Here is a 113383-nt window from a genome sequence, read left to right on the forward strand (position 1 = left end):
CTTGCCGCCGAGATCGTGCATGCCGTCCATGATGTCTCTCCGGTTCTAGAGGCGCGAGACGCCGATCATGGAATCCTTGGTGACCAGCCCGGCGAGCTTCTCTTCGGACCAGCCCTCCGTGCCCTCCGGGCGCACCGGCAGCACCATGTAGCGCGTGTCGGCCGTCGTATCCCAGACCCGGATCTCCATGTCGGCCGGCAGGTCGAGACCCATCTCCTTCAGCACGGTGCGCGACTGGCGCACGACGCGGGCGCGGTACTCCAGGTCCTTGTACCAGTCCGGCGGCAGGCCGATGATCGAGAAGGCGGTGCACGAGCAGAGCGTGCAGCAGATCACGTTGTGGACGCTCGGCGTGTTCTCCAGCACGACCAGGTGCCGGTGGTGCGGCGGCATCGAGAGGCCGAGTTCGGTGACGGCGTCGCGGCCGTTGGCGAACAGGCGCTCGCGGAACGCCGGATCGGTCCACGCCTTGGCGACCACCCGGGCGCCGTTCTCCGGCACCCATTCCTCCTCGGCGAGATGCTTGAACTCGCGGATGAAGTTGGCGGGCTCCATACCGCGTTCGTGAAACGCGGCCTCGATGGCATCGGTCCGCGCCTCGACGGAGGCGGTGGCCTGATGCTGATGGGTCTGGTCGGGCATTGTTTTCTCCCAGGCGGCGGCAATTTTCGCCGGGAAGTATAGAAAGCGCGCGCCATCGCGTCACTTGCTCCCCGCCGTCGGTGCGGGCTAGACAGGCCGCGCCCAACAGGAGTTTTTCTCATGAGCGCCATAGCTGAAGTCCGCGGCCGCGAAATCCTCGACAGCCGTGGCAATCCCACCGTCGAAGTCGAAGTCGAACTCGACAGCGGCGCGATCGGCCGCGCGGCCGTCCCGTCCGGCGCCTCGACCGGCGCGCATGAGGCGGTCGAGCTGCGCGACGGCGACAAGAAGCGCTATGGCGGCAAGGGTGTGCTGAAGGCGGTCGCCGCCGTCAACGGCGAGATCATGGACCTGCTGTCCGGCCTCGACGCGCTGGAGCAGATCAAGATCGACCGCGCCCTGATCGAGCTCGACGGCACCCCGAACAAGGGCCGCCTCGGCGCCAATGCGATCCTCGGCGCCTCGCTCGCCGTCGCCAAGGCCGCGGCGATGGACAGCGGCCTGCCGCTCTACCGCTATGTCGGCGGCAGCCAGGCCTCGGTGCTGCCGGTGCCGCTGATGAACATCATCAACGGCGGCGCCCATGCCGACAATCCGATCGACATCCAGGAATTCATGATCATGCCGGTGAAGGCCGACCGCTTCGCCGAGGCGCTGCGCATGGGCGCGGAGGTCTTCCACGCGCTGCGCGGCCAGCTCCACGATGCCGGCCACAACACCAACGTGGGCGACGAGGGCGGCTTCGCCCCGAACCTCGCCACCGCCGACGAGGCGCTGTCCTTCGTCATGAAGGCGATCGAGAAGGCCGGCTACAAGCCCGGCGAGGACGTGATGCTGGCGCTCGATCCGGCCTCGACCGAGTTCTTCAAGAAGGGCAAGTACGAGATGGAGGGCGAGGGCAAGTCGTTCGATGCCGCCGGCATGGTCGACTACTACGCCGATCTCGTGAAGCGCTACCCGATCGTGTCGATCGAGGACGGCATGGCCGAAGACGACATGAAGGGCTGGAAGGCCATCACCGACCAGCTCGGCAAGAAGATCCAGCTGGTCGGCGACGACCTCTTCGTCACCAACCCGAAGCGGCTGGAGCAGGGCATCAAGGACGGGCTGGCCAACGCGATCCTGGTCAAGGTCAACCAGATCGGCACGCTGACCGAGACGATGGAAGCGGTCTCGATGGCGCGCAACGCCAGCTACGGCGCCGTCATGTCCCACCGCTCGGGCGAGACCGAGGACGCGACCATCGCCGACCTCGCCGTCGCCACCAACTGCGGCCAGATCAAGACCGGCTCGCTGTCGCGCTCCGATCGCCTGGCCAAGTACAACCAGCTCCTGCGCATCGAGGAGCAGCTCGGCACCCAGGCCCGCTACGCCGGGACCTCGATCCTGCGCGGTTGAGCCGGGACCGATCGAGACGATCAAGGGTCGCTGCGGCGGCCCTTTTTCATGCCGACGTTTCGTATTTCCGTCGTCTCGACCGGAGCCTCGCGGAGCGAGGCGTAGCGGAGAGACCTTCGCTCAACGATCAGGCGGCAAGTGGTAGAGAGAAGGTCTCTCCGCTCCGCGCCTTAGGCGCTCCGGTCGAGACGACGGGGAGGTATGAGGGTGGTGCCGATGGGTGCTGCATCTAGTTGACGAAGGCAAATAAGTAATTGACGATAGCAACCATCTCGGAGGTTGCCATGGCAGCGTCGTCGCTCGCATCCCGCATCGAGGCGGTTCGTCGTTTCTCGCGTTTCTATACCCGCCGCATCGGCGTGCTCGAGGAGACGCTGCTGCACAGCCCCTTCACGCTGCCGGAGGGCCGACTGGTCTACGAAATCGCCAATCGCGACCGGCCGACGGCGCAGGAACTGTGCCGCGATCTCGGTCTCGACCCGGGTTATGTCAGCCGCCTGTTGAAGGGGCTGGAGAAGAGGGGCTGTCTCGCCCGGACGCGCAGCCAGCAGGACAAGCGCGAGACGCAGCTCGCGCTCACCGCCAAGGGCCAGCAGCTCTGGGCCGCGATGAACGAGCAGTCGCGGCAGGACATTGCCGGGCTGCTGGCCGAACTGCCGGTCGCGCGGCAGGACAGGCTGGTCAAGGCCCTGGAGACGGTCGAGAGACTGCTCGACGAGCCGCCGGAGAAGCGCACGCCCTTCACCCTGCGGCCGCATCAGCCCGGCGACATGGGCTGGATCATCCGCCGCCAGACCCAGCTCTATGCCGACGAGCATGGCTGGGACGGCAGCTTCGAGGCGATGCTCGCGGAAATTTCCGCGAAGTTCATCCGCAAGTTCGACCCGACGTCCGACAATTGCTGGATCGCCGAGCGCAACGGCGAGATCGTGGGATCGGTCTTCCTGGTGCGGGCCGGCAAGGCCACGGGCCAGCTCCGCATGCTCTATGTCGAGCCGACGGCGCGCGGGCTGGGCATCGGCCAGAGCCTGGTCTCGGCCTGCATCGAGGATGCACGGGCCAAGGGCTACCGGAAGCTGATGCTGTGGACCAACGACATTCTGGTCTCGGCGCGCAAGATCTACATCGCCGCCGGCTTCCGGCTCATCAAGGAAGAGAAGCACGACAGTTTCGGCAAGAAGCTGGTCGGGCAGTTCTGGAACCTCGACCTGTGAAGCGGCCCGGCCCGCTCTGGGCCGCGGCCGGGACCGGCATCCAGGTCGGCGCCGCCATGGTGGCGACGCGCTACGTCGTCGATGCAGCGGGGCCGGGCTCGCTCGGCTTCCTGCGCTATCTCGTCGGGCTGATCTGCCTGGTGCCGGCGCTGTGGTTACGGCCGTGGCGGCGCATCGCCGGCCGCGACCTCCTGCCGATCGGCCTGCTGGGCATCGGACAATTTGCAGCGCTGATCGTGCTGCTGAATTATTCCCTGCTGCACATCCCGGCGGCGCGGGCCTCGCTGCTGTTCTCGACCTTTCCACTCATGACCATGATCCTGTCGGCACTGCTCGGCCGGGAACGGTTGACGATGGCGAAAGTCGGCGGCTCGCTGCTCACTTTCGCGGGCGTGGCGATCGCGCTCGGAGGGGCCGCGATGACGGCGCAGCCGGAGCACGGATCGGTCTGGCTGGGGACGCTGTCGGCGCTCGGTGCCGCCCTCTGCGGCGCGCTCTGCTCGATCTTCTATGCGCCCTATGTGGCGCGCAGCTCGGCGCTGCACGTGACCGCCTTCGCCATGTTCGTGGCCGTGCTCGCGCTCGCCGGCATGGCCGCCACGGAAGGCTTCTTCGCCGCTTGGCCCTCGTTCACCGCGGGCGAGATCGCGGCCATCGCCTTCATCGGCGTGTCGAGCGGCGTCGGCTTCTTCCTCTGGGTCTATGCGCTCGGCAACGCACCGCCGAGCCTGGTGACGCTGTTCCTCGGCCTCGGTCCGGTAACCGCGGCGCTGGGCGGCACGGCGCTGCTGGGCGAGCCCTTGCCCGTGGCCGCTCTGCTGGGGCTCGGCTGTGTCCTGGCGGGGCTGTGGTGGGCGTTGAAGCCTGACCAGCGGGGGCCGCAAACGAAATAAACGAAATAACCGAAACAGTCGAAATGAATGTCGCACCCTGGACGGTCCTTGGGGGCGGAGTGGCCGGGATCTCGCCGCGCGAATTGAAAATTCTTGACGGAAGGCCACAATATGTTGCCATATCCCTGCAGGAACGCAGCATATGTTGTTGAGACCGCGTCAGATTTTGGCTCCCGTCATCTTCGCCACGGTATTCGGATACTTCGGATACCACCTGGTGAATGGTGATCGCGGACTCTTGGCCATGGCGCATCTGCAGCGCGAAGTCCTGATCGCCGAACAGAACCTCGCCGAAGCGGAGACCACCCGGAAGATCTGGGAGAGGCGTGTCGCGGCCCTGCGCAACCAGAGCCTCGAACCCGACATGCTCGACGAGCGGGCGCGCGTGCTCCTGAATTTCGCGCGCAAGGACGACATCATCGTCTTCATGCCGACGCGCTGACGGTCACGTCACGCGACGATGACGCCTCGTTCAGCGTTCGCCCCGCGGTCATCTGAAAGAAACTGTCCGGCGCGATCCGTCGTAGGCAAACAATCGCTCAATTGCTGCGGCGCACCCGGCGCGAGTCTGTTTTTTCCTGCTAGATCAAACACATCGCCCTGAGCGATGCTATAAGCCGAAGCGCGTTCAAGAGGGGACTGCCATGGCGAAGCCGGCCACGAAGCCGAAAGACGATCCTTCTCCCGCCAAGGCGAAGTCGCCTGCGACTCCGGGCGACAACAGCGTCAGTCCCGACGAGCTCAAGGCGCATTACCGCGACATGCTCCTGATCCGCCGCTTCGAGGAGCGGGCGGGCCAGCTCTACGGCATGGGCCTGATCGGCGGCTTCTGCCACCTCTACATCGGCCAGGAAGCGGTCGTGGTCGGGATGCAGGCCAATGTCCGCGACAAGGACGCCGTCATCACCTCCTACCGCGACCATGGCCACATGCTGGCCTGCGGCATGGACCCCAAGGGTGTGATGGCCGAGCTGACGGGACGCAGCGGCGGCTACTCCAAGGGCAAGGGCGGCTCGATGCACATGTTCAGCCGCGAGAAGAGCTTTTACGGCGGCCACGGCATCGTCGGCGCCCAGGTGCCGATCGGCACGGGCCTCGCCTTCGCACACAAGTACAACGGCGACAAGAACGTCTCGCTGACCTACTTCGGCGACGGCAGCGCCAACCAGGGCCAGGTCTACGAGGCCATGAACATGGCGGCCCTCTGGAAGCTCCCGGTGGTCTACATCATCGAGAACAACCGCTACGGCATGGGCACGTCGGTCGAGCGCGCCTCGGCCACGACCGAGCTCTACCGCCACGGCGAGGCCTTCGGCATCCCGGGCGAGCGGGTCGACGGCATGGACGTGCTGGCGGTGCGGGCGGCGGGCGAGAAGGCCATCGAACACGCGCGCAGCGGGCAGGGTCCGTACATCCTCGAGATGCAGACCTATCGCTATCGCGGCCACTCGATGAGCGATCCGGCCAAGTACCGGACCAAGGAAGAGGTCGACAAGTTCCGCAACGAGCGCGACCCGATCGAGCATATCCGCAAGCGCCTGCTCGACGCCAAGATCGTCGACGAGGCCGCGCTCAAGGCGGTCGACGCGGAGATCCGCAAGATCGTGAACGACGCCGCCGAATTCTCGCAGCACAGTCCCGAGCCCGATCCGTCGGAGCTGTGGACCGACATTCTGGTTGAGGCCTGATCAAATGAGCATTCAGGTTCTGATGCCTGCCCTGTCTCCCACCATGACCGAGGGCAAGCTTGCGAAGTGGCACGTCAAGGTTGGCGATGCCGTGAAGTCCGGCCAGGTGCTCTGCGAGATCGAGACCGACAAGGCGACCATGGAAGTCGAGGCGGTCGACGAAGGCACGGTCGCCAAGATCCTCATCGAGGAGGGGACCGAGGGCGTGGCGGTGAACACGCCGATCTGCGTCCTGGCCGGCGAGGGCGAGAGTGCCGCCGACGTCGAGACGCCGGCGCCCGCCGCCAAGGCTGAAGCGCCGAAGGAAGAAGCACCCAAGGCTGAAGCCAGGTCCGAGGAGAAGCCGAAGGCCGATACACCGCCCGCAGCACCTGCCGTCGTTGCGCCGGCGCCCGAGCCGGAATGGAAGGGCGGGACGCAGCACATCACGGTGCGCGAGGCCCTGCGCGAGGCGATGGCCGCCGAGATGCGCGCCGACAAGTCCGTCTTCCTGATGGGCGAGGAAGTCGCCCAGTACCAGGGCGCCTACAAGATCAGCCAGGGCTTGCTGGAGGAGTTCGGCGACAAGCGCGTCATCGACACGCCGATCACCGAGCACGGTTTCGCCGGCCTCGGCGTCGGCGCGGCGTTCGGCGGGCTGAAGCCGATCGTCGAGTTCATGACCTTCAACTTCGCCATGCAGGCGATCGACCAGATCATCAACTCGGCGGCCAAGACGCACTACATGTCGGGCGGCCAGATGACCTGCCCGATCGTGTTCCGGGGTCCCAACGGCGCGGCCTCGCGCGTCGCCGCCCAGCATTCGCAGTGCTATGCGAGCTGGTATGCCCATGTGCCGGGCCTGCGCGTGCTGGCACCCTGGAGTGCCGCCGACGCCAAGGGCCTGCTGCGTGCCGCGATCCGCGATCCCAACCCGGTGATCTTCCTCGAGAATGAGATCCTCTACGGCCAGTCGTTCGACGTGCCGGAGGATCCCGACTTCGTGCTGCCGATCGGCAAGGCGAAGATCGAGCGCGCCGGCAAGGACGTCACGATCGTCGCCTTCTCGATCATGGTCGGCAAGGCGCTGCAGGCGGCCGAGGAACTGGCCAAGCTTGGCATCGACGCCGAGGTCATCAACCTGCGCTCGCTGCGCCCGTTCGACACCGAGACGATCGTCGAGTCGGTGAAGAAGACCAACCGGCTCGTCTCCTGCGAGGAGGGCTGGCCGTTCGCGGGCATCGGCTCCGAACTCTCGGCGCTGATGATGGAGCACGCCTTCGATTACCTCGATGCGCCGGTGAAGCGCGTCGCCGGTCTCGACGTCCCGCTGCCCTATGCGGCCAACCTCGAGAAGATGGCGCTGCCGCAATCCTCTCACATCGTCGAGGCCGCTCGCGCGGTCTGCAATCGCTGAGGCGGGAGAGACGGCATGTCCATCAACATCCTGATGCCCGCGCTCTCGCCCACCATGACGGAGGGCAAGCTCGCCAAGTGGCACGTCAAGGTCGGTGACACGGTCAAGTCCGGCCAGGTCGTCTGCGAGATCGAGACCGACAAGGCCACGATGGAAGTCGAGGCCGTCGACGAGGGCAAGATCGGCCAGATCCTCGTCGAGGAGGGCACCGAGGGGGTGAAGGTCAACGCCGTTATCGCCGTGCTGCTCGAAGAGGGCGAAAAGGAAATCGCCAAATCCGCAGCGCCTGCCCCTGAAAAGCCGGCTCCCAAGGCAGAGGAGAAGCCAGCGGACAAGCCCGCGGAGAAGCCGGCTGCGGCGGCGCCCGCACCGGCACCCAGGCCGGCAGCGCCTGCGGCTTCGTCCGGCGGCACCCGCCTTTTCGCCTCGCCGCTGGCCAGGCGTATCGCGGCGGAGAAGGGGATCGATCTCGCCGGGATCAAGGGCTCGGGCCCGAACGGCCGCATCGTCAAGGCCGACGTCGAGAATGCCAAGCCCGGTGCAGCGCCCGCGGCGGCTCCGGCGCCAAAGGCCGCGGCCAAGGCTCCGGCGCCGCCCGCCGGCGGCCAGCCGGTCTTCGTGGCGCCCGGCGACAGCCGCGTGCCGCACACCAGCATCCGCAAGGTCATCGCCCGGCGCATGCTCGAGTCCAAGCAAACCGTCCCGCACTTCTACCTGACGGTCGACTTCGAGATCGACGCGCTGCTGACGGCGCGCACCGCAATCAACGCCGTGGTCGAGAAGAAGGGCACCAAGGTCTCGGTCAACGACATGGTGATCAAGGCCTGTGCCAAGGCGCTGCGCGACCATCCCGAGTGCAACGCCTCGTGGACCGAGGAGGAGATGATCCAGTACGGCGCGGTCGACATCTCCGTCGCCGTCGCCACCGATCGCGGCCTCATCACGCCGATCGTGCGCAACGCCGACATGAAGGGCCTGGCGCAGATCTCGATCGAGATGAAGGACCTCGCCAGCCGCGCCAAGAGCGGCAAGCTGAAGCTCGAGGAGTTCCAGGGCGGCGGCTTCACCATCTCGAACCTCGGCATGTTCGGCATCCGCGACTTCGGCGCCATCATCAACACGCCGCAGGCCATGATCCTGGCCGTCGGCGCGGGCGAGGAGCGGGTCGTCGTCCGCAAGGGCGAGATGGTCATCCGCAACATCATGAGCTGCACGCTGGCCGTCGATCACCGCGTAGTGGACGGCGCCCTGGGCGCGCAGTTCCTGCAGACGCTCAAGGCGTATATCGAGCAACCCGCCGCGATGCTGGCCTAGGAGCACGTCATGGCCGAAACCAGTTTCGATCTCATCGTCGTGGGCGGCGGGCCGGGCGGCTATGTCGCCGCGATCCGCGCCGCGCAGCTCGGGCTCAAGACCGCCGTGGTCGAGCGCGAACACATGGGCGGCATCTGCCTCAACTGGGGCTGCATCCCGACCAAGGCGCTGCTGCGCACCTCGGAGGTCTACGGCCTCATCAAGCATGCCGAGGCCTATGGGCTCACGGTCAAGGACGTGTCGTTCGACCCGAAGAAAATCGTCGAGCGCTCGCGCAAGGTCGCGAGCCAGCTCAGCAACGGCGTCTCGATGCTGATGAAAAAGAACAAGATCACGGTGTTCGACGGCACGGCGAAGCTCGCCGGCACCGACGGCGCCAGACGCAAGGTCGCCGTCGCGCTGAAGGACAAGAGCAACGTCACCCTGACGGCCAAGGACGTGATCCTCGCCACCGGCGCCCGCGCCCGCCAGCTTCCCGGCCTCGAGGCCGACGGCAAGCTGGTGTGGAGCTACAAGGAAGCGATGGTGCCGCCGGAATTCCCGAAGTCGCTGCTGGTCATCGGCTCGGGCGCGATTGGCATCGAGTTCGCGAGCTTCTACCGCACCATGGGCGCCGAGGTGACGGTGGCCGAGGTGATGGACCGCGTGCTGCCGGTCGAGGATGCCGAGGTCTCCGCCTTCGCCAAGAAGGCGTTCGAGAAGCAGGGCATGAAGATCCTGACCAGCGCCACCGTGTCGAACCTGAAGAAGGGCGCCAATAACGTCACCGCCACCATCACCGTCGGTGGCAAGGCGCAGGAGATCACGGTCGACCGCGTCATCAGCGCCGTCGGCATCGTCGGCAACGTCGAGAATATCGGCCTCGAAGGCACCAAGGTGAAGGTCGAGAAGACCCACATCGTGATCGACCCGTGGGGCTTCACCGGCGAGCCCAACGTCTATGCGATCGGCGACGTCGCCGGCCCGCCCTGGCTCGCCCACAAGGCGATGCACGAGGGCGTGCTGGTGGTCGAGAAGATCGCCGGCGTGAAGGGCGTGCACCCGATGAAGACCGAGAACATCCCGGGCTGCACCTACTGCCAGCCGCAGGTCGCGAGCATCGGCCTCACCGAGGCGGCGGCCAAGGCCAAGGGGCTGGAGCTCAAGGTCGGAAAATTCCCCTTCATCGGTAATGGCAAGGCGATTGCCCTTGGCGAGCCAGAGGGTTTCATCAAGACGATCTTCGACGCCAAGACCGGCGAGCTCCTGGGCGCCCACATGATCGGCGCCGAGGTCACCGAGCTGATCCAGGGCTACAGCATCGCCAAGACGCTGGAGACGACCGAGGCCGAACTGATGGCCACGGTGTTTCCGCATCCCACCCTGTCGGAGATGATGCACGAGTCCGTACTGGCGGCGTACGGCCGGACGCTCCATATCTAGGCGATCATGGACGGAACCCTCGACAAGCTTTCCCTGAGCCGGGCGGAGCGCCACCCGGAAAAGGCCCATCGCCCCGACAACCCCATCCAGCGCAAGCCGGATTGGATCAGGGTGCGTGCACCCAACTCGCCGGAATATGCCGAGACCAAGCGGCTGATGCGCGAGCTGAAGCTCACGACGGTGTGCGAGGAAGCGGCCTGCCCGAACATCGGCGAGTGCTGGAAGCAGAAACACGCGACCTTCATGATCATGGGCGAGACCTGCACCCGGGCCTGCGCCTTCTGCAACGTGGCCACCGGCAAGCCCGGCGCGCTGAACCCTCACGAGCCGGCCAACATCGCCGAAGCCGTCGGCAAGCTCGGCCTCGGCCATGTCGTGGTCACATCCGTCGATCGCGACGACCTCGCCGATGGCGGGGCAGGGCACTTCGCCGAGGTGATCACCGCGCTGCACAAGTCGGCGCCCACGACCACGGTCGAGATCCTGACGCCCGACTTCATGCGCAAGCCGGGCGCCATTGAGACGGTGGTCGCGTCGCGGCCCGACGTCTTCAACCACAATCTCGAGACCGTGCCGCGGCTCTACCCGACGATCCGTCCGGGCGCGCGCTACTTCACCTCGTTGCGCCTGCTCTCGCGCGTGAAGGAAATCGATCCGGCGATGTTCACCAAGTCCGGCCTGATGGTCGGGCTGGGCGAGACGCGCGAGGAAATCCTGCAGGTGATGGACGATCTGCGCGCCGCCGACGTCGACTTCCTGACGATTGGGCAGTACCTGCAGCCGACGCCCAAGCACGCCGCGCTCGACCGTTTCTGGACGCCTGCCGAATTCTCCGAGCTCGCCCAGATGGCGCGGGCCAAGGGCTTCCTGATGGTCTCGTCCTCGCCGCTGACGCGCTCGAGCTATCACGCCGGCGACGATTTCGCGCGCCTCAAGGCCGCGCGCGTGGCCCAGCTAGAGCAGCTCAAGGGCTGACGGTTTCTTGGCTACCCGTCATCAGGAACGGCGAGTCGTTCCGTTTCAGCCGCGACAGTTGTTCGACCTGGTGGCCGACGTACCGCGCTACCCGGAGTTCTTGCCCTGGTGCTTCGCCGGGCGCATTCGCCGGCGCGAAGAGCCCAACGTCGAGATCGCCGAACTGGCGATCGGCTTCGGCCCTTTCCACGAAAAGTTCGTCTCGCGCGTCGAGCTGTCGCCCGACGATCCCGAAGGGATGCGCATCGTCACGACCGGCACCGAAGGTCCGTTCCGGCTGCTGAAAAGCCGCTGGCTGTTCAAGCCTCATCCCGAGGGCACGCAGATCGACTTCGAACTCGAATTCGATTTCCGCTCCATCCTGCTGCAGAAGACCGTGCAGCTCCTGTTCGCCGAGGCCGTCCGCCGCATGGTCTCGGCGTTCGAGGCGAGGGCGGCGCAGCTTTATGGTGCCCCCCCGAAATCGGCCGGCGCCAAATTGTCGTCCTGAGCGAAGCGAAGGACCTCACGAAACGATCAACGTCCGACTTGGGCCGCGCGAGATCCTTCGCTGCGCTCAGGATGACAAGCCTGCGACTATCGCTCCGCCAGCTTCGCCAACATGGCGAGCGCCGTGATGACCGTGAGGCGGCGGATACCGTCGCGGTCGCCAGGGAAGACGTGATGTTCGGTCACCGGTTCGAAGCCCGAGCGGGCGGCGCCGAAATGGACGAGGCCGACGGGCTTCTCGGCCGACCCGCCGCCGGGACCGGCGACGCCCGTAACCGACACCGAGAGCTGTGCGCCGGAGCGGGCGAGGGCGCCCGTGGCCATCGCGCGCGCCACCGGCTCGCTCACCGCGCCATGGCTCACGATCGCATCCCACGGCACGTCCAGCATCTCGCGCTTGGCTTCGTTGGAATAGGTGACGAAGCCGCGATCGACGACATCGGACGAGCCGGCGATGGCGGTGAGGGCGGCGGCGATCAGGCCGCCGGTGCAGGACTCGGCCGTGACGACCTTGAAGCCGCGCTTGCGGCAGGCGAACAGGACGTGCTCCGCGGCTTCCCGCATTTCGTGATCGAACATGTGCCGCTCAGCTCCCTGGCAGTTCAACGGTTGCGATGGCCTGGGCCGCGATGCCTTCGCGCCGGCCGGTGAAGCCCAATCCCTCGGTCGTCGTCGCCTTGACGCTCACACGTTCGGCCGCAACGCCCGCGATGGCGGCGATGCTCTTCACCATCGCCTCTCGATGCGGGCCGACCTTGGGGGCTTCGCAGACGATCGTGACATCGAGGTGAACGATGCGGCCACCGCGCGCGCTCACGAGGTCGACGGCGTGACGCAGGAAGCGGTCGGAGGAGGCGCCGCGCCATTGCGGGTCGGAGGGCGGGAAGTGCTTGCCGATGTCGCCGGCGCCGATCGTTCCCAGCACGGCATCGGTCAGCGCATGCAGCGCCACATCGGCGTCGGAGTGACCGGCGAGCGCGTGGGTGTGCGGGATGGCAACACCACCCAGCATCACGGCATTGCCGGGCGTGAAGCCGTGCACATCGAAGCCGAGGGCGGTGCGCGTTTCCATGTGATCGGAGATGAGGTCGGCGGTCGTGGTGATCTTCCGGTTATCTCCGCTGCCCGCCACCATGACAAGCTTCAGCCCGACGCGCTCGGCGACGGCGGCATCGTCGGTCAGCGCCGTCGCTTCGTCGGCGCCGAGAGAAGCGGCCGCGCGATGCGCCGCCAGAAGCGGGGCGAAGCGGAAGACCTGAGGCGTCTGCGCGCGCCACAGGTTGCGCCGCGGCACGGTCTCGGTGATCGCCTGGCCGTCGCCCACACGCTTCAGCGTATCGGCGAGAGGCATGCCCAGAATCGCGCCGTCGATTCCTTCCGCCGAGGCGGCGGCGAGGCAGGCCTCGATATCGTCACGCCGCACGAAGGGGCGCGCGGCGTCGTGGATGGCGACGAATTCCGGCGCTGTATCGGCCAGCGCTTCGAGGCCCTTCAGCACGGATTGCTGCCGGCTGGCGCCTCCAAGCACGGGCGCGGGCAGCCCCAATCCTGCCGTCGCCGCTGTGTAGTGGGCGTCATCTTCCGCACTGATCACGACCAGAATCCGGTCGATACCGGGTGCGGCCTTGAGGGCAGCGATTGTCCGGCGCAGCAAAGGCTGGCCGCGCAAAAGCGCATATTGCTTGGGCAGTGGACCGCCGAAGCGGCTGCCGCGGCCGGCCGCGACGACGAGGGCTGTACAATGGGTCACGGCCCCTAAATAACACTGGCATCAGGGAATGCGCACTTCCGACCCTTGCGCAGTTTGGCGGCACAGGCTATTGCTCGCTTAATTATTGTGCACTGCACAAGATGCCTACAAACTGAACAAAGAATGCAAAACGCACACCGCCTTGCCCCAATAGACATCGGCCCCGTTCGCATCGAGGACCCCGTCATCCTGGCCCCGCTGTCAGGTGTCAGCGACATGCCCTTCCGCCAAATGGTGAAGCGGCGTGGGGCAGGGCTCGTCGTTTCGGAAATGATCGCGTCCGCCGCGATGGTCCGCGAGAACCGCAAGACGCTGATGATGGCCAAGACCACGCCGGAAGAGTTTCCGATGTCGGTGCAACTCGCAGGCTGCGAGCCCGAGGTCATGGCCGAGGCCGCGAAGCTCAACGAGGATCGTGGTGCCGCGATCATCGACATCAATTTCGGCTGCCCGGTGAAGAAGGTCGTGAACGGCCATGCCGGTTCCTCGCTGATGCGCGACGAGGTCCATGCCGCGAAGATCCTCGAGGCGACAGTGAAGGCCGTGAAGCTGCCGGTCACGCTCAAGATGCGGACCGGCTGGGACTCGACCAACCGCAATGCCCCGAACCTCGCGCGCATTGCCGAGGCGTGCGGCATCAGGATGCTGACCGTGCACGGCCGTACGCGTTGCGACTTCTACGAGGGCCATGCCGATTGGGCCTTCATTCGCACCGTGAAGGAGGCCACGAAGCTGCCGGTGATCGTGAACGGCGACATCAACACGCTCGACGATGTCGACCAGGCGCTTGAACAGTCGGGCGCCGACGGGATCATGATCGGCCGCGGCGCCTATGGCCGCCCGTGGTTCCCCAACCAGGCGATCCACTACCTGCGGACCGGCGAGCGTCTGCGCGATCCCTCGATCGCCGAGCAGTACGCGGCGGTGCGGACGCATTTCGAAGCGATGCTGGAACATTACGGTCTCGAAACCGGGGTACGCATGGCTCGCAAGCATCTCGGCTGGTACTCCAAGGGGCTGCCGGCCTCGGCCGATTTCAGGGCGGCGCTCAACCGCGAGACCGACGCCGGCAAGGTGCGGAGCATGCTCGCTTCGTTTTTCCTGCCGGCCGCGGAGCGGCAGGCAGCCTGATGTCCCTGCGCCCTCTCAAACGGAACGGCATGAGCGATCAGTTTCCGACGGCTCTTCTCGATTCTCTCTCGGAAGCGATCATCGTCGTCGATGCAAACGGCGGCATGCACTACGCGAACCTCTCGGCCGAACAATTCTTCGGCGTCGGCCGGGCCCGCCTGGTCGGTCATCCGCTGAGTGAGTTCATTCCCGAGGACACGCCGCTCTTCTCTCTTCTGGAGCAGGTCATGGTGACCGGCGGCGCGGTCGCCGAGAACGGGGTGACGCTGGCGTCGCCGCGCATCGGTACGCGCTTCTGCGCGCTCCGCCTGTCGCCGGTCGTAGACAGCGAAGGGCTGGTGGCGATCTCGCTGGTCGAGCAGACGATCGCCCGCAGCATCGACCGCCAGCTGTCACACCGCAGCGCCGCCCGCTCGGTGAGCGCGCTGGCTGCCATGCTGGCGCACGAGGTCAAGAACCCGCTGTCCGGCATCCGCGGGGCCGCCCAGCTCCTCGAACAGTCGGTGCCGGATTCAGATCGCGAACTGACCGAGCTGATCTGCGAGGAGACGGACCGCATCGTCGCCCTGGTCGACCGTATGGAGGCCTTCGCCGACGGCCGCCCGATCGAGCGTGGGCCGATCAACATCCATCAGGTCCTGAACCATGTGCGCCGCCTGTCGCAGAACGGCTTCGGCAAAGGCGTGCGCTTCATCGAGACATACGATCCGTCGCTGCCGGACGTGCACGGCGACCGCGACCAGCTCATCCAGGTGTTCCTGAACCTCGTCAAGAACGCCTGCGAGGCGCCAGGCGACGTCGATCGCGAGATCGAATTGTCGACTGCCTATCGCCACGGGCTGCGGCTGGCCGTGCCCGGACAGCAGACGAGGGTGAATCTGCCGCTGGTCGTGTCCGTTCGCGACAATGGCCGCGGCGTGTCGGACGAGATCCGCAGTCACCTGTTTGACGCATTCGTGACCAACAAGCCCACCGGAACCGGCCTGGGTCTTGCTTTGGTCGCCAAGATCATCAACGACCATGGCGGCGCCATCGAATTCGATAGCGAGCCCGGTCGCACATCATTCAGGGTCATGTTGCCGCTCCAGTTCCCGCAGGCCACGCCATGAGCGAAGGCACCACCATTCTCGTCGCCGACGACGACCGCGCCATTCGCACCGTCCTGCATCAGGCCCTCGGCCGGCAGGGCCATACGGTCCGCAGCACCGGGACCGCCTCAACGCTCTGGCAATGGATCCAGGAAGGCGAGGGGCAGCTCGTCATCACCGACGTGGTGATGCCTGACGAGAACGGTCTCGACCTGGTGCCGCGCATCCGCAAGCTGCGCCCGGACCTGCGCATCATCGTCATGAGCGCACAGTCGACCCTGCTGACGGCGGTGCGGGCGACCGAGCGCGGTGCGTTCGAGTACCTGCCCAAGCCGTTCGACCTCAATGAGCTGATCTCGGTGGTGAACCGCGCGTTGTCGGCACCGGCCGCTTCGATGCCGCGCACGGTGCAGCCGCGGGAAGAGGGCGAGCGCCTGCCCCTGATCGGCCGCTCGCCGGCGATGCAGGAAATCTACCGCGCGCTGGCCCGCCTGATGGCGACCGACCTCACGGTCATGGTCACCGGCGAGTCGGGCGCCGGCAAGGAGCTGGTGGCGCGCGCGCTGCACGATTACGGCAAGCGCCGAAAGGGTCCGTTCATCGCCCTCAACATGGCGGCGATCCCCCGCGAGCTGATCGAGAGCGAGCTGTTCGGCCACGAGCGCGGCGCCTTCACCGGCGCGGTGCAGCGGTCGGCCGGCAAGTTCGAGCAGGCGGCCGGCGGCACGCTGTTCCTCGACGAGATCGGCGACATGCCGCCCGAGGCGCAGACCCGCCTGCTGCGCGTGCTGCAGGAAGGCGAGTACATGACGGTCGGTGGCCGCACGCCGATCAAGGCCAACGTCCGCATCGTGGCGGCGACCCATCGCGACCTGCGCCGGCTGATCCAGCAGGGCCTGTTCCGCGAGGATCTGTTCTACCGCCTCAACGTCGTTCCCATCCGCCTGCCGCCGCTGCGCGAGCGTCTGGACGACATTCCCGAACTCGCCAACCATTATCTGCAGGCCGCCACGGCGGACGGGCTGCCGACCAAGGTCCTGTCGCCCGAGGCGATGGCGCGGCTGAAACAGCATCGCTGGCCGGGCAATGTGCGCGAACTCGTGAATCTCGTGCGCCGCCTGTCTGCGCTCTACTCCGAGGAGATCATCGGCGTGGAGACGATCGAGGCCGAGCTGGCCGACGCCGTGTCGGCGATGGAGCCGGCGCCGGAATCGTCGGACTCACCCGACGATGTCTCGCTGGCGGATGCCGTCGACCGTCATCTCCAGGCGATGTTCAACGCCCATGGCGACCGCCTGCCGCCGGACGGCATGTACGATCGTGTCATTTCCGAGGTCGAGCGCCCCTTGCTCGCGCTGGCCTTGGGGGCTACCCGAGGGAATCAGTTGCGCGCGGCCCGTCTCCTGGGGCTCAATCGCAACACGTTGCGCAAGAAGATAAAGGACCTCGACGTCCCCGTGGTTCGCACGCCGCAGGTTCGCCGAGGCGGGTGATTCAGTGGCAACTGCGCTGGGCGTTTCACGCTTGGGCGACAAGATGAGCGCGGTGCTCCGCAGCCTCAGTGGCCGTGTCGCCGCCGTCTCGTTGGCCATCCTCGCCATGGCCGCCGGCGGCGCAACCTATGCGTGGCTTGCCGGCTTCGTGCCGGAGTCGTTCGGTACGCGGGGCTGGATGACCGGCCTGCTCGTGGCCGACCTGATCATCGCGATCGCCCTGGTCTCTGTGGTGGCCGTCCGCCTGACCCAGCTCTGGCTCGACCGCCGGCGCGGCGCGGCGGGGTCGCGTCTGCATATGCGGCTGGTGCTGGTCTGCAGCATCTTCACCATCACGCCGACCGTCATCGTCACCATCATCCTGTCGATGCTGGTGATCAGCTTCACCGACTTCGTCGTGAAGCCGTCGCAGGCTTCCTACGAGGCGGCGCGCGCCATCGGCGAACCGGTGCGGCGCGCCCGCGAGCAGGAGATCCTGAACGACATCGAGGCGATCTCCGCACCGCTGCAGAACGCAGGCGTCGACGGCGTGCGCGATCCGGCGGCGACGAAGGCCATGCTGGAGCGCCTGATCGAGGGACGACCGATCATCGAAGCCACCGTCCTCGACGCCGACAAGGGCGTGATCGCCCAGGCCAAGGCGCCCGATGCGACGGGCATGGCCAATCCCGTGCCGCCCGCCCAGTTCCTCTGGCAGGCGGTGAACCAGGCGCGGCCGGTCCAGATCGAATCGCCGACCGGCGCCTACTTCGTGATGCAACTCTTCGTTGGCGAGCCGCTGTTCCTCGCGACCGGCCATGCCGTCGACCTCAGGGTCGTCGACTATATCAAGAGCATCGAGTTTGCGGGCTCGTTCTACTCGCAGATCGAATCGGCGCTGCGGCGCAGCCAGCTCATCATCTTCGTGGTCTGCGGCGCGATCGCCTTCCTCATGCTGCTGGCCGCCGTGTGGCTCGCCATCCTGTTCGCCACGCGCCTGACCGAGCCGATCGGCGGCCTGATGCTGGCGGCCGAGCGGGTGCGCGGGGGCGATCTCAGCGCCCGTGTTGAGGAGGGGCCGCCCAACGACGAGCTGGGCCAGCTCGCGCGCTCCTTCAACCGCATGGCCAGCCAGATCGAACAGCAGCGCGGCGAACTGGTGCATGCCAATACCGAGCTCGACACCCGTCGCCGCCTCACCGATGCGGTCCTCGCGGGCGTCTCCGCCGGCGTGCTCAGCGTCGACGGGGAAGGCATCGTGATGCGCTCCAACCGGTCGGCGCTCGACCTCCTCGCGCTGCCGGAGGACGGTGTGCTGGGACGGCCGCTGATCGCGGTGATGCCGGAACTGGGACCGCTGGTCGCCCAGGCGGGCGAGCGCCCTGATCGAATGACCCAGGGGCAGGTCGAGATCCTGCAGCGCGGATCGCGGCAGATCCTGCTGGTCCGCATCAGCGCCGCCACGGGCGCCGGCTTCGTCGTCACCTTCGACGACGTCACCGATCTCATGTCGGCCCAGCGCATGGCGGCCTGGGGCGACGTCGCCCGCCGCATCGCCCACGAGATCAAGAATCCGCTGACGCCGATCCAGCTCTCCGCCGAGCGGCTGAAGCGCCGCTACCTGAAGCAGATCAAGGAGGACCCCGAGACCTTCTCGATGTGCACCGACACGATCATCCGGCAGGTCGGCGACATTGGGCGCATGGTCGACGAGTTCTCGTCGTTCGCTCGCATGCCACGGCCGACGGTGAAGGAAGAGGATGCGAAGGAGCTGTGCCAGCAGGCCTTGTTCCTGCAACGCAACGGCAACCCGGATATCCGTTACGTGGTGAACCTGCCTGCCCATCCCGTGACGCTCAACTGCGACCGGCGCCAAGTCTCGCAGGTGCTGACCAACATCCTGAAGAACTCGGCTGAGGCGATCGAGGGCAGGGACGTAACGCCGGACACGCCTTTGCCACAGGGCGAGATCAGCCTGTCGCTGATCGAAGACGGCGCCGGCGTGCGGATCGTCGTCGAGGACAATGGCCGGGGACTGCCGAAGGAGGGGCGCGAACGCCTGACCGAACCCTATATGACGACCCGCAGCAAGGGCACCGGCCTCGGCCTCGCGATCGTGAAGAAGATCATGGAAGACCATGGCGGGTTCCTGTCGCTGCAGGATCGTGAGGGTGGCGGCGCACGCATCAGTCTGGTATTCCGGCGGGACGCGAAGGAAATCGCGTCGGCTCGACCGCATGCGACAGCCGCACAATGACCCGCCGATCCATGCGGGCTGCTTGAAGTGACATGGCCCACGATATTCTGATCGTCGATGACGAACGCGATATCTGCACGCTGATCGCCGGCATCCTCGAGGACGAGGGTCACACCGCGCGCCGAGCGCACAACAGCACCGAAGCCATCGACGCCGTGCGGCAACGCCGCCCGGCGCTGGTCATTCTCGATGTCTGGCTGCAGGGCAGCGAGCTCGACGGTCTGAAAATCCTGGAAGTCATCCGCCGCGAGGATCCGCCGATCCCCGTCGTCATGATCAGCGGTCACGGCACGATCGATACCGCCGTGTCAGCGATCAAGAGCGGCGCCTACGATTTCGTCGAGAAGCCGTTCAAGGCCGATCGCCTGCTCCTGGTGGTCGACCGCGCCATCGAGGCCGACAAGCTGAAACGGGAGAACGTGGCACTGCGCCGGCGCGCCGGCGGCGAGGTGACTTTCGTGGGCTCCTCCAGCGACGCGGGCAACGTGCGCGCGCAGATCGAGAAGGTGGCACCGACCGGCAGCCGTGTCCTCATCACCGGCGCCTCCGGCTCGGGCAAGGAGACGGTGGCGCGGCTGATTCACCAGGGCTCGAAGCGCGCCGACGGACCGTTCGTCGTCGTCAACTGCTCGACCCTGCCGGCCGAGCGGCTGGAGATCGAACTATTCGGCACCGATGGCGACACCGATGCCGATGCACTGCGCGTGTCGGGTGCTTTTGAAATGGCACATGGCGGCACGCTGGTGCTCAAGGAAGTGGCCGACCTGCCGCTGGCGCTGCAGGGTAAGCTGGCGCGTGTGCTACAGGAACAGTCCTACGCGCGCGACGGCGGCAAGACCAAGGTCGAGATCGACGTCCGCGTCCTGGCGACGACGGCACGCGAACTCCAGGAAGAGATCGCTGGCGGTCGGTTCCGCGAGGACCTGTTCCACCGCCTGAACGTCGTCGGCTTGCGCGTGCCGCCGCTCAGCGAGCGCCGCGAGGACATTCCCGAACTGGCGCTCGACCTGCTGAAGCGCGTTGCCGACGCCACCGGCCTGCCGGCGCGCCCGATCGGCGAGGACACGCAGGCCGCCCTGCAGGGCCACGACTGGCCGGGCAACGTGCGCCAGCTGCGCAACGTCATCGAACGGCTGCTGATCCTGGCGCCGCCGGGCGGCGCGCCGATCCGCGCCGACGTGCTGCCCAACGACGTGAGCGAGGACGCGCCGTCGGTGCTGCGCTGGGAGAAGGGCGGCGAGATCATGCAGCTGCCGCTGCGCGACGCGCGCGAGGTCTTCGAGCGCGAATACCTGCTTGCGCAGGTGACTCGGTTCGGCGGCAACATTTCACGGACGGCGACCTTCGTCGGCATGGAGCGCTCGGCCTTGCATCGCAAGCTCAAGTCGCTCGGCCTGCACGGTGGTTCGCTGGAGGGCGGCGGGGAGCCGCCGGTCTGAGGAGGAGAGGGCGTTATGGCGCGTTATGCCTATGTCAACGGTCGCTACGTCGACCATCGTGAAGCGAGCGTCCACATCGAGGATCGCGGCTACCAGCTGGCCGACGGCGTCTACGAGGTCGTGGGCGTGCGCGACGGCAAGCTGATCGACGAGAAGCCGCATATCGACCGGCTCGACCGCTCACTCAAGGAACTGCGAATCGACTGGCCGGTGTCGCGCAACACGCTGGGCTTCATCCTGCGCGAGCTGATGCGCAAGAACCGGCTGCGCGACGGCCTGGTCTACATGCAGGTGACCCGCGGCGTCGCCCGGCGCGACCACGGCTTTCCGACCAGCCCGGTGAAGCCCGCCCTGGTGATGACGACCAAGGCCACCAAGCATATCGTGGCCGATGCCGGCCCCGGCGTCGCCGTGAAGAGCATGCCCGACATCCGCTGGGAGCGTTGTGACATCAAGACGGTGGCACTGCTGGCGAACGTGCTGGCCAAGCAGGCCGCTCGCGAAGCCGGCGCCTACGAGGCCTGGCTGGTCGACGATAAGGGCTGCGTCACAGAGGGCGCGTCGACCAATGCGTGGATCGTCACCCAGGACGGTGAGCTGGTGACCCGCCAGACCGACAACGGCATCCTCTCCGGCATCACGCGGCAGACGCTGAAGTCGATCTGCAATTCGCTGCAGCTGAAGTTCGTCGAGCGGCCCTTCACGGTCGAGGAGGCCAAGAAGGCGAAGGAAGCTTTCATCACCAGCGCCACCTCTTTCGTGACACCGGTCGTGAAGATCGACGGCGACAAGGTGGGCGACGGCAAGGTCGGCGCCACGGCGCAGCGGCTGCGCGAGGAATATGTCCGCTTCTCGGAGGCGGGCGAGGCCGTGACGTGAGCCTGCCGGAGGGCCTGAAGCCGCCGCGCGCCATCCTGTTCGACTGGGACAACACGCTGGTCAATACCTGGCCGACCATCGTCGAATGCTACCGCGATACCTTCACCGCGTTGGGCCTGACGCCGTGGACCGCCGCCGAGGTGCAGGACCGGGCCCATGGCTCCCTGCGCGAGGTCTTCCCGGTCCTGTTCGGCGAACGTGCGGGCGAGGCGGAGCAGGTGTTCTACGACACGTTCCGCCGCATCCATCTCGAACGGCTGGAGCCGCTGGCCGGCGCCGACACCTTGCTGGCGCACTGCCACGCCAAGGGACTCTACGTCGCGATCGTCAGCAACAAGGTCGGTGACAATCTGCGGGCCGAGGTCGCCCATCTCGGCTGGGGCAGGTGGATCGCGCGTTCAGTCGGCGCGCGTGACGCGGCCCGCGACAAACCAGCGCCGGACCCCATCTATCTGGCGCTCGACGGCACGGGAATTGCCCCGGACGACAGCGTGTGGATGGTGGGAGACACCCAGGCCGACCTCAAGAGTGCACACGCGGCGGGGTGTCTTCCCGTTCTCGTGGGTGGCGCGGACGAGTTGTCCGGCTCCCTGCTGCAACATCCACCGAGACTGCGAGCGCGTAATTGTCATCAGCTGGTGGCATTGCTTTGAGACCAACCTCCCCTATATACGAGGCGACTCGGTAGCGGGGAGAGATCCCGTACCCCCCAACCGGCGACCCTCGGGAAGCCGGCCGCCCACCAAGAGGCCAAGAATATGAGCGAAAAGGCACAGAACGTTCAGGACGTCTTCCTGAACCACCTTCGGAAGAACAAGACTCCGGTCACGATCTTCCTCGTGAACGGCGTGAAGTTGCAGGGCATCGTCACGTGGTTCGACAATTTCTCGGTGCTGCTGCGCCGCGACGGCCATTCGCAGCTTGTCTACAAGCATGCGATTTCGACCATCATGCCGGTCACGCCGGTGCAGCTGTTCGACGGGGACAAGGCCGACGCAGGCTGATTTGATCGACGAATTCGAGCAGGACGCACCGGAAAAGCGCGCACGGCAGCCGTTGGAGACAGTGCGTCCGGCAACGGTCGCCGCTGTCGTCTGCCCCTACACGGCCGGGCCGCGCGGTCGCGGCAGCGAACGCGGCAGCGAAGCCAAGCTCGAAGAGGCGGTGGGTCTTGCCCGCGCGATCGATCTCGACGTCCGGCTGGAGCAGGTCGCGCCGTTGCGCCAGATCACGCCGGCGACCCTGCTGGGCAAGGGTGTCGTCGCCCGTATCGCCGCTGCGGTCGAGGAACTGGGCATTGGCCTGGTCGTCGTCGACGACAAGCTCACGCCCGTCCAGCAGCGCAATCTCGAAAAGGCCTGGCAGGCCAAGGTCATCGACCGCACCGGCCTGATCCTGGAAATCTTCGGTGCGCGTGCCCGCACGCATGAAGGTCGGCTGCAGGTCGAGCTGGCCGCGCTCGACTACCAGCGTGGACGCCTCGTGCGGTCGTGGACCCATCTCGAGCGCCAGCGTGGCGGCTTCGGCTTCCTGGGCGGCCCCGGCGAATCCCAGATCGAGATCGACCGCCGCCTGATCGGCGAGCGCATCGTGCGGATCAAGCGCGACCTCGAAAGCGTGCGCAAGACGCGCGCTGTCAACCGCGCCGGCCGCAAGAAGGCGCGGCTGCCGACCGTGGCGCTGGTCGGCTACACCAATGCCGGCAAGTCGACGCTGTTCAACCGCATGTCCGGGGCCGACGTCATGGCCAAGGACCTGCTGTTCGCCACGCTCGACCCGACCATGCGCTCGATCAAGCTGCCGAACGGCAAGGGTTGCGTCCTCTCCGACACGGTGGGCTTCGTCTCCGATCTGCCGACGCACCTGGTCGCGGCGTTCCGCGCCACCCTCGAAGAGGTGATCGAAGCCGACCTGATCGTGCATGTGCGCGACATCTCCCATCCCGACAGCGAGCAGCAGCGTGCCGACGTCGAGGACGTGCTGCACGAGCTGGGCGCGCTGGACGAGGCGGGGGGCCGCCCGTTCATCGAGGCGCTGAACAAGGTCGATGCGCTGCCCGAAGAAGTCCGCCAGACCCTCGAGACGCGGACCGCCACCGGCGCCGAGCGCGCCCGCCAGTACCCGGTGTCGGCGCTGACCGGCGAGGGGGTCGATCGCCTGCTGGATGCCATCGCCGACCTGCTGGGCGCTGCCGGGGAGGCGCGCGAGGTTTCGGTGCCGCTGTCCGACGGCGCGACCATTGCCTGGCTCTACCGGCACGGCGAGGTCCGCAGCCGCCGCGACGAGGGTGATACCGCCTGGCTCACGGTGGCGCTGGACGCCGCCGCGGCCGCCCAATTCGAACGCCGTCAGCAGGCGCGCTGACAGCTCTGCGTTGACACTCAGCGGGCGCCCTTTCTATAAGCGCCCAAACCTCAGGACGAAGGAAACACCATGGCTTTCAAGCCCTTGCACGATCGAATTCTGCTGAAGCCGGTGGCCGCCGAGACCCGCACCAAAGGTGGACTGATCATTCCCGACACGGCCCAGGAAAAGCCCATGCAGGGCAAGGTCGTCGCGGTCGGCAAGGGCCGCCGCCTCGAGGATGGCCGCCTGCAGGAGCTGGGCGTCAAGGTCGGTGACACGGTCCTCTACGGCAAGTGGTCCGGCACCGAGGTGAAGCTCGGCGGCGTGGATCACGTGATCCTGAAGGAAGAGGACCTCTTCGGCGTCGTCGGCTGAGGCCGATGCTCGATTCCGGCGACTCGGAACGGGTCGCCGAACTCATGCGCGAGACGGCGGCAGCCGAGCTGCTGCCGCGTTTCCGCAATCTCTCCAAGGACGACGTCCGCCAGAAGCGGCCGGGCGACATCGTCACCGTCGCCGATGTCGCGGCCGAGCAGCGGCTGGCCAGCGGGCTCGCCAAAATCCTGCCGGGCGTGCCGGTGGTGGGTGAGGAGGCCGTCGAGAAGGATACGGGCCTTCTCGATCTCATTGGCCGTCCCGGCGAGGCCTGCTGGATCGTCGATCCGCTCGACGGCACCGCGAACTTCGCCGCGGGACGCGAGCGCTTCGCCATCATCATCTGCCTCGTGCAGGACGCGACCGCCGTTGCGGGCTGGATCCTCGACGTGCCGAACGACCGGCTGGCCGTGACCCAGCGCGGCGGCGGGGTGAGCTTCGACGGCACCTTGGTCCAGGGCAAGCCAGTGACGCAGCCGCTGAACGGCTTCGTCGGCTACAAGATCGCGAAATCCTTCGACGAACAGCTGAGCCCGGAGCAACGCGCCCGCTTGGGCAACATCACCACTTTGCGCTGCGCCGGCGCCGAATACCTCGAGATCCTCGCAGGGCGCGCAAATTTCAGCCTCTACCGTACGACAAAGCCCTGGGACCACGCTGCCGGCACCTTGATGATGCGTGAGGCGGGCGGCGGCGCCGTCCAGTTCGGCGCGGCGCCCTACACGCCGGCCCAGCCCCACAACGCCGGCCTGATCACGGCTTCGACCGAGGAAGCGCTGAACGAGGCGAGGGCGCTCCTCGAAGCGTCGCGCCTGCCGCTCCTGACACCGAAGGCGTAACGTTCAAAGCCGCGCCTTGGCTTCCTGCCAGAGGATTTCCATCTCTTCGAGGCCGGCGTCGGCCGGCTTGCGGCCTGTCTCGGCCAGTCGGCGCTCGATGTGGCGGAAACGCTTCTCGAACTTGTCGTTGGTGGCCCGCAGCGCCACCTCCGGGTCGACCTTGCAGTGGCGGGCGAGGTTGGCAACCGCGAACAGGACATCGCCAAGTTCGTCCGAAACCTTTGCCTGCTCGACCTTTCCGGCCTCCAGCTCGACCCGGAGCTCGTGCAGCTCTTCCTCGATCTTGTCCATGACCGGGCCGATCGTGGCCCAGTCGAAGCCGACGCGGGCGGCCCGCTTCTGAATCTTCTCGGCACGCATCAGAGCGGGAAGGGCCAGCGCGACCCCGTCCAGCGCCCCTGGCGTGCCTTCGCTGGCGCCCTTGGCCGCCCGTTCGGCGGCCTTGCGGGCCTCCCAGGACACGGTCTGAGCGTCTGCGGTCTTGATGTCCATGTCGCCGAACACGTGCGGATGGCGGTCGACCATCTTGTCGGCGATCGCGGCTGCGACGTCGTCGAATCCGAAGGCCTGGGCCTCGCTGGCGATCTGGCTGTGATAGACGACCTGCAGCAGCAGGTCGCCGAGTTCTTCCTTGAGTGCCGGCATGTCGTCGCGCTCGATGGCGTCGGCAACCTCGTAGGCTTCCTCGATCGTGTATGGCGCGATGGTGCGGAAGGTCTGGTCGATGTCCCAGGGGCAGCCATGCTGGCGGTCGCGCAGCCAGGCCATGACGGCCAGCAGCCGCGGAAGCGGTTCCTTGGGCAGGGATTCCGGGGTGGGCTTGCGTGAAGTCATGCCGTCCAACTCATTCCCAATTATCGTATAATATATATTATGACAAATATTTATATCATTTAGATATCAGTCTATTGCCAATCGATTCTCATGTTTTGTGTTATGAGTGCCAGGAGCTGTAGGCCACGACCGGCCTCGTTGGTCGGCATGCCGAGCGTGACAAGGAGTCCGAACTTCGGATCCTTCGGATTGGGATAGACCCAATCGAACACCGTGCGCGGGCCACTATTGTCGGATGGTCCCTTCGGCACGTTCTCGTAGACGATGACAAAGCTGCCGTCGCGGAGCTTGCGGGCCTGGGCCTGGACGCCTGGGCGCCGCGCCTTCATGGAGCCGGCCTTTGTGGCGGCGTAGTGCTCGGCGTCCTTGACGCCCTCGTAGGCGAAATCGACCCGCCAGACGATCAGCCGGATGCGCTTGTCGAGCGTGTAAGCGACACCCCGCTCCCCGTCTTCGCTGGCCTGCCAGCCCATGGGCAGCAGAAGCTCCACCTTGACTGAGTCGAAGCGCAGCCGGACAGCCTGGGTAGCAGGATCGATGCCCAGGACACGGGTGAAGGTCTGGGTCGTGCCGCCGCCGATGCTCTGTTCGCCGCGGGTGAAACTGGTGCCGTTGTCGGGCGTGCCGAAATCGCGAAACGTGAGCCCTCCAGGGTCCAGCCGGTTTGCCGTCTGGGCCTGGAGCGGCGCCGCCGAAGCGCCGAATCCTGCCGCCGCAGCGCCGAACAAGAACATCCGGCGTCCGGACTCGTTTCGTTTACGCTCTTTCGTCAGATTAGAGTACTCGTTTAACCATCTGGAATAAAGCAATTATTCACCCTAGAGGTCGATTTGTAGACCGTCATGGCAAGGCGTCACGTGGGACGGCGTCGTCCGGTCGACTTCGGCATAATCCATATCGACATGCAGGTTGGTCAAGAACGCCCGGCGGGGTTTCAGTCGGTCGATCCACTCCAGGGCGCGGTCGAGATGGGCGTGCGTCGGGTGCGGCCGGTAGCGCATCGCGTCGACGATCAGCACCTCGACCCCCTCCAGCGCCTGCAACGACTCCTCCGGTAGCATGACGACGTCGTTGGCGTAGCCAACCGGACCGAAGCGAAAGCCCAGCGAGGGAATGGTGCCATGATCCTGCAGGAAGGGCACGACAGGCAGGCCAGCGGCCTTGAAGGGACCGGAAATCACCGTGTGGCGATAGATTGGATTGTAGAAGCCGTTGCCCTCGGCGTGGAAGCAGTAGCCGAAGCGCCGGCTGAGCACGCCGTAGGTCCGCTCATCCGACCACGATTCGATCTGGCCCTGGCGCAGCGCATAGGGCCGCAGATCGTCTATCCCGTGGCACTGGTCGGCGTGATCGTGGGTCCAGATCACCGCGTCGATCTTCTCGACCTCGGCGTCCAGAAGCTGGCTGCGCAGGTCGGGCGAGGTGTCGACCAGCACTGTCTTGCCCTGATCCTGCACCAGGATGGAGCAGCGGCTGCGGCGATTGCGCGGGTCTGACCGGTTGGCCGCCCCCCACTCGCCCTTCCCGCCCGGCCCGCCGACCCGGGGAACGCCCGCCGAAGTCCCGCAGCCCAGGATGGTCACGCGCACCGCGAACGCTCCGCCTTGGTGAACAGCCGGAAGAAATTGTCGGTGGTCGCGGCCTCCAGCTCGGCCAGGCTCACGCCCTTGAGTTCGGCCACCTTGGCGGCGGTATGGGCGACGAAGGCGGGCTCGTTGGTCTTGCCGCGCTTGGGGATCGGCGCCAGGTAGGGCGCGTCGGTCTCGACCAGCAGCCGGTCGAGCGGCACGTCGCGGACGATGGCGCGCAAATCCTCGGCCGCCTTGAAGGTCACGATGCCCGAGATCGAGATGTAGAGCCCGAGCGCCAGGGCGCGTTCGGCCACGGCGCGGCCCGAGCTGAAACAGTGGATCAGGCCCGGGAAGGCGCCCTTCCCGTATTCCTCTTCCAGCATATCGCCGGTCTCGGCATCGGCATTGCGCGTGTGGACGATGAGCGGCAGGCCGGTCTGGCGCGAGGCGGCGATATGGGCGCGGAAACTCTCGGCCTGCTCCTCGCGCGGGCTGTGTTCGTAATAGAAATCGAGCCCGGTCTCGCCGATGCCGACGACCTTGGGATGGTGCGTCGCCTCGATCAGCCGGTCGGGGGTGCGTTGCCCCTCCTCCTTCGCCTCGTGTGGATGGACTCCGACCGAGCACCAGACATTTTCGTGGCGCTCGGCGATCGCCCGCACCCGCTCGAACTGGTCGAGCCGCGTGCCGATCGTCAGCATGCCGGCAACCCCGGCCGTGCGGGCGCGCGCCAGCACCCCGCTCTCGTCGCTCGTGAGCTCCGGGAAGTCGAGATGGCAGTGGCTGTCGATCAGCATGTCAGCCGGCAGCCTTGGGCGGCTTGGGAGCCTTGGGCGGTTTCGGCGGCTTGGCCACGGGCTCGGCCGCCGGCTCGATGAAGCGTGGGAACACGCCCTGCGGCGGCGGTAGCGCGGTGCCGGAGACCAGCTCCTCGTCGAAGGCCGCGTGGACGCGCTTTTCCGGCGAGACCGCGAGCTGGTCGAGGATCCTGGCCGTCGAGCCCGGCATGAACGGCTGCACCAGCAGGGTGATCCGCCGGATCGTCTCGGCCAGCACCCACAGCACCGTGTCGCGCCGCACCGGGTCGGTCTTGGCCAGCGCCCAGGGCGCCTGCGCATCGACATAGCGGTTGGCGTCGGCGATCACTTCCCAGATGGCGGTCAGTGCCTTGTGGAAGGCCTGCTCGTCGAGCTCGGCGCGCACGATGGCGAGCAGGCCGCGCGCCCGCTCGAGCAGCGTCGTGTCGGCCTCGATCAGCTCACCCTTGGGCGGAACCTTCTCGCCGCAATTCTTGGCGACGATCGAGAGCACGCGTTGGCAGAGATTGCCGTAGGCGTTGGCGAGGTCGGCATTCATGCGACCGATCAGGGCGCGGCGCGAGAAATCGCCGTCATTGCCGAACGGCACTTCGCGCAGCAAGAAGTAGCGAACTTGGTCCAGCCCATAGGTCGTCACCAGATCGACCGGATCGATGGCGTTGCCCAGCGACTTCGAGATCTTCTGGCCTTCGTTTGTCCACCAGCCATGCGCGAAGACGCGCCGCGGTGGCGGCAGGCTCGCAGCCATCAGGAAGGCCGGCCAGAACACGCAATGGAAGCGGATGATGTCCTTGCCGACCATGTGGAGGTTGGCTGGCCAATACTTCCACAGCGGATTGCTCTGATCGGGATAGCCACACTCAGTGATGTAGTTGGTGAGCGCGTCCAGCCACACGTACATGATGTGCTTCTCGTCGCCGGGCACCGGAATGCCCCAGGAGAAGCTGGTGCGCGAAACCGACAGATCCTGAAGGCCGCCCTTAACGAAGCTGATCACCTCATTGCGACGGCTGTCGGGACCGATGAACGCGGGATTCTTTTCGTAGAAGTCGAGCAGCCGATCGGTCCAGGCCGACAGCTTGAAGAAATACGACGGCTCCTCGACCCATTGCACCTCGGCGCCGGTTGATGTGGCGCGCCGCTTGTTGTCCGGCCCGACCTCGGTCTCGCCCTCGACGAAATAGGTTTCGTCGCGCACCGAGTACCAACCGGCATACTTGCCGAGATAGATGTCACCGGCTGCGACCAGCTTCTCCCACAGCGCCTGGCAGGCCGCGTAGTGGCGCGGCTCGGTCGTGCGGATGAAGTTGTCGGGGCTGTAGTTCATCACGCCGATCAGGTCGCGGAACGACTGGCTGACCTTGTCGGTGAAGGCCTGCGGCTGCAAGCCGGCGGCGGCGGCGGCCGTCTCGATCTTCTGGCCGTGCTCGTCGGTGCCGGTCAGGAAGTGGACGTCATAGCCGTCGAGGCGCTTGAAACGCGCCAGCACATCGCAGGCGAGAGTCGTGTAGGCATGCCCGATATGGGGCACGTCGTTGACGTAGTAGATCGGCGTGGTGACGTAATAGGTGCTGTTGCCCGACATGATTACTGAACTCCGAACGGCCGCCCCTGCCGGGGCACGAGACTCAAGCGCGTTCAGCCCCGCATTCGTGCGCAGGGGAGCGAGTCTCTGATGTCGGACCGGGGCAACATGGGCGACCTTTTCCCATGCCTACCCCTGTGGATCAAGAGTCGGCGCCGAGACGGCACGTTCATCGCGTGGCGGCCTGAAGCTTCAGGAAGCTGCCCATCACGGTCTGCTTGCGGTCGAGATTGACGGCGTCGGCCCTCGAAAAGAGCCTCGCCACTTCTTCCGACGCTTCCATCCAGCGATCGAGGCTCGCGGCCGCCAGCAGCCGTGCCTGCACGCCGCTTTCCATCGGCACTACAGGTGCAGATTCCGTGGCGAGCGCGGCCTGCCGCAGCAGGCCCTTAAGCCAGCCGTCGAACAGGTAGTTGAGCGAGCGCCAGTCAGCATTCGCCTCCTCGCCGCGCTTTGCGAAGCGCTCGGCGAACGCATGCAGCCGAGGCATGTCGAGGTCGGGCAGGGTCGCCAGAACCTCGACCATCTCGCGATAGAGGTCGAGGCTTCCTGCCGCCCCCAGCTCCAGCGCCCGCCCGATGCTACCCTCTGCAAGGCGGGCGAGCGCCCTTCTCTCCTCGGGCTTCGTTTCGGGCGCATGAGTGCCGAGCAATTCCACGACCGTGTCCTCGGACAGAGGCTGCAGCGCGAGCCTTCTACAGCGCGAGCGGATGGTCGGCAGCAGCCGGCCCGGCGCATGCGCCACGATCAGCAGCACGGCGTTGGGCGGCGGCTCCTCGAGGATCTTGAGTACCGCGTTGGCGCTGTTGCGGTTCATCTCGTCAGCCGAATCGACGATGGCGACCCTCGCCTTGCCCATCGCCGGCGTCATGTGCATGAAGCCGCCGAGGTCGCGCACATCGTCGACGGCGATCTCGGCGCGCATGCGGCCGGTATCGCGGTTCAGGGAGCGGCGCAGATGAAACAGGTCGGGATGCGAACGCGCATCGACCAGGTGCCGGCCCGGCGCATCGGCCGGTACGTCGAGCGATTCAGGGCCGCCGCCGAACAATCCGCCCTGGTCCTGTCCCGCCAGCAGGAAACGCGCGAAGCGCCAGGCCAGCGTCGCCTTGCCGATCCCGCGCGGTCCGGTCAGCAGCCACGCATGGTGCAGGCGACCGCTCTGCTGCGCCGCCAGCATCGTCTTCTCGGCCTGCTCGTGCCCGACCAGCCGGTCGTTGCGCCACGGCGGCGGCCAGCCATAGGGCCATTCGAGCTTCTCGGCTTCGGCCGGATCGGAGGGCGTCTTGCCGCGCGCCAAGTCTCAGGACCCGAGACGTGTCGAGAGTGCATCGCCTATCGCCCGGGCAATGTCGTCGATCCCGGCGGTCGCATCGATCACCGTGCAGCGCTCGGGGTCGGCCGCGGCAATGTCGAGGAAGCCCGCCCGCACGCGCTCATGGAAGTCGAGCGGCAGGGACTCGTAGCGCGTCTCCTTGCCGCGACGCGAGGCGGCGCGTGCGAGGCCGGCTTCGACCGGCAGGTCGAGGATCAGCGTGAGGTCGGGCCGGAACGCGCCGACCGTGATGTCGTAGAGCGTGCCCAGGATGGCGCGGTCGATGCCGTGGCCGTAGCCCTGATAGGCCATGGTCGAATCGGCGAATCGGTCCGAGACGACCCAGGCGCCGCGTGCGATGGCGGGCAGCACCGTCGTGCGCAGATGCTCGCGCCGGGCGGCGAAATGGAGAAGGGCCTCAGTGACCCCGTCCCAGCGCTCCGCCGGGCCCTCGACGAGCAGCTTGCGCACCATCTCCGCGCCGGGCGCGCCGCCCGGTTCGCGCGTGGCGATGCACTCGTGGCCACGCGTCTCTATCCATTGCTTGAGGCGGGAGACCTGGGTGGACTTGCCCGCCCCTTCTCCGCCCTCCAGCGTGATGAAGCGTCCCTGCGTCGCCCTCACGACATCCAGCCGAACATGTAATGCTGCAGCATCGTGGCGACGCGGCTGAACACGCCCATACGCGCCACGTCGGCGCCGGCCTCCAGCGGATACTCGATGGTGCGGTTGTCAGAGAGGGTGAGGACGGCGGTGCCGATCCGGGTGCCCTTGACGATCGGCGCGGCGATCGGCCCGTCGAAGTTGACGACGACGCGCGGCGACGCGGTCTGCCCCGCCGGCACGGTGAGCTGCACGGCCTTCGGGATGACCAGCGGCACCTTGTCCTGGGCGCCCAGCCACACCGGCGCCTCCACGAGCGTGTCGCCGGCACGGAAGACCGTGATGTTGGTCGACTCGCGAAAGCCCCATTCCATCAACCGCGCCGTTTCCTGCGCCCGCTCGGCCATCGAGGTGAGGCCGTTGACGACCAGGATCAGGCGGCGGCCGTCGCGCACCGCCGAGGTGGTCTGTCCGTAGCCGCCCTCTTCCGTGTGGCCCGTCTTGAGTCCGTCGGTGCCGGGCGTGATCTTCAGCAGCCGGTTACGATTCTCCTGGCGGATGTTGTTGTAGGTCCAGTTCGTCTCGGAATAGTACTTATAATACTGCGGGTAATCGTCGATCGTGTGCCAGCCCAGTACCGCGAGATCGCGCGCCGTCGTGTACTGGCCCTCCGCCGGCCAGCCGGACGCGTTCTTGAACACCGTCCTGGTCATGCCGATTTCTTTTGCGCGCTTGTTCATGCGCTCGGCAAAGGCCTCCTCGCTGCCCGCCAGTCCCTCGGCGATGACGACGCAGGCGTCGTTGCCCGACAGGATGATCATGCCCTTGATCAGGTCCTCGACCGTGGCCTCGCTGCCGAGTTCGAGGAACATGCGCGAGCCGCCCATGTTGCGCGCCTTCTCACTGACCCGGAAGCGCGTGTCGAGCTTCAGCCGGCCAGCGGCCAGCTCGTCGAAGACGATGTAGATCGTCATCATCTTCGCCATCGACGACGGCGCCATCGGCGTCTCGGCGTCCTTGAAGAGGAGCACTGTCGAGGTCTGCGGATCGACCATGAAGGCGTGGCGCGCCAGCGTACCGATGCCGACCTGCGACGGCGGCAGTGCTTCGAGCTTCGGCGCAGCCGGCTCCTTGGGCGCGGGCTTGACGGTGGCGGCGGCCGGCGCGCGCGGCTTGGCCGGCGGCTTCTGCTGGGTCGCCGGCTTCTTCGGCGGGTCCTGCTGGGCGGAGGCAGAAAGCGAGAGGCCGGCCAGGCCGGCGACGGCAAGGAGCGCCAGTCCGGCGCGATAGACCCTATTCAGCGACCACACGGGCATCCCCATAGCCTGAACGCTTGAGCCGGTCGGCGACAATGCCGGCCGCATCTTGAGTGGTATAGGGCCCCAGCCGCACGCGATAAACATCGCGTCCGTTGGCCGAGACCTGGGAAATTTCGGGGTTCCCGTAGCTGCGTACGGCACCGCGCTGCTTCTCGGCATTCTCATGCGTCGAGAAGGCGCCGACCTGGACGAAGAAGCCACTGAGCTGCGACGACGGTGTCGCCGTGGCCGTCGTCGCCGAAAGCGACGCGACGGTGGGCGGGGCATCGCCAGACGCGGACCTAGGCGCCCCGAACGGCACGGCATTGCGCGGGGGGGTCGCGTACACGGTCTGTGCGGGAGCGGCCGGCGCCGGCGGCGGCTCGTAGGATGCCTGCATGACCGGTGGCGGCGGGGCCGCGACGGGTACTGGCGCCGGTACCGGAACCGGCGCCGGGGTTGTCGCGGGTGCCGCGCGCTTCCCGCTCGCGATCTGGGCCACCGCCTGCTGCTGTTCGGCAGGACCGCCGCCGCTCAGGGCGACGTCCTTCACGGCCAGGCTTTCGGCCTGGAGCTGGTCGACGCGGACACGCGCCGTGCCCTTGCCCACCATGTCGATCTCCTCCGCCGCGGTGCGCGACAGGTCGATGACACGGCTGCGGGCGAAGGGGCCACGGTCGTTGACCCGCACCACGGTGCTGCGGCCGTTCTCGAGATTTGTCACCCGCACGATCGCCGGCATCTGCAGGGTGCGGTGGGCGGCCGTCCGGTCGGCCTGGTCGTAGCGCTCGCCGTTGGCCGTCGACTTGCCGTGGAAGCCCGGCCCGTACCACGAGGCCGTGCCGGTTTCGCTGAGGGTGAAGGTCTCCTGCGGCGTGTAGGTGACGCCGTCAATCTTGTAGGGCTGGCCGATCTTGTAAGTGCCGCGCTGGGCCACGCTGCCACTGGCGCCTGCAGCCCCGCCCTTGCTGGACGATCCGCAGGCAGCGAGGCTGGCCGCCACAGCCGCTACACCGCAAAGGCGGAGTGCGCCGGACAGGGGAAATCTCAGTTTTACCAATGCTAGCGGCATGATGTTCACATTGTACATCATCTTGGGCGCTTGGAGGAGCACCCTTCCGCCGCCCTGGTCAGGCGGCGATCCGGTCGGACAGGAGACCCACCGCGAGGGCAAAGAAATCCGACTGATTCCAGCGCAGGATCACCTTGAAATTCTCGGTCGTCTGGTAGGCCGGGCCGCCTGCTCCCGCGGGCCGCACGATGCGCCCGGCACCACCCGCCTGGGCGCCCGACGACACCTCGTCGCCCCAGCGCATTCCCGGCCGCCAGCCGACCTTGCGCAGGTAGTTCACGATCGAGGCGAAGACGTCGAGCTTGTTGGTCCAGATGTCCTTGCGGCCGTCGCCATCGCCGTCGGCGGCATAGGCGAGGAAGCTCGTCGGAATGAACTGGCACTGGCCCATCGCGCCGGCCCACGAGCCTTTCATCGCGTGCAGGCCGATATGGCCCTGCGACAGGATCTTCAGCGAGGCGATGAGCTGCTCGCGGAAGAACTTGGCGCGGAAGTTGTTGTGGACCAGCGTGGCCAGCGCCTCCACCACCTCGAAGTCGCCGAGCCGCGTGCCGTAATTGCTCTCGATGCCCCACAGGGCGACGGCGACCTGCGGCGGCAGGCCGGCCGGTGCGGCGAAGCGTTCGATCGCGGCGCGGTTCTCCGCCAGCAGGGCGCGGCCGCGCTTGATGCGCTCGTCGGAGACGACGAGCCCTTGGTAGCGCTCCCAAGTCATCTTGAATTCGGGCTGGTTGCGCGCCTGTTCCATCACGCGTGGCACCTCGCGGATGTCGGCCAGCGCCGCATCGAGCGTCGCCTTGTCGACGCCGGCCTTCGCCGCTTCCTGACGAATCCCCTGCAGCCACGCGGCCGGAAACCTTCCGTCACCCTGGGCGAAGGCCGGCCCCGAGGCCGATAGAGGCGCCAGGGCCGTGCCGGCACACAACAGTCTACGAGTGATCATGAAGCGTCCGCTAATTGGTCGTTGCCCTCACGGGATGCGACACCCCTGTGCCGGCCAATTTTGCGCACACTATGGCGACCTCGCGGGCTGGCCATCGTCACTCGCGGCGATGGAGAATCATCCCGCCGTGATGCAAAGTGTTCTCGTCGACGAAGACGCCGTCGGCCGTGAAGCCGGTGTCGTCCCAGTATTCGATCCGCGTCCCGTTGACTTCGTAGCGCCCGCGATAGGCGCTTTCGCGCGTGCCGCGCGCTTCGTCATATCGATTGCCGGGCAGCAGGTTGTGACGGACGTATCCGTCGGCGGTGACCCACGATCCGATGTAGGAACGGGTTGTCATTTCGGCATGACCTCTGGTCGCGAGGATGAAGGGGCTGCTGGTGGCGAGTGCCAAGGTCAGGAGGCGTATGGCCCTCATTGTGGCCTCCTCTCAGCCCGCCGTTCGGCGAAGAGTTCCGAAAGAACCTGCGAGGCCGCGATGGCGCGCGAAATCCCGGCCGGCACGGTGATCATGTAGATGATCTCCTTCAGCTCCTCCTCGGACACGCCGATGTTCAGCGCATAGCCCGCATGGACCTTCATGAAGGGCAGCTGGCCGGTCGCCGCGAAGGCCGCCACCGCCGCGAGCTGACGGGTACGACGGTCGAGCCCCGGCCGTGTCCAGATATCGCCGAGCGCGTAAGCCTCGGTCGCCTCCGCGAGGAAGGGAAACTCCTGGCGCATGCCCTCCAGCGCCGGCTGCGGCTGGCCGCGATTGAGGTCGCGGATCACGGCGTCGCCGCGCTTCAGTCGCTCCTCGACGGTCTGCGCGACGGCGGGCGCGGCCGCGAGGGCAACGAACAAAGCCGCGGTGATTGGGCCGAGCGTCGAATGCAGGGTCATGTCTCATCCTCCTGTGGTGGCGGCGGGTCGTACGACGATCTCGTTAACGTCGACGTCGTCGGGTTGTTCGAGGGCGAAGCGGACGGCCCGGGCGATCGCGTCGGGTTTGAGGGCGATCTTGCGAAAGGCCTTCATCGCCTCCGCGGCGACCGGATCGGTGATCGTGTCGGCGAGCTCGCTCTCGACGACGCCGGGATGGATGCACGTGACGCGGATCCGGTCGTTCTCCATCCGCAAGCCGTCCGAAATCGCACGGACCGCATACTTGGTCGCGCAATAGACGGCGGCCGCCGGGAAAACCTGCAGCGCCCCGATCGAGGCGATGTTGATCACATGACCGGAGCCGCGCGCCGTCATTTCGGGCAGCACGGCGGCGATGCCGTAGAGCACGCCCTTGATGTTGACGTCGACCATGCGCTCCCATTCCGCGATCTTCATCGAGGCCATGGCCGACAGCGGCATGACGCCGGCATTGTTGACGATCACGTCCACCCGCCCCCAGGCCGCACGCGCCGCCTCGGCGAAGGACGCGACGCTCTGCCGGTCGGTGACGTCGAGCGGGCACACACGGGCCTCGCCACCGGCGGCGATGAGCTCGGCGGCAAGCGCTTCGAGGCGGGAGATGCGACGTGCCCCCAGCATCACCTTTGCCCCGGCCGCGGCGAGTTCGCGGGCGATGCCGGCGCCAATGCCGCTGGAGGCGCCAGTGACGAGAACGACTTTATCGAGAGACATGATCGGATCCTTTCGGAGTGGCGGTTGGCTTGCGCCAAACATGGACCTGAGAGATTGTCGCGATAAGTCGACAATCCCTTACCAATCTGGAAAGCCAGTCTAACCAATGGAGCCGGATCTCAACGCGCTGTCCGTGTTCGCCCTGGTGGCCGAGGAGCGCAGTTTCAGGGCCGCGGCCGACCGCCTGGGCGTGACCCGTTCGGCGGTCAGCCAGACGATCCAGCGGCTCGAGGGCAGTCTCGGAATTGCGCTCGTCCTGCGCACGACCCGCAGCGTCAGCCTGACCGAGGCCGGCGAACGCCTGCATCTGGAGATCGCCCCCGCGGTGGCCGAGATGCGCGCCGCCTTGGAGAAGACCGCGGCGCTGCAGGGCCGGGCGCGCGGCCGGTTGCGGCTCGCCGTCTCATCGATCGCGGAGCGCTTCCTCGCAGGGCCGTTTCTGGCGGGCTTCGCCGAGTCCAACCCCGAAGTCGACCTCGACGTCACCGTCACCGACGACGCGATCGACATCGTGGCCGAGGGCTACGACGCCGGCGTCCGCCTGGGCGAAGTGATCGAGCAGGACATGATCGCGGTGCCCGTGGCCGGCGAGGAGCGCCAGCTGGCGGTTTGCGCGCCCTCCTACCGCGACCGCTTCGGAGTGCCGAAGCATCCGGCCGACCTCACATCGCACACCTGCATCGGCTGGCGGCCCTCTCCCAAGGCTGCGCCCTACCGCTGGGAGTTTGCCGAGGGGGACAAGGAGTTCAGCGTGGCCGTCGCGCCGAGGTTCGCCACAAACGACATGGCGCTGATGATCAAGCTCGCGGTCGCCGGCGCCGGCATCACCTTCGGCATGGAGGAGAGCTTTCGCGGGCTGATCGCGCGGCGTGAACTGGTGCCGGTTCTCGAGGAATACTGCCCCAGCTTCGCCGGGTTCTACCTCTACTATCCAAGTCGCCGGAACATCGCGCCGAAGCTGCGGGTCCTGATCGACTATCTGCAGCGCCAGCGCTGACGGCACGACCGCCCCCTGACAGAACGCCCCCTGCTCCCTATATTCTGTCTCCGCAGGCACGTTGCGACAGGAGCCCGAAATGCAGACCTACAAGAAAAGCCCCGAAGCCCTCGCGAAGCTCTCTCCCGAGCAGTTCTACGTGACCCAGGAGAGCGGCACCGAGCGCCCTGGGACCGGCGCGCTGCTGCACAACAAGGAGCCCGGCATCTACGTCGACATCGTATCGGGTGAGCCGCTCTTCGCGTCGTCTGACAAATACGAGTCGGGATGCGGCTGGCCGAGCTTCACCAAGCCGATCGAGCCCGCCAACGTCGCAGAGCTGAAGGACGGCTCGCATGGCATGATGCGCATCGAGGTGCGGTCGAAGCATGGCAACAGCCATCTCGGACATGTCTTTCCGGACGGCCCGCGCGACCGCGGCGGGCTGCGCTATTGCATCAATTCGGCCTCGCTGCGCTTCGTGCACCGCAAGGACATGGAAGCGGCGGGCTATGGCGCCTATCTCGACCAGGTGGAGGACGTGAAATGAGCGAAGAACGCGCAGTACTGGCCGGCGGCTGTTTCTGGGGCATGCAGGACCTGATCCGTCGCATGCCGGGGGTCGTGTCGACGCGGGTGGGCTATACCGGCGGTCACGTGGCGAATGCCACTTACCGCAACCATGATGGCCATGCCGAGGCGATCGAGATCGTCTTCGATCCGGCGAAGATCAGCTACCGCAAGCTGCTCGAGTTCTTCTTCCAGATCCACGATCCCTCGACGCGGGACCGCCAGGGTAACGACCGCGGCACCTCCTACCGCTCGGCGATCTTCTATACGAGCGACGAGCAGCGCCGCGTCGCCGAGGACACCATCGCCGATGTCGAAGCCTCCGGCCTGTGGCCGGGCAAGGTCGTCACCGAAGTGACGGCAGCTTCCGATTTCTGGGAGGCCGAGCCGGAGCACCAGGATTATCTGGAGCGCATTCCCAACGGATACACCTGCCACTTCGTGCGCCCGAACTGGCGGCTCCCGGTCCGCACCAAGGCAGCCTAGCGCCCTCGGGCGTGCAGACGCTGCGGGGGGTGCTATAAGGCAGCGGCCCTCAAGATTTGCCGCAAGGTTCACGCCTTTGAAAGCCGCTGCCTCACCCCTCGCCGTCCTCGCCATGCTTGCCCTTCTGGCGGGGGCGACAGGCGCTGCCGCCCAGTCCTCCGATGACGATACGGCGTTGCCGCCGGTGCCGAAGCCCCGCTTCACGGTGGTCGACGGCGACACGGTCAAGTTCGGGCCGCAGGTCGTGCGGCTGTTCGGCATCGACGCGCCCGAACGCAGCCAGACCTGCGACGACGGCCAGTGGCGTGCCGGCACCCTGGCCCGCAAGGCGCTGGAGGAGTTCATCGCCGGCCGTCCGGTGACCTGCCGCCTAGTCGATCCCGACCGCAAGACCCGTCCGCCTGTTGCGCAGTGCTTCGCCGGCGAGGACGACCTGCAGGAAAAGATGGTGTCGGCCGGCTGGGCCTGGGCCCTCCCGGTCAACGGCAAGGACCCCTACGGCGTCGACGAACGCGACGCCGCGCTTCGCAAGGCAGGCATCCACGCCCACAAATGCATGCCACCCGCCGAGTGGCGCGCCATGCTCCGTCGCGAGGCCCAGAAGCGCGAACAAGGCGGTTGACGCTGCGCAGCGCTACTTCGACAGCATCTCACGGATCTTGAGCGCCAGCGCGTCCAGGGCGAAGGGCTTCGTCACCATCTGCATACCCGCCTCCAGGAACGGCGCGTCGCCGACGGCGTGCTCGGCATAGCCGGTGACGAAGAGAATCTTCAGGCCGGGCCGGTGCCTGCGTGCGATGTCAGCGATCTGTCGGCCGTTCAATCCCGGGAGGCCGACATCGGTGATGAGCAGGTCGATCGAGGTATTGGACGTCAGGACCGGCAACGCGGCCTGGCCGTCGCCCGCTTCGAGGCAGGCATAGCCCAGCTCGCGCAGCACGTCGGTGATGATCATGCGGACGTGCGAATCGTCCTCGACGACCAAAACCGTCTCTCCCGAGCCCTTGGCGGATTCCTGGCTCGGCATGGTGGCGCGTGACGGCGCGTCGCCCGCGTGGCGCGGCAGGTAGAGCCGGAAGAACGTGCCCTTGCCGACCGCGCTCTCGACCCGGACGACACCGCGCGACTGGCGCGCGAAACCGTAGATCATTGACAGGCCGAGGCCCGTCCCCTGGCCGATCGGCTTGGTGGTGAAGAACGGTTCGAACACCTTGGCCATGACGTCCGGCGGCATGCCGGCGCCGGTGTCGCGGACGCCGATCACCACGTAGCTGCCGGGCTCGACCTCCTCCTGGCCAAAGCGCTGGCGTTCCTGCACAACTTCGTTGGTCGTCGTGATGACGAGGCTGCCGCCGCCGGGCATGGCGTCGCGGGCATTGATGACCAGGTTAAGGATGGCGTTCTCGAGCTGGTGCGCATCGGTCAGCGCCGGCCAGGCGCTGGGATCGAGTGCGAGCTCCAGGCTCACATTTTCGCTGAGCGTTCGGCCGAGCAATTCCTCCATGCCGCGCACCAGGCGGTTGACGTCGACCGCCTGGGGATCGAGCGGCTGGCGGCGGGCGAAGGCGAGTAGCCGATGGGTCAGAGCCGCGGCGCGATTGGCCGAGGCGATGGCGCCGTCCATGAAGCCCTGCAGGTCGTCGACGCGGCCGGCGCGGATACGCCGCTTCAGGACCTCCATCGAGCCGATAATGGCGGTTAGGATATTGTTGAAATCGTGCGCGATGCCGCCGGTCAGCTGGCCGATCGCCTCCATCTTCTGCGAATGGCGCAGCGCTTCCTCGGCCTTGGCGAGTGCCTTCTCGGCCTCGCGCTCGGCGGTGACGTCGCGGCCCACGGCCTGTAGCAGACCGTCGCCCGCGACGGCGCTCCATTCGACCCGCCGGCTGCCGCCGTCGTTCGTCCGCATGCCAACCTCGATCAGCCGGGGCGCACCCTCGGCAAAAAGGATCTGCAACTCCGACCTGAAATGCGCGCGATCCTCCGCGACCACGAAGTCCACCAGGCTGGCGCCGAGAAGCGAGGATTCCTGCCAGCCGAGCAGCCGGCTCCAGGCCGGATTGATCGAGTTCACAGTGCCGTCGGGGCTGGCGACCACCATCACGTCGGCGGACAGGGTCCACATGCGCGTCCGGTCGGCCGTGCTCTGGGCGACGCGGCGCTCCAGGGTCCGGTTCAGCAGGCGAAGCGCGTCGACGGCCATGCGCCGCTCGTTCACGTCGCGCAGGATAACCGTTACGAAGACGCGCTTGTCGGACTCCCAGCGCGAGGCGGAGGCTTCGAGGTAACTGGGGGTGCCGCTGCGCCGTTCGGCCACCAGCTCGACCGGCCGCACAAGCGGCGTCCCGGACAGGACCGACTGGAAGGCATTGCTCCAGTCGGCGGGATCGCGCAGCAGCGACTCGAGCTTGCGGCCCACCAACTCCGTGGTCGCATAGCCGAATTCCTGCGCGGCGGCCGGATTGGCGAGCTGGATTGTGCCCCCGGAATCGAGCGTCATGATCGCGTCCGGGGCACCGCCGACCACGGCGTCGTACCGCGCATTCTGGCGCTCGCGCAGGATCTTTTCCCGCCCCGCCGTGGCGGTGACGTCGGTGAACTGGACCAGGCAGCGCCGCGCGGGCGGGTCGCCGAGCGGGCTGACCGCGAGGTTGTGGATCAGCCGCTGGCCGCTGCGCGTGCGCAACGGGAACGGCGAATGAAGAGCATGGGTAAGGAGTCCCGACGCCCCGAGTTCGAGCGCGTGCGACACGGCGGAGGAAAACCGCGCGGTGATGCGCCCGGGAAACAGAGCGTCGAGGCGGCGGCCGATGGCATCCTTTGCGCCGACGCCGCTGGCCGATTCCATCCAGGCATTCCACGCCAGAACGCGCTGGTCCTGGTCGAGGACAACCAGCCCGATGTCGACCGCGTCGAACGCCGGCACGGCGAAGCGGGCTTCAGGCTGGGTCATTCAGCGGCGCAATGCCGCCCGCCGTGCGGTCGATGAAGTCGCGCAGCATGACTTTCATCGCTGCCAGCGAGGGCATGTCCATCAGCATGGCGATATAGCCGCGGATATCGCGGCTGCGCAGCGCGAAGTCGATGTAGAGGAGCATCACGACCTCGCCCGCTTCGGGCGGCGGCGCGAGATTGAAGAACTTGGACGCCTCGCCACGCAGGATTTCAGGCAACGACATCTTGAGGCTGCGTTGCAGCATGTTCGCCATCGTAGCCAGACACCCATTCAGGATGACGTTGCCGATCTCGGCCAGGGCTTCGTGCTCGAGTTCGATGATCTCCTCGAGGCTGAGTTCGGGGCCCGCGACGGCGCGGACCAGCTCCAGACTCTTTGTGTCGGGAAAAATCAGCAGGGCGCGCCCCACGATGTCGCCTTCGAAAACCTGATGCACGCCCACCAGCGTATCGGGATTGCCTTCGCCCAGGGTGGCGATCGCCTTCTCGCGGCTGACGAGGGCCACTCTCGGCACCGAGAGATGAACCTGCTCGCCCACCATCTCGCGCAGACTCGCCGCCGACCGGTTGACGCCGATATTGACCATCTCGGTCAGAGCGTCGAGCTCGAGTTCGTCGAGGATCTCCGTCACGTCTTTGCGGCTTCGAGGCGCTTTACCGCGGAATCGAGAAACGAGCGCAGCGCCGCTTCGGTCAGCGGCTTGGCGAGAAACGTGGCACCCGCCTCCCCGACCCGCTGGACAATTTCGGTCTGGTGGTTAGCCGAGATGACCGCAAGGGGCATACCGGGCTTCAGGGCGTGAAGTTCGGCAACCAGGGCAAGGCCGTCGCGACCGGGCATGTTGAAATCGAGCACGGCCAAGTCGACAGCAGTCTCGCCGGCGCGGGCAACGGCCTCGTCGGCATTGGCGGCCTCGACCCGCACCCAGTCGGGGTGAACAGCTCCCAGCACCTTGGCCACGGCCATGCGGGCGAGCTTGCTGTCGTCCACGATCAGAATTCTATAGCTCATCGCCCCATGTCTCCCCCGGCGATGTGTACGTCAACACCCAATGCCGTTTCTGTTCGATGGGAAACGCTAAACGTATGGTTATGAAAGAAGTTCCCTCATGTCGAGGACGATCAGGACTCGGCCGTCGCCCATCAGGGTTGTGCCGTCAATGCCGGGGACGCCCGCCAGCAGGCCGTCCGGCGCCGTCACCATCACGTCGAGCCGGTCCCCCAGCCGGTCGACCTCCAATCCCCCCAACTGGCCCATGGCGCTTACCACGACGATGGTCGCCTCCGGTCCGCCTGGAGCGCGCTCCCACCCCAGCGCCTTGCCCAGATCAATGACGGGCAGCGTGCGGTCGCGCAGGACGAAGGCCCGCGCCGCGCCCACGGCGGCGATGGCGGCGCGCGGCACCCGGACCGTCTCCACGACCGCTTCCAGCGGCAGGCCGAACACTTGCCCACCCCCCTCGACGGTCATGACCCTCGTCATCATCACCGTGAACGGCAGGTTGAAGCGCACCAGCGTGCCGAGCCCGGGCCGGCTGGTGAGGAACACGCGTCCGCCCAGCCGTTCGACGGTCGTGCGCACCACATCCATGCCGACGCCGCGACCCGAGAGGTCGCTCACGGTTGCCGCCGTCGAGAAGCCCGGCGCGAAGATGAGGTCCATCGTCTCGACCTCGTTCATCGCGTCCAGCACCGCCTTCGACGCCACACCGCGCGCGGCGGCCACCGCGCGGACGCGGTCGAGGTCGACGCCGCGACCGTCATCCTCGACCTCGATGACGATATGCTCTCCCTGGCGCAGCGCGCGCAGACGGATCGTGGCGGTCGCCGGCTTCCCCAGGGCGACGCGCTCCTCCGCCGTTTCCAGCCCGTGATCGAGGCTGTTGCGGATTACGTGCAGCAGCGGCTCGGAAATCGCCGAGACGATGGTCTTGTCGGCTTCCGTCGTTGCGCCCTCGATCATCAGCCGGGCCGGCTTGCCCAGCGCGCTCGCCATTTCGCGCACCAGTCGCGGGAACCGCTGGAACGCCGTCTGCAGCGGCAGCACGCGCAGCGCCACCACCGACTGCTGTAATTCCGCGACCAGCCGCTCGAGCCGCAGATGCTGCGCCTTCATCTCGGCCACCACTCGACGCAGATCGCTGTCTTCCTCGATCAGGCGAACGCCGTGGCCGAGCGCGTTCTTGGCCACCGTGAGTTCGCCCGCAAGCTTCACCAGCGCATCGATCCGGTGCACGTCGACGCGCACCGACGTTTCCGCCGGAGTCGCTCCGAGGTTGCCCGCCTGCATCGGAGGCGGAGGCCAGAGCTCCTCCAGGAGACCGGCCAACATTTCCCCGGCTAACTCCGGCGCCGCCGTCGCACCGGTGAGACTTTCGAGACGGTTGGCCGAGGAAACCTTACCGAGCGCGCGCAGGACGCTGGCCGCGACTCCGACGGCCGATGCCCGACGCCCCGCCAGACCCGCCGGCGTGGTGTCGCGCAGGAGTTTGAGCTGCTCTTCCAGGATGTCGCGCGCGGCGTCCGGCAACGAGCCGGCCGGCGCACCAGTGCCAGGGGAAGCCTCCAGACCGTCCGGCGATGCATCGGTGCCGGCCGCCCCGGCAGACTCGCTGACCAGACGGAACTGACGCGCGATCTGATCGGCACGCGCCTGCGCGTCGGACGGGACTTCGCCCGTCGCCTGCATCTGGTCCAGCCATGTCGTTACCTGGTCGAGACAGGCGAGGCAGAGATCGGTGACGGCGGCGGTCATGACGACGGCGCCCGACCGCACCGCCGACAGCACGTCCTCGCCGGCGTGAAGAGCCTGCGCCATCGCCTCGAAGTCGACGATGCCGGCGGCACCCTTCAGCGTGTGAAAGGCCCGAAAGGCGCTGTCGAGTCGCTCCTTGTCGCCGGGGTTTTCCTCGAGGGCCAGCAGGTCGTCGCTGCCCTGCGCCACCAGCTCGCGCCCTTCGACCAGGAACTGCTCGATGAATTCGTTCATCGAGCGCCCCCACTCATCAGCATGACATGCTCGACGAGTACCTCGGGGCGAACCGGCTTAACCAGATAGTAGTTGGCACCGGCGGCCCGTGCGGCCTCCCGGTCACGGGCGGCCGCCTCTGTGCTGACAACCAGGGCCGGCAGTGCACGTTCCTCCCCTTCGAGATTGCGCAACGCCTCGAGGAAGGTGACGCCGTCCATCTGCGGCATGTTCACGTCCACCACGGCCAGATCGAAGGGCTCGGCGAGGATCTTCTCCAGCGCCTCGACCCCGTTCAGGGCTTCGACGACGGAGAAGCCGGCCTTCTCGAGCGCGTCGCGGTGAAAGCGGCGCACGAGGCCGGCATCGTCGACGATCAGAATGCGCCTCGGCGAGGCCGCATCATCCATGGGCTTTCCCCCGGGGTCGCTGGTAGACGATGGCGTCGGCGAAACGGCGTACCTCGAACAAGGGCGACACGCGACTCATCGATTCCGTGTGCCCGAGGCAGATGAAACCACCCGGCGCGAGACTTTCAAAGAGGTTCTCGGCGGCCAGTCGGCGCGAGGCATCGTCGAAATAGATGAGAACGTTGCGGCAGAAGATGACGTCGAAGGTGCCGTGCGCCCGCACTGACTCCGGATCGACGATATTGACCGGACTGAACTGCACCGAATCGCGCAGGTCGGCAACCAGGCGCCACCGGTCGGGGCCGGCCGCCTCAAAATATTTCCCCACCAGCGCCGGCGTGAGCCGCATCAGGGCGCGCGCTCCGTAGATGCCAGCGCGGGCTGCCTCAAGGCATTTGGTGTCGATGTCGGATCCCAGGATCTCGATCTCGTGGGTGTCGACTTCGGGCCAGTTCTCGAGCAGCCACAGGGCGAGCGAGTACGGCTCCTCGCCGGTCGAACACGGCACCGACCACAGGCGATAGCTCTGGCCCGCCGGTTTCGCGCGCATGCGTTCGCCCAGAAGATCGGCGGTGAGGCAGCGAAGCTGGTGGTCCTCGCGGTAGAAGTAGGTTTCGTTGACGGTGAAAGCGTTGATGAACTGCTCGACTTCGCCGTCGCTGTCGACTCTCAGCCGGTGGAAGTAGGCAGCGAAATCAGCGAGCCCGAGCTCCGCCATGCGTTCTGCGATGCGGCGATGCATGTAGTAGCGCTTGGTCTCCGCGAACACCATGCCGGTGCGCCGGTACAGAAACTCGCCGACCTTGCGGAACTCTTCTTCCGAGACCAGCGGGAACTCACTCACGGGAACCCGCGCGCTGGGCCTCGATCCGCTCGCGCGCCACCGCGATGCTGAACCCCAGGAACGGGTCCGCCGCAAAGCTCTGCTCGCAGCGCATCAGGGCCTGCAGCAGCGTGCGGTCGCCGATCTCGCAGGCGACCTCCAGTGCCGCAGCGCAGACATTCGCGTCCTGCTCGCGCTCCAGCAAGACGGCCAGCAGCCGGTTCGCGTCGCCCTCGGGCTGCTCCCGTACCAGTTCGCAGCTCAACAGTCGGACATCCGCATCGCCGTCGCTCAACAACGCCGGGAGGTGCGGCGCGACGGCGGCCGGCATGGCGCGCAGCGCGTCGAGCGCGCGCGTCCGCAGGCTCGCTACGTCCGACCGGAGATGCGGTAGCAGCGCGGCGGCACTTTCGGCCGATCCGATCCGCGCAATGCTGGTGAGGATCGCCTCGCGCACGCGCGGGTTGCGCTCGCGCGGCAGGGCCACGGCCAGAGCGGCCAGGGCCTGGGGATAGGAGGCGGCGCTGCGGGCGGCGGCCCAGCGTTCGTCGTCGCTGCCCGCCGTCAGCGCGCGAGCCTCGAAGCGCGCCGGGGGCGAACGCGCCGGCTCACCCGGCGGCTTGCGCACCAGCGGCATGTCAGGGCACCAGCCGCACGAGGCGGGGCGCGATCTCGGACAGGGGCAGAATCCAGTCCGCCCCGCCCCGGCGCACTAACTCACCCGGCATGCCCCAGACGACGGCGGTCTCCTCGGATTGCGCAATGGTGCGGCCGCCCAGGCTGCGCAGCGACGCCATCGCCTGGGCGCCGTCCGATCCCATTCCCGTCATCAACACCCCGATCAACTGGGGCGGCGCCACATGTTCCATGGCGCTGACAACGAGACGCTCGGCACTTGGATGCCACGGATAATCGGGATCCGCCGCCCGTGGCATGGCGACCAGCCCGCCCGCCCCCCGGGTCACGACGATGTCGGCATCACCCCGGCCGATATACACATGCCCGGCGCGCAGCGACACGGCACGCACCACCTCCGTCACGGTCACGGCGCAGAGCCCATCCAGCCGCCGCGACAGCGCGCCGGTGAAGGCCGCCGGCATGTGCTGCGCTACCACGACCGGCCAGGGGAATCCCGCAGGGAGGCCCGTGAGAAGCGCTTCAAGCGCGGGCGGTCCGCCTGTCGAGGTTCCGACCAGCACGAGTCCCTCCCCCGAGGCCGCGACCGGTTCCGGGCTGCTCGACCGCGGGGTCCGAGGCACGGTTCCGCGCGTCGTCGCCGGCATCGCGGCTCCGCCGATGCGGTGGCGGATGCGGTCGCGCAGGCGGACGCTCGGGCGGATACGCGCCTGCGCGGCGGCGCGGACGCGGCCGACCAGGTTTGCGCGCAATTCTTCGAGACGCAGCGAGATGGCGCCCTCGGGCTTGGCGACGAAATCGACGGCGCCCAGCCGCAGCGCCTCCAGCGTCGCGTCGGCGCCCTCGGCGGTCAGCGACGACACCATCACGACGGGACGCGGCGCCTCGACCATGATGCGGTCGAGGCAGGCCAGCCCATCCATCTGCGGCATGTTGATGTCGAGCGTCACGACATGGGGAGCGAACACCGCGATCCGTTCGAGGGCCTCGACGCCGTTGCGGGCAAACTCGACCTCGAACTCGGCATCGCTCGCGAAAATCTGCCCGAGGAGCCGTCGCATCAGCGCCGAATCGTCGACGACGAGAACCTTGATCACGGACGCGCCTTGTGGGGCTTCTCCAGAGCGTCGAGCAGGCCCCGTTCGGCCCGCGTCAGCAATTCCGCCGGGTCGAGCACGAGAACGATGCGCCCCGTGCCCTCGAGATTGATGACACCCTCGACGAGGCGGACCTTCTCGCCCGTCAGGCTGGGCGCCGGCTCGATCTCGTCGGCGAAGCAGCGCATGACTTCGGACACCGAATCGACGATGAGCCCGGCGCGATGGTTCTCCGTCCGGACCACGAGCAGGCGCCGCGAGCGCCCGTCAGCCAGAGCCGGCAGGTCGAAGCGGCGGCGCTGGTCGACCACCGGCAGGACTTCGCCGCGCAGGTTGATTACCCCTTCGAGGAATTTCGGCGTCTTGGGAACACGCGTGATCTGTGCGGGCACGCGCGCGACCTCGTTCACCGCCTCGATAGGCAGGGCGAACTCGTCGTCGCCCAGACGAAACACCACGAATTGCCGTTCCTCGCCCCGCTCCTGCGGTGGCGCATCGGCGCCGGCCGGCACGGCGGACCGGGCGTTGCCGAATCGCTGCATGACCTCCTCCTTGAACAGGGTGCGCGGCTCCAGAAGCGATACCAGGCGGCGTCCGCCCTCGCCGCGGTAGATCGACGTCACCCTGGCCTCGCCGCCGATTCGCGCTGCGAGAACGGGAGGCACCTCCTCGATCAAGTCGGCGTCGGCCGCAAACAGCGTGCGCATGCGATCGGCCATCAGGCCGATCAGCGCCGTGCCGATGCGCGCCACGACGACCTTCTCGCGACCGGTCGGCTGGGCAGGCTCGGCAAAGCCCAGCAATCCGCGCAGCGACAAGAGCGGCAGCAGAGTGCCGCGGAACGACGCGACGCCCAGCACCGCGCCGTCGCTCGCCGGCAGCGCCGCGCGGCTGATCGGCGCATCGATGATCTCCTGCACCGCGCCGAGATCGAGTGCGAATTCCTGCCCAGCGACTTCGAAGCTCACCAGCCGGCGCCGCTCGTCGTTTGCGCCGGCTACGGTCGCCGAACGACCTGCGGCCGACAGGGCGTGGCGATGGCGCGGACGGTCCTGCGCCACGAAGGCGGCGGCGATCAGGGCCGCGATGTCGACGATGCTGGCGACGGTATCGGTGTCGCCGACCGCAAAGGCGCCGCGCAGCCGCTCGCCGGGCCTGGCCGCCAGTTCGGCGGGTCGCGTCTCGATCCGGTCGCCCGCGACCGTCACCAGCGCCGCGACCGCGTCGACGGCCAACGCCACCGGTGCGGCGCCGTCGAGCACGAGGGCGCGCGTCGCGGGCGCTTCGCCAAGGCCCAGCAGGCCGCGCAATCCGGCCACCGGCAGCACCGTGCCGCGCAGGTTGGCGACGCCCAGCAATCCCTTCGGCGCATGCGGCACGCGCGCGAGCGCCGGCATGCGGATGACCTCCGTCACCTCTTCCGCCGGCAGGGCATACAGCCGGTCCTCGACGCGGAACGTCAGGAAGCGCCGCGTCGCCACCCCGGGGACATGCGTCGCGGCTGGCGGAGAAACCTGCGTGGCCACCGCCACGTCAGCTCCGATCCCGGCGCAACTCGTCGGCGAGGGAAGCGATTTCCTCGATGGCGCCGGCAAGATCCTCGGCGCCGCGCGCCTGCTCTGCCGAGGCCTGGGCGGCCTGGCGCGACGCCGCACTCGCCTGTTCGGCGGCGGACGCGATCTGCCGCGCGCCGGCCGCCGTTTCGACCGTGGACGAGAGGATCTGATCGGCGCTGTGCAGGATCTCGCGCGTGGCGTCGGCCAGCGTCGAGGCTTCCTCCGTGACTTTGGCGAAGACGGCCTGCAGGGAGCGGTTGGCCTGCACCTCGATGTCGACTGCAGCCACGATCTGCTCGAGGTCGCGCCGCACGGACGCGATCTGGTCGAGGATGCCGCCCACCGTGTCCTTGATGGTGTCGGCGCTTTCCGCCGCCTCGCGGGCAAGGCCGCGAATGTCGTTGGAGACCGTCGCGAAACCACGTCCGGCCGCACCGGCCCGTGCCGCCTCGATCGAGCCGCTGACCGCAAGCATCGTCGTCTGCACGACAATCAGCGAGATGCCGCTCACGATCTTCTCAATGCGCCGGCCGACCGCTTCGAGGCGGCCGATGGTTCCCAGGGCGGCGCGCGTATCCTCCAGCCCGCCGGCGACGCCCGTCAGCAGGCTTTCGACCGCCGACGCGCTGTCTCCCAGCAAGGTGCGCAATGCTGCCAGTCGCTCCTCCGCACGCACGGCGTTGGTCTGAGCGGCCCGGGCGCTATTCTCGATCTGCGACAGTGCCGCCGAGGTCTGCTGCGTCGCCGCAGACTGTTGCTGGGCGCCGCGGCTGATCTGCGACACGGCGCCGTTGATCTGCTGCGCCGCGCCGGACAGCTCCTGCAGGGTTGCCGACAGTTCCTCGGCGGTCGAGCCGACCTGCTCGGCTGCCGCCAGCGTCCCGTCGCCGGTCCGGATCTTCTCGGCGATCAGTGCCAGGGATTGGGCCGCAAGCTGGCCCTGGTCGAGGGCCTTCGCCTGCTCCTGCACCGCGACCTGCGACTGGCTCGCCGCGGCGGTCTGCTCCTCTGCCGCCTCGGCGACCAGCGTCGCGCCCTTCTGCGCCTCGCCGGCGGCGCGTTCCGCTTCCAGCAGCCCGGTCAGCGTGTCTTCGCTGCCGACGGCGATCGTCTGGAGGTCCTGGCGCAGCGTGCCCAGGGTCGCGACGACCGCTCCGCCGGCCTTCGCCTGGGTTCCGGCCAACTCGGCCGCTTTCTGCAAAGCGGCGGCGACATCGCGCACGTCCCTCTGGATCTCGTCGGCAAGTTTCTGAACGTCCTGCGCGCTTTTCTCGGAAGTCTCGGCTAGCGCCCGTACCTCGTCGGCGACCACCGCGAAGCCGCGCCCCTGCTCGCCCGCCCGTGCGGCTTCGATGGCGGCGTTCAGCGCCAGCAGGTTGGTCTGGTCGGAGATCCGGCTGACCGATTGCGTGATCGCCGCAATGTCGCCCGCCCGGCGCTCCAGTTCCGTGACCAGCGCCACCGACTCGCCTTGCCGCTGGCCGTTGCGCTCGATGGCCCGCGCCGACGTGGTGATCTGCCCCGCGGCTTCCGCCAGCGTGAGTTCGGCGGCCTCGGTACGCCGCCGCGTCATGTCGGCCTGACTGCGTGCCGAGGCGAGGTTCGAGACCACACGCTTGATCGCCGCGGCCTGTTCCTGAGACGCACCGGCGGCTTCGGCCGCGCCGCTGGCGATCTGATCCATCGACCGGCGCAGCTCTTCGGCCGCGGCCGAGGCTTCGGTGAGACCGCTCGCCAGCTCCTCGGTCGCCGCCGCCAGCCGCTCCGACACCTTGCCGCGCGTGGCGGAGGAGACGACCGCCGCACGCGACCGCGCGGCCGGCTTCGCCATGGACGCGCCAGCGGACGCAGGGGCCTTGGCGCTCGCGGCGCCGACGCGGCCGGAGGCGAGCTTGGTCTTCTTGACGAGAGCCATCGAGATCCCTGCGAATGGATTGGGGAGTCACCCTAGTTCAATCCACACGCTCCTCCAAGGCGGCGCGCCGCGAGGGATCGATACCGTACGCAACGATTCGAGGGCCATCGCATTCTGCAGGGAAGCTCATTCCTCGCCTCTGCAGAGAGTCTCATGAAAAGCCCGAAGGCCACTGCCCGCAAACACCGCACCCTGCAGCGCAAGACCGCGCGCGCCGACCACAGCCGGCCCGCGCTCGAACTCGACGGCGCCATGCAGGCCGGCGCCCGCCGCTATCCCGAGCCGCCGCTGCCGCGCCAGCACCAGTCCAAGCCGGGCCACGAATCGCGGCTCGATCCGCCGCCGATGTACGACGCGCCCTACTACCAAGGCTCGATGAAGCTGCGCAGCAAGGTCGCGCTGATCACCGGCGGCGATTCCGGCATCGGCCGTTCGATCGCCATCCTGTTCGCGCGCGAGGGCGCCGACGTGGCCATCGTCCATCTCGACGAGGCGGGCGATGCCGAGACCACGCGCCAAGCCGTCGAGGCCGAGGGCGCGCGCTGCCTCGTGATGGCGGGCGACGTCACCGACCGGCGCTTCTGCAAGCTCGCGGTCCGACGGACCGTGGAGACCCTGGGCGGCCTCAATGTGCTGGTGAACAATGCCGCCTTCCAGCTCCACGCCCAACGGCTGGAGGATCTCAGCGAGGCGCATTTCGACCGCACGCTGAAGACCAACCTCTATGGCTACTTCCACATGACGCAAGCCGCCGTGCCGCACATGAAGGCGGGCGATTCGATCGTGAACAACGGCTCGGTGACCGGCCTGCAGGGCAGCAAGTTCCTGCTCGACTATTCGATGACCAAGGGCGGCATCCACGCTTTCACAAAGTCGCTCTCGGCCCACCTGATCCCGCGCGGCATCCGGGTCAACGCGGTGGCGCCGGGGCCGGTATGGACGCCGCTCAATCCAGCCGACAAGCAGGCCGAAGACGTCGCCCAGTTCGGCGCCAAGACGCCGATGAAGCGCCCGGCCCAGCCCGAGGAGATCGCCCCCGCCTTCGTGTTCCTGGCCTCCCCACACTGCTCCAGCTACATCACCGGCGAGATCCTGCCGGTGATCGGCGGCTACTGACGATCCGCGTAGGTCGGGCCGCTTCAGGGCCAGAGCGAGCGATCGCTCGGCCGCCTGGCCCCGGACCGCTCCCGCTTCACGGCATGGCCGCGGGCAGGAAGTTGCATGAGGCGAGCGAAATTGACCCGTAACGGTTACCACGACACATGATTCCGTGGGGGTGCGACTCCGGCTTCGATTGTTTCGTCTATTTCGTTTAATTCGTTTGTTTGCCGGGACTCCGACCTTTTCAACGGCCTGTTAGAGCCGTCAAATGGAGCGATAAAGGCCCACTCCATGCATTAGCCCTGCGGTGCGAGGGAAGAAACGCCAGGGGCAAAGCAGCTTCCCTCAGGCGATGCCTCCGCTCCTGCCGCGCCTATAACGGTACGGCGCAGTCACCGCCGTAGCGCTTTTCCGGATGGATCATGGAGTCGGCGGCCCACGCCGCTCCATCGGCCGGCCACACCATTACCCGGGCGGCATTGCCGGAGAAGAGGAAGTCCTGGCCGACATAGGCGGCCTGCAGCCAGCCCTCCGGCAGCAACGCCTCCGGGCGCGCGCGGAAGGCAAGCGCCCCCTGGCCGGTGAACTTCTTCGTGTTGTGCGGGCTCGAATAGGTGAAGGACCGGGCGGCAATGGTCTGGCCGACGCGCAGCTCTCCCGGTGCGGTCGTGCGCGCTCCCATCACCCGCGTGACGCGGATCGTGAGCTCGACGTCGTTCCTCCTCTGCTGCCGGCAGCCCACGGGATCCGACCCGAGGCGGCAATCCCTGTTGGCCACCGCCGTCACGCGGCCGACGAAGATATGGTCGCCGCTGCACAGGATCTGCTCGGGCGATACCGGCGTCATTGCCCCGGCGGCCCCGGTGCCCAGCAGCAGCGAGAGGCCGCACAGGCCGACCGCTTCGGCGATCCTCACGACGGCCGCGGCGAGTTGGTGGACGTGTAGCCCTTGGGCAGTTCGACCCTGTAGCGCCCGCCGTCTCCGGTGATGCGCTCCATCGGCATCGCCTGAGCCCGGACTTCCGCGCCCGCGATCGCGGCCATGGCGACGAGACCTGCGGCGGTGACGCAGAGACGACGTTGAAGATGCATGCGCTTCTTCCCTTCGGGAAGAATCCTAGTCCGCAAGATTGCAAGGTGTCGAGCGATCAACATTTTTTGCATGCCCCCCGGCACGGAGGCATTCTTGCCAGCCCGAGGTCGGCGGTTCAGGGACGTTCTCTCTCGTTGCGCGCTACAGCGAAGCTAAGTATTTGAATTCCCTGAGCTGGATGGGTGGCCGAGCGGTTTAAGGCACCGGTCTTGAAAACCGGCGTGGGTTCACGCCCACCGTGGGTTCGAATCCCACCCCCTCCGCCAGTCCCACCGATCGCGATATTCCAAGCATAACGACGCAAACACCGTCGTTTTCCGCATGGATGCACGATGAGCCCGGTTGAAAGAGCTGTCTGGCGCGGACATGACGCATCCAACCGTCTCGATCGATTTGCCGCCTTACGCAGTCGCCCCGTCGAGGCGACGCGCGCAAATGACATGCGGTCCGGGGTCACCTGCTGCGTTGCCTTTCGGGGCACCAAGGTAGCGAACGGCTATGTCAGCGAGACCAAGGTCCTCCAGGTTCTGAAAGCCTCTATCACGCAAATCCGTCGATAGCTCCAATGGGTCGAAATAGCTCAGCCAGGGTTCGCCAATCGCAGCAGTGCGTGCGGCTACGGCAGCCACATTTGCGCGGCGCTCCAGGGAATAGTTTTCGAGGGGCTCGGAGTAATCAAACACGACCTCCGACCTCGGCACGCTCGCGATGAATTGAAGTATCGCCGAGATGGCGTCCCGCCGCAGATAGGGCACAACTCCAAGCCAGAGGAAGAATGCAGGCTGGGTAGGCTGAAACCCAGCGGCAACCAGCCCCTCGGCAAGGCTCTGACACTCGAAATCGACTGGCGCAAATGTCAGTGACGCTGGTGCGACAAGACCCGCTTCGGCAAGGCGCTCACGTTTCCATGCCTGCGTTGTCGGATGATCGACTTCGAAGACACGCAATCCGAGGGAAGCGTACGGATTGCGCAGTGAAAACGTATCGAGCCCCGCTCCCACAATTGCGACCTGACGGACACCACGCGAAACAGCAGCATCCAGACAATCCTCGGCAAAACGGCTGCGGGCCGCCATGAACATGCGCATCTGCCGTTGCGCGGGATCAGCGGCAACAGCATCGATTAGGGCACCAGCCTCCTGGCCCAGGAGAACGCGGGCAAAGCGATCCCTGAATATACTACCCCCATCCAACGTCTGGTGCGCAGCGCGTTGGATTGCCGCCGCCAGCGCGGTACGGCTCGGCTGTCCATTCTGCATGCAAGTTCTCCCCCAGGCGTTCGCCAACGCACGATTGCGATCGGGCGTCTCATAGGTCATTATTCTAACACTGTAAAGATTAGTAATCCCGGAGTTGAACATGGCCGCCCGCGCGAAGAAGAAGCGCATCAAGCCCTACCATCATGGCGATCTGCGCAATGCGCTTCTCAAAGCAGCGCGAGAGGTTCTCGAAGAGCGCGGTCCGTCCTTCCTGGGCCTGCGAGAAATATCTCGACGGGTCGGTGTCTCCGCACCCTCCGCCTATCATCACTTTCCCAGTCGGGAGGCGATCGCCCTTGGATTGGCGGAACAGGGCGCAAGAGAATTGATCGAATGCCTGACGGTTGGACCGTCCAGTGGCCGGGGCACCTTGGCACCTTACGGCGAAGCTTACGTCGCGTTCGTGCGTGCCAATCCCGCGCTCTACCGATTGATGTTTGGCGAGGGCTTCCCGGCGGTTTCGCGGAACAGTCCGGCCATACGCCAACTTCGAGAGCACTCTTACAACATCATGAAATCCAACCTCGAGAAGCGGTTCTCCAACGCGGAACTTCCAGTTGCAGGACTATTTATCTGGGCGCTTGTACATGGCCTCGGGCTGCTACTCATTGATCGCCAAGTTCTGACGAGCGAAGACAGCGAAGACATAGTCCGTCGGGTTCTCCAACTTGCTGGAACCGGCCTCGAAGGCCAGAACGTCAAAATCTAGAACAGCAGTTTAGCGTAGACGAATTGCCGAGTTGCCAAGCTCGTGCACGCCGCGAAAGCCGATGCAGCCCGCCTGTTCACCCTGTTCCGAAGCTGGCTCCGCCGGCAGTGCGCCGCGCTGGGGCGTGAAGTCGATGCCGACACGTCGGCCCTCCATGTCCTGATGCGCCCATTGCCCGCGGGAGCGCCATCGGCCGAAGTTCCCGCCCACTATGTCCTCGGTGCCGGAACGATGGCCTTTTGCATCGACGTGGTGGAAAAGACGGTGTGAAGATCCCGTGCCTTCGCCAGAGTGCTCTCGTCGAAGCCGTTCCAGAGGTGAACCGGACGATGTCGGCTGGAAGCCTGATCCGCGGCGTCGCGATCGCGTTGTGGTGTGCGCTTCTGGGCGCGACCACGCTGCAGAGCCGATCGGCGCGCGCCGACGAACCGGCAGCGACGAACCCGGGCCTGTCATCGTGGCTGCAGGGACAGTACATGACCGGCGACTGGAATGGGCTGCGCAGCGATCTCGAGGCCAAAGGCATCACGCTGCGCGCCCACCATATTGCCGAGTCCGCGGCCAATCCCATCGGCGGACTGAAGCAAGGCGCGGCCTATACCGAGCAGGTCGACGCCGGCGCCGATTTCGATCTCGAAAAGCTGATCGGCTGGCCCAAGGCCAAGCTCCACGTGACGTTCACCCAGCGCGCCGGACAGAGTCTGGCCGCCAACACGATCGGCAGCTTCATCTCCGTGCAGGAGATTTACGGCGCCGGACAGAACGTGCGGTTGGCCGAACTGTCCTACGAGCAGCTGCTGCTGGAGGACCGCCTTCGCATCAAGCTCGGCTGGCTGCACGCCTCGGACGACTTCGCGACCTCCCCGATCTACTGCTACTTCCAGAACAACGGCTTTTGCGGACAGATCGCCATCGTCGTGAACAGCGGCTTCACCATCTATCCGACCGGCAGCTGGGGTGGCATGGCGAAGGTCAGTCTCTCCGACGAGGTCTACTTCCAGACCGGAGTCTACGAGGTCAACCCGACGCTGGCCGCACCGGCCAACGGCTTCAAGCTGGGGATCTCCGGCGCCACCGGGGTCATCATGCCGGCCCAGCTGGGCTGGCAGCCGCGCCTCGGGAGGACCGGCCTGAAGGGCCATTACAGGCTCGGCGGATACTACGATACGTCCGACGTGCCTTACCTCGGATCCCCCGTCGGCGGCCCGCAGGCGCTGGCCCATGGCCGCTGGGGGTTCTATGGCCAGGCCGACCAGATGATCTACCCCACGGCGCCGGGGACCGACCGTGGACTGACGGCCTTTGCCGTCATCGCCTATGCCGCCCCCGGCACGGCCATGCTCGAATATATCGGGCAGCTCGGCCTTCTTCTGAAGGGAACCTTTGCCGACCGCGACGGTGATTCGATCGGCCTGGCGGTCAGCTACAGCAAGGTGAGCAGCACGCTGGTCGCGGCGCAGAATGCGGCGAACGCGCTAGCACCGGGATCGGTCAGCGTTCAGTCCGCCGAGACCACCATCGAGTTCAACTATCGTGCGCAGCTGACCCCGTGGTTTTCATTGATGCCGAACGTCCAGTATGTGATCCGGCCGAACGGCGTGATGACGATTCCCAACGCCCTGGTGTTGGGCCTTCAGGTCAGACTGACATTTTGAGTCGAGAGCGTTGCGCCCACGGCCCGACTGTTATGGTCGACGTGAGTGTTTTGCATCGCGAGCTTCCAGTCTCCCACACTGCAGCGAGGGTAAGGTCGCAAACCATCATCGATGTTGCTCGGCGCTACGGTACTTGGTCATAAAAAACCAGGCAGTTGAAACGTTTGCCCGAGGAGTAGCTTCGACATGGCCAGCGCACCCGACGACGGTCCGGAAGACGACAATGACACGCCGCCGTCCGATCTCACGACGCCCAAGGGAGGCCTGTTCGGCGGCGCCTTCGACTCGAGCGGGATAGACGATCCCAACATCCGCGCCCTCTTGATGGACTATCACTGGGTCACCACCCTAGGCGGCAACACGCCCGCGACCGTCATCAAGTACGCCTTCCCGACCGACGTGACGGATTTCACCGGGGGCGTTCCCGGTGGCTATCCGGACACCGAGCTGCTCGAAAAGTTCGAGGAGGTCAGCGATGAACAGGAGGCCGCAGCCCTTGCCGCAATGAACCTCGTCGCCTCGTACACGAAACTCAAGTTCGAGGAGGCCGATTCGCCGTCGGCCGTCGATGCGACGTTGCGCTTCTCGGGACTCACCGACGGCAGTTCGCAAGCGGCCTTTCCCGCCAACCCCGGCCCCTACTCCTCCCAGGACGCCCGCGAATCCGGCGACAACTGGCTCAGCGCCAATGGCCGGCCGCCCGAGGACTTCTATGGAACGGACCATTTCAACACCATCATGCACGAGATGGGGCACGCGCTCGGCCTGAAGCACGGTCACGATCCGAGTTACAACGGTGCGCTGTCGGCGGATACGAACGACAACGAATTTTCCGTCATGACCTATGCGAGCTATTTCGGCGCCAACACGAGTACGGCGACCGAAGCTCACCTGGGCTCTGCGCCGCAGAGCTACATGATGTACGACATCGCGGCGCTGCAAGCCTATTACGGTGCGAATTTCGACAACGTCGGCACGACATCGCTCTACGAGTGGGACGAGACCACCGGACAGCAGTCCATCAACGGCGACCCGGCGCCGAATACGGGCGTGACGGCGGAGAACAAGATCTTTTCGACCGTCTGGACGCAGGGCGCGCTCGCGACGTACGACCTCAGCAATTTCGACGAAGACCAGAATGACGACCTGCGCCCCGGTCGCTGGCTCACCTTCTCGCGCGAGCAGCTCGCCGACCTGAATTCCGCCCTCGCGCTTCCGAGCCCCGCTCCCTTCATCGCCCAAGGAAACGTCTACAACGCGCTGCAATACGGCGACGACACGCGGTCCCTGATCAGCCACCTGATCGCCGGCAGCGGCAACGACACCATCATAGGCAACGTTCTCGGCAACACGCTGACCGGCAATGACGGCAACGACTTCCTGCAGGGCGAAGCCGGCAACGACACCCTTATCGGCGGGAACGGCAGCGACTTCCTCGACGGCGGTGACGGCAACGACCTGCTCCTGGGTGGCGCCGGGGTCGACCAGCTCCGGGGCGGTCTCGGCAACAACATCCTGCAGGGGGGCGCGGGACGCGATTACATCGAATTCGGCGATGGGAACGCTACGCTGCGCGACACCTGGACGGACATGTCGGGTGACTTGATCAGCGGCTTCGGAACGGGGCACTCGGTCGATGTGCTGCGGTCGCTCGTCGGCCGCTCGAGCCTCGGCATCGAATACGACGACGACTTCACCTCCGCCACGCTCACCGCCGGCGCGAACTCCGTCACGCTTGGTGGCGAATTCAAGAACGGGGAGGTCCTGGCCGGCGACTTCATCGCGGCGGCGCGCGGCATCGGCGCGGACGCGCACACGACGATAACCTACGTGAACTTCCTGCCGACCCTGCAGGAGGGAGTGCGGGTCAACTCTTCGTACATCAACGGCGTCGTGAGCGACGCCTATCTCGAAGGCGACGGCTCCGTCACTTTCGCGCTCGACTTCAAGTCGGCGATCTCGGCCTTCGCCAACGCGTTCGGCTATTACGAAGTAACGGCAAATGGCGCGCTGGGCGACGTCCACATCCTGTATGCCAACACGCTGAACGTGGCGCTGGACACACGAAGCGTGGAACTCACACCCGCGGCGGACACGCGGCTGGGCTTCTTCATGATCCAGGACGGCTACAACCGCTTCGGTGCCCTGCCCGACGATCTGTCGTTCCATGCCCCCGGCTCGGGCGATCCGGCCACGCTCGACGCCGGTCTGCCGCCAGTCCTGTTCAGCGACTCGCGCGGCGCCTTCGACGGAGCCGTGATCTTCCACACCTTCTCGACGCTCAATCCGGGCGACATGGTCCAGGTACTGTCGGGCACGTCACCCGGCGGACTCGAAATGTCGCTGGGCTTCGAGGACCTGCCGTCGGGGTGGGGCGATAACGACTTCCAGGACCTGGTCATCTCCATCCGGACCAACGCCGACGGGTTGCTCGTCGTGTAGGGAGACGTTCTTTCCCGCACCGTGCTAGCCTCCGGGCAAAAGCAAAGTCGGGAAGGAAGCAGGATGCCCCACACGACCCGTCGTCAGGCGCTCGGAGTTCTAGGCTCGTTTGCCGTTTCGGCCGCTTTGCCCGCCGCCGCACAGACGGCGGCGGGATTTCCGTCGAAGACCATCCGGCTGATCGTGCCACATGCGCCGGGCGGCAACTCCGATACGTTTGCGCGAATCCTCGCGCAGAAGCTCGGCGAGCGGATCGGGCAGCAGGTTGTGGTCGAGAACCGCACCGGCGCCGGAGGCACCGTCGGCAGCGCGCTCGTGGCGAAGAGTGCACCCGACGGCTACACGCTGTTGGTTGCCGACAACGGCACCCACGCGATCGCGCCGACGCTCTACGGCTCGAAGCTATCCTACGACGTCTTCAAGGACTTCACCCCGATCATGCTGGCGGCCACCTTCCCCACAGTGATCATGATCCACCCGTCGGTACCGGCACAGACGGCGCAGGAGTTCGTGGCGCTGGTGAAGAGCCAGCCGGGCAAGCTCACCTATTCGTCGGCCGGCACCGGCAACGGCTCTCACCTCACCGTCGAGCTTTTCCGCACCGCCGCGGGCGGGCTCGACATGGTGCACGTGCCCTACAAGGGCGGCGCGCCGGCGGTGCAGGCGCTGCTGTCGGGCGAAGTGCAGCTCACCTCGGTGAGTGCCAACACGGCACTGCCGCATATCGAGTCGGGCAAGGTGCGCGCGCTGGGCGTCGCCTCGTCGAAGCGCTCGCCCGCCCTGCCCGACGTGCCGACTTTCGCCGAGGGCGGCATCGCCTTCGACGGCGACAGCTGGCTCGCCATCATGGGCCCACCCGGCATCCCGGCCGACATTGCGGCCAGACTCAACCGGGAGATCGCGACCACCCTGCGCGAGCCCGAGACGCAGGCACGTCTCGCGAAGATCGGCCTCGAAGTCGTGGCCTCGTCGCAGGCCGGGCTCGCCGAAGTCCTGCAGCGCGACGTGCCCAAATGGGGAAAGGCGGTCAAGGATTCGGGCGCCGTCGCCGATTAGTACCGCCGACACCCCGGCCGCCCTCAGAGACCGCCCCTAGAAGCCGCTGTTCGATATCGAGCCGACAGTCAGGTTCATCGCCGGTTCGCAGCGGAGTGTCAGAACGGACGGACGAAGCGGATAACGGCCCAGATTACCAGCACGATCGTCGCCGCGATCAACCAGACCCGCTGGCGCCGCACCAGCCCGAGCAGGCCGAAGATGACCACGAGGGCGATGGCGATGAGGTCGGTGGACGCGATGTAGTCGTTGAAGAACATGTCGTTTCCCCCTTCAGAATTGGGAGTGCACGCAGTCGCGCCGCTCCTTCTTCCTTCATAGGGCCGAACCAAGGACGGGTTCAATACGGACGATCAGAGGTGGTGCTAAAGCCGGAAGACACCTTGGCATGAAGAGACGCATCCGATGCAAGCGCCGCACCGGTCAGTCGCCTCGTTCAGCGGTCCCAGGCAAGCCTCAGTTCAGCCCGTACTTCGTGAACTCGTTGGAGATGCTGGGCTGGATGCCGCTTGCCGCCGACATGTCGGCGATACCGGCCGGGCTCTCGCCCTTGCGGGACCGTGCGAGGCCGCGCCCATAGAGAGCGCGCGCACGCTGCGGATCGATCTTCAGCGAGGCATCGTACTCGGCGATCGCCTTGTCGTATTCCTTCTGCTTCAGATAGATCAACCCGATATTGTCATGGGCGTAGACGTCGCCAGGGACCATCTTGAGGACCTCTTTGCAGTCGGCAAGCGCCTCATCGAGGCTCGATCCCATCACCGCTCGCGTCAGGCACCGGTTGTTGAGTGCCGGTATCATCTTCGGGTCGAGCGCCAGCGCCTCGTCGTAGTCGGAGGCGGCCTTGGCGTAGTCGCCCTTGTTGAACAGCGCGATGCCGCGGTTGAGGAACAGGTTGGCGTCGCGCGACCTGAGCCTGATCGCGTTGTTCAGATCCTCGATCGCGTTGTCGTATTCGCCGATGCTGCTGTAGAGGTTGGCGCGACTGGCGTAGATGCGCGGATTCTTGAGGTCGATGCGCAGAGCCTGGGTGTAATCCTCGATCGCGCGGACGATATCGCCGCGGAACGCCAGGACCTGCGCTCGATAGTAAAGCGCCGTCGGATTACCCGGCGACAGGCGCAGCGCATTGTCGATATCGGAGAGCGCCTGCGGGTAGTTCTTCTTCAGTCCGTAGGCGAAGCCGCGCTGGACCAGCGCGTTGATGTCGTCGGGGCTGATCAGCAGCGCGGCGTCGAAGTCGGCGATGGCCTCGTCGAGCCTGTCCAAGAAAATCTTCGCCATCCCGCGGTTGATGTAGGCCAGCGGCTCCTTGGGATCGATCGCGATCGACGAAGTATAGTCGTTAATCGCATTTTCGTAGTCGTCGATGCGGTGGTAGGCGGCGCCCCGCTCGAAGAACGCAAACGCCATTCCGGGGGCAAGCTTGATCGCGTAATCGAGATCAGCAACCGCCTCCTTTGCCTTGTCCATCTTCAGGTAAGCCGCACCGCGGCCGAGATAGGCGCGAGGCTCCTTCTCGTTGATTTCCAGCGCAGATTCGAAGTCTTTGACCGAGGCCTCGTATTCCTGCTTGTCGATCAGCGCCATGCCGCGCTGGTAATAGGCGTTGGCCACCTGGTCGGCGGTCTGCGCCACCGCAGGGTCCTTCTTTCCGTCCTTGTCCTTCTGCGTCAGCTTCAGGATGTTGGACGTCTGCAGGCCAAGCCGCACCGCCTCGTTGAAATCGACGATGGCGCGGTCGGGATCGTTCCTCTGGCGCCAAGTAACGCCGCGGTTGATCAGGGCGTTGATTTCCTTCGGATTGAGCTTGAGGGCTTGGTCGAAGTCGGCCACCGCCTCCTCGAACTTGCCCTTCTTCGTGTAGTAGACGATGCCGCGGTTGACGAGCGGGCCGGGATCCCGGGGCGTCAACTCATGGGCAATTGTGTAGTCCTCGAGCGCACTGTCGGAATCGCCGATGCGATGATAGGCGATGCCGCGCTGCATGTGCGCGAAAGCCTGCCCCGGCTTCAGCTTGATGCTCTCGCTGAAGTCGGCAATCGCCTGCTTCACGTCGCTCTTTTGCATATAGGATGCGCCACGGCCGACATAAGGCGCCGGGTCGCGCGGATTGAGGCGAATCGACTCCGAGAAGTCGGCGATCGCCTTGTCGTAGTCGCTCTTGTCGTACCAGGCGAGGCCGCGCTGAAGGTAGGCGAACGCCGCCTGCAACGCCAGACGGTTGGCCTCCTGTTGCGGAGACCTGTCGAGCTGGCCGGTGATGGTGTCGTGCAAGACGGAGAACGACACCGGTTCGATCTTCTCGGGCAGCAGCTTGATCGCCGTGGAGAAGTCGGAGATCGCCTGATTCAGGTCGCCCTTGCGGCGATAGACGATGCCACGATTGGTCCAGGCGCTGATTTCTTTCGGGTTGATCTTGAGCGCCGCGTTGAAGTCGGCGATCGCGCCCTCGTTGTTGTCCTTGCGCAGGTAGAGCACGACGCCGCGATTGATCAGCGGCAGGGTCTCGCGCGGCGCAAGACGGATCGCGTCGCTGTAATCGATGATCGCACGGTCGGCTTCGCCGATCGTCTGATGCACGACGCCGCGCTGCATGTAGAGGTGCGGGTTGAGCGGCTGCGCCATGATGGCATCGTTGTACATGCGGATCGCCGTTCGGAAGTCGGCCCTGGATCGCTTGTCGGCGTCGGGGCCGCTAACCGACATGCCGCGGTGCAGGTAGGCCAGCGCCAGGGGACCACCACTCAAGAGTCCCTTGTTGATGGCTTCCGTGCAGGCTGCGACCTTCGTCGGGGCGTCGGCGCCGGTTACGCCGTAGCAGACGTCCGCCTCCGGCGGTTCGGCCGGCTTCTTTGCCGCCGCTGGCGGTTGCTGCGGCTGGCTCTGCGATGGCGTCGTCTTCGCGGGAGGCGGCGCGACAGGCTTCGGCTGAGCCGCAGCGGAAGTCACGACGACGGCACACACCGCCGCCATCACGGCGCCGCGTGCGACGAGGCGCAAGGCGGCCCCACGCTTAAAACCCCACATGACCGTCCCTCTTGCAAGTGCGTATGGCCCCACAGCCATTCGCACCCGACAGGCGAAAATCCCCAATGTCAGGACTTCTCTGCCATTCGCGCGGCGGTTTCAAGACCACCCCATCGACGCCGACGGCCTTTTTTGGCACCGTCCCGGCGTCAATCAAGGGAGGAAACCAATGATGACACTCAAGATGCGTCCGATCGGGCGCCGCACCGTCGTGGGCGGACTAGCCGCAGCGACTCTCGCCGCCCCGGCAATCGTTTCCGCCCAGGGGACCTATCCGAACAAGCCCATCCGCTATATCAACCCTTTTCCGGCCGGCGGTGGCACCGACACCCTCTCCCGGATCTTCTGCGCCAAGATGACGGAACTGACTGGCCAGCAGTGGATCGTCGAGAACAAGGGTGGCTCCGGCGGTAATGTCGGCATGGACGCGCTGGCCCAGTCGGCGCCCGATGGCTACACGCTGGGCCTCGGTGGCATCTCAAGCCATGCCATCTCACCTTCGCTCTACGCCAAGCTGCCCTTCAACGCGAAGACCGACTTCACTTTCGTCACCACGATCTGGGAACTTCCCAACCTGCTCGTGGTCAATCTCGACCTGCCGGCGAAGTCGGTCCCGGAACTGATCGAATTGCTGCGCAAGAACCCGGGCAAGTATTCCTACGGCTCGGCCGGGTCGGGTACGACGCTCCATCTATCGGGAGAGCTGTTCAAGATCATGGCCAAGGTCGACATGGTGCATGTCCCCTATCGCGGAGGCGCGCCGGCAATGCAGGACCTGCTGGCCGGACAGATCAACATGATGTTCGACAACATTCCCAGTGCACTGGGCCAGGCGCGGTCCGGCAAGGTGCGCGCCCTCGCCGTTACCTCCGCGAAGCGCTCCCCGGTCCTGCCGGACGTGCCAACCATCGCGGAAACCCTGCCGGGCTTTGACATCAGCTCCTGGACCACCCTTACCGGCCCCGCGAAGCTGCCGCCCGACATCGTCACGCGGCTGTCGGAGGTGTCGAAGAAGGCGCTTGAGAGCGAGGATCTCAAGGCCAAGTTCCTCGAACATGCCTCGGTCGCGATCTGGCGCACGCCGGCCGACACCCTGGCCTATCGCGACGCCGAGGAGGCTCGCCTCGCGCCGATCATCAAGGCCTCCGGCGCCCGCGTCGACTAGCGCGCGCAAACCCGCGGGCGTGTACACTGAGGGCCATGCAGACCCTCAACACCGCCCAGACCGTCCTGTCGATGCTGGAAGTGAACGGCATCGACACCCTGTTCTGTCTCCCCGGCGTTCAGAACGATCCGTTCTTCGACGCGCTCTACGACCGCACCAACGCCCTCCGGCCCATCCATGCGCGCCACGAGCAGGCCTGCGCCTACATGGCGTTGGGCTATGCGATGGCGACCGGGAAGCCCTCGGCCTACGTCGTGGTGCCGGGCCCCGGCTTCCTCAACACCACGGCCGCACTGGCGACGGCCTACGCGGTCAATGCGCCGGTACTGGCGCTGACGGGCCAGATCCAGCAGTCGATGATCGGCCGCAATGTCGGCCTGTTGCACGAATTGCCCGACCAGCTCGCCATCATGCGCGGCCTCACCAAGTGGGCCGACCGCATCCCCTCGCCTACGGCAGCGCCGGGCCTGGTGAACGAGGCCTTCCGCCGTCTACTCTCAGGCCGCCGCCGCCCGGTCGCGCTCGAATGCGCCATGGACACCTGGGCGCGGCGCGCACCGGTCGAGCTGATCGGCTCGGCGGCCACGGCAGATCCCTGCCCGGTCGACGAGGAAGCCGTCGAACGCGCCGCAAAGCTCCTGGGTGACGCCGAGCATCCCATGATCGTGGTGGGCGGCGGCGCGCAGGGCGCGGGCGAATACGTTCAGCGCATTGCCGAGCTGCTGGACGCGCCGGTGATGACCGGCCGCATGGGCCAGGGCGTGATCGACGGACGCCATCGCCTCTCGATCACCGCGCCGGCCGGCTACCGCTTCTGGGGCGAGGCCGACGTGGTGCTCGCGGTCGGCACGCGCCTGCAGCCGCAGCAGCAGAACTGGGGCCTCGACGATACGCTGAAGATCGTTCGTATCGACGCCGACAGCGAGGAACTCGACCGTCATCGCAAGCCCGAGATCGGCATCGTCGGCGACGCCACGGCGACCCTGAAGCTGCTGGCCGAGTACTTGGAAAAGCATGCGCGCAAGCACAGCGGCCGGGCCGAGCATGTCGCCGGGATCAAGGCGGCGGCCACCAGGAAGATCCACGAGACGCTGGCGCCGCAGATCGCCTACCTCGAAGCGATGCGCAAGGCACTGCCGGACGACGGCATCCTGGTCGATGAGCTGACACAGATGGGCTATGCGGCCCGCTTCGCCTGGCCGACCTACAAGCCGCGCACCTTCCTGTCGCCCGGCTACCAGGGCACTCTGGGCTGGGGCTACGCCACCGCGCTGGGCGCCAAGGTCGCCCGGCCTGATACGGCAGTCCTGTCGATCAGCGGCGACGGCGGCTTCATGTTCACCGCCATGGAGATGGCTACGGCGGCCCAGCACGGGATCGGCGTCGTGGCCGTCGTGTTCAGCGACGGCGCCTTCGGCAATGTGCGGCGCATCCAGCAGCAGTCCTTCAACAACCGCACCATCGCCACCGATCTGCGCAACCCCGACTTCGTGAAGCTGGCCGAGAGCTTCGGCGTCGATGCGGTACGCGTCGGCTCGCCCGACGAGCTGGGCGCCGCCATTTCGCGCGGCATCGCCAAGGGCGCCCCCCTCCTGATCGACTGCCCCGTCGGCCAGTTCCCCGACCCGTGGCCGCTGGTTACCCTGCCGCGGATCAGGCCACGGAAGGGCTGAAAGTCTCACTGGAGCGCGCCACCCCAGTGGCGCGCTCCAGTGAGGCTAGACGATCCCGCCGTTCGCCCTGATCTCAGCAAGCAGCTTCTTGGCGTGTGCCTGGTCGGCGATGCGCTTCGACGTGAAGCGCGGGTCGAGGGCGGGCGCGATCATCAGGAGCTGCTTCGCGAGGAAGTCCGGCAGCGGCGGCGGCTCGCTCTGCTCCTCCGGCATCTCGACTTCGGCCATCGCGAAGTAGGTCGAGCCGTCGTCGCGCTTGAAGAAATCGACGTCCCAGTGATATCGGCCCTCGGGCCACGAATAGCGGACCTTTAGCAGCGTCTCCTTGCGCTGGGTCCACAGCCGCGCGAAGTCGATGGCGCTGAGGCCCGTCTCGATCTCGACAACCTGGCCGTTGATCGTGCGTTTGTAGGTGAAGACGTGGTCGGTCTTGCCGTCGCCTTCGAGCGAGCGGATGCGCAGGCCCGGTGCGTCGAGATAGGCCTGTCGCAGCAGGTGACGCGCAACACCCGGCATGGCGCCAAGCTCCGCTTCCAGGCCCGTGGCCTGCTCGTTCAGGACAAACTTGCGCTCGTTTTCGATCGGCATGCTAGAATCGTCACCATGGCTACACAGACAATCGACGACCTGCCGACTCCCGCGCTCATTCTCGACCGGGCGATCCTGCGCCGCAACCTCAAGCGCATGAGCGAGCGCCTGCGTCATGCAGGCGTCATGCTGCGCCCGCACCTCAAGACCGCGAAGTCGGTCGAGATCGGCCGCATGGCCGTCGAGGGCCATGACGGCCGGATCACGGTCTCGACCCTGGCCGAGGCACGCTACTTCGCCGACGGCGGCTTCAAGGACATCCTCTACGGCGTCGGCGTCATACCGTCCAAGCTCGGCACCGTGACTGAGCTCCGCCGGCGCGGCGTGAACCTGCGCGTAGTCACCGACAATCTTTCGGTCGCCAAGGCCATCGCCGCGGCGGCAACGGACGGCGATACCTTTTCGGTGTTCATCGAGATCGACAGCGGCGGCGGCCGCGCGGGGCTACCTTACCCCGCTTTGCCCGGCCTGCTCGACATTGCTCGCGTCCTGCACGAAGCGCCTGGCGTCGACCTCGCGGGTGTCATGACCCATGCCGGCCACTCCTATCACCAGAGCACACCCGACGGCATCGCGGGCGTCGCCGAGCAGGAGCGCCTCGCCATCGTGACCGCGGCCGAAAAGCTGCGCGAAGCCGGCATTCCCTGCCCCATCGTCTCGGGTGGTTCGACACCGACGGCGATCCATTCGCGCGACTTCACCGGCATCACCGAGATGCGGCCGGGCGTCTATGTCTTCAACGACCTCGACCAGGAATATATCGGCGCCTGCTGCGCCGGAGACATTGCGCTCTCCGTTCTGGCCTCGGTGATCGGTCACTATCCGCACCGCAACCAGCTGCTGGTCGATGCCGGCGCACTGGCGCTCTCCAAGGACATCAGCGCGCAGGAGTTCCAGCCCAAGGTCGGCTACGGCACCATCGCCGATCCGCCCGCCGTCGGCATGGCCGTGATCGAGTGTTCGCAGGAACACGGCTTCGTCGCCGCCGACGATCCGCTGCCCTACGGCAACCTGCCGGTCGGCGCGCGCGTCCGCATCCTGCCCAACCACGCCTGCATCACCGCGGCCGCCTACGACCGCTACTACGTCGTCGACAGCGACCTCGATGGCGGCCGGTCCGTGGTCGACGTCTACGACCGCATCAACGGGTGGTGATCTTCCATAGCCATCCTGAGCGAGCCGAAGGATCTCGCGTTGGCCAGGGTTCCTTCGAACGGACGGCCAGGTCCTTCGCTTCGCTCAGGACGACCTGTAGCTACAACGAACTCACCGTGTGGCCGCCGTCGACGGTGATGATGCTGCCGGTCATGAATGCGCCCGCTTCCGACGCGAGCAGCAGCAGCGCGCCGTCGAGATGCTCCGGCTGGCCGATGCGGCGCTGCGGAATGCGGTCGATCAGGCGTTGGCCGCCGGGCGTCTTCCAGAAATCGCCGTTCATCTCGGTCTCGATGTAGCCGGGGCAGATCGCGTTGACGCGGATCTGGTAGCGCGCCCACTCCATGGCGAGCGCCCGCGTGAGATGGATAAGTCCCGCCTTCGAGGCATTGTAGGGCGCCACCTGGCCGATCGTGCGCAGGCCCAGGATCGAGGCGATGTTGACGATAGAGCCCGGACGCTTGGCCGCCACCCAGCGCTTGCCCGCGGTCTGCGTCATCAGCCAGGCGCCGCGCAGGTTGGTGTCGACGACCGAATCCCAGTCGGCTTCGGGCATGTCGAGCGCCGGCTTCACGATCGAGATACCGGCATTGTTCACCAGGATGTCGACCGGTCCCAGCGTGGCTTCGACCTTGTCGAAGGCCGCGGCGATCGACTCCGCCGACTGCACGTCGAGATCGACGGCCAGTGCCTTGGCGCCGCCCTGCTGCAGTTCCGCCTGCAGAGAGGCCAGCCGGTCGGCACGCCGCGCCGCGATCGCCACCGAAGCGCCCGCTCCGGCCAGCGTGCGCGCGAAGTGAACGCCGAGGCCCGACGAGGCGCCGGTAACCAGGGCCACTTTGCCGCTAAGGTCGAATCGCTTGGACATGCCGGACGCTCCACTGTTTCATGCCGGCCTTATAGGCGAGCGACCCGTTTGGAGGAAACATGGACCTCGGTCTCAAAGGCAAGCGCGTGATGGTGACCGGCGGCACCAAGAGCATCGGCCGCGCCATCGTCGACACCTTCCTGGCCGAAGGCGCTGTCGTCGGCTTCTGCGCCCGCGATGCGGCTCTGGTGAAGGAGCGCGAGGCGGAATGGCAGGCACAGCAGGGCCGCGCCACCGGAACGGCGCTCGACGTCACCGACAATGGCGCGCTCAAGGCCTGGATCGACGGCTTCGCGGCCGCGGGCGGCATCGATCATTTCGTCGCCAATGTGAGCGCCCTCGGCACCGACAACACGGTCGAGGGCTGGCGCAAGGCGATCGAGGTCGACCTGGTCGCCACGGTCAACGCCGTGCTGAACGTCCGGCCCCATCTCGAAGCGCGCGGCCACGGCGCCACCCTCACCATCATCGGCACGACCTCGTTGGTCGAGGTCGCGGGCCCGACCCAACCCTACCGTTCGGTGAAGGCGGCGCTGGTGCCCATGGTCAAGTCGATGGCGATCGAGCTGGCGCCCAAGGGCGTGCGCGTGAACATGGTCTCGCCGGGCACGATCCTCGAGGACGGCAACACCTGGGGCCGCCAGCGCGACGCCGCCAGCGAACGCTACAAGCGCTCGCTGGCGCGCAATCCGACAGGCCGCATGGGCACGCCGCAGGAAGTGGCCAACGCCGTCGTGTTCCTGTCCGGCGCGCCCGCCTCGTTCATCACTGGCATCAACATGGTGGTCGACGGCGCCATCACTTCGCGGGTGCAGTACTGACGCCAACCCGTACGCCGTGGCCGCTGGCCGCCCTGCTGGTCGCGGCTGGCATGGTCGCGGCCTTCCAGGTCGGCAAGGCGCCACCCGCCCTCCCCTCGATCCGCGCGGATCTCGGCGCGACCCTCGAGCAGGCGGGCTGGCTATTGTCGGTCATCAACCTGATGACGGCGCTGGGCGGCATGGCGATCGCGCTGACGGCCGATCGCGTCGGTCACCGGCGGCTTGCGATCTTCGGCACGCTGCTGGCCGGTGCGGCAAGCTTCGCCGGCGCCTTCGCGCCGAATGTCGAAGCGCTGCTGATCGGCCGCGTCCTCGAAGGGCTCGGGTTCATCACGGTCGTCGTGGCCGTGCCGACCCTGCTGCTGCGAATTACGCGCCCCAGTGACCAGCGCCTCGCGATGGCGATCTGGAGCACCTATATGCCTGCGGGCTCCGGCACGATGATGGTGATCGCGGCCATCGTCTTGCCCGGCACCTCCTGGCGGACCGTCTGGCTGGTCGCGGCCGGGGCGGCCGCGCTGATGGCTCTCGCGCTCTTCCTGCGCGCCGTCCCGCGACGCGAGCTCGACCCCTTGCCGGTTGCGCGCCGTCCGGTCCTCGCGGAGATGAAGGAAGTCGCCACCAGCGGCGGCCCGCTCGCCATCGCGCTCTGTTTCGGCGCCTATGCCTGCTGCTGGTTCGCCATCATCGGCTTCCTGCCCACGCTCCTGATCGAACGGCTGGGCTATTCCACCTCGACGGCCGCCATCGTCACGGCCGCGGTCGCCATCCTGAACGTGACCGGCAATCTCGGGGCCGGCTGGCTGCTGCACCGCCGCGTGCCGCGGGTCACGGTGATCGTGGGCGCCACCCTGTCGATGAGCCTGTGCGCCGCCGGCATCTTCGTGAACGGCGTGCCGGACCTCGCGCGGCTGGTACTGGCCGGCCTCTATTCGGCGGTGATCGGCGTCGTGCCGGGTGCGCTATTCACCGCCATTCCGATCCATGCGCCGCGACGCGAACTGGCCGGCGCCTCGACTGGCCTGCTGATGCAGGGCTCCAACATCGGCGGGCTTCTCGGGCCCCCGATCACCGGCGCCCTGGTGGCCTGGGGCGGCTGGCCCAGCGCCGCCTGGCTGACCACGGTCGCCCTGGCGGTGGCAGCCGCTGCCGGCCTCTTCCTGCACTGGCTGGAAAGGCATAAAGTCGGCCCATGATCTACGTCGACATCGTCTCCGATACGATCTGTCCCTGGTGCTACATCGGCAAGCGCCGCTTCGAGCGCGCGCTGGAGCAGAGCGGCCGCACCGACGTCGCCGTCGCCTGGCGCCCGTTCCAGCTCAATCCCGACATGCCGGCCGAGGGCATGACGCGGGACGACTATGTCCGCGCCAAGTTCGGCGGCGGCGACCGGCCGCGCCAGATCTACCAGGCGATCGCCGAGAGCGGCCGTGAGGCCGGCATCGACTTCCAGTTCTCGCGCATCAAGCGCACGCCCAACACCGTGCTGTCGCATCGCCTCGTGCACTGGAGCGCCCGCAGCGAGCGTCAGGACGAGGTCGTGGCCGAACTGTTCAAGGCCTATTTCGAGGAAGGTCTCGACATCGGCGACCTCGACACACTGGTCGAATGCGCCGTCCGCGCCGGCATCGAGGAAGACCTTACCCGCGCCTTCCTTGCGGGTGACGAAGGCCGCCAGGAAGTCGTCGCCTCCGACGTCTACGCCCGCCGCCTTGGCATCAACGGCGTGCCCTGCTTCATCGTGAACCGCAAATACGCCGTCTCCGGCGCCCAGCCGCCGCCCGCCTTCGTCGAGGTCTTCAACCTCGCCGAACGCGATGCCGCCACCAGCGCGGCGCAGTCGACAGCCTAAGCAACCTCCTCTTTTCTTTGCCGGGGGCGCGCCACTGCGCGCGGGGTAATCCCCCGCGCTGAAGTGGCGCGTCTTTTTTTGGCGCCCACATGATCGCGCCACTGCAGCGGCGCGCTCCCAGCGTATGACCTTTCGTATGTCAATCAACATATGATATGATAATCGACATACCATGACCATCAGCGCCACCCGAAAGGCCGCCATCCGGGCCGAGATCGTCGAGCACGCGGCGCGGCTGTTCCGGTTGCGCGGCCATGCCGGTACCAACATCGACGACATCATGCTGGCGGCCGGGCTGACGCGCGGCGCTTTCTATGCGCATTTCACCTCGAAGGACGCTCTGTTCGCCGAGATCGTCAGGATGGGACACGGGCTTCTGCCCCGGCTGCGCGCGGCCGAAAAGGCCAGCTCCGTGCTCGACGAGTATCTCGATAGGGAAAACCTGGCCGCTACCGCACAGAACTGCGCCCTCGCCTCGCTCGCGGGCGACGTGGCGCGCGCGCCGCTGGCGGCGCGGCTCGCTTACGCCAACGTGCTCCATGGCGTGATTGCCGAACTGGCGCGCGGAAAGAAGCGCTCGCTCGATGCCGATGCGACGGCCGTGGCCATCCTTGCGGTCGGCGCCGTCACCCTGGCGCGCGCCTCGGGCGATCCTCGGCTCAGCGACTGGCTGTTGCGCTGCGCCCGGCGTGCGGCCAAGTCGCTCATGAAGCCGAAGCCGAAGAAGCCGCCGCTTAAGCGGCGAGCTTCGCCAGCGAAGAAACGATCGACGTCACGCCCGAAAGCCGCTGCCGCTCTTCCTTCCAGACGCGCTGCACGATCACGCGGTGGTCCGGCCTGAGTTTCACCAACGGCGCATTCTTCTGGATCCAGCCGATCAGGCGGTCGGGCCGCTCGAACTTGTTGTCGTGGAAGCTGAAGACCACGGCCTTCTCGCCGGCATCGATCTTCTCGACATGGGCGGCGCGGCACAGCAGCTTGAGCGACACGGTGTTCAGCAGGAACTCTGCCTCAACGGGCATGCGCCCGAACCGGTCGACCAGCTCGGCGGCAAAGGAATCGATCTCGCCCTGGTTGGTGAGGCCGCCCAGGCGCCGGTAGAGGCCCATGCGGACCGAGAGGTCGGGCACGTATTCCTCGGGGATCAGCACCGGGATGCCGAGATTGATCTGGGGCGACCATTCCGACTTCTCGGCTTCCTGCGAGCGACCGCGTGCTACCGCCACCGCCTCTTCCAGGAGCTGCTGGTAGAGCTCGATGCCGACTTCGCGGATATGGCCCGACTGCTCGTCGCCCAGGAGATTGCCGGCGCCGCGGATGTCGAGATCGTGGCTCGCGAGCTGGAAGCCCGCACCCAGCGTGTCGAGGGTCTGCATCACCTCGAGCCGCTTGGCCGCCGACTCGTTCAGCGCCCGCCCCGGCGGCACCGTAAGATAGGCATAGGCCCGCGTCTTGCCGCGCCCGACCCGGCCGCGCAGCTGGTAGAGCTGGGCCAGTCCAAACATGTCGGCACGATGGATGATCATCGTGTTGGCGTTGCGGATATCGAGTCCGCTTTCCACGATGTTCGTCGAGAGCAGCACGTCGAACTTGCCCTCGACGAAATCCTGCATCGTGTTCTCGATGGTGGTCGGCGACAGCTTGCCGTGCGCCATGCCGAGCCTGATCTCGGGCACCAACTCGCGGATCTCCGCGGCGACCGACGCCAGGTCCTCGACCCTCGGACAGACATAGAAGGTCTGCCCGCCGCGATACTGCTCGCGCAGCAGTGCCTCGCGGATCGTGACGCCGTCGAACGGCGTGATGAAGGTGCGGACGGCCAGGCGATCGACCGGCGGCGTGGCGATCAGGCTCATGTCGCGCACGCCGGTCAGCGCGAGCTGCAAGGTGCGCGGGATCGGCGTCGCCGTCAGCGTCAGCACATGGACGTCGGCGCGCAGCTCCTTCAGCCGCTCCTTGTGGCCGACGCCGAAATGCTGCTCCTCGTCCACGATCAGCAGGCCCAGATCCTTGAACTCGATGCTCTTGGCCAGCAGCGCATGTGTGCCGCAGACGATGTTGACGGTGCCGTCCTTCAGCCCTTCCTTGGTGGACTTGGCTTCCTTGGCCGTGACCAGGCGCGACAGGCGGCCGATGTTGACCGGCATACCCTGGAAGCGCTCGACGAAGGTGCGGTGATGCTGGCGGGCCAGAAGGGTCGTCGGGCCGATCACCGCCACCTGCTTGCCCGACATCGCCGCGACGAAGGCCGCGCGCAGCGCCACTTCGGTCTTGCCGAAGCCGACATCGCCGCAGACCAGCCGGTCCATCGGCTTGCCCGAGGACAGATCGTCCATCACGTCGGAGATCGCCTGCAGCTGGTCGTCGGTCTCGGCATAGGGGAAGCGCGCGCAGAATTCCTCGTAGAGGCCCTCGGGCGGGCTGAGCGTCTCGCCGCGCCGGACCGCGCGCTCGGCGGCGATCTGGATCAGGCGGTCGGCCATGTCGGCGATACGCTGCTTCAGCCGGGCCTTGCGCGACTGCCAGGCGACCCCGCCCAGACGGTCGAGCACGGCGCCCTCCTCGCCCGCGCCGTAGCGGCTCAGCACGTCGATGTTCTCGACCGGCACGAAGAGCTTGTCGCCGCCTTCATAGGTGAGCCGTAGGCAGTCGTGGCGCGCGTGATGGATCTCCAGCGTCACGAGCCCCTCGTAACGCCCGACGCCATGCTCGCGATGCACCACGAGATCGCCGTCGCTCAACGCCGAGGCCTCGGCAATGAAGCGCTCCGACGGGCGGCGCTTCTTGGCCGGCCGCGACAGGCGATCGCCGAGAATGTCCTCCTCGCCGATCACCTCCAGCCCGTCGAGCACGAACCCGTGCTCCAGCGGCCAGATCACGACGGCGACGACGCCGGCCGGCAGGGCCTGGACCATGGCGAAGTCGGCGGCGAGCACCGGCGTGGTGGCGCCATGCTCCTGCAGCAGGTGCTGCAGGCGGGTCGTCGATCCGTCGGTGTAGCCCGCGACCACGATGCGACGGCCGGCGTCGTTGGCCGCCTTCACATGCTCCGCCACCTTGTCGAACAGGTTTACGCCCTGCGCCGTGCGCGCCTGGGCGAAGCCCTCGTGGCGGCGGCCACTGAGATCGATCGTGTTGACCGCGCCGGGCGCCGAATCGAAGCTCGAGAACTTGGCGACGGGACGGCCGTCGAGCAGCCGCTCCCACTCGGAGGGCTTCAGATAGAGCCGGTCGGGCGGCAGCGGCTTGTAATCCGCGCCGCCGGTCATGCCGCCCTTGGCGCCGGTCTTCTGGCGGGCGTCGTAGTAGTCGGCGATCAGCTCGTAGCGCGCGCCGAAGGCTTCCGCGGCCTCGTGATCGGCCGTGACGACCGCGCCGGGACAGTAATCGAGCAGCGTCTCCATGTGATCGTGGAATAGCGGCAACCAGTGTTCGACACCGACATGGCGCTGGCCGGCTGAGACCGCTTCGTAGAGCAGGTCGTCACCCGAGACGTTGCCGAACAGCTCGCGATAGCCGCTGCGGAAACGCTCGATGCTCTGGGGTGTCAGCAGGACTTCGCTAACCGGCAGCAGCACAACCTCGTCTCGCGTGCCGGTCGAAAGCTGGCTCATCGGATCGAAGGAGCGGATGGCCTCCAGCGTGTCGCCGAACAGGTCGAGCCGCAGGGGCTCCTTGGTGCCCGGCGGGAAGAGATCGAACAGGCCGCCGCGCACGGCGAACTCGCCCGGCTCCATCACCGTCTCCGACCGGCCATAGCCGTTCTCGCCCAGGAACTTGGTCAGCCAGCCCACGTCGACCGTCTGCCCCTTCCGCAGGATCGTCGCCGCCTCGCTATAGAGGCTCCTGGGCGGCACGCGCTGCAGCGCGGCGCCGACCGAGGCGAGGATGATCCGCGCCGGTGCGCCGGGCGCCTTCGGCGCGGCCAGCCGGCTCAGCGTCTCCAGACGCTCGGCCACGATGTCGGCATGTGGCGACATGCGATCGTAGGGCAGGCAATCCCACGCAGGGAACACCAGCACCTCACGATCGGGGCTGAAGAAGCGGAGACCGTCCTGCAGGCGCTCGAGCCTCTGACCGTCGCGCGCCACGTGCAGAATGTCCACGCCGCCGGTCGCGCGTGCCAGCTCTGCCAGCACGAGGGCATCGGCGCCTTCCGGCAGCCCGGCGAGGGTCCATTTGACGGCCTTGCGCGGGATGGCCGCCAGCGCGCTGACGAACGGCAGAGACACTAGAACCTCACGCGAAACGCCAGCAGCTTGCGCACCACGACCGAATCCTGGTCTGGCGGAACCTCCACCTTGCCGGAGACCCAGTCATAGATGTCGTTGTCGCCGACCGAGAGCAGCCGCTCATACTGGTCGAGCTCGGCGGCGCCGAATTCCCCGAGGTGCGCGCGCGCGAACTGCCCAAGGAGGATGTCGTTCTCCTTGTTGCCGCGATAGGTGCTGCGGTAGAGCAGGCGCTTCCGCCGCGTCTCCAGATCCGTCTCGCCAACCATGTTTTCCCCAGTCCCGGACCCAAAAGGGGCGTAGCATATAGGCGGCGGCGATGGCGAAGTCACGCAGCCCCCCGATCCAGCCAACGATGCGCCCGCAAGCCCTCACCCCCCTCTTTGCCCATGTCACGTCGCTCCCCGGAATCGGGCCACGGCTGGGCACCCTCGTGGAGAAACTTGCAGGCAAGCTGGTCGTCGACCTGCTCTGGCACCTGCCCATCGCCGTGATCGACCGCCGGAACGCGCCCGACGTGGCCCAGGCGCGCGGCGGCGAGGTCGCGACCCTGACGGTCAATGTCGATGAACACATGGTCCCGCACAGTCCGCGCCAGCCCTACAAGATCTGGTGCAGCGAGGAGAGCGGCCGGATCTGCCTCACCTACTTCAACGGTCGCGAGGACTATCTCAAGAAGCTGCTGCCGCCGGGCGAGACCCGGGTGGTGAGCGGCAAGGTCGAAATCTACCAGGGCGAGGTGCAGATGACGCACCCCGACCATGTCGTCCCCCTGACAGAGCGCGAGGGGATCCTGCGGGTCGAGCCCCTCTATGGCCTGACGGCCGGGCTCACCCAGAGGCCGGTGCAGAAGGCCATTGCGGCCGCCGTCGAGCGGGCGCCGGGACTCCCTGAATGGCAGGACCCCGCCTTTCACCGGAAACAGGGCTGGAGCGACTGGAAGACCGCCGTTGCGCGTGTCCACGCGCCCGAAGAGCTGGGCGATCTCTCGCCGTCGCACCCTGCCCGCGCGCGCCTGGCCTTCGACGAGCTGCTGGCCAGCCAGCTCGCCATCGCGCTGGTGCGCCATCACAATCGCACCCTGGCCGGTCACGCGACAAAGGGCGACGGCCGCCTGCGCGAGGCCGCCCTCGCCACGCTGGGCTTCGAGCTGACCGCCAGCCAGACCCAGGCCATCGCCGAGATCGCCGAAGACCTGGCCAAGGAAGAGCGCATGGTGCGGCTGCTGCAGGGCGATGTCGGCAGCGGCAAAACCTTGGTGGCCCTGCTCGCCATGCTGATCTGCGTCGAGGCCGGCGCGCAGGCCGCGATGATGGCGCCGACCGAGCTTCTGGCGCGCCAGCATTTCGCGACCATCGCGCCTCTTGCCGAAGCGGCGGGCGTGAAGATCGCGCTTCTGACCGGCCGTGATGGCCAGCGCCAGAAGAAGCAAACCTTGCAGGGCCTGGCCGACGGCACGATCCAGCTCGTGGTCGGCACGCACGCGCTGGTGCAGGAGGATGTCGAATTCGCCGACCTTGCGCTCGCCGTGGTCGACGAGCAGCACCGGTTCGGCGTCCATCAGCGTATGGCGCTGTCGTCGAAGGGCCATGCCGTCGACCTGCTCGTCATGACCGCGACGCCGATTCCGCGCACGCTGATGCTCGCCGCCTACGGCGATCTCGACGTTTCCAAGCTCACGGAAAAGCCCAAGGGGCGCCAACCGATCGACACGCGCACCATCCCGCTCGAGCGACTCGGCGAGGTCGCTCAGGGCATCGGACGGCAGATCGCGGCCGGCGCGCGCGTCTACTGGGTCTGCCCGCTGATCGAGGAATCCGAGGAAATCGACCTCGCCAACGTGACCGAGCGCTTCCAGCTGTTGAACGACCGCTTCCCCGGAAAGGTCGGCCTGCTGCATGGCCGGCTGAAAGGGGCCGAGCGCGAGGCCACGATGGCCGCCTTCGCCGATGGCCGCCTGTCGATCCTCGTGGCCACCACCGTGATCGAGGTCGGCGTCGACGTGCCGGCCGCCACGGTGATGGTGATCGAACATGCCGAGCGCTTTGGGCTGGCCCAGCTCCACCAGCTGCGCGGCCGGGTGGGACGCGGCAGCGCCAAGTCGACCTGCCTGCTGCTCTACGCAATGCCGCTCGGCGAGACCGCCAAGTCGCGCCTGGCGATCATGCGCGAGACCGAGGACGGCTTCCGCATCGCCGAGGAGGATCTGAAGCTGCGCGGCGCCGGTGAGCTTTTGGGCACGCGCCAGAGCGGCCTACCGGACATGCGATTGGCCGACCTCGCGGTTCACAACGAGCTGCTCGAAGCCGCCCGCGACGATGCCCGGCTGGTGATCGCCCGCGATCCCGACCTGCAGACCGAGCGCGGCACGGCGCTGCGCGCCCTCCTCTACCTGTTCCGCCGCGATGACGCGGTCAGGACGCTGCGCGCGGGGTGATCAGCTCAAGGGTCCCTCGCTACGCTCGGGATGACAGCGGTTTCTGCATCGACGCACTGCGCCAACGCCAGCGATATTGTCATCCCGAACGAAGTGAGGGACCTTTCGCTTAGCCGAAAGCCCCGAACGCCTACCCGAGCTGACTCACATAAGTGCGCAGCGCGGCACGGGCCTCTTCGGCTACCTTCTCGGCCTCGGCGCGGCGACTGGCGAGCGCCTCCAGATCGGTCTCCTGCTTGTCGAGCGTCGCGAGATAGCGGCGCTGGAGATCGCTGTTGGCCGGCACGCGCGCCAGGTTCTCACGCAGACGGGCCTGTTCCTGGACGATCGCCTGACGTTCGGCATCGACCTGCTGGACCTTGCGCTGGCCTTCCGCCGCGGCCTGCTGGAGCTGCAGCACGCGGGTGAGCTGCTCGCGCGTCTTCGCGTCGAACTCGCGCGCCTGAGCATAGACGCGGATCTGCTCGGCGGCGCTTTCGACCAGCCGGATTTCCTGCTGCTGCGTCTGCTCCTGCACCACCTCGAAGGTCTGTGTCTGATCGCCGCCCGGAAGCTGGAACGGGATGCGATAGTTACCTTCGCTGAGCTCGACGTCCTTCGCCTCCGGCTTGGTCAAGGTCCAGCCCGGCAGGCGCCGTTGCACGACGACGAGCTGGCGAGGCTCCTTGGCCGGGCCACGCACGCGATAGACCGTCGTCTGGCGCACGACCCGCGACAGGCGGAGCGCACCGTTGGCGATGGTGCCCGATGCCACCCGATCGGTCTGCGCCACGTCGCGCTCGATGATGATCTTCTCGTCGAGCGCATAGGCCAGCAGGCGCGTCTCGCCGAGCGGGAAGCCCGAGAGGCGCGCGTCGCCGACATAGGAGACGTAGCCTCCCTTGTCGCGCTCATAGAGGGTGATGATGCCCGGCGGCAGGCCTGACTCGCCATCGTTGGTCAGGCGGATCGCGGCCAGCGGGTTGCGCGCGGCGGTGTCGGCCTGATAGAGCGCGAGCCGCGCCGCCGGTACCTGGCGATCGACGATCGGGATCGACAGGGTGCGGCCGTTCTCGACGCTGACGGCGCGCGGGAACTTGAAGATCACCTGCGTGGCGGCATCGCTCGCCTCGATCTGTTCGGCAGCCGCGGCCATCTCGGCAGGCGGCGGCGGAGGCGGCGCCATGGCAGGCGCCCCGACCGAACGCTCCTGCTGCGCGCGATACGGCGCGGGCGCCGGCATCGGCGGCGAGGATTTGGCACGCTGCTGGTCGGCTGTGACGCCGCCGCGATCGATGCCCGGCATCAGGCGACCGGCGATCTCGACCGGCACTTCGGGACGGGTCACGTAATAGGCGTTGTAGAGGGCCTGGTGGAACGCCACCGGCCTGCCCGATACGAGAGTCAGTTCGACGTCCTTCCAGTCCTGGCCGCTCAGATTCTCGACGACGGCCCAGCCCTGCAGGCCTGAGCGAGCGGCGGCCGGGTCCGCGCCGAGGGTCAGGCGGTAGGAGGCCTTCCAAACCGGCGCCTCGACGATGTAGGCGACGCGCACCGTGCGCTTGCCCTGCCCGCGCATCGAGAGGTCGATGGTGCGCGCGTCCTTGGCTCGGTTGCCCTGGATGGCGACCAGCGCCTGACCGACCTTGTCGCGCAAGGCGGCATCGGTGAACTGCAGGTTCTCGGCATCTTCAAGAATGAACTGCTGCAGGCCACGATCGGTGTAGAGCGTGACCCGCGTGCGCTTCACCATGCCCTTGTTGTCGGGCAGCGCGACGCTGTCCTCCTCAACCGACACGATGCGGCCGGAGATCGAGCGGCTGCCGCCGACCGTGACCTGTGCGCCCTTCAGGGTCTGCAGGAGCTCGGCCGGCGAACCCAGCGAATTCTGGTCGAACGGAAGATCCTTGAACGCCTGCGCCAGCGGTTCGCGCCCCGGCAGGCTCAGTCCGCCCACGCTGCCCTTGTCGTCATAAACGACGAGGCTCTTCAGCACGTCGTCGACCTGACCCAGCGACACGGTGAGCTTCAAGGTCGCGTCGCCTTCGACGCTCGCCTCGTACTCGAAGTAGCCGAGCCCGCCGGACGACAGCATGACCCTCTTAAGCGCGAGGTCCTGGGCAAAGGCGAAGCTTGGGAACGCAAGAAGACCCACCAGGGCCACGACGTTCAACAAAATGCGCATGGTCTCTCCCGGTCGATGCTCGCGCACCGTGACCAGCGACTGTGACACGAACGCGGCGGCGGCGCGACGAAACTACGGGGTGGCACTGAGCATTCTTGTCATCCTGAGCGCAGCGAAGGATCTCGCGCCAGCAACACAGCGCTTCGGTCGCTCTGTCAGGTCCTTCGCTGCACTAGGACGACATGACCTAGGAAAGCGCGTCCTTCAGGGCTTCCAATGGCAGCAACACGCACTCCTGTCGCGACTTGTGCGCGGCGACGGGGGCGAAGGCGTCGAACGGCTCGTGCGTCTCGCCGGGCTCCCGGCCCAGCGCACGGTCGGCGTCATGGCGCAGCTCGGCGATGCCGGCGGCGTCGCGGCCGATGGCGACGGCGGAGAGCGCGGAGGCCGAGGCCTGGCACAGGAGACAGCCGCGCACCTGGTGGCCGATCTCGGCAATGCGCCCTTCTCCGTCGAGGCGCACGTCGAGGATGACGCGATCGCCACAGAGCGGGTTGTCGCGTCGCGCCGTCCTGGTTGGGTTCTCGAGCTTTCCCGCACCGGTCTTCGTCTTGGCGAGCGCGACGATCCGCTCCTGGTAGATCTGGTCGCTCATCGCAGCGTCTTCGCGGCGTGCGCGACGCCGGCCAGCAGGGCGTCGATGTCGCTGTTGTCATTGTACGGCGCCATCGAGACGCGCGTCGTGCCGTCGAGGTCGAAACGGTCCATCAGCGGCTGCGCGCAGTGATGGCCGGCGCGCACGGCGACGCCGAACGAATCGAGCGTCTGCGCCACGTCGTGCGGGTGAACACCGTCCAGCATGAACGACACGACCGGGTAGCGGTTCTGCAGGCTCGACGGCCCGAAGAGCTGCGTGCCGTCGATCTTCTGCAGGCCATCCATCAGGCGTTGCACCAGCGCCATCTCATGATCGTGTGCCCCCGCCCAGTCGAGCGCCTGCATCCAGGCGCAGGCGGCGCCAAGGCCGATCGCCGGACCGATCGGAGGCGTCCCCGCCTCGAAGCGGCGTGGCGACGGCGCCCACGTGGTCTCGGCGAGTGTCACTCGCCCGATCATCGAACCGCCGCCCATGAATGGCGGCATGGCGTCCATCAGTTCGGGTCGGCCCCACAGTGCGCCGATGCCGTTTGGCCCGTAGGCCTTGTGGCCGGCGAAGGCGTAGAAATCGATGCCGAGCGACGGCAGGTCGAGCGGCCCGTGCGGCGCGCGCTGGGCGCCGTCGAGCATGACCTTCGCTCCGACCGACTGGGCGGCTTCGACGACGGCGCGCACGTCGAGCAGCGCGCCCGTGACGTTCGAGACATGCGCCAGCGAGACCAGCTTTGTCCTGGGCGTCAGCAGGCGCGGCAGCGCGGTGAGATCGATGCGGCCGTCGGTCGTGACGGGCAGCATGTCGAGTTCGATGCCCGAACGCGACCGCAGCAGCTGCCACGGCACGATGTTGGAATGGTGCTCGAGCTCCGACAGCAGGATGCGATCACCGGGCTTCAGCAACGCGCCGTAGGAATAGGCCACGAGATTGATCGCCGCCGTGCAGCCACCCGTGAAGACGATCTCCATGGTTGGGACGCCGAGGAACGACGCGACCTGGGCGCGCGCGTTCTCGTAGGACTCTGTGGCGCGTTCGGCCAGCCGATGCACGCCGCGCAGCACGTTGGCGCGGCCGGTCGTCTCATATTTTCGCACCGCGTCGATCACAGTGAGCGGCGTCTGGGCCGAGGCGCCATTGTCGAGATAGTGGACGGGCAGCCCGTCAATGATCTCGGAGAGGATCGGAAACTGGCCGCGGACGGCGGCGACATCGAAGCTCATGCCACAATACTCATGCCGGTACCCTCGCCCGCCACGCGGCCAGCGCCTCGGGCGTGTCGATGTCGGTAATCGCCGCCTCGCCCGTCATCTCGACCTCGCAGACGAGATCGGCATGCTCGCCGATCAGGTGCTTGGCGCCGCTGTCGCCCGACAGTTTCGCCATCTCGGGAAAGAAGCGGCGCGCCCAGAGGACGGGATTGCCGCGCTTGCCAGCCACCGTAGGCACACAGATCGCGCGGCCCTCGACGGGGCTGAAGGCGGCCATCAGGCGATTGAGCAGCGGCGCGCCGACGCCCGGCATGTCGCCGAGCTGGACGACCGCTGCATCGACGGTGGTCGGCAGAGCGCCGATGCCGGTGCGCACTGAGGTGCTCAGGCCCTCGGCAAAATCCGGATTGGTAGCGAAGCGCACGCGCGAGCGTGGCGGCACGGCTTTCTCGACGGCGGCTCGGACGTCGTCGGCCATGTGCCCCAGCACGACCACGACCTCGACCGCCTGCGAGGCGAGGGCCGCCTTCACCGCATGGACGACCAGCGGCGCGCCTTCGGCCTCGGCCAGAAGCTTGTTAGGCCCGCCCATGCGAGTCGAGCGGCCGGCAGCCAGAACCAGAACGGCCACCCTTGGCGCCTGCTGCGGGCCGGCTTCTTCGGCCTCAGGCTCGTCGCGCGGCTGCGGGCGGCTGGGAATCTCAGCAAGCAGCCCGCCCGACCCCATACGCACGATCTCGGCACGGCCGACCGGCAGGCGCGCGGCGAGCCGTTCCAGCACCATGTCGAAGCCGTTGTACTTGGGTGACTTGGCGCAGCCCGGCAGGCCCAGCACCGGCTTGCCGTCCAACTCGGCCGTGAGCAGCAGGTTGCCCGGATCGACCGGCATACCGAAATGGATGAGCTTGCCGCCTGCCGCTTCGATGCCGGCCGGCACCACGTCGTGCCGGTCGACGATCGCCGAGGCGCCGGCAATCAGGAACAGGTCACAGCCCTCGGACTTCAGCTCGGCCAGCGCATCGGCAATGGCCCTGGCGTCGTGCGCGACGCGGCGCTCGCCGTTCAAGGTGCTGCCGAGCGAGGTCAGGCGCTTGGTGGTCGTGCTCACCGCCTTGTCGAGCACCTTGTCACGCGTGCCCGGCAGTTTGGTCTGGACGAGGCCTGCGCGCATCGCCTGGAACGGCGCCACGGAGATCATCGGCCGGTTGGCAGCCTTGGCAACGTCGACGGCGCGCGCGACCGCGGCGCGCGGCGCGCCATAGGGAATGATCTTCACTGTCGCCACCATCTGGCGCGGCTCGACTCGCGCGAAGGGCGGAAGGGTGGCCACCGTTACCGACTCGTCCAGCTCGTTCAGGGCGTCGATGCGCTCCTGGTCGAGCACGGCGAGGCCGGCTTCGCGGGCGAAATGATTGCAGCGGCCGGTGAAGGCCGCGGTGACCTCGATCCCCTCGCCTGCCAGCGCGCGGGCGACCGTTGCTGCGGCCTCGTCCTCGTGCACGTCGTCTTCATCGAGTCGCGCAGCGACCACCGTCGAGACACCGGCTTCCTTCAGGCGCGCGATATCCTCATCGGAGAGGACGCGCCCCTTGGCGAAATTGATCCCATCGGCGCGCCGGCTGTGCGCCAGGATGGCGCCGGCGGCCTCGTCGACCGGTGTCTCGCCGAATCTCACGCCGCAGCGACCTTTGGCGCAGACAGGGCTTCGAGGCGGCGCGCCCGCACCTCGATGATCTGGCCGAGGATCGACACGGCGATCTCGGCCGGCGACTTGGCGCCGATGTTGAGGCCGACCGGCCCGTGGACGCGGGTGAACATGTCCTCGGTGATGCCAACTTCGGCCAGGCGCTCCTTGCGCTTGGCGTGGGTGCGCCGGCTGCCCAGCGCGCCGATGTAGAAGACGTCAGACTTGAGCGCCGCTTCGAGCGCCGGATCGTCGAGCTTCGGATCGTGGGTCAAGGTCACAACGGCAGTCGACACGTCGAGGCCCATCGCCTGGAAGGCCTCGTCGGCCCAGTCCTGGATCACCTTCACACCGGGGAAGCGCTGGGTCGTGGCCCAGGCGCCGCGCGGATCGACCACCGTGACATCGAACTCGAGCATGGCCGCCATCGGCGCCAGCGACTGCGCGATGTGCACAGCGCCGACGATGATCAGCCGCGGCGGCGGCACGTAGACGTTCAGGAAGATCTTGGCGCCGCCGATATCCACCGTCTCGCTCTTGCCGATATCCATGGCGCGCTGCGCCGCCGCGACGATCGCGGCATCGCCCGCCAGTTCGCCCTTGGCGTCGTCGCGATAGACCAGCGCCTCGGCGGCATCGCTGAGGCGGGTGGCGAGCGTCACGGCCCGCCGCTTGACGCGCGCGTCCTGGAGGGCGGAGAGGGTTTCGGCTTTCATCGGATCAGTTCACCTTCTCGACGAAGACCTGGACCTTGCCACCACAGGCGAGACCGACATCCCAGGCCTGCTCGTCGCTGACGCCGAAATCGAGCAGCCGCGGCTTGCCGTCCTTGATGGCGTCCAGCGCCTCCTTGACGACCGCGCCTTCGATACAGCCGCCTGACACCGAGCCCACCATGTTGCCGGCATCGTCGACGCCGAGCTGGCTGCCGACGGGACGCGGCGAGGATCCCCAGGTGACGATCACGGTGGCCACGGCGACGCCCTTGCCGTCGGCCTTCCACTTGCCGACCTGATCGAGAACTTCCAGCGCATCGCTCATGGTCTACTCCTTGCGAAGTTCGGTCTGCCATCCCGACAGCCGCTTGTCGGCCCCGACGGTGCGGGTGCCCAGCGCCGCGATCAGCCCGGACAGGCTCTCCAGATTGTGGACGGGCCTGAATTCGTCGACATGCGGCAGCATGGCCTTGTTGCCCTGAGACTTGGGCTCGTAGCCGCCGTACCGCAAGAGCGGGTTCAGCCAGATCATGCGTGAGCAAGACTTATGCAAGCGTTCCATTTCCTCATCCAAACCGGACGCGCCCTCGCGATCCAGCCCGTCGGTGATGAGGAGAACGACCGCACCCTGCCCCAGCACGCGGCGCGACCACTTGTTGTTGAACTCGTGCAGCGCCTGCCCGATGCGCGTGCCGCCCGACCAGTCCTCGACCTGCGACGACGCCTTCTGCAGCGCGATGTCGACGTCGCGGTTGCGCAAGGCCCGCGTCACGTTCGACAGGCGCGTGCCGAAGGTGAAGCAGTAGACGCGGTCGCGGTCGTTGGTGATCGCATGCATGAAATGCAGGAACATCCGCGTGTAACGCGCCATCGAACCGGAGATGTCGCACAGGATCACCAGCGGCGGCGGCCGGCGACGCGGCTCGCGCCGGGCCAGCTCCGTCAGTCCCTCCGGCCGCATCGCACGGCGCAGCGAGGCGCGGAAATCGATCCTCGGCCCGCGCCGCGCCGCCTGGTAGCGCCGCGTGCGCCGTTCCGGCACCGGCAGGCGCAGGCGGGAGATGGCGCGCAAGGCCTCGTCGATCTCCGTCTGCGACATCTGCTCGAAGTCGCGCGTCTGCAGGACCTCGCGGTCGGACACGGTGAAGGTCGCCTCGACCTCGACTTCGGGCGGCTCCTCGGACTGCTCCGGCGGCGCTTCGCCCTGACCGGGCTGCAGCGCCTCCTGCAGACGCCGGCTGAGCTGCTTGCCCTTGTCCTGATCGGCCGGCACGCCGATCTGCGGCAGCAGCATGTCCATCATCTTCTCGAGCAGGCGCGGATTGCGCCAGTAGACGTGGAACGCCTGGTCGAAGATCTCGCGCTGGTCGCGGCGGTTCACGAAGACCGAATGGAGCGTCCAGTAGAAGTCGTCGCGATTGCGGATGCCGGCGGCCTCCACCGCCTCGATCGCACGCAGGATCTGCCCCGGCCCCACGCGAAGCCCGGCCGTGCGCAGGGTCCGCGCGAAGTGCACGATGTTGCTCGCGAGCTTGCCGTCGCGCGGCTCACGTCCCGGAAGCCCGGCCGGCGGATCAGGCAACACGTCCATCACGCAGCGACCCTTCGCGTTCTGGCGCAAGCGAAAGAATCCCATCCGAGCTTGCGGCGCGTCATGTGCTCAGCCCAAGGGCTGGGCGGCGATGTCGGACTTCACCTTGCGCAGGATCTCCGCCGCTTCCGAGCCCTGCAGGCGCTGGATGTCGTCCTGGTATTTGAGCAGCACGCCCAGCGTGTCGTTGATCGTGCGCGGATCGAGATCGAGCACGTCGAGTTCGGAGAGCGCGGTCGACCAGTCGATCGTCTCGGCAACGCCCGGCGCCTTGAACAGGTCGAGCTTGCGCAATTCCTGGACGAAGCCCACGACCTGGCGCGACAGGCGCTCGCTGGCGCCCGGGGCCTTGACCCGCAGTATCTCCAGCTCGCGCTTGAGGTCGGGATAGTCGACCCAGTGGTAGAAGCAGCGCCGCTTAAGCGCGTCGTGGATCTCGCGCGTGCGGTTCGAGGTGATGATGACGATCGGCCGTTCCGCCGCCTTGATCGTGCCGAGTTCCGGGATCGTCACCTGGAAGTCCGAGAGAACCTCGAGCAGATAGGCCTCGAACGGCTCGTCGGTGCGGTCCAGCTCGTCGATCAGCAGGATCGGCGCGCCGCCGACATGCGGCTGCAGCGCCTCGAGCAGCGGACGGCGGATCAGGAACCTCTCGTCGAAGATGTCGGCCGAGAGTTCGCTACGGTCGTGCACGCCCTGCGCCTCCGCGAGGCGGATCTCGATCATCTGGCGGGCGTAGTTCCACTCGTAGACCGCCGAGGCGACGTCGAGGCCCTCGTAGCATTGCAGGCGGATCAGCGGCCGCTTCAGGGTCTCGGCCAGCACCTTGGCGATCTCGGTCTTGCCGACGCCCGCCTCGCCTTCGCAGAACAGCGGACGGCCCAGCTTGAGGGCGAGATAGAGGACCGTGGCGAGGCTGCGGTCGGCGATGTAATCGCCGCCCTGCAGCAGCTCGACAGTGGCGTCGATGGACGCCGGAATGGGCGAAGGCATGAAACTCCCGCGAAAACTCGAGACACCGAAGCGCACAGTGTAGCGGATGCCCCGGCGCGCCGATATGCTGGGATTTGCAAGACAATTCAAGGATTTGGGAGGAAGACATGGAGGTCGAACTGTTCCGGGGCCGGACCGCGATCGTCACCGGCGGCGCACGCGGCATAGGCCTCGCCTGCGCCGCAAAGATTACCGCAGGCGGCGGGCGGGTCGCCCTGTGGGACCGCGATCCCGAGCGCGCGAAACAGTCCGCCGCGACCCTGAAGGGCGCGGTGGCCATCGCCGTCGACGTGACCAGCGAGGCGGATGTCGCAAGGGCGCTGGCCGAGACTGAGAAACTGCTGGCGCCGCCGGACATCCTGGTCGCCAGCGCCGGCATCACCGGCCCCAACACGACCGTGGCCAAATATCCCGTCGATGCCTGGCGCCAGGTGATCGACATCAACCTCACCGGTGTCTTCCTGACCAACCGCGTCGTTGTCGACGGCATGGTACAGCGCGGCTGGGGCCGCATCGTCAACATCGCCTCGGTGGCCGGCAAGGAGGGCAATCCCAATGCCTCGGCCTACTCCGCCTCGAAGGCCGCCGTCATCGGCCTCACCAAGTCGCTCGGCAAGGAACTTGCTACGACCGGCGTGCTGGTGAACTGCGTCGCGCCGGCGGTGGTGAAGACGGAACTGTTCAGCCAGATGACCGAGCAACACATCAACTACATGCTGTCCAAGATCCCGATGAACCGCTTCGGCGAGGTCGAGGAAGTGGCCGAGATGGTCGCCTGGCTCGCCTCTTCCCACTGCACCTTCGCGACCGGTGCGGTTTTCGATCTCTCTGGTGGACGGGCAACCTACTGATGTCTCTGCATGAACTCACCCTGACCGAACTCTCTGCCGGCCTCGCCGCCAAGCGCTTCTCCTCGCGCGAGGTGATCGACGCTTTGCTGTCGCGTATCGAAAAGGCCGACGGCAAGCTCCACGCCTTCACCGAGGTCTACGCGACGGAAGCCCGCGCGATCGCCGACGGCGCCGACACCGCGCGCGCTACCGGATTTCCGCTGCCGCCGCTGCATGGCCTGCCCGTCGCCTACAAGGATCTCTGCGACATCGCCGGTCGTATCGGCACCGGTGGCTCCAAGATGTGGGAGAAGCGTGTCGCGACCGAGACCTCTAACACGGTCGAGCGCCTGACCGCGGCCGGCATGATCCCGCTCGGCAAGCTGCACATGGTCGAGTTCGCCTTCGGCGGCTGGGGCACCAATCCGCTGATGGGCACGCCGTGGAACCCGTGGGACCTCGAGACCCATCGCACGCCCGGCGGCTCGTCGAGTGGCACCGGCGTTGCCGTCGCGGCGCGTCTCACACCCGCCGGTATCGGCAGCGACACCGGCGGCTCGGTGCGCATTCCCTGCGCCTTCAACGGGCTCGTGGGCCTCAAGGTCACGTTCGGCCGCATCGGCCTGCATGGCACGATGCTGCTGTCGTGGACGCTCGACTCGATCGGCCCGATGGCACGCTCGGTCGAGGATTGCGCCCTGATGCTCAATGCGCTGGCAGGCCCGGATCCGCGCGATCCGACGACCCTCGGTCAGCCACTCGAGGACTTCACCGCCTCGACGAAAGGCGGATCGATCAAGGGCCTGCGCATCGCCCTGCCCGACGCCGCCTCGCTGCCTGCCTGCGATAGCGACGTGATCGCGGCCTGGCAGGCCTCGGCGAAGAAGCTGGAAGAACTCGGCGCCATCGTCGAGCCGGTGAAGATCCCCGAATGGTATTTCAATCTCGGCGTCGGCGCGGGCTCGATCTCGGCTTCGGAACTCTGGTCGCTGCATCGCGGCTGGATCGATGACATGAACCAGCCGATCGGAGCGGGCGTGCGCGGCCGCGCGATGGCGGTCAAGGCTTTCCCCCCGGCCCTCTATGCCGAGGAACTGCGCCGCATGGGCCAGCGCCGCGCCGCCTTCAACGCCTGGATGGCGCCCTACGACGCGCTGCTCACGCCGGCGCTGGCCTCGGGTGCGATTCCGGTCACCGAGGTCGACGAGACCTCGCCCGCGATCTCGCTGATGACCCGCCCCGGCAACTATCTCGGCCTGTGCGGCCTCTCGCTGCCCAGCGGCTTCTCGAACGGCCTGCCGATCGGCATCCAGCTCCTGGGCAAGCCCTACGCCGAGGGCACGGTGCTCCGGATCGGCAAGGCGCTGCAGGACGCGACGGACTTCCACAAGCGCACGCCGGACCTGTCGGCGTTGAGTCTGTAGCCGGGGGCGCGCCACTCCAGTGGCGCGTCTTCTGTTGCGACACCGCATGACGCGCCACTGGAGTGGCGCGCCCCCAGCGTCAGTCGCGTTGCGGCATGCCTTGCGGCACGACGGTCTGCACGAGCGAGGCGTCGAGAGCCTCGTACTCGTGGTAGCGGATCGTGTCGTAGAGTTCCTGCCGCGTCTGCATGCGGTCGATCACTTTCTGGGTGCCGCCGTCGCGCTGGATCGCGGCGTACACGCCCTCCTGCGCCTTGTTGGCGGCGCGCAGGGCCGAGACCGGCCAGATGACCATCCGGTAGCCCATCGCCTCGAACTCGGACGCCGTGAAGAACGGCGTGCGGCCGAACTCTGTCATGTTGGCCAGCAGCTTGACGCCGGGCATGGCCTTGGCAAAGGCACGGAACATCTCGGCGTTGGTGAGCGCCTCAGGGAAGATCGCGTCGGCACCGGCTTCGAGATACAGACGGGCCCGCGCCACCGCGCCGTCGATCCCCTCGCTCGCCGCCGCATCGGTGCGCGCGATGATGTAGAGATTGCGTCGGGCCTTGGCCGCCGCGGCGACCTTGGCTGCCATGTCGTGCGGCGGGGCGAGCTTCTTGTCGTTCAGGTGGCCGCATTTCTTCGGCAGGAGCTGGTCCTCGAGATGGACGGCGGCGGCCCCCGCCTCCTCGAAGGCCCGCACCATGTGCATGACGTTCAGCGCTTCGCCGTAACCGGTGTCGCCATCGACCAGGACCGGCAGGCCCGAGGATCGCGCCACCTGGCGGATGAAGAAGCAGACCTCGTCGACCGTGATGACGCCGAGATCGGGCAGGCCCATAGAGGACGACATGGCGGCGCCGGAAAGATAGAGCGCCTCGAAGCCGGCCCGCGCCGCCTGGAGGGCCGCGAGACCATTGTGGGCGCCGGGCATGCGCAGGATCTGCGGCCGCTCGAGCAGATTTCGGAACCGGACGCCAGCCGGCTCCGTCGGAAGATCGGCGGCAACGAGATAGGGCATGTTCCCTCCCTTCAGCTCTTCTGCGGCTTGCGGCCCTGCAGGCCGACCATGAGGCCGGCGCCGATGATCACGGCCGTTCCGAGCCACGTATAGAAGTCGGGCACCTCGGCGAACATCAGGTACCCCACGACGACCGAGCCGATCATCTGCGTGTAGTTGAACGGCGCCACGAAATTCGCCGAGGCATAGGTCATTGCCTTGGCGACGCAATAGTGCCCCAGCGCGCCCAGCGCCCCCAGCGAACAGAGCAGTGCCCAGTCCGTGCCGCTCACCGGCGTCTTCCAATGGAAAGGCAGCCAGATCGACATGAGAATGGCGCCCAGCAGCACGCTGTAGAAGATCGACGTGGCCGGCGCGTCGATCCCCGCGAGCCGCCGGATCAGGATCTGGTACAGCGCGTAGCAGGCGGCGCTGCACAGCAGCAGCAGCGACTGCCACTGGAACACCGCGCTGCCCGGCCGAATCACGATCAGGACGCCGGCAAAGCCCACGATCACGGCGGCCATCCGGAAGAAGGTGATGCGCTCGCCGAGTAAGGGCCAGGCGAGCAGGACGACCGCGAGCGGCGCCACGAAGGTGACGGCTATCGCCTCGGCCACGGGTATGGACTTGACCGCCGAGAAGAAGAACAGCGTGGACAGCAGCATCGTGACCGAGCTGACGAACTGCGTGCCGATGCGCCGCGTGCGCAGCAGGCCGAGGCCCATGCGCGGCATGAACACCGCGGCGACCAGCACCAGGTGCAGGATGATGCGGAACCAGACGATCTCCTGCGGCTCGTAGGTGGCGGCCAGCAGCTTCACCATCCCGTTCATGATCGGGAACAGGGCGCAGGCCGTGCACATGAAGAGCACGCCCAGCAGTGGCCGCGATGACCGGCTGGGCGCCTGGATCTCGGCCATCCGCGGCCTCAGCGCAGGAAGCGTTCGAGCGAGCCCAGCAGCAGCGTTCCGCCGGTTGCGATCACGATCAGCGACGCGGCGATCGCGGTGAAGCGCCCGATCTCCTGCGAGCGCCCCTCGGCGATGATCAGCCGGTGCGCCACCATCGAGGCCATGCCGATGGCAGCCAAGGTGATCGCCATGCCGAGCGCGATGGCGATGACGCCGACCACGCCCGCCCACAGCACGTCGAGCGCGATCGACAGCAGGATGATGATCAGCGCGCCGGCGCAGGGCGCGATGCCGGCGGCCGTCAGCAGCAGCCAGCCGGCGATCGTGCGCTGCGGCGCCTCCCGGCCGTGGTCGTGATGGTGGCCGTGGTCGTGATGGTGGCCGTGGCCATGATCGTGGTGATGATGATCGTGACCATGGGCATGCCCGTGGTCATGGCCATGATGGTCGTGGTCGTCGCCATGCCAATGCTCGTGCAGGCGACCGGTGATGCCCGCCCACAGGCGCCAGAATCCCACCAGCACGATCAGCGTGTAGGAGACGATCTCGACGTTGCGCACTTCGCGCAGCGCTCCCAGCAGGCCGACGGTCGAGGAGAGTTTCAGCGCGCCGGCCAGCAGCAGCGCCGCCAGCGTGTGGGTGAAGGCGATCCAGCCGCCGGCGAAAATGCCCTCGATCCAGGCGCGCGGCCGGCTGCTGTCGAGGAAGTAGGCCACCACGACGGCCTTGCCATGACCCGGCCCCAGCGTGTGAACGACGCCATAACCGAAACAGACGCTGGCCAGGGTCCACAGGGCCAGGGATCCGGTCCCCGACTGCACGTCACGCAGCGAGGTCGAGAGGACCTGGTTGATGCGGCGCTGGTATTCGGCCGAATAGCGCGCCAGTTCGGCGACGCCGTCGCTGAACACCAGTGCGCCTCCCAGCGCGACCAGAAGGAGCACGCCTACCCACAGGAAGGGTGAGCGGAGAGCGGAGGTTCTCAGGGAAGTTGGCATGTCACCACGTCGGCAAAGAAGGGATAGCCGCGAACAAATTCTGACTTGTGCGTCGGATGCTTGCCCAGCGTGCAGCCGGCCGGGACCGAGCCCTTGTCGACCTCGATGCGGATGAAATCCTCGGGATCGTAAGTGGCGATCGACACCAGCTTGGACGGCTGGGGCAGCGCGAAGCGCATGACGTAGACGAGATTGCGCGCGCCCTGCTTGCGCGGCACGCCCGGCGCGTCGGCCCGCTTGTTGGCCGGCATCGGCATGCCGGCATTGTCGCCGGCGTTGCGGTCCCATTCCGGCGGAACGAAGCTCGCCGGATCGTCGATACGCACGGAAAACTGCGGCGCCTTGGGCGGACGGAAGTCCTTTCCGCCGGTGTTGATCCAGCTCAGGTACCCGTCCTTGCCGAGTTCGGGCATCATCTCGTCGGCGAGCAGCTTGGCTTCGCGGGGGGAAACCTTGCCATTCTTGTCCTCGTCGATCAGCGGGATCTCGACCTCGCTGGAAAACGGGTCGAATCGCCATTCGATCTCGACGTGCGTGTATTTCCCGTCCTTGGCGATCATGCGCACGACCTGCTGCACGACGATGTGCGGATGGGCCAGCACCACCGACGGCGCCAGCAGCGCCCAGGCGGCCACGACCGGGGCGAGGAGCCGCCTCACGCGCCGTCCTGGTGCGGTACGGGGCGCGGCTTGCCCTCCTCGTCGATCGCCACGAACACGAAGGTGCCGTGGGTGACGCGCAGGTCGGTTTCCTCGTGGCGGCGCTGGACCACGGTTTCGAGCCCGATGGTGATCGACGTCCGGCCGACCTTCACGACTTCTCCGTAGATCGACACCATGTCTCCCACCTTGATCGGCTGGACGAAGGTCATGGCCGTGATCGCCACCGTGGCCACCCGCCCCTTCGCCACCCGGGCCGCGAGCGACCCGCCCGCGATGTCCATCTGGCTCAGCACCCAGCCGCCGAAAATGTCGCCATTTCCGTTCATGTCGGCGGGCTGCGGGACGGTCCTTACGATGGGATCGCGGCGACTTTCGGACATCAATTCCTCACCGGATGTGGTTGCTTTCACGCGTTTTTGCTACCATACCCATGCCGGACCGGCCACCCAGCGATCCCCTCGCGCGGCCGCGGAAAGACAAGAAGCAGGCATGGCACGAAACGGCGATCTCTTCGATCGGTCTGGCGGCGGCAAGCGTGCCGCGGGGCCGAAGGAAAATTCCTACACGGCGAGTGACATCGAGGTGCTGGAGGGGTTGGAGCCCGTCCGCAAGCGCCCCGGCATGTATATCGGCGGTACCGATGAACGGGCCATGCATCATCTCGTGGCCGAGATCCTCGACAATTCGATGGACGAGGCCGTCGCCGGCCATGCCGACACGATCTGGCTGGAAATGCTGCCGGGCAACTACGTCTCGGTGCGCGACAACGGCCGCGGCATGCCGGTCGACCCGCATCCGAAGTTCAAGAACAAGTCGGCGCTGGAAGTGATCCTCACCACGCTGCACGCCGGCGGCAAGTTCAACAGCAAGGTCTACGCCACCTCGGGCGGCCTGCACGGCGTCGGCGCCTCGGTCGTGAACGCGCTGTCGGACGACCTCGTCGTGGAGGTCGCCCGCGACCGCCAGGCCTGGACCCAGAGCTTCTCGCGCGGCCTTCCGGTCTCGAAGCTGAAGCCGGCCGGCCCCGCGCCCAACCGGCGCGGCACGATCGTCTCCTTCCATCCCGATACCGAGATCTTCGGCAAGCAGCAGTTCGTGCCCGAGCGGCTCTACCGCATGGTGCGCTCCAAGGCCTACCTGTTCCGCGGCGTCGAGATCCGCTGGAAATGCGACAAGTCCCTGCTCCCCAAGAGCGGCGAGATTCCCGAGGAAGAGACGTTCCGCTTTCCCAATGGTCTGAAGGACTACGTCACGTCCGAGATCGGCCAGCGGCCGACCGTCGTGCCCCAACCCTTCGCCGGTGAGGCCAAGAGCGAGAGCAACGGCAAGGTCGAGTGGGCGGTCTGGTGGCCGAATGACGAGGAGGGCTTCGTCCGCTCCTACTGCAACACCGTGCCCACCGCAGAGGGCGGCACACACGAATCGGGCTTCCGCAGCGCGCTGGTGCGCGGCCTCAAGCGCTATGCCGAGCTGACCGGCAACCGCAAGGGCTCGGTGATTACCGCCGACGACGTGATCGACGGTTCGGCGGCCCTCGTCTCGGTCTTCATCGAACAGCCGCAGTTCCAGGGTCAGACCAAGGAAAAGCTGGTCAGCGTCGAGGCGACCAAGATCGTCGAGACGATCGTCGGCGACAATTTCGAGCACTGGCTGATCGGCGACAAGGAAGCCGGCAACGTCCTGCTGGAGCATGTCGTCGCCAAGGCCGAGGAGCGGCTGCGGCGCCGGCAGGACCGCGAACAGCAGCGCAAGACCGCGACGCGCAAGCTGCGCCTGCCGGGCAAGCTCGCCGACTGTTCGAGCTCCGCCTCGATCGGCACCGAGATCTTCCTGGTCGAGGGCGATTCCGCGGGCGGCTCGGCCAAGGCCGCGCGCAACCGCGAGACCCAGGCCATCCTGCCGCTGCGCGGCAAGATCCTGAACGTGGCCAGCGCCACCTCCGAGAAGATGCGCGAGAACCAGGAGATCCAGGATCTCATCCAGGCGCTGGGCTGCGGCGCCGGCACCCACTACAACGACGACCGCCTGCGCTACGAGCGCGTCATCATCATGACCGACGCCGATGTCGACGGCGCGCACATCGCCTCCCTGCTGATGACGTTCTTCTATCGCGAGATGCCGAAGCTGATCGAGAACGGGCATCTGTTCCTGGCGCAGCCGCCGCTCTTTCGCATCAGCAAGGGCGGCCGCACCGAATACGCCCAGGACGATGCCCAGAAGGACGAGCTGATACGGACGGTGTTCAACGGCAAGGCCGACATCACCCGCTTCAAGGGCCTGGGCGAGATGCAGTCGGTGCATCTGCGCGAGACGACGATGGACCCGACCAAGAGGGTGCTCCTCAAGGTTGACGTGCCGCTGATCACGGGCACCGAGCCGGAGGGCCGGATCGAGGACATGCGCACCCGGACCCTGGTCGAGGACCTGATGGGTCGCAAGCCCGAGAAGCGTTACGCCTTCATCCAGGAGAACGCTCGCTTCGCCCGCGACCTCGACGTCTGAGCCTGCTTACGCCGGGCTTACGGGCCGCACGCAAAATTGTGACATCCCGGGAGCTGTGTCCCGGGCGTATGATAGGCGGATAATCCGCGGAGGAGTTTGCCCAATGCGTTTCAGGTCCAAGATCGCTGCCGCACTTCTGGCGGTCGCCGCCATCCCGGCCGCTGCCTATGCAGCCACGATCGGCGGCACCTACTATGCGGTACAGTACGACTACCGCGAGTTCTTCGCCGCCACCGACGGCAAGAACTTCCAGGTCGTGCTCCAAGGCAATCCCTTCCCCGGCACCGATCCGGCGGTGGTAGCGCGTGACCTGCTGCCGATGATGCAGGCGGCCAAGCCCATGCCGCGGCTCACCTTCACCTACGAGACGCCGGCGGAGAAGCCGCGGCCCGACTACCGTCTCATGCTGGTCTTCGACCCGGCGAACGATCTCAACAGCGATTCCGTCTGCAAGGGCACGGTGCGCTTCAAGCCCGGCAAGCCTGGCATCTTCAACGTCTATGCCATCTACTGCCGCAACGACATGACGATGTCCGAGACGACGGCCTGGACGCCTGCGAACGGCCCGAACGATCCGCGCATCGGCGAACTCTTCCGTGAAATGTTCATGGTCCTCTTCTCCGACTCCCCGGCCCTCCGCCCCAACCAGGGTGGCGGCATGGGCCGCAACTAGCGGCCCGCGCTCACTCAAGCGCTCCACAGGGAATCTCTGCTAACCAGACGGCAATGGCCGTCTGGTATTCCCTCCTCGATCTCGCCCTTTCCCGCCTCGATGCGGAGGCCGCCCATGGCCTCGCCATCCGTGCCCTCAAGACTGGTGTGCTGCCAGGCGACGGGCGCGCCGATGCCGCCTCGCTGGCGACCACGGTGTGGGGCCGCTCGCTGCCCAACCCGATCGGCCTCGCCGCCGGCTTTGACAAGAATGCCGAGGTCGCCGATGCCATGCTGGCGCAGGGCTTCGGGCTGGTGGAGATCGGCAGCGTCACGCCGCGGCCGCAGGAGGGCAATCCGCGCCCCCGCCTGTTCCGCCTGCCGCAGGATCGCGGCGTCATCAATCGCATGGGCTTTCCCGGACACGGGTTGGAAGCCGCCCGCGCCCGCCTGGCCGCCCGGCCCCGCCGCGGCTTCGTCGGCGTCAATGTCGGCGCCAACAAGGATAGTGTCGATCGAGCCGCCGATTACGTGACCGGCTGCGTGGCGCTGGCGCCCTATGCCGATTACCTCGTCTGCAACGTGTCCTCGCCCAATACGCCGGGCCTGCGCAACCTGCAGGGCCGGACCGAACTCGCAGGCCTGCTGAAGCGCGTGCAGGACGCGATTGCGGCCAAGCCGGTGCCGCTGGTGGTCAAGATCGCCCCCGACGCGACCGACGAGGACCTCGACGACATCGTCTTCGTCTGCCGCGACCTCAAGCTGGACGGCATCATCATCGGCAACACGACCCTTTCCCGGCCGGCCTCTCTGAAGTCCGGGCGGCGCGGCGAGACCGGCGGCCTGTCCGGCGCCCCGCTCACGGCGCTGTCGACCGAGGTGCTGCGCAAGACCGCCCGACGCGTCGAGCGGCAGTTCCCGCTGATCGGCTGCGGCGGGGTGGGCTCGGGGACCGACGCCTATGCCAAGATCCGCGCGGGTGCCACGCTGGTGCAGCTCTACTCGGCGATGGTCTACGAGGGCCCGCCGCTCATTCGCCGCATCAAGGACGAGCTGGCCGCCCTGCTGGCGCGCGACGGCTTCGCGTCGGTCGCGCACGCCGTCGGTGTGGACGTCGGGGCCTAGCGGGCTGTTCAAGTAGGTTTTTGCAGGCGCCGGCGAGAAACATCGCATCGCCAACGGTACCGACATACCTCAGCCAAGGGGTGCGACACTCATTTCGTTTGATTCGTTTATTTCGCTTGTTTCGATTATTCGCCGGAGCCTGGCTTTTTCAAGGGCCGGCCAAGCCTCGTCGCATCGCGAAAATCTAAACCGCAGACGCCGGGCTATCGAGCCCATACACTCCCGACCAGGGAGATAACGCCGTGCCGCTCTGGATACCGATTACCGTCGCTGCCGCTCTGTGCCAGAACATCCGCACGACGATGCAGCAGAAGATTCGCGGCATCCTGAGCGTCGACGGCGCCAACTTCGTCCGCTACCTCTACGGCGCCCCGCTGGCACTCGGCATGCTGGCCTTCCTGGTCTTCGTGACCGGCCGCCACGTGCCCGCGATCTCGCTGCATTTCCTGCTGCTGGTGACGATCGCGGGTGTCGCACAGATCATCGCGACCTCGCTGATGATCCACGCCTTCTCCCTGCGCAACTTCGCCGTCGGCACGGTCTATTCCAAGACCGAGACGGTGTTCGTCGCCCTGTTCGCCACCTTCATCGCCGGCGAGCCGCTGAAGCTCGGCGCGTGGGCCGGTATCCTGGTCTGCCTGGGGGGCGTCGCCATCCTGAGCGTGCGCGGGAAATTCTCCGACGTGCGCGGCGTGCTGGCCGACCTCACGCACAAGGGGGCGATGTACGGCATCCTGTCGGGCGCGATCTTCGCCATCGCCGCCGGCACGATCCGGGAGGCTTCGAAGTTGCTGCCCGACGGCGACTTCATGGTGCGCGGCATCACCGTGCTCGCCTGCATGAACACCATCCAGGTCATTCTGATGGCGCTCTACCTGTCGCGCCGCGACCGGCCGCAGCTTTCCAAGGTCTGGTTCAACTGGCGCTCGTCGATCTGGGTCGGCATTTTCAGCGTGCTGGGATCGGCCGGCTGGGCGCTCGCCATGACGCTCGAGAATGCCGCCCTGGTGCGCGCGGTCGGCCAGATCGAGCTTGTCTTCACCTTCATCTCCTCCCGCCTCATCCTCAAGGAGCGGCCGTCCCTCGGCGAGTGGATCGGCAGCCTCCTGGTGGTCGGCGGGGTCGTTCTCATCCTCGCAACCCGGTGACCCGATGACAGACATGACGAGGCCGCTCGACGGCCTGCGCATCCTCGATTTCTCGACCACGATCGCCGGCCCGCATTGCAGCCGCCTGCTCGCCGACATGGGCGCCGACGTCGTGAAGGTCGAATCGCCGGAGGGCGATCTGATGCGCTCGCGACCGGTGCAGCGCGACGGTTTCAGCACGATGTTCGGCCAGCTCAATGCCGGCAAGAAGTCGATCGTGCTCGATCTCAAGAAGCCGGAAGCGGTGGCCGCGATCAAGAAGCTGGCCGCCACGGTCGACATCCTGGTCGAGAACTACCGGCCCGGCGTCATGAAGCGGCTGGGCCTCGACTATGCCGAACTGTCCAAGGTCAATCCGCGGCTGATCTACTGTGCGATCTCCGGCTACGGCCAGACCGGCCCCGGCGCGGGGCGGCCCGCCTACGCACCGGTCATCCATGCCTCGACCGGCTATGACATGGCGCATCTCTTCTACCAGCAGGGCCGCCAGCGCCCCGACAATTGCGGGATTTTCGTCGCCGACTATGCGAGCGGCGCCTACGCGATGGGCGCGATCCTCGCGGCCGTCCACCAGCGCCATGCCAGCGGAAAGGGCCAGATGGTCGACGTATCGATGTTCGAGACGCTGGTCGGGATGCTGCTGGGCGAGGTCAACCGCGCGCAGTTCGACTTCGAGATGCCCTCGCGGCCGATGTACGGCCCGATCGAGGCCAGCGACGGCTACGTGATGCTGGCAACCGCCAGCGAAAAGACCTTCCAGGACATGGCCACCGCGGCTGGCCGCCGCGACTGGCTCACCGATCCGCGGTTCGAAAAATATCATGAGCGGCGCATGAACTGGGGGCTGCTGGTCGACGAACTCGAAGCGTGGTCGAAGAAGATGAGCGTCAAGGAAGTCGTGGCCGCCCTCGAAAAGCAGGGCGTCCCCTGCTCGCCCTACGTCACGGTCACAGAGGCGCTGAAGGACCCGCAGGTCGAGCATCGCGGCTCGCTGTGCACCATCGAGGATGGCGGCGGCACCTACCAGTCGCCCGCACCGCCCTTCCGCTTCTCCGGCTCGCCGCTGCAGAGCGGCCCCAAGGTCGCCGCACTTGGCGAAGATACCAAGACCGTGCTGGCGCAAGCCGGCCTGACGCAATCCGAAATCGAGGCTCTCGTTAAATGATCGATCCGCGCACCCCCATCCTGGTCGGCGCCGGCCAGATCACCGACACGGTCGGCGCGCCCTCCAGCGAGCGTTCGAGGGTGGCCTTCTGCGCCGAGGCCGCCAACCTGGCGCTCGAAGACACGCAGGCCGCCATCGGCGGGCACGCGCTTGGCCATCTGGTCGATGCCATCGCCGTGATGGAATTCTTCAGCGACATCAGCCCGCGCTTCGCCTCGCCCTACGGCCGGTCGAGCAACCCGCCGCAGAGCGTCGCCAACCGTCTCCACGCCGATCCGCGGCAGCTCCTCTACACTCACTCGGGCGGCAACATGCCCCAGTATCTGGTGAACAAGTTCGCCGAGCAGATCACCAGGGGCGAGACCGAGCTTGCCCTGATCTGCGGTGCCGAGCTGCTGCGCAGCACGCAGAACGCCCGCCGCGCCAACATGAAGATCGACTGGAATGAGGATCCGGGCGGCGGCGAGCCGACGCGCATCGGCGACCCGCGATTCGGCTTCAGCGAGGAAGAGGCGCGCCACGATCTGCGCGCCGCCATCCACTTCTACCCGCTGCTGGAGAACGCCATCCGCGGCGGCCTGAAGCGCGACGTCGACAGCCACATGAAGGCGATGGGCCGGCTGTTCGAACGCCTCGCCGCGGTCGCCAGGGACAATCCGCTGGCGACCCGCCGCGAGGGCTACAGCGCCGAAGCCCTGTCGACGATCTCCCCCGACAATCGCTGGATCTGCTTCCCCTATCCGCGCCTGATGAACGCCAACGCCATCATCGACCAGGCCGCAGCCGTCCTCGTCACCTCGGTGGGCAAGGCCCGGGAATGGGGAATCCCGCAGGACCGCTGGGTATTCCTGCACGGCTGCGCCGACGGCACCGACACCTGGGTCGTGTCCGAGCGCGACAAGCTCGACGCCTCGCCTGCGATCCGCGGTTGTGCCCGCATCGCCCTCGACATGGCCGGCAAGAAGGTCTCCGACGTCGACGCGTTCGACCTCTACAGCTGCTTCCCCTCGGCCGTCGAAGTCGCGATGACCGAGATCGGCATCCCCGAATACGATCCGCGCCCGATCAGCGTGACCGGCGGGCTCCCGTTCTTCGGAGGCCCGGGCAACAACTACGTCACCCATTCGATCGCCGAGATGATGAACGTGGTGCGGGCCAAGCCCGGCTCCTTCGGCATGGTGACCGCCAATGGCAACTATCTCACCAAGCACTCGGCCGGCCTCTATTCGACCGAGCCCACGAAAGGCGCGTGGAAGCGCGAGGATCCGAAGAAGTTCCAGGCCGAACTCGACGCCCTTCCCAAGCGCCGGGTCGAAACCAAGCCCACGGGCACCGGCACGATCGAGACCTACTGCGTCACCTACGGCAAGGATGCGCCCGAACGCGGCTACATCCTGGGTCGCCTGGACAGCAGCGGCGACCGCTTCGTCGCCATGACCCCGGACGATCCCGGCCTGGTTGCCGACATGCTGACCCGTGAGCAGCTCGGGCGTAAGGTGGCGGTCTCCGAAACGGGCGGCCGCAACCTCTTCCGCCCCGTCTGAGGCTGTCGCATATGACTCAAGGGTCCTTCGCTTCGCTCAGGATGACAGCATTTTCTTGGTCAGCGCACTGTGTCGATCCCGCAATATTGTCATCGTGAGCGAAGCGAAGGACCTTTCTCTTCCTTGAATTGAGTAATCAATGCCGAACGTCCTGAGTACGGCACAGACCGCCGAGTTCAACGAGAAAGGCTTCACCTATGCGCGCGGCCTGTTCGCGCCCGACGAGGTGGAGCTGCTGACCCGCGCCATGGAGGAAGACCCTGCCGTGCGCGACAGCATCCTCGATCGTCGTGACGGCGAGGGCCGCTCGACGCGCATCGCGCTCTGGAACCGGGCGGGCGACAGCGTCTACGGGCTTGCCGCCCGCGTGCGGCGCATGGTCGACACTTCGGCTTCGCTGCTGGGCGGGCCGGTCTACCACTACCAGTCGAAGCTTACGGCCAAGGAGCCCGAGGTCGGCGGCGCCTGGGAATGGCACCAGGATTACGGCTACTGGTACTACAATGGCTGCCTGCGCCCCGACATGCTCTCGGTCATGATCGGGCTCGACCGTACCAACCGCGAGAATGGCTGCCTGCAGATCGCCACCGGGTCGCACCGGCTCGGCCGCATCGACCACACGCCGCTGTCGCCGACCCAGAACGAGGTCGATCCCAAGCGCATGCCGCATATCCTCGAGAAGTGCCCGGTCGAGTATTGCGAGCTGGAGGCCGGCGATGCGCTGATCTTCCATTGCAACGCGATCCATCGCTCCGACGCCAACCGTTCGCCCAACCGGCGCTGGACCCTGCTGATCTGCTATAATCGCGTCGACAACGACACCTTCACCAGGGTCGACGACCGCTACTTCGTGCCGCTCGAGCCGGTCGACGACGATGCGATCCGCCGGGCCGGCCTGCGCTTTGCCCGCGGTGACGGACAGGAGCATTTCGCCAGCAAGCCCTACGTCCCGGACCTGAGGAAGGCTTCGTAACCAGATGTCAGGGCCCAGGCTAATCGAGATCCTGCTGAGGCAGCGCGAGGCGCAACTCAAGGACGGCGCGCCGCCCGCCGAGCTGCGCATCGACCGTCTCAACCGCTGCATTGGTCTGCTGGTCGACCGCCGGCGCGATATCGAAGCAGCCCTCACCGCCGATTTCGGCGCTCGCTCTCCCACCGTGACCGCCTTCGCCGACGTCGCCAGTTCGATCGGCCCGCTGAAACATGCGCGCGACCATGTCCGGAGCTGGATGAAGACCGAACGGCGCCGCACGACGCCGCGCATCCTGGGGTTTCTGGGCGCGAAGGCCGAGATCCGCCACCAGCCCAAGGGCGTGGTCGGCGTGATCAGTCCGTGGAACTTCCCGGTGAACCTCACCTTCGCCCCGCTGGCCGGCGTTCTCGCCGCCGGCAACCGGGCGATGATCAAGCCGTCGGAGACGACGCCGGCCACGTCCGAACTATTGAAGCAGATGTTCGCCAGCGCCTTCGACGAGAGCGAGATCGCCGTGGTTACCGGCGGCCCCGAGGTCGGGCAGGCCTTCTCGTCCCTGCCCTTCGATCACCTGGTCTTCACGGGCGCGACCTCGATTGGCCGCCACGTCATGCGGGCGGCCGCCGAAAACCTCGTGCCGCTGACGCTGGAATTGGGCGGCAAGAGCCCCGTCGTCGTTGGCCGCTCGGCCGACATGGGCGTGGCTGCGGCGCGAATCATGAACGGCAAGACGCTCAACGCCGGCCAGATCTGCCTGGCGCCCGACTATGTGCTGGCGCCGGCCGACCGCCTCCCCGACTTCGTAGCCGCGGCGAAGGCGTCCGTGGGGCAGATGTTCCCGAGCATCCGCGAGAGCCCGGACTACACCGCGATCGTCACCGACCGGCACTATGCGCGGCTGATGGACTATCTCGACGATGCGCGGGCCAAGGGCGCGGAGATCGTCGAGATCAATCCCGGCGCCGAGGATCTGCGCCAGCAGCCTCATCGCCGCATCGCACCGACCCTGATCCTAAATCCGACCGACGACATGAAGGTCATGCAGGAGGAGATCTTCGGGCCGCTGCTGCCGGTGAAGGCCTATGGCGACGTGCAGCAGGCGATCGATTACATCAACGCCCACGACCGCCCGCTCGGCCTGTATTATTTCGGCAGCGACGCGGCGGAGCGGGACCGCGTGCTCGACGGCACCACGTCAGGCGGCGTCACGGTGAACGACGTGGTGATGCACGTCGCCCAGGAGGAGTTGCCGTTCGGCGGCATCGGCCCGGCCGGCATGGGCGTCTATCACGGCCACGATGGCTTCCGTGAGTTCAGCCACCGCAAATCGATCTACCACCAGATCAAATGGGACCTGGCCCCGCTGCGCATGCTGCGGCCGCCCTATGGCGCGGGGTTGGCGAAGTATCTGGGGATGCAGATCAAGCGGTAGCTGCCAGAACGACGGCGACGCTCACTGTCATCCTGAGCGCAGCGAAGGATCTCACGTCAGCCACGGAGTCGTGTGGCCGCCCCGTCAGGTCCTTCGCTGCGCTCAGGACGACATCATGCTTGCCTATGCGCTCAGGCCGCCTTGATGTTCGAGCGCTGGATGTGGTCGAGGTTGGCGCCCTCGATGCGCACCAGCCTGGTCAGACCGTCGCGCTTCGGCGAGTGGACCACGCCGACATCGTAGAAGTGACTGTCGCCCGGCTTCAGGACGTAGGTGTTGGCAGGCTCGACCAGCGAGGGCTCTTCGCCCTCGCCCTTCTTGACGATCCGCCAGTCGGTCATCTCGGTGTCGCCGGTGGCCAGGCCGTAGATCGCCCAGCTGGAACCGTGATCATGCGGCCCACCGTGCGCGGCCGTCTCGTAGACATGCCCGCAGATGCAGAAGCCCAGTTCCGGATCCTCGTACAGGACCTTGCGCGGGCGGCACTGCTCGGCGGTCAGGTGCGTGGCGACGAATTCATCGTCGAGCAGCACCTTCGACACCAGCTTGCAGACTTCCTGCTTACCCGCGATCCCGGAATCGGCCTTGAGGGCCTTGCGAATATCGGCGCTCAACTGCTCGAGACTATAGGTCATTTCTTGCCTCCGTCTGAATATCCATAATTGCACAGTGGATACTGGAGATCATCCCCTGGCATTCGCTCTGCGAGCTGCACGCTCGCGTGCTAAACGCCCAACCTCTCCAGTGCCGCGCTGAGCCGCGCACCGGTCTGTTCGGCCTGCGCGCGGCGCTCCCGCTGCTCCTCGACGACCTCTTCCGGCGCGCGTGCGACGAAGGCGGCGTTGGCGAGCTTGGCGTCGATCTTGCCGACCTCGTCGACGAGCTTCTTGATCTCCTTCTGGAGTCGCGCACTCTCGGCCTTGAGGTCGATCACATCGCCGACCGGCAGGGCATAGGTCGCCTCGCCAAGGACGATCTGCAGCGACGCCTTGGGCGCCGATGTCGCCGCCTCGACGCCCTCGATACGGGCCAGCCGCTCGATGGCCGGGCGATGCGTCTCGAGGCGCGCCGCCGTCGTATCGTTGCCGCCGATCACCAGCAGCTTGAGCTTGGCGCCGGCGGGCACGTTCAGTTCGGCGCGCGCCGACCGAATGTCCTGGATCAGCTTAACCAGCCAGCCCATCTCGGCATCGGCCGCCGGATCGACGGCCGTCGGCGCGGGCCAGGGCTGGCCGATCAGCGGTCCATGCTCGGCGCGGTGGCCGAGCTTGTCCCACAGTTCCTCGGTGATGAACGGCATCACCGGGTGCATCAGCTTCACGGTCTCGCGCAGCACGAAGGCCGTGACGGCCCGCGTCTCGTCCTTCTCCGGCCCGTCGGCGCCCTGCACGATCGGCTTGGTGAGCTCGACATACCAGTCGCAGACCACGCCCCAGACGAACTCGTAGAGCGTGTTGGCGGCCTCGTTCAGGCGGAAGTCGGTCAGGGCCTTGTCGATGGCCTGGTTGGCGCGGGCGAGTTCACCCAGCATCCACTTGTTGACCGTGAGGCTGGCGGACGCGGGATCGAACCCCTTCGGCAGAGCCGCGCCGTTCATCTCGGCGAAGCGTGTCGCGTTCCACAGCTTGGTCGCGAAGTTGCGCGCGCCTTCGACACGGGCCGGCGCGAGCCGCAGCCGGCCGGCTTGGGACGCGGCGAGCGACGTCATGGTGAAGCGCAGCGCGTCGGCACCGTATTTGTCGATCAGCTCCAGGGGATCGATCACGTTCCCCTTGGATTTGGACATCTTCTGGCCCTTCTCGTCCGTCACCAGCCCGTGCAGGTAGACGGTGCGGAACGGCACCTCCTTCATGAAGTGCATGCCCATCATCATCATGCGGGCGACCCAGAAGAACAGGATGTCCCAGCCCGTGACGAGCGTGCTGGTCGGATAGTATTTCGCCACTTCCGGCGTCTGGTCCGGCCAGCCCAGGGTCGAGAACGGCCAGAGGGCAGAGCTGAACCAGGTATCGAGCACGTCGGGATCGCGTTCGAGTTCGACGTCCTTGCCGTAATGCGCCCGCGCCTCGGCTTTCGCCTCCTCCTCGGAGAGCGCCACGAACACCTTCTTGTCCGGTCCGTACCAGGCCGGAATCTGGTGCCCCCACCAGAGCTGGCGCGACACGCACCACGGCTCGATGTTCTCCATCCAGCGGAAGAAATCCTCTCTGCCGCGCTCGGGTACGAACTTCACGCGCCCGTCGCGCGCCGCCGCCAGCGGCGCCTCCGCGAGCTTCTTGGCATCGGCGTACCACTGCTCGGTGAGATAGGGCTCGACCGGCACGCCGCCGCGATCGCCGTACGGCACCGCATGGGTGTGCGGCTCGATCTTCTCGACGAGCCCCAGCTCCTCCATCTCGGCCACGACGACCTTGCGCGCCTCGAAGCGGTCAAGGCCGCGATACTTTTCGGGCGCCTTGTCGTTCACGCGGGCGAACTTGTCGAAGATGTTGATGGCTTCGAGATTGTGCCGGCGGCCGACCTCGAAATCGTTGAAGTCGTGCGCCGGCGTGATCTTGACCGCGCCCGAGCCCTTCTCCGGGTCGGAATACTCGTCGCCCACGATCGCGATGCGGCGGCCGACCAGCGGCAGCACCGCGTGCTTGCCGATCAGGTGCTTCCACTTCGGATCGTCGGGATGCACGGCGATGCCGGTGTCGCCCAGCATGGTCTCGGGCCGCGTCGTGGCGACCACGATGAACTCGTCGGGGCTGCCCTCGATCGGATACTTGAAGTACCAGAGATGGCCCTTCACCTCGCGCGATTCGACCTCGAGGTCGGAGATCGCGGTCAGCATCTTGGGGTCCCAGTTGACCAGCCGCAGATCCTTGTAGATCAGGCCTTCCCGGTACAGCTCGACGAACACCTTGAGCACGGCCTTCGACAGGCCCTCGTCCATGGTGAAGCGCTCGCGGCTCCAGTCGCAGGAGGCGCCGAGCCGGCGGAGCTGGCTGGTGATCGTGCCGCCCGAATAGGCCTTCCACTCCCAGACCTTGGCGAGGAACTCCTCGCGGTTCAGGAGCTTCTTGTTGGCGTCGGTCCGGGCCGCGCCCTCGACCGCGAGGCCGATCCCCTCTTGCTCGAGGTTGCGCACCACCACCATCTGCGTGGCGATGCCGGCATGGTCGGTGCCGGGCTGCCACAACACGTCGTCGCCCTTCATGCGGCGCCAGCGGATCAGCACGTCCTGCAGCGTATTGTCGAGCGCATGGCCCATGTGGAGGCTGCCCGTGACGTTGGGCGGCGGGATCACGATGCAATAGGGCTGCTTCGGCGACTCAGGATGGGCGCGGAAAGCCCCCGCGTTCTCCCATTCGGGGTAGCGCCGGGCCTCGATTTCCTTGGGGTCGTAGGTCTTGTCGAGCATCTTCTGGCCTTAAACGAAAAACGCCACGGTTGCGACACCGTGGCGATGAATGAGGGCGGCGCCTGGGGTCAGCGGCGGGTCAGCCGGGCAATCTCGCGTTCGACATAGCGCTCGACCATCGGCGGCAGATTATTGTCCAGCCAGTCCTTGAGCATCGGGCGCAGCATTTCCTTGACCAGGTCCTCGATGGTCTGGCCGGAGCCGCCGACCTTCGGCCCCGGATCGGTGGCCGCCGGCGGAGGCACGCTGTCCTGCACGGCCTGATTGAGCCGGGCGAAGGCGGAACTGGTGGCGCCCGCCACGCCCGCACCCACCAGGATTTCTCCGGCCGTCGTACGTGCGACCGGCTCCTCGCTGGTGGTCGGCTCGGTCGCGGGTTGCGGCATCTCGGCCGGGTTCACGGAATCTACTGCCCGCAGGGGCATGGGCTGTTCGCTCGGCATTGACTTGGGTTCTTCCACGATCTCGGTGAGCAGGAGGACGTCGTCGTGCGCCACGGGCGGCGTTGCAGACGGCAGGATGGGCGGTATCACGGGCATGCGCTCGCCGGACCCGGCGTTCGCGCTGCGCAAACCACCGACCTGGGCGCGAGCTTCGTCATCCGAAATGATCTTGCGGATGGACGCCAGGATGTCGTCCATCGAGGGATCCTGGTTCGGCCCACCCTTGGCATCGGTCATCTGCCGCCGCTCCCCGTGGGGGCGCTCCCAGCAACGCCGGCCGAAGAGGTCGACGGCGGAATGTTGCCGGTCCCCGACTCGCCGCTGCTGCCCCAGCCGATCCAGCGGGAGCCGACATCCTTGTAGTAGCGCTCCTCGTCGTAATACTCGACGGGCAGCGCCAGTGTCCGGGCCGTCAGGCGCCCGATGCCGGCCAGCACGCCATAGTAGGCGACCTGCACATCATGGCGCGCCTGGATCAGGTTGACCTGCGAATTGAGCAGTTCCTGCTCGGCGTTCAACACGTCCAGGGTGGTGCGCGAACCGACCAGCGCTTCCTGGCGCACGCCGTTCAAGGCAACTTCGTTGGCGCGGACCTGCGATTCGAACGACGTGACCCGCGAGCGCGAGGAATCGAGCTGTCGCCACGCGCGGATGACGTTCTCCGCCACCGCGCGACGGGCGCTGTCTAGTTCGTTGCGACGCTGCCCGACCAGTTCGCGTGCAGACCGGATGCGCGACCACTCGCTGCCGTTCTGGAAGATCGGGATCGTGGCCTGAAGGCGGACCGCGTAGTTGTAGTACTTGTCGGTCGGAACCTGCAGGTCGAACTGCTGCTGCAGCGCGCCCACGAGATTGACCTGCGGCAGCAGGTCGCCAACCGCCGAATTGACGCCGTAGTTTGCCGCCGAGATGCGGTGCGCCGCAGTGACGGCACGAGGGCCAGCATCCATCGCCAGGCCGATCGCCTCCTCTTCCGAGGACGGCAGCCCCCCGATCAGAGGAATCTCGCCCAGCCGGCCCGGCTTCTTGCCGATCGTGCGCTGGAACGCGGCCTCGGAGATGCGGACGTTGGTTTCGGCCTGGACCAGGTCGGCCTTGGCCAATTCGAGACGCGCCTCGGACTGCGACACGTCGGTGATGGTCAGTTCGCCGACCCGGAAGCGTTCGCGGGTTGCATCGAGCTGCTGGACCAAGACGCGCACGTTGTTGCGGCGGGCATCGGCGATGCCGATGTTCTGGATGAGGTCGGCATAGGACGTCACCGCCGACAGCAGCACCGTCTGCTCGGTTTCGGCGAGCTGGGCGCGCTGCGCCTGGATATTGGATTGCGCCTGCTTGGTCTCGGCGATCGTCTTGCCGCCGCGGAACAGCGGCTGGACCATCTGCAAGGTCGTGAACTTGCCGTTCAGCGCATAGAAGGTGGGCGTCGAGCGTATCGAGTAGGAATCCTGCTCGACCTTGTTGTACTCGACGTTGAGGGTCACGCGCGGGCGCCAGTTGGCGACCGCCTGCGACAGCGTCTCGTCGGTCTGCCGCAGGATCGCCCGGCTCGCCAAAAGGTCGGGGTTGCTGTTGTAGGTCGTCGACAGGGCCTCGATCAGGCTCTGCGACCACGCACTGGGAGCTCCCCCGAGCCCGATCGCCAGGACGCACGCGGCCGCGGTGCGGGCATGCCTCAAACCGGGCCGGATACGCATTGCTCTACCCTCATCTTTGGATGGCACCCTAGCATCAGGCGGAACACGATTGGTAGCCCTGAGCATGGGAAAGCCCCGACCTCGTCAGAAGGTAAAGCGCGCAGGCCGTGCAAAGCCCGGCAGCAACGGAGTACCGGCATCGAACAGCGGCCTGCCCGACATGACCCCGCCCTGCTTCACGAAGAGATGCGCGACGCCGAGCGCGCCACTCGGATCGGCGATGACCGTGGCCAGACGGCCGCCCTCGGCGAGCTGGTCGGCAATGGCCTTCGGGACTTCATGCACCGCACCCTCGATCAGGATGACGTCATAGGGCCCCGACGCCGCGACACCCAGCTCGGCCGGGCTCGCTACCTGCTCCACCCCCGACACGCCGAGGTCGGCCAACGTCTTCCGGGCTGCCGCCGCGAGACCTGCATCTGCCTCTACGGCAACGACCGACTTGGTCAGGCGTGCCAGGATCGCCGCGCCGTAGCCCAGACCGGCCGCCAGGACCATTGCCTTGTCCTCGCCCCGGGGCTGCAGGATCTGGATCAGGCGCGCCAGAACCATCGGTTCCATCATGAAGCGCCCGTTGCCCAGCGGCACGTCGTCGTCGGCATAGGCGACCGAACGCAGGCCCTCCGGCAGGAAATGCTCCCTCGGAAGCTCCCCGAGCGCCGCCAGCAGACCGGCATCGTTGACCCGGTTGGGCCGGAGCTGCCCTTCCACCATGTTGCGTCGCGCGAGCGCGAAATCCGTCATAGGCTGCCCCCTAGATGTAGCGCCGTTATATAGGCGGCAGCGGACGACAGCGTCAAAGGTCTCTCCGTCGCGCCCGGCTTGACCGCTTCGTCACACCATGAGTATAGCACCGCGCGCTTTCGTGCGGCCCGGTAGCAAAGCGGCTATGCAGAGGACTGCAAATCCTTCCAGGCCGGTTCGACTCCGGCCCGGGCCTCCACGAATGCACAAGCGACAGGTCTTGCATGAGCGGACACGCTCTGTCACAAGACCGCGCCTTCGCGGCAGAGTTACCGCCGTCGCGACGAATTCCATTCCGGAGTAGCTCAGCGGTAGAGCAGGCGACTGTTAATCGCCCGGCCGTAGGTTCGATTCCTACCTCCGGAGCCAATTTGGGGCCGTTCTCGAAAGGGAGCGGCCCCTTTTCGCTTGTGGGGTGCATGTCATGCCTTCCGTTGCGCTGCCCGGTGAAAAGGCCGAACTGCTTGAGAGAACCGTGGCCTTCCAGGGCTACTTCCGCCTCGCCCGCTACCTGTTCCGCCACAGCCTCTATCGGGGCGGCCTGAGCGGCGAGTTCAGCCGTGAGGTCTTCGAGCGCGGCCAGGCCGCGGCCGTGCTGCCTTACGACCCGGTCCGCGACGAGGTCGTCCTAATCCGCCAGTTCCGGGCCGGCACCTTTGCCGCCGGTCGCCATCCCTGGTGCTGGGAGATCGTGGCCGGAATGATCGAGGAAGGCGAAACGCCCGAGGAGGTCGCGCGGCGCGAGGCGGTCGAGGAAGCCGCAGTGGAGATTGCGGACCTCGTTCCCCTCTACAGCCTCGTGCTGAGCCCCGGCGCCTGTTCGGAAACCTGCAACATCTTCCTGGGCCGCATCGATTCGACCGCCGTCGGCGGCATTCATGGCCTCGAGACCGAGAACGAGGACATCCTCGTGCGGGCCATGCCGTTTGCCGAGGCGCGCACCCTCCTGGCCCGCGACGAGATCGACAATTCCGCCGCGGTGATCGCCCTGCAGTGGCTGGCGCTCCACCGCGACGAGGTGCGGAGCAGCTGGCGCTGAAGCGCCTGCCTATTCGTAGAGGTAGCCGACCGGCTTGCCCTGGGTCCGCTGGGGCCGAGGATCCTTGCGGGTGATGATCCGGCCAGCCAGCCCGTCGATTTCGTCGCGCTGGGCCGCCGTCCATCGGACGAGATTGTCCATACCCTTCAGGAGGCCGAGTCGCAGCAGTTGCGTGTTCTCGCCCAGGCCGACCAGGGTCGTGGACTTCCTGCCGGCGGTGACCGAATCACCGGTCGCGAGTTCGAAGCCCTTGCCCGCTCCATCCTTGAATTCAGCGCTGCCGCGAATGACGCGATAGACCACGACCTCGCCCTTCTCGAGCCCCGCGACATCCGCGGCGGGCGACGCGCTTTTCGGCAGCAGCGACTGGCCGTGCGGATCGGTGGCGATGATGTGGCCGGTGACGAGGTGGCCGCTTGGCGCCTCTATGCCGAGATTGCGGACATGGACGGGCATTGGCGAGTTGACGATCCCAGCCGGCAGCGGCCGGTAGAGAGCGTCCAGCGATAGCGGATCCTGGAACCAGAACCCGGCATCGTGCGGGCGGTCGTGGAACGGATGGCTCCAGGCCAGGCGCGGCGTCTCGGCCTCGTCGATTTCGTCCGAGTGCACCACCGTCGGATTGGGGAAGGTCGTCGGCTCGGTGATGAACGCCTCAATGAACTTGCCGGAGTAGCCCATGGAAAGCGGATCGGGCACGACCGTCTGCGGTGTCTTCAGGTTCGCTTCGGTGGAGAGGCCGGACCAGCTGTAGGAACTCTGCCGGTGCACGATCGCGCTTTGCAGGATCAGGGCGCCGGGTCCGACATAGTGCATCAGCCCATCGTAATCGAAGGTGAAGAGGCCTGACGTGACCAGCACGAGCTGGAAACCGCCGGGAGGCAGATGGAGATGGAAATCCGTCGGCCCGGCATCCGGGCGATAGATCGGCAGGTTCGTCGCGACCTCCTGCAGCAGGAAGGCCTCGTTGTTCGCATGGAAGCCGTTGATCACCCGATTGTAGAGCGCCTGCGGCCGATAGATCGGGTCGTAGGTCGCGTCCCGGTCCCGGTCGATGGCCACGAAATCCTGGTGGTTCAGGCGGATGGGATCGCCGTTCGGATGAACAAGGCTCTCCCAGTTCGAATGGACAGCAGCAGGCGCACTCATGGGATCTTCCAATCTGGGCCATGCGGGGCGCACGAGCCCGGTCTGGCCCATGCGAATTCCGGGCCAATCATGCCGCCAACCGGTACGGTCCGGTTGCGATTCCCCCTGCTCCCTGTCTACCGTCCCGCCGGGAGCGTCGCAGGGTCAAGCAGAGCGAGTAGGTCATGAACGTCCGGTCGGGTTTCATCGATAGCATCGGCAACACGCCGCTGATCAAGCTGCGCGCCGCGTCCGAGGCGACGGGCAGCAACATCTACGGCAAGGCGGAGTTCCTCAATCCGGGCGGCTCGGTGAAGGATCGCGCCGCCCTGGCCATCATCGAGGACGCGGAGAAGAGCGGCAGACTGAGGCCCGGCGGCGTCATCGTCGAGGGCACGGCCGGAAACACCGGGATCGGCATCGCGCTGGTCGCCAATGCGCGTGGGTACCGCTCTGTCATCGTGATGCCGGAGACGCAGAGCCAGGAGAAGAAGGACATGTTGCGCCTGTGCGGCGCCGACCTGCGCCTCGTCCCGGCGGCGCCCTATTCCAATTCGAACAACTATGTCCGCTTCTCCGGCACTCTCGCCGAGGAACTGGCGGCCACGGAGCCCAACGGCGTGATCTGGGCCAACCAGTTCGACAATACGGCCAACCGGGACGGCCACTACCGCACGACGGGACCGGAAATCTGGGACCAGACCGACGGCAAGGTCGACGGGTTCACCTGCTCGGTCGGCAGCGGCGGCACCCTGGCTGGGGTCGCGCGAGCCCTAAAGGAGCGCAATCCCGAGATCAAGATCGCGCTCAGCGATCCGATGGGCTCGGCATTGTTCAACTGGTTCGCCAAGGGCGAACTCAAGGCGGAAGGAAACTCGGTCACGGAAGGCATCGGCCAGGGCCGCGTCACCGCGAATCTCGAAGGCACCCCGATCGACATGGCCTACCAGATTACCGACGAGGAAGCCCTGCCCGTCCTGTTCGACCTGATTGAACATGAAGGCCTCGTGCTGGGCGGTTCGAGCGCGATCAACGTGGTGGGCGCGATGCGGCTCGCCCGCGAGCTGGGACCGGGCAAGACCATCGTCACCATTCTCTGCGACGGCGGGAGCCGCTATCAGTCCAAGCTCTTCAATCCGGCGTTCTTGCGCGAAAAGAACCTGCCGCTGCCGCGCTGGATGAAGTGAGCGCGCGCACATGAGCCGGGTCGTCGTCTGCGGCAGCCTCAACATGGATGTCGTCGTGCAGAGCCCGCGGCGTCCCGCACCCGGCGAGACGATTCTGGGTGCCGAGGTTTCGTTCCTGCCGGGCGGCAAGGGCCTCAACCAGGCGATCGCTTCGGCGCGCCTGGGGATGCCCACGGCGATGGTCGGCGCTGTCGGCAACGACGCCTTCGCCAACAGCCTGCGTGGTTTCCTGGCCGACAACGACGTCGAC

107 protein-coding genes and 3 tRNA genes (2 of these 110 cut by a window edge) are annotated in these 113383 nt (G+C 66.9%); 55 read left to right on the top strand and 55 right to left on the bottom strand.

The features are described 5' to 3' along the window. Positions 1-30, bottom strand: the beginning of a protein-coding gene (gene nthB, locus ACQY78_RS02305; RefSeq protein WP_428682350.1) for a nitrile hydratase subunit beta. 588 nt of this gene lie to the left of the window's left edge; only the first 30 of its 618 coding nucleotides appear in the window; its start codon is at positions 28-30; the stop codon falls past the left edge of the window. Between the two features lie 15 nt (positions 31-45). After that, positions 46-642, bottom strand: a complete 597-nt coding sequence (gene nthA, locus ACQY78_RS02310; protein WP_428682352.1) for a nitrile hydratase subunit alpha — start codon at positions 640-642, stop codon at positions 46-48. Positions 643-762: 120 nt separating this feature from the next. On the opposite strand from nthA, the gene eno reads away from it, so the two are divergent. From eno to ACQY78_RS02360, 10 genes are all read left to right on the top strand, one after another. Next, positions 763-2040 carry a phosphopyruvate hydratase gene (eno, locus tag ACQY78_RS02315; RefSeq protein WP_428682354.1) on the top strand — a complete coding sequence of 426 codons (1278 nt, stop codon included), beginning with the start codon at positions 763-765 and terminating at the stop codon, positions 2038-2040. Between the two features lie 284 nt (positions 2041-2324). Beyond that, positions 2325-3254 (top strand): bifunctional helix-turn-helix transcriptional regulator/GNAT family N-acetyltransferase, encoded by a 930-nt coding sequence (locus tag ACQY78_RS02320; protein ID WP_428682356.1) that lies wholly within the window; start codon positions 2325-2327, stop codon positions 3252-3254. After that, positions 3251-4147 carry a DMT family transporter gene (locus ACQY78_RS02325; RefSeq protein ID WP_428682358.1) on the top strand — a complete coding sequence of 299 codons (897 nt, stop codon included), beginning with the start codon at positions 3251-3253 and terminating at the stop codon, positions 4145-4147. Before ACQY78_RS02320 ends, ACQY78_RS02325 begins: the two co-directional genes overlap by 4 nt. A gap of 142 nt (positions 4148-4289) precedes the next feature. Next, complete coding sequence (locus ACQY78_RS02330; protein ID WP_428682360.1) at positions 4290-4589, top strand: FtsB family cell division protein; 300 nt, start codon at positions 4290-4292, stop codon at positions 4587-4589. Between the two features lie 202 nt (positions 4590-4791). Next, on the top strand, positions 4792-5835 hold the full coding sequence (gene pdhA / locus ACQY78_RS02335) for a pyruvate dehydrogenase (acetyl-transferring) E1 component subunit alpha (protein ID WP_428682362.1): 1044 nt from the start codon (positions 4792-4794) through the stop codon (positions 5833-5835). A 4-nt stretch (positions 5836-5839) separates the two neighbouring features. Next, positions 5840-7231: a pyruvate dehydrogenase complex E1 component subunit beta gene (locus tag ACQY78_RS02340; protein WP_428682364.1), complete on the top strand. Its 1392-nt coding sequence runs from the start codon at positions 5840-5842 to the stop codon at positions 7229-7231. 15 nt (positions 7232-7246) lie between these two features. Further along, positions 7247-8545 carry a pyruvate dehydrogenase complex dihydrolipoamide acetyltransferase gene (locus ACQY78_RS02345; protein ID WP_428682366.1) on the top strand — a complete coding sequence of 433 codons (1299 nt, stop codon included), beginning with the start codon at positions 7247-7249 and terminating at the stop codon, positions 8543-8545. Positions 8546-8554: 9 nt separating this feature from the next. Beyond that, on the top strand, positions 8555-9967 hold the full coding sequence (gene lpdA / locus ACQY78_RS02350) for a dihydrolipoyl dehydrogenase (RefSeq protein ID WP_428682368.1): 1413 nt from the start codon (positions 8555-8557) through the stop codon (positions 9965-9967). Positions 9968-9973: 6 nt separating this feature from the next. Continuing rightward, positions 9974-10942 carry a lipoyl synthase gene (gene lipA, locus ACQY78_RS02355; RefSeq protein WP_428682370.1) on the top strand — a complete coding sequence of 323 codons (969 nt, stop codon included), beginning with the start codon at positions 9974-9976 and terminating at the stop codon, positions 10940-10942. Positions 10943-10949: 7 nt separating this feature from the next. Then, positions 10950-11432, top strand: coding sequence for a type II toxin-antitoxin system RatA family toxin (locus tag ACQY78_RS02360; RefSeq protein ID WP_428682372.1), 483 nt, complete (start codon positions 10950-10952; stop codon positions 11430-11432). 86 nt (positions 11433-11518) lie between these two features. Here ACQY78_RS02360 and ACQY78_RS02365 read toward each other — a convergent pair whose 3' ends face one another. Both ACQY78_RS02365 and ACQY78_RS02370 read right to left on the bottom strand, forming a co-directional pair. Further along, the gene (locus tag ACQY78_RS02365; RefSeq protein WP_428682374.1) at positions 11519-12010 is read right to left on the bottom strand and encodes a CinA family protein; all 492 of its coding nucleotides are present in this window, start codon (positions 12008-12010) and stop codon (positions 11519-11521) included. Positions 12011-12017: 7 nt separating this feature from the next. Then, positions 12018-13181 carry a bifunctional 2-C-methyl-D-erythritol 4-phosphate cytidylyltransferase/2-C-methyl-D-erythritol 2,4-cyclodiphosphate synthase gene (locus ACQY78_RS02370; RefSeq protein WP_428682376.1) on the bottom strand — a complete coding sequence of 388 codons (1164 nt, stop codon included), beginning with the start codon at positions 13179-13181 and terminating at the stop codon, positions 12018-12020. A gap of 123 nt (positions 13182-13304) precedes the next feature. Here ACQY78_RS02370 and dusB point away from each other — a divergent pair, with 123 nt between their 5' ends. From dusB to ACQY78_RS02425, 11 genes are all read left to right on the top strand, one after another. After that, a complete protein-coding gene (gene dusB / locus ACQY78_RS02375) occupies positions 13305-14312 on the top strand; it encodes a tRNA dihydrouridine synthase DusB (RefSeq protein ID WP_428682378.1) in 1008 nt (335 codons plus the stop codon). A 29-nt stretch (positions 14313-14341) separates the two neighbouring features. Next, complete coding sequence (locus ACQY78_RS02380) at positions 14342-15421, top strand: two-component system sensor histidine kinase NtrB (RefSeq protein ID WP_428682380.1); 1080 nt, start codon at positions 14342-14344, stop codon at positions 15419-15421. Then, on the top strand, positions 15418-16893 hold the full coding sequence (ntrC, locus tag ACQY78_RS02385; RefSeq protein ID WP_428682382.1) for a nitrogen regulation protein NR(I): 1476 nt from the start codon (positions 15418-15420) through the stop codon (positions 16891-16893). The genes ACQY78_RS02380 and ntrC overlap by 4 nt, the downstream gene beginning before the upstream one ends. 43 nt (positions 16894-16936) lie before the next feature. Then, the gene (locus ACQY78_RS02390) at positions 16937-19129 is read left to right on the top strand and encodes an ATP-binding protein (RefSeq protein WP_428682384.1); all 2193 of its coding nucleotides are present in this window, start codon (positions 16937-16939) and stop codon (positions 19127-19129) included. A gap of 32 nt (positions 19130-19161) precedes the next feature. Continuing rightward, positions 19162-20568, top strand: coding sequence for a sigma-54-dependent transcriptional regulator (locus ACQY78_RS02395; protein ID WP_428682386.1), 1407 nt, complete (start codon positions 19162-19164; stop codon positions 20566-20568). A gap of 15 nt (positions 20569-20583) precedes the next feature. Beyond that, positions 20584-21447: a D-amino-acid transaminase gene (gene dat, locus ACQY78_RS02400; protein ID WP_428682388.1), complete on the top strand. Its 864-nt coding sequence runs from the start codon at positions 20584-20586 to the stop codon at positions 21445-21447. Then, the gene (locus tag ACQY78_RS02405; RefSeq protein WP_428682390.1) at positions 21444-22100 is read left to right on the top strand and encodes an HAD family hydrolase; all 657 of its coding nucleotides are present in this window, start codon (positions 21444-21446) and stop codon (positions 22098-22100) included. The genes dat and ACQY78_RS02405 overlap by 4 nt, the downstream gene beginning before the upstream one ends. A gap of 105 nt (positions 22101-22205) precedes the next feature. After that, positions 22206-22451 carry an RNA chaperone Hfq gene (hfq, locus tag ACQY78_RS02410; RefSeq protein ID WP_068189217.1) on the top strand — a complete coding sequence of 82 codons (246 nt, stop codon included), beginning with the start codon at positions 22206-22208 and terminating at the stop codon, positions 22449-22451. A gap of 52 nt (positions 22452-22503) precedes the next feature. Continuing rightward, the gene (gene hflX / locus ACQY78_RS02415; protein ID WP_428686318.1) at positions 22504-23811 is read left to right on the top strand and encodes a GTPase HflX; all 1308 of its coding nucleotides are present in this window, start codon (positions 22504-22506) and stop codon (positions 23809-23811) included. 69 nt (positions 23812-23880) lie between these two features. Then, a complete protein-coding gene (locus ACQY78_RS02420; RefSeq protein WP_425065953.1) occupies positions 23881-24168 on the top strand; it encodes a co-chaperone GroES in 288 nt (95 codons plus the stop codon). Between the two features lie 5 nt (positions 24169-24173). Continuing rightward, the gene (locus tag ACQY78_RS02425) at positions 24174-25007 is read left to right on the top strand and encodes an inositol monophosphatase family protein (RefSeq protein WP_428682393.1); all 834 of its coding nucleotides are present in this window, start codon (positions 24174-24176) and stop codon (positions 25005-25007) included. Positions 25008-25010: 3 nt separating this feature from the next. On the opposite strand, the gene mazG is transcribed toward ACQY78_RS02425, so the two are convergent. The 13 genes from mazG to ACQY78_RS02490 all read right to left on the bottom strand — a co-directional run bounded on the left by mazG (position 25011) and on the right by ACQY78_RS02490 (position 36663). Then, positions 25011-25841: a nucleoside triphosphate pyrophosphohydrolase gene (mazG, locus tag ACQY78_RS02430; protein ID WP_428682395.1), complete on the bottom strand. Its 831-nt coding sequence runs from the start codon at positions 25839-25841 to the stop codon at positions 25011-25013. 71 nt (positions 25842-25912) lie between these two features. Next, positions 25913-26575 carry a hypothetical protein gene (locus tag ACQY78_RS02435; RefSeq protein WP_428682397.1) on the bottom strand — a complete coding sequence of 221 codons (663 nt, stop codon included), beginning with the start codon at positions 26573-26575 and terminating at the stop codon, positions 25913-25915. An 84-nt stretch (positions 26576-26659) separates the two neighbouring features. Further along, positions 26660-27430 (bottom strand): MBL fold metallo-hydrolase, encoded by a 771-nt coding sequence (locus ACQY78_RS02440; protein ID WP_428682399.1) that lies wholly within the window; start codon positions 27428-27430, stop codon positions 26660-26662. Then, positions 27421-28209, bottom strand: coding sequence for a TatD family hydrolase (locus tag ACQY78_RS02445; protein ID WP_428682401.1), 789 nt, complete (start codon positions 28207-28209; stop codon positions 27421-27423). Before ACQY78_RS02445 ends, ACQY78_RS02440 begins: the two co-directional genes overlap by 10 nt. A 1-nt stretch (position 28210) precedes the next feature. Further along, positions 28211-29815, bottom strand: coding sequence for a methionine--tRNA ligase (gene metG, locus ACQY78_RS02450; RefSeq protein ID WP_428682403.1), 1605 nt, complete (start codon positions 29813-29815; stop codon positions 28211-28213). 169 nt (positions 29816-29984) lie between these two features. Then, on the bottom strand, positions 29985-31115 hold the full coding sequence (locus ACQY78_RS02455; protein WP_428682405.1) for a DNA polymerase III subunit delta': 1131 nt from the start codon (positions 31113-31115) through the stop codon (positions 29985-29987). 3 nt (positions 31116-31118) lie between these two features. After that, entirely contained in the window at positions 31119-31754 is a 636-nt protein-coding gene (tmk, locus tag ACQY78_RS02460) for a dTMP kinase (protein WP_428682407.1), read from the bottom strand. Further along, positions 31751-33043, bottom strand: a complete 1293-nt coding sequence (locus ACQY78_RS02465) for a D-alanyl-D-alanine carboxypeptidase family protein (protein WP_428682409.1) — start codon at positions 33041-33043, stop codon at positions 31751-31753. Before ACQY78_RS02465 ends, tmk begins: the two co-directional genes overlap by 4 nt. After that, positions 33027-34034: a septal ring lytic transglycosylase RlpA family protein gene (locus tag ACQY78_RS02470; protein ID WP_428682411.1), complete on the bottom strand. Its 1008-nt coding sequence runs from the start codon at positions 34032-34034 to the stop codon at positions 33027-33029. The genes ACQY78_RS02465 and ACQY78_RS02470 overlap by 17 nt, the downstream gene beginning before the upstream one ends. A gap of 127 nt (positions 34035-34161) precedes the next feature. Then, positions 34162-35046 carry a lytic murein transglycosylase gene (locus ACQY78_RS02475; protein WP_428682413.1) on the bottom strand — a complete coding sequence of 295 codons (885 nt, stop codon included), beginning with the start codon at positions 35044-35046 and terminating at the stop codon, positions 34162-34164. 97 nt (positions 35047-35143) lie between these two features. Further along, on the bottom strand, positions 35144-35464 hold the full coding sequence (locus ACQY78_RS02480) for an Atu4866 domain-containing protein (RefSeq protein ID WP_428682415.1): 321 nt from the start codon (positions 35462-35464) through the stop codon (positions 35144-35146). Continuing rightward, on the bottom strand, positions 35461-35928 hold the full coding sequence (locus tag ACQY78_RS02485; RefSeq protein ID WP_428682417.1) for a carboxymuconolactone decarboxylase family protein: 468 nt from the start codon (positions 35926-35928) through the stop codon (positions 35461-35463). Before ACQY78_RS02485 ends, ACQY78_RS02480 begins: the two co-directional genes overlap by 4 nt. 3 nt (positions 35929-35931) lie before the next feature. Next, entirely contained in the window at positions 35932-36663 is a 732-nt protein-coding gene (locus ACQY78_RS02490) for an SDR family oxidoreductase (protein ID WP_428682419.1), read from the bottom strand. Between the two features lie 106 nt (positions 36664-36769). On the opposite strand from ACQY78_RS02490, the gene ACQY78_RS02495 reads away from it, so the two are divergent. The 4 genes from ACQY78_RS02495 (at position 36770) to ACQY78_RS02510 (ending at position 39317) form a co-directional block, all read left to right on the top strand. Beyond that, on the top strand, positions 36770-37660 hold the full coding sequence (locus tag ACQY78_RS02495) for a LysR family transcriptional regulator (RefSeq protein WP_428682421.1): 891 nt from the start codon (positions 36770-36772) through the stop codon (positions 37658-37660). Between the two features lie 79 nt (positions 37661-37739). Continuing rightward, complete coding sequence (gene msrB / locus ACQY78_RS02500; RefSeq protein WP_428682423.1) at positions 37740-38189, top strand: peptide-methionine (R)-S-oxide reductase MsrB; 450 nt, start codon at positions 37740-37742, stop codon at positions 38187-38189. Beyond that, the gene (gene msrA, locus ACQY78_RS02505; protein WP_428682425.1) at positions 38186-38695 is read left to right on the top strand and encodes a peptide-methionine (S)-S-oxide reductase MsrA; all 510 of its coding nucleotides are present in this window, start codon (positions 38186-38188) and stop codon (positions 38693-38695) included. Before msrB ends, msrA begins: the two co-directional genes overlap by 4 nt. Before the next feature lie 76 nt (positions 38696-38771). Next, positions 38772-39317: a thermonuclease family protein gene (locus tag ACQY78_RS02510; RefSeq protein ID WP_428682427.1), complete on the top strand. Its 546-nt coding sequence runs from the start codon at positions 38772-38774 to the stop codon at positions 39315-39317. A 12-nt stretch (positions 39318-39329) separates the two neighbouring features. Here the strand turns inward: ACQY78_RS02510 and ACQY78_RS02515 are convergent, their stop codons facing one another. From ACQY78_RS02515 to ACQY78_RS02560, 10 genes are all read right to left on the bottom strand, one after another. Then, positions 39330-41648: a PAS domain S-box protein gene (locus tag ACQY78_RS02515; RefSeq protein ID WP_428682429.1), complete on the bottom strand. Its 2319-nt coding sequence runs from the start codon at positions 41646-41648 to the stop codon at positions 39330-39332. Continuing rightward, complete coding sequence (locus tag ACQY78_RS02520; protein WP_428682431.1) at positions 41635-42282, bottom strand: chemotaxis protein CheX; 648 nt, start codon at positions 42280-42282, stop codon at positions 41635-41637. The genes ACQY78_RS02515 and ACQY78_RS02520 overlap by 14 nt, the downstream gene beginning before the upstream one ends. Beyond that, positions 42279-42662, bottom strand: a complete 384-nt coding sequence (locus tag ACQY78_RS02525; RefSeq protein ID WP_428682433.1) for a response regulator transcription factor — start codon at positions 42660-42662, stop codon at positions 42279-42281. Before ACQY78_RS02525 ends, ACQY78_RS02520 begins: the two co-directional genes overlap by 4 nt. Positions 42663-42740: 78 nt before the next feature. Further along, complete coding sequence (locus tag ACQY78_RS02530; protein WP_428682435.1) at positions 42741-44639, bottom strand: chemotaxis protein CheA; 1899 nt, start codon at positions 44637-44639, stop codon at positions 42741-42743. Then, a complete protein-coding gene (locus ACQY78_RS02535; protein ID WP_428682437.1) occupies positions 44636-45028 on the bottom strand; it encodes a response regulator in 393 nt (130 codons plus the stop codon). The genes ACQY78_RS02530 and ACQY78_RS02535 overlap by 4 nt, the downstream gene beginning before the upstream one ends. Beyond that, the gene (locus ACQY78_RS02540; RefSeq protein ID WP_428682439.1) at positions 45021-45872 is read right to left on the bottom strand and encodes a CheR family methyltransferase; all 852 of its coding nucleotides are present in this window, start codon (positions 45870-45872) and stop codon (positions 45021-45023) included. Before ACQY78_RS02540 ends, ACQY78_RS02535 begins: the two co-directional genes overlap by 8 nt. Continuing rightward, entirely contained in the window at positions 45865-46488 is a 624-nt protein-coding gene (locus ACQY78_RS02545; RefSeq protein ID WP_428682441.1) for a HEAT repeat domain-containing protein, read from the bottom strand. The genes ACQY78_RS02540 and ACQY78_RS02545 overlap by 8 nt, the downstream gene beginning before the upstream one ends. A gap of 1 nt (position 46489) precedes the next feature. Next, positions 46490-47584, bottom strand: a complete 1095-nt coding sequence (gene cheB, locus ACQY78_RS02550) for a chemotaxis-specific protein-glutamate methyltransferase CheB (RefSeq protein ID WP_428682443.1) — start codon at positions 47582-47584, stop codon at positions 46490-46492. Further along, complete coding sequence (locus ACQY78_RS02555; RefSeq protein WP_428682445.1) at positions 47581-49116, bottom strand: chemotaxis protein CheW; 1536 nt, start codon at positions 49114-49116, stop codon at positions 47581-47583. The genes cheB and ACQY78_RS02555 overlap by 4 nt, the downstream gene beginning before the upstream one ends. 1 nt (position 49117) lies before the next feature. Further along, a complete protein-coding gene (locus tag ACQY78_RS02560) occupies positions 49118-51055 on the bottom strand; it encodes a methyl-accepting chemotaxis protein (RefSeq protein ID WP_428682447.1) in 1938 nt (645 codons plus the stop codon). A 153-nt stretch (positions 51056-51208) separates the two neighbouring features. On the opposite strand from ACQY78_RS02560, the gene ACQY78_RS02565 reads away from it, so the two are divergent. Next, positions 51209-52171 carry an SDR family oxidoreductase gene (locus ACQY78_RS02565; protein WP_428682449.1) on the top strand — a complete coding sequence of 321 codons (963 nt, stop codon included), beginning with the start codon at positions 51209-51211 and terminating at the stop codon, positions 52169-52171. Positions 52172-52529: 358 nt separating this feature from the next. Here the strand turns inward: ACQY78_RS02565 and ACQY78_RS02570 are convergent, their stop codons facing one another. Together ACQY78_RS02570 and ACQY78_RS02575 are read right to left on the bottom strand one after the other, a co-directional pair. After that, on the bottom strand, positions 52530-53072 hold the full coding sequence (locus tag ACQY78_RS02570) for a hypothetical protein (protein ID WP_428682451.1): 543 nt from the start codon (positions 53070-53072) through the stop codon (positions 52530-52532). Further along, complete coding sequence (locus tag ACQY78_RS02575; RefSeq protein WP_428682453.1) at positions 53069-53248, bottom strand: hypothetical protein; 180 nt, start codon at positions 53246-53248, stop codon at positions 53069-53071. The genes ACQY78_RS02570 and ACQY78_RS02575 overlap by 4 nt, the downstream gene beginning before the upstream one ends. Before the next feature lie 177 nt (positions 53249-53425). Here ACQY78_RS02575 and ACQY78_RS02580 point away from each other — a divergent pair. After that, positions 53426-53515 (top strand) — tRNA-Ser (locus ACQY78_RS02580). Between the two features lie 135 nt (positions 53516-53650). On the opposite strand, the gene ACQY78_RS02585 is transcribed toward ACQY78_RS02580, so the two are convergent. Continuing rightward, entirely contained in the window at positions 53651-54508 is an 858-nt protein-coding gene (locus ACQY78_RS02585) for a class I SAM-dependent methyltransferase (protein ID WP_428682455.1), read from the bottom strand. 100 nt (positions 54509-54608) lie between these two features. Here ACQY78_RS02585 and ACQY78_RS02590 point away from each other — a divergent pair, with 100 nt between their 5' ends. From ACQY78_RS02590 to ACQY78_RS02610, 5 genes are all read left to right on the top strand, one after another. After that, positions 54609-55217: a TetR/AcrR family transcriptional regulator gene (locus ACQY78_RS02590; RefSeq protein WP_428682457.1), complete on the top strand. Its 609-nt coding sequence runs from the start codon at positions 54609-54611 to the stop codon at positions 55215-55217. A gap of 42 nt (positions 55218-55259) precedes the next feature. After that, positions 55260-55487, top strand: coding sequence for a hypothetical protein (locus ACQY78_RS02595; RefSeq protein WP_428682459.1), 228 nt, complete (start codon positions 55260-55262; stop codon positions 55485-55487). A gap of 59 nt (positions 55488-55546) precedes the next feature. After that, positions 55547-56872 (top strand): carbohydrate porin, encoded by a 1326-nt coding sequence (locus ACQY78_RS02600; protein WP_428682461.1) that lies wholly within the window; start codon positions 55547-55549, stop codon positions 56870-56872. A gap of 186 nt (positions 56873-57058) precedes the next feature. Next, complete coding sequence (locus ACQY78_RS02605; protein WP_428682463.1) at positions 57059-59314, top strand: DUF4114 domain-containing protein; 2256 nt, start codon at positions 57059-57061, stop codon at positions 59312-59314. A gap of 63 nt (positions 59315-59377) precedes the next feature. Beyond that, a complete protein-coding gene (locus ACQY78_RS02610) occupies positions 59378-60370 on the top strand; it encodes a Bug family tripartite tricarboxylate transporter substrate binding protein (protein WP_428682465.1) in 993 nt (330 codons plus the stop codon). A 98-nt stretch (positions 60371-60468) separates the two neighbouring features. Here ACQY78_RS02610 and ACQY78_RS02615 read toward each other — a convergent pair whose 3' ends face one another. Both ACQY78_RS02615 and ACQY78_RS02620 read right to left on the bottom strand, forming a co-directional pair. Further along, positions 60469-60630 (bottom strand): hypothetical protein, encoded by a 162-nt coding sequence (locus ACQY78_RS02615; RefSeq protein WP_428682467.1) that lies wholly within the window; start codon positions 60628-60630, stop codon positions 60469-60471. A 196-nt stretch (positions 60631-60826) separates the two neighbouring features. Further along, entirely contained in the window at positions 60827-63466 is a 2640-nt protein-coding gene (locus tag ACQY78_RS02620) for a tetratricopeptide repeat protein (protein ID WP_428682469.1), read from the bottom strand. A gap of 103 nt (positions 63467-63569) precedes the next feature. Here ACQY78_RS02620 and ACQY78_RS02625 point away from each other — a divergent pair, with 103 nt between their 5' ends. Together ACQY78_RS02625 and ACQY78_RS02630 are read left to right on the top strand one after the other, a co-directional pair. Continuing rightward, positions 63570-64565, top strand: a complete 996-nt coding sequence (locus ACQY78_RS02625; RefSeq protein WP_428682471.1) for a Bug family tripartite tricarboxylate transporter substrate binding protein — start codon at positions 63570-63572, stop codon at positions 64563-64565. 35 nt (positions 64566-64600) lie between these two features. Next, the gene (locus tag ACQY78_RS02630; RefSeq protein WP_428682473.1) at positions 64601-66238 is read left to right on the top strand and encodes a thiamine pyrophosphate-dependent enzyme; all 1638 of its coding nucleotides are present in this window, start codon (positions 64601-64603) and stop codon (positions 66236-66238) included. 45 nt (positions 66239-66283) lie between these two features. On the opposite strand, the gene ACQY78_RS02635 is transcribed toward ACQY78_RS02630, so the two are convergent. Continuing rightward, positions 66284-66826, bottom strand: a complete 543-nt coding sequence (locus ACQY78_RS02635; RefSeq protein ID WP_428682475.1) for a hypothetical protein — start codon at positions 66824-66826, stop codon at positions 66284-66286. A gap of 15 nt (positions 66827-66841) precedes the next feature. Here ACQY78_RS02635 and ACQY78_RS02640 point away from each other — a divergent pair, with 15 nt between their 5' ends. Next, positions 66842-67981, top strand: a complete 1140-nt coding sequence (locus ACQY78_RS02640; RefSeq protein ID WP_428682477.1) for an alanine racemase — start codon at positions 66842-66844, stop codon at positions 67979-67981. A 100-nt stretch (positions 67982-68081) separates the two neighbouring features. Here the strand turns inward: ACQY78_RS02640 and ACQY78_RS02645 are convergent, their stop codons facing one another. Next, positions 68082-68849 carry an SDR family NAD(P)-dependent oxidoreductase gene (locus ACQY78_RS02645; RefSeq protein WP_428682479.1) on the bottom strand — a complete coding sequence of 256 codons (768 nt, stop codon included), beginning with the start codon at positions 68847-68849 and terminating at the stop codon, positions 68082-68084. Positions 68850-68908: 59 nt separating this feature from the next. On the opposite strand from ACQY78_RS02645, the gene ACQY78_RS02650 reads away from it, so the two are divergent. The 4 genes from ACQY78_RS02650 (at position 68909) to ACQY78_RS02665 (ending at position 72363) form a co-directional block, all read left to right on the top strand. Beyond that, on the top strand, positions 68909-69670 hold the full coding sequence (locus ACQY78_RS02650) for an SDR family NAD(P)-dependent oxidoreductase (protein ID WP_428682481.1): 762 nt from the start codon (positions 68909-68911) through the stop codon (positions 69668-69670). Between the two features lie 50 nt (positions 69671-69720). Beyond that, entirely contained in the window at positions 69721-70866 is a 1146-nt protein-coding gene (locus ACQY78_RS02655) for a CynX/NimT family MFS transporter (protein WP_428682483.1), read from the top strand. After that, the gene (locus ACQY78_RS02660; protein ID WP_428682485.1) at positions 70863-71522 is read left to right on the top strand and encodes a DsbA family oxidoreductase; all 660 of its coding nucleotides are present in this window, start codon (positions 70863-70865) and stop codon (positions 71520-71522) included. The genes ACQY78_RS02655 and ACQY78_RS02660 overlap by 4 nt, the downstream gene beginning before the upstream one ends. Before the next feature lie 172 nt (positions 71523-71694). Further along, entirely contained in the window at positions 71695-72363 is a 669-nt protein-coding gene (locus ACQY78_RS02665; protein WP_428682487.1) for a TetR family transcriptional regulator, read from the top strand. On the opposite strand, the gene mfd is transcribed toward ACQY78_RS02665, so the two are convergent. After that, positions 72257-75754 (bottom strand): transcription-repair coupling factor, encoded by a 3498-nt coding sequence (gene mfd / locus ACQY78_RS02670; protein WP_428682489.1) that lies wholly within the window; start codon positions 75752-75754, stop codon positions 72257-72259. The genes ACQY78_RS02665 and mfd overlap by 107 nt on opposite strands. Continuing rightward, complete coding sequence (locus ACQY78_RS02675; protein WP_428682491.1) at positions 75754-76023, bottom strand: succinate dehydrogenase assembly factor 2; 270 nt, start codon at positions 76021-76023, stop codon at positions 75754-75756. The genes mfd and ACQY78_RS02675 overlap by 1 nt, the downstream gene beginning before the upstream one ends. A gap of 86 nt (positions 76024-76109) precedes the next feature. On the opposite strand from ACQY78_RS02675, the gene recG reads away from it, so the two are divergent. After that, on the top strand, positions 76110-78191 hold the full coding sequence (gene recG, locus ACQY78_RS02680; RefSeq protein ID WP_428686319.1) for an ATP-dependent DNA helicase RecG: 2082 nt from the start codon (positions 76110-76112) through the stop codon (positions 78189-78191). A 130-nt stretch (positions 78192-78321) separates the two neighbouring features. Here the strand turns inward: recG and ACQY78_RS02685 are convergent, their stop codons facing one another. The 8 genes from ACQY78_RS02685 to ACQY78_RS02720 form a co-directional block, all read right to left on the bottom strand. Continuing rightward, on the bottom strand, positions 78322-80355 hold the full coding sequence (locus tag ACQY78_RS02685; protein ID WP_428682493.1) for a DUF4139 domain-containing protein: 2034 nt from the start codon (positions 80353-80355) through the stop codon (positions 78322-78324). Positions 80356-80542: 187 nt separating this feature from the next. Further along, positions 80543-80950 (bottom strand): iron-sulfur cluster assembly scaffold protein, encoded by a 408-nt coding sequence (locus tag ACQY78_RS02690; protein ID WP_428682495.1) that lies wholly within the window; start codon positions 80948-80950, stop codon positions 80543-80545. Continuing rightward, positions 80947-82167 (bottom strand): aminotransferase class V-fold PLP-dependent enzyme, encoded by a 1221-nt coding sequence (locus ACQY78_RS02695; RefSeq protein WP_428682497.1) that lies wholly within the window; start codon positions 82165-82167, stop codon positions 80947-80949. The genes ACQY78_RS02690 and ACQY78_RS02695 overlap by 4 nt, the downstream gene beginning before the upstream one ends. 10 nt (positions 82168-82177) lie before the next feature. Further along, the gene (locus tag ACQY78_RS02700; protein ID WP_428682499.1) at positions 82178-83830 is read right to left on the bottom strand and encodes an NTP transferase domain-containing protein; all 1653 of its coding nucleotides are present in this window, start codon (positions 83828-83830) and stop codon (positions 82178-82180) included. After that, positions 83827-84555 carry an XdhC family protein gene (locus tag ACQY78_RS02705; protein ID WP_428682501.1) on the bottom strand — a complete coding sequence of 243 codons (729 nt, stop codon included), beginning with the start codon at positions 84553-84555 and terminating at the stop codon, positions 83827-83829. Before ACQY78_RS02705 ends, ACQY78_RS02700 begins: the two co-directional genes overlap by 4 nt. Before the next feature lie 4 nt (positions 84556-84559). Next, a complete protein-coding gene (locus ACQY78_RS02710; RefSeq protein ID WP_428682503.1) occupies positions 84560-84880 on the bottom strand; it encodes an XdhC family protein in 321 nt (106 codons plus the stop codon). A 3-nt stretch (positions 84881-84883) separates the two neighbouring features. After that, positions 84884-86146, bottom strand: a complete 1263-nt coding sequence (locus ACQY78_RS02715; protein ID WP_428682505.1) for a vWA domain-containing protein — start codon at positions 86144-86146, stop codon at positions 84884-84886. Between the two features lie 69 nt (positions 86147-86215). Continuing rightward, positions 86216-87139, bottom strand: coding sequence for an AAA family ATPase (locus ACQY78_RS02720; protein WP_428682507.1), 924 nt, complete (start codon positions 87137-87139; stop codon positions 86216-86218). A 107-nt stretch (positions 87140-87246) separates the two neighbouring features. Between ACQY78_RS02720 and ACQY78_RS02725 the strand changes: the two genes are divergently transcribed. Together ACQY78_RS02725 and ACQY78_RS02730 are read left to right on the top strand one after the other, a co-directional pair. Next, positions 87247-87990 (top strand): SDR family NAD(P)-dependent oxidoreductase, encoded by a 744-nt coding sequence (locus ACQY78_RS02725; RefSeq protein ID WP_428682509.1) that lies wholly within the window; start codon positions 87247-87249, stop codon positions 87988-87990. Further along, positions 87990-89393 (top strand): amidase, encoded by a 1404-nt coding sequence (locus ACQY78_RS02730; RefSeq protein WP_428682511.1) that lies wholly within the window; start codon positions 87990-87992, stop codon positions 89391-89393. Before ACQY78_RS02725 ends, ACQY78_RS02730 begins: the two co-directional genes overlap by 1 nt. A gap of 79 nt (positions 89394-89472) precedes the next feature. On the opposite strand, the gene prpB is transcribed toward ACQY78_RS02730, so the two are convergent. The 5 genes from prpB to ACQY78_RS02755 are packed head-to-tail and all read right to left on the bottom strand — an operon-like array spanning position 89473 to position 93329. Then, positions 89473-90396, bottom strand: coding sequence for a methylisocitrate lyase (gene prpB / locus ACQY78_RS02735; RefSeq protein WP_428682513.1), 924 nt, complete (start codon positions 90394-90396; stop codon positions 89473-89475). A gap of 11 nt (positions 90397-90407) precedes the next feature. Next, complete coding sequence (locus ACQY78_RS02740; RefSeq protein ID WP_428682515.1) at positions 90408-91298, bottom strand: DMT family transporter; 891 nt, start codon at positions 91296-91298, stop codon at positions 90408-90410. An 8-nt stretch (positions 91299-91306) separates the two neighbouring features. Then, a complete protein-coding gene (locus ACQY78_RS02745; protein ID WP_428682517.1) occupies positions 91307-92233 on the bottom strand; it encodes a hypothetical protein in 927 nt (308 codons plus the stop codon). A 38-nt stretch (positions 92234-92271) separates the two neighbouring features. Then, positions 92272-92946: a DUF1007 family protein gene (locus ACQY78_RS02750; RefSeq protein WP_428682519.1), complete on the bottom strand. Its 675-nt coding sequence runs from the start codon at positions 92944-92946 to the stop codon at positions 92272-92274. After that, positions 92943-93329 (bottom strand): acyl-CoA thioesterase, encoded by a 387-nt coding sequence (locus ACQY78_RS02755; RefSeq protein ID WP_298317830.1) that lies wholly within the window; start codon positions 93327-93329, stop codon positions 92943-92945. Before ACQY78_RS02755 ends, ACQY78_RS02750 begins: the two co-directional genes overlap by 4 nt. 109 nt (positions 93330-93438) lie before the next feature. Between ACQY78_RS02755 and parE the strand changes: the two genes are divergently transcribed. The 8 genes from parE (at position 93439) to ACQY78_RS02795 (ending at position 103489) form a co-directional block, all read left to right on the top strand. Further along, positions 93439-95451 (top strand): DNA topoisomerase IV subunit B, encoded by a 2013-nt coding sequence (gene parE / locus ACQY78_RS02760; RefSeq protein WP_428682521.1) that lies wholly within the window; start codon positions 93439-93441, stop codon positions 95449-95451. A gap of 103 nt (positions 95452-95554) precedes the next feature. Next, positions 95555-96124: a hypothetical protein gene (locus tag ACQY78_RS02765; protein WP_428682523.1), complete on the top strand. Its 570-nt coding sequence runs from the start codon at positions 95555-95557 to the stop codon at positions 96122-96124. A gap of 53 nt (positions 96125-96177) precedes the next feature. Next, entirely contained in the window at positions 96178-97227 is a 1050-nt protein-coding gene (locus ACQY78_RS02770) for a quinone-dependent dihydroorotate dehydrogenase (RefSeq protein WP_428682525.1), read from the top strand. A gap of 242 nt (positions 97228-97469) precedes the next feature. After that, entirely contained in the window at positions 97470-98375 is a 906-nt protein-coding gene (locus ACQY78_RS02775) for a DMT family transporter (RefSeq protein WP_428682527.1), read from the top strand. A gap of 4 nt (positions 98376-98379) precedes the next feature. Beyond that, positions 98380-99540 (top strand): CaiB/BaiF CoA transferase family protein, encoded by a 1161-nt coding sequence (locus ACQY78_RS02780; RefSeq protein WP_428682529.1) that lies wholly within the window; start codon positions 98380-98382, stop codon positions 99538-99540. Next, positions 99537-101084 (top strand): acetyl-CoA acetyltransferase, encoded by a 1548-nt coding sequence (locus tag ACQY78_RS02785; RefSeq protein WP_428682531.1) that lies wholly within the window; start codon positions 99537-99539, stop codon positions 101082-101084. Before ACQY78_RS02780 ends, ACQY78_RS02785 begins: the two co-directional genes overlap by 4 nt. A 139-nt stretch (positions 101085-101223) precedes the next feature. Next, positions 101224-102057: a phytanoyl-CoA dioxygenase family protein gene (locus ACQY78_RS02790; RefSeq protein ID WP_428682533.1), complete on the top strand. Its 834-nt coding sequence runs from the start codon at positions 101224-101226 to the stop codon at positions 102055-102057. Between the two features lie 4 nt (positions 102058-102061). Further along, the gene (locus tag ACQY78_RS02795; RefSeq protein ID WP_428682535.1) at positions 102062-103489 is read left to right on the top strand and encodes a coniferyl aldehyde dehydrogenase; all 1428 of its coding nucleotides are present in this window, start codon (positions 102062-102064) and stop codon (positions 103487-103489) included. A 131-nt stretch (positions 103490-103620) separates the two neighbouring features. Here ACQY78_RS02795 and ACQY78_RS02800 read toward each other — a convergent pair whose 3' ends face one another. From ACQY78_RS02800 to ACQY78_RS02820, 5 genes are all read right to left on the bottom strand, one after another. Further along, positions 103621-104124: a hypothetical protein gene (locus ACQY78_RS02800; RefSeq protein ID WP_428682537.1), complete on the bottom strand. Its 504-nt coding sequence runs from the start codon at positions 104122-104124 to the stop codon at positions 103621-103623. A gap of 89 nt (positions 104125-104213) precedes the next feature. Further along, positions 104214-106895 carry a valine--tRNA ligase gene (locus ACQY78_RS02805; RefSeq protein WP_428682539.1) on the bottom strand — a complete coding sequence of 894 codons (2682 nt, stop codon included), beginning with the start codon at positions 106893-106895 and terminating at the stop codon, positions 104214-104216. A 68-nt stretch (positions 106896-106963) separates the two neighbouring features. Next, positions 106964-107575 carry a DUF2497 domain-containing protein gene (locus ACQY78_RS02810; RefSeq protein ID WP_428682541.1) on the bottom strand — a complete coding sequence of 204 codons (612 nt, stop codon included), beginning with the start codon at positions 107573-107575 and terminating at the stop codon, positions 106964-106966. After that, positions 107572-109035 (bottom strand): TolC family outer membrane protein, encoded by a 1464-nt coding sequence (locus ACQY78_RS02815; RefSeq protein ID WP_428682543.1) that lies wholly within the window; start codon positions 109033-109035, stop codon positions 107572-107574. Before ACQY78_RS02815 ends, ACQY78_RS02810 begins: the two co-directional genes overlap by 4 nt. 84 nt (positions 109036-109119) lie before the next feature. Then, positions 109120-109779, bottom strand: a complete 660-nt coding sequence (locus ACQY78_RS02820) for a protein-L-isoaspartate O-methyltransferase family protein (protein ID WP_428682545.1) — start codon at positions 109777-109779, stop codon at positions 109120-109122. Positions 109780-109904: 125 nt separating this feature from the next. On the opposite strand from ACQY78_RS02820, the gene ACQY78_RS02825 reads away from it, so the two are divergent. The 3 genes from ACQY78_RS02825 to ACQY78_RS02835 all read left to right on the top strand — a co-directional run bounded on the left by ACQY78_RS02825 (position 109905) and on the right by ACQY78_RS02835 (position 110818). Continuing rightward, positions 109905-109978: transfer RNA gene (locus ACQY78_RS02825), tRNA-Cys, on the top strand. 95 nt (positions 109979-110073) lie between these two features. Continuing rightward, positions 110074-110148, top strand: a tRNA-Asn gene (locus ACQY78_RS02830). Positions 110149-110203: 55 nt separating this feature from the next. Beyond that, positions 110204-110818, top strand: coding sequence for an NUDIX domain-containing protein (locus tag ACQY78_RS02835; RefSeq protein ID WP_428682547.1), 615 nt, complete (start codon positions 110204-110206; stop codon positions 110816-110818). Positions 110819-110827: 9 nt separating this feature from the next. Here ACQY78_RS02835 and ACQY78_RS02840 read toward each other — a convergent pair whose 3' ends face one another. Then, entirely contained in the window at positions 110828-111967 is a 1140-nt protein-coding gene (locus tag ACQY78_RS02840; RefSeq protein WP_428682549.1) for a hypothetical protein, read from the bottom strand. 164 nt (positions 111968-112131) lie between these two features. Between ACQY78_RS02840 and ACQY78_RS02845 the strand changes: the two genes are divergently transcribed. Together ACQY78_RS02845 and ACQY78_RS02850 are read left to right on the top strand one after the other, a co-directional pair. After that, positions 112132-113133, top strand: a complete 1002-nt coding sequence (locus tag ACQY78_RS02845; RefSeq protein ID WP_428682551.1) for a cysteine synthase A — start codon at positions 112132-112134, stop codon at positions 113131-113133. 10 nt (positions 113134-113143) lie between these two features. Then, a protein-coding gene (locus ACQY78_RS02850; protein ID WP_428682553.1) for a ribokinase crosses the window boundary here: on the top strand, positions 113144-113383 show its 5' portion. The gene runs 675 nt beyond the window's last position; the window shows 240 of its 915 coding nt (coding positions 1-240); it begins with the start codon at positions 113144-113146; its stop codon lies off the right edge, out of view.

It is taken from the genome of Reyranella sp. (assembly GCF_965279625.1).
In the GTDB taxonomy this organism is placed as follows: domain Bacteria; phylum Pseudomonadota; class Alphaproteobacteria; order Reyranellales; family Reyranellaceae; genus Reyranella.

Excerpts from the sequence above, each read along its gene's own strand:
- ACQY78_RS02725 (WP_428682509.1), top strand. The coding sequence starts at position 87,247 with ATGGAGGTCGAACTGTTCCGGGGCCGGACCGCGATCGTCACCGGCGGC.
- ACQY78_RS02655 (WP_428682483.1), top strand. The coding sequence starts at position 69,721 with ATGGTCGCGGCCTTCCAGGTCGGCAAGGCGCCACCCGCCCTCCCCTCG.
- ACQY78_RS02560 (WP_428682447.1), bottom strand. The coding sequence starts at position 51,055 with ATGGCTCTCGTCAAGAAGACCAAGCTCGCCTCCGGCCGCGTCGGCGCC.
- ACQY78_RS02785 (WP_428682531.1), top strand. The coding sequence starts at position 99,537 with ATGATCGATCCGCGCACCCCCATCCTGGTCGGCGCCGGCCAGATCACC.
- ACQY78_RS02615 (WP_428682467.1), bottom strand. The coding sequence starts at position 60,630 with ATGTTCTTCAACGACTACATCGCGTCCACCGACCTCATCGCCATCGCC.
- ACQY78_RS02530 (WP_428682435.1), bottom strand. The coding sequence starts at position 44,639 with ATGAACGAATTCATCGAGCAGTTCCTGGTCGAAGGGCGCGAGCTGGTG.
- ACQY78_RS02425 (WP_428682393.1), top strand. The coding sequence starts at position 24,174 with ATGCTCGATTCCGGCGACTCGGAACGGGTCGCCGAACTCATGCGCGAG.
- lpdA (WP_428682368.1), top strand. The coding sequence starts at position 8,555 with ATGGCCGAAACCAGTTTCGATCTCATCGTCGTGGGCGGCGGGCCGGGC.
- ACQY78_RS02765 (WP_428682523.1), top strand. The coding sequence starts at position 95,555 with ATGCGTTTCAGGTCCAAGATCGCTGCCGCACTTCTGGCGGTCGCCGCC.
- ACQY78_RS02395 (WP_428682386.1), top strand. The coding sequence starts at position 19,162 with ATGGCCCACGATATTCTGATCGTCGATGACGAACGCGATATCTGCACG.
- nthA (WP_428682352.1), bottom strand. The coding sequence starts at position 642 with ATGCCCGACCAGACCCATCAGCATCAGGCCACCGCCTCCGTCGAGGCG.
- ACQY78_RS02685 (WP_428682493.1), bottom strand. The coding sequence starts at position 80,355 with ATGCGCATTTTGTTGAACGTCGTGGCCCTGGTGGGTCTTCTTGCGTTC.
- ntrC (WP_428682382.1), top strand. The coding sequence starts at position 15,418 with ATGAGCGAAGGCACCACCATTCTCGTCGCCGACGACGACCGCGCCATT.
- ACQY78_RS02435 (WP_428682397.1), bottom strand. The coding sequence starts at position 26,575 with ATGTTCTTGTTCGGCGCTGCGGCGGCAGGATTCGGCGCTTCGGCGGCG.
- ACQY78_RS02495 (WP_428682421.1), top strand. The coding sequence starts at position 36,770 with ATGGAGCCGGATCTCAACGCGCTGTCCGTGTTCGCCCTGGTGGCCGAG.
- ACQY78_RS02790 (WP_428682533.1), top strand. The coding sequence starts at position 101,224 with ATGCCGAACGTCCTGAGTACGGCACAGACCGCCGAGTTCAACGAGAAA.
- ACQY78_RS02800 (WP_428682537.1), bottom strand. The coding sequence starts at position 104,124 with ATGACCTATAGTCTCGAGCAGTTGAGCGCCGATATTCGCAAGGCCCTC.
- ACQY78_RS02690 (WP_428682495.1), bottom strand. The coding sequence starts at position 80,950 with ATGAGCGACCAGATCTACCAGGAGCGGATCGTCGCGCTCGCCAAGACG.
- ACQY78_RS02820 (WP_428682545.1), bottom strand. The coding sequence starts at position 109,779 with ATGACGGATTTCGCGCTCGCGCGACGCAACATGGTGGAAGGGCAGCTC.
- ACQY78_RS02720 (WP_428682507.1), bottom strand. The coding sequence starts at position 87,139 with ATGCCTTCGCCCATTCCGGCGTCCATCGACGCCACTGTCGAGCTGCTG.
- ACQY78_RS02660 (WP_428682485.1), top strand. The coding sequence starts at position 70,863 with ATGATCTACGTCGACATCGTCTCCGATACGATCTGTCCCTGGTGCTAC.
- ACQY78_RS02665 (WP_428682487.1), top strand. The coding sequence starts at position 71,695 with ATGACCATCAGCGCCACCCGAAAGGCCGCCATCCGGGCCGAGATCGTC.
- ACQY78_RS02420 (WP_425065953.1), top strand. The coding sequence starts at position 23,881 with ATGGCTTTCAAGCCCTTGCACGATCGAATTCTGCTGAAGCCGGTGGCC.
- ACQY78_RS02600 (WP_428682461.1), top strand. The coding sequence starts at position 55,547 with ATGTCGGCTGGAAGCCTGATCCGCGGCGTCGCGATCGCGTTGTGGTGT.
- recG (WP_428686319.1), top strand. The coding sequence starts at position 76,110 with ATGCGCCCGCAAGCCCTCACCCCCCTCTTTGCCCATGTCACGTCGCTC.
- pdhA (WP_428682362.1), top strand. The coding sequence starts at position 4,792 with ATGGCGAAGCCGGCCACGAAGCCGAAAGACGATCCTTCTCCCGCCAAG.
- ACQY78_RS02475 (WP_428682413.1), bottom strand. The coding sequence starts at position 35,046 with ATGATCACTCGTAGACTGTTGTGTGCCGGCACGGCCCTGGCGCCTCTA.
- prpB (WP_428682513.1), bottom strand. The coding sequence starts at position 90,396 with ATGCCCTATCTCGTTGCCGCCGATCTTCCGACGGAGCCGGCTGGCGTC.
- ACQY78_RS02740 (WP_428682515.1), bottom strand. The coding sequence starts at position 91,298 with ATGGCCGAGATCCAGGCGCCCAGCCGGTCATCGCGGCCACTGCTGGGC.
- ACQY78_RS02695 (WP_428682497.1), bottom strand. The coding sequence starts at position 82,167 with ATGAGCTTCGATGTCGCCGCCGTCCGCGGCCAGTTTCCGATCCTCTCC.
- dat (WP_428682388.1), top strand. The coding sequence starts at position 20,584 with ATGGCGCGTTATGCCTATGTCAACGGTCGCTACGTCGACCATCGTGAA.
- ACQY78_RS02525 (WP_428682433.1), bottom strand. The coding sequence starts at position 42,662 with ATGAGCTATAGAATTCTGATCGTGGACGACAGCAAGCTCGCCCGCATG.
- ACQY78_RS02635 (WP_428682475.1), bottom strand. The coding sequence starts at position 66,826 with ATGCCGATCGAAAACGAGCGCAAGTTTGTCCTGAACGAGCAGGCCACG.
- ACQY78_RS02610 (WP_428682465.1), top strand. The coding sequence starts at position 59,378 with ATGCCCCACACGACCCGTCGTCAGGCGCTCGGAGTTCTAGGCTCGTTT.
- ACQY78_RS02770 (WP_428682525.1), top strand. The coding sequence starts at position 96,178 with ATGGCCGTCTGGTATTCCCTCCTCGATCTCGCCCTTTCCCGCCTCGAT.
- metG (WP_428682403.1), bottom strand. The coding sequence starts at position 29,815 with ATGTCGGGCAACAGCACCTATTACGTCACCACGCCGATCTACTACGTC.
- ACQY78_RS02575 (WP_428682453.1), bottom strand. The coding sequence starts at position 53,248 with ATGCATCTTCAACGTCGTCTCTGCGTCACCGCCGCAGGTCTCGTCGCC.
- ACQY78_RS02485 (WP_428682417.1), bottom strand. The coding sequence starts at position 35,928 with ATGACCCTGCATTCGACGCTCGGCCCAATCACCGCGGCTTTGTTCGTT.
- ACQY78_RS02805 (WP_428682539.1), bottom strand. The coding sequence starts at position 106,895 with ATGCTCGACAAGACCTACGACCCCAAGGAAATCGAGGCCCGGCGCTAC.
- mazG (WP_428682395.1), bottom strand. The coding sequence starts at position 25,841 with ATGACTTCACGCAAGCCCACCCCGGAATCCCTGCCCAAGGAACCGCTT.
- ACQY78_RS02330 (WP_428682360.1), top strand. The coding sequence starts at position 4,290 with ATGTTGTTGAGACCGCGTCAGATTTTGGCTCCCGTCATCTTCGCCACG.
- ACQY78_RS02675 (WP_428682491.1), bottom strand. The coding sequence starts at position 76,023 with ATGGTTGGCGAGACGGATCTGGAGACGCGGCGGAAGCGCCTGCTCTAC.
- lipA (WP_428682370.1), top strand. The coding sequence starts at position 9,974 with ATGGACGGAACCCTCGACAAGCTTTCCCTGAGCCGGGCGGAGCGCCAC.
- ACQY78_RS02320 (WP_428682356.1), top strand. The coding sequence starts at position 2,325 with ATGGCAGCGTCGTCGCTCGCATCCCGCATCGAGGCGGTTCGTCGTTTC.
- ACQY78_RS02715 (WP_428682505.1), bottom strand. The coding sequence starts at position 86,146 with ATGGACGTGTTGCCTGATCCGCCGGCCGGGCTTCCGGGACGTGAGCCG.
- ACQY78_RS02795 (WP_428682535.1), top strand. The coding sequence starts at position 102,062 with ATGTCAGGGCCCAGGCTAATCGAGATCCTGCTGAGGCAGCGCGAGGCG.
- ACQY78_RS02730 (WP_428682511.1), top strand. The coding sequence starts at position 87,990 with ATGTCTCTGCATGAACTCACCCTGACCGAACTCTCTGCCGGCCTCGCC.
- ACQY78_RS02840 (WP_428682549.1), bottom strand. The coding sequence starts at position 111,967 with ATGAGTGCGCCTGCTGCTGTCCATTCGAACTGGGAGAGCCTTGTTCAT.
- ACQY78_RS02645 (WP_428682479.1), bottom strand. The coding sequence starts at position 68,849 with ATGTCCAAGCGATTCGACCTTAGCGGCAAAGTGGCCCTGGTTACCGGC.
- ACQY78_RS02710 (WP_428682503.1), bottom strand. The coding sequence starts at position 84,880 with ATGAGCGATGCGCTGGAAGTTCTCGATCAGGTCGGCAAGTGGAAGGCC.
- eno (WP_428682354.1), top strand. The coding sequence starts at position 763 with ATGAGCGCCATAGCTGAAGTCCGCGGCCGCGAAATCCTCGACAGCCGT.
- ACQY78_RS02565 (WP_428682449.1), top strand. The coding sequence starts at position 51,209 with ATGAAAAGCCCGAAGGCCACTGCCCGCAAACACCGCACCCTGCAGCGC.
- ACQY78_RS02810 (WP_428682541.1), bottom strand. The coding sequence starts at position 107,575 with ATGACCGATGCCAAGGGTGGGCCGAACCAGGATCCCTCGATGGACGAC.
- ACQY78_RS02545 (WP_428682441.1), bottom strand. The coding sequence starts at position 46,488 with ATGCCGCTGGTGCGCAAGCCGCCGGGTGAGCCGGCGCGTTCGCCCCCG.
- ACQY78_RS02490 (WP_428682419.1), bottom strand. The coding sequence starts at position 36,663 with ATGTCTCTCGATAAAGTCGTTCTCGTCACTGGCGCCTCCAGCGGCATT.
- ACQY78_RS02640 (WP_428682477.1), top strand. The coding sequence starts at position 66,842 with ATGGCTACACAGACAATCGACGACCTGCCGACTCCCGCGCTCATTCTC.
- dusB (WP_428682378.1), top strand. The coding sequence starts at position 13,305 with ATGCAAAACGCACACCGCCTTGCCCCAATAGACATCGGCCCCGTTCGC.
- ACQY78_RS02780 (WP_428682529.1), top strand. The coding sequence starts at position 98,380 with ATGACAGACATGACGAGGCCGCTCGACGGCCTGCGCATCCTCGATTTC.
- ACQY78_RS02480 (WP_428682415.1), bottom strand. The coding sequence starts at position 35,464 with ATGAGGGCCATACGCCTCCTGACCTTGGCACTCGCCACCAGCAGCCCC.
- msrA (WP_428682425.1), top strand. The coding sequence starts at position 38,186 with ATGAGCGAAGAACGCGCAGTACTGGCCGGCGGCTGTTTCTGGGGCATG.
- ACQY78_RS02390 (WP_428682384.1), top strand. The coding sequence starts at position 16,937 with ATGAGCGCGGTGCTCCGCAGCCTCAGTGGCCGTGTCGCCGCCGTCTCG.
- ACQY78_RS02625 (WP_428682471.1), top strand. The coding sequence starts at position 63,570 with ATGATGACACTCAAGATGCGTCCGATCGGGCGCCGCACCGTCGTGGGC.
- ACQY78_RS02815 (WP_428682543.1), bottom strand. The coding sequence starts at position 109,035 with ATGCGTATCCGGCCCGGTTTGAGGCATGCCCGCACCGCGGCCGCGTGC.
- ACQY78_RS02630 (WP_428682473.1), top strand. The coding sequence starts at position 64,601 with ATGCAGACCCTCAACACCGCCCAGACCGTCCTGTCGATGCTGGAAGTG.
- ACQY78_RS02835 (WP_428682547.1), top strand. The coding sequence starts at position 110,204 with ATGCCTTCCGTTGCGCTGCCCGGTGAAAAGGCCGAACTGCTTGAGAGA.
- parE (WP_428682521.1), top strand. The coding sequence starts at position 93,439 with ATGGCACGAAACGGCGATCTCTTCGATCGGTCTGGCGGCGGCAAGCGT.
- hfq (WP_068189217.1), top strand. The coding sequence starts at position 22,206 with ATGAGCGAAAAGGCACAGAACGTTCAGGACGTCTTCCTGAACCACCTT.
- ACQY78_RS02585 (WP_428682455.1), bottom strand. The coding sequence starts at position 54,508 with ATGCAGAATGGACAGCCGAGCCGTACCGCGCTGGCGGCGGCAATCCAA.
- msrB (WP_428682423.1), top strand. The coding sequence starts at position 37,740 with ATGCAGACCTACAAGAAAAGCCCCGAAGCCCTCGCGAAGCTCTCTCCC.
- ACQY78_RS02445 (WP_428682401.1), bottom strand. The coding sequence starts at position 28,209 with ATGCTGATCGACAGCCACTGCCATCTCGACTTCCCGGAGCTCACGAGC.
- ACQY78_RS02345 (WP_428682366.1), top strand. The coding sequence starts at position 7,247 with ATGTCCATCAACATCCTGATGCCCGCGCTCTCGCCCACCATGACGGAG.
- ACQY78_RS02535 (WP_428682437.1), bottom strand. The coding sequence starts at position 45,028 with ATGGATGATGCGGCCTCGCCGAGGCGCATTCTGATCGTCGACGATGCC.
- ACQY78_RS02365 (WP_428682374.1), bottom strand. The coding sequence starts at position 12,010 with ATGTTCGATCACGAAATGCGGGAAGCCGCGGAGCACGTCCTGTTCGCC.
- ACQY78_RS02650 (WP_428682481.1), top strand. The coding sequence starts at position 68,909 with ATGGACCTCGGTCTCAAAGGCAAGCGCGTGATGGTGACCGGCGGCACC.
- ACQY78_RS02340 (WP_428682364.1), top strand. The coding sequence starts at position 5,840 with ATGAGCATTCAGGTTCTGATGCCTGCCCTGTCTCCCACCATGACCGAG.
- ACQY78_RS02845 (WP_428682551.1), top strand. The coding sequence starts at position 112,132 with ATGAACGTCCGGTCGGGTTTCATCGATAGCATCGGCAACACGCCGCTG.
- ACQY78_RS02380 (WP_428682380.1), top strand. The coding sequence starts at position 14,342 with ATGAGCGATCAGTTTCCGACGGCTCTTCTCGATTCTCTCTCGGAAGCG.
- ACQY78_RS02605 (WP_428682463.1), top strand. The coding sequence starts at position 57,059 with ATGGCCAGCGCACCCGACGACGGTCCGGAAGACGACAATGACACGCCG.
- ACQY78_RS02590 (WP_428682457.1), top strand. The coding sequence starts at position 54,609 with ATGGCCGCCCGCGCGAAGAAGAAGCGCATCAAGCCCTACCATCATGGC.
- ACQY78_RS02705 (WP_428682501.1), bottom strand. The coding sequence starts at position 84,555 with ATGAAAGCCGAAACCCTCTCCGCCCTCCAGGACGCGCGCGTCAAGCGG.
- ACQY78_RS02755 (WP_298317830.1), bottom strand. The coding sequence starts at position 93,329 with ATGTCCGAAAGTCGCCGCGATCCCATCGTAAGGACCGTCCCGCAGCCC.
- ACQY78_RS02515 (WP_428682429.1), bottom strand. The coding sequence starts at position 41,648 with ATGACCCAGCCTGAAGCCCGCTTCGCCGTGCCGGCGTTCGACGCGGTC.